The organism is Novosphingobium sp. HNCC26DJ243 (genome assembly GCF_057180545.1).
In genome coordinates, this window is the sequence record NZ_JBXUGN010000001.1 from 792,968 (window position 1) to 905,532 (window position 112,565).

The 112,565-nt window shown below is 64.3% G+C and carries 109 protein-coding genes, 1 tRNA gene and 1 riboswitch (2 of these 111 running past the window's edge); of the genes, 49 read left to right on the forward strand and 61 right to left on the reverse strand.

The features are described from left to right. A protein-coding gene (locus AC2A04_RS03800) for a potassium channel family protein (RefSeq protein ID WP_484210981.1) crosses the window boundary here: on the forward strand, window positions 1-215 show its 3' portion. It extends 895 nt beyond the left edge of the window; the window shows 215 of its 1,110 coding nt (coding positions 896-1,110); its start codon lies beyond the left edge, outside the window; it ends in the stop codon at window positions 213-215. Between the two features lie 3 nt (window positions 216-218). Here AC2A04_RS03800 and AC2A04_RS03805 read toward each other — a convergent pair whose 3' ends face one another. The 11 genes from AC2A04_RS03805 to ccoN form a co-directional block, all read right to left on the reverse strand. Continuing rightward, complete coding sequence (locus AC2A04_RS03805) at window positions 219-3,002, reverse strand: phosphoenolpyruvate carboxylase (RefSeq protein WP_484210982.1); 2,784 nt, start codon at window positions 3,000-3,002, stop codon at window positions 219-221. A gap of 24 nt (window positions 3,003-3,026) precedes the next feature. Then, window positions 3,027-3,641 carry a bifunctional 4-hydroxy-2-oxoglutarate aldolase/2-dehydro-3-deoxy-phosphogluconate aldolase gene (gene eda / locus AC2A04_RS03810; protein WP_484210983.1) on the reverse strand — a complete coding sequence of 205 codons (615 nt, stop codon included), beginning with the start codon at window positions 3,639-3,641 and terminating at the stop codon, window positions 3,027-3,029. A 122-nt stretch (window positions 3,642-3,763) separates the two neighbouring features. Continuing rightward, entirely contained in the window at window positions 3,764-5,113 is a 1,350-nt protein-coding gene (gene hemN / locus AC2A04_RS03815; RefSeq protein ID WP_484210984.1) for an oxygen-independent coproporphyrinogen III oxidase, read from the reverse strand. A gap of 231 nt (window positions 5,114-5,344) precedes the next feature. Then, complete coding sequence (ccoS, locus tag AC2A04_RS03820) at window positions 5,345-5,494, reverse strand: cbb3-type cytochrome oxidase assembly protein CcoS (protein WP_484210985.1); 150 nt, start codon at window positions 5,492-5,494, stop codon at window positions 5,345-5,347. Then, entirely contained in the window at window positions 5,491-7,614 is a 2,124-nt protein-coding gene (locus tag AC2A04_RS03825) for a heavy metal translocating P-type ATPase (RefSeq protein ID WP_484210986.1), read from the reverse strand. The genes ccoS and AC2A04_RS03825 overlap by 4 nt, the downstream gene beginning before the upstream one ends. Then, window positions 7,611-8,078 carry a FixH family protein gene (locus tag AC2A04_RS03830; protein ID WP_484210987.1) on the reverse strand — a complete coding sequence of 156 codons (468 nt, stop codon included), beginning with the start codon at window positions 8,076-8,078 and terminating at the stop codon, window positions 7,611-7,613. The genes AC2A04_RS03825 and AC2A04_RS03830 overlap by 4 nt, the downstream gene beginning before the upstream one ends. Beyond that, window positions 8,075-9,601, reverse strand: coding sequence for a cytochrome c oxidase accessory protein CcoG (gene ccoG, locus AC2A04_RS03835; protein ID WP_484210988.1), 1,527 nt, complete (start codon window positions 9,599-9,601; stop codon window positions 8,075-8,077). Before ccoG ends, AC2A04_RS03830 begins: the two co-directional genes overlap by 4 nt. A 15-nt stretch (window positions 9,602-9,616) precedes the next feature. Further along, on the reverse strand, window positions 9,617-10,531 hold the full coding sequence (gene ccoP / locus AC2A04_RS03840) for a cytochrome-c oxidase, cbb3-type subunit III (protein ID WP_484210989.1): 915 nt from the start codon (window positions 10,529-10,531) through the stop codon (window positions 9,617-9,619). Continuing rightward, on the reverse strand, window positions 10,524-10,694 hold the full coding sequence (locus AC2A04_RS03845; RefSeq protein WP_484210990.1) for a cbb3-type cytochrome c oxidase subunit 3: 171 nt from the start codon (window positions 10,692-10,694) through the stop codon (window positions 10,524-10,526). The genes ccoP and AC2A04_RS03845 overlap by 8 nt, the downstream gene beginning before the upstream one ends. Continuing rightward, entirely contained in the window at window positions 10,691-11,440 is a 750-nt protein-coding gene (gene ccoO, locus AC2A04_RS03850; RefSeq protein WP_484210991.1) for a cytochrome-c oxidase, cbb3-type subunit II, read from the reverse strand. Before ccoO ends, AC2A04_RS03845 begins: the two co-directional genes overlap by 4 nt. A gap of 26 nt (window positions 11,441-11,466) precedes the next feature. Further along, window positions 11,467-13,113, reverse strand: a complete 1,647-nt coding sequence (gene ccoN, locus AC2A04_RS03855) for a cytochrome-c oxidase, cbb3-type subunit I (protein WP_484210992.1) — start codon at window positions 13,111-13,113, stop codon at window positions 11,467-11,469. A 237-nt stretch (window positions 13,114-13,350) separates the two neighbouring features. Between ccoN and AC2A04_RS03860 the strand changes: the two genes are divergently transcribed. Further along, a complete protein-coding gene (locus AC2A04_RS03860; RefSeq protein ID WP_484210993.1) occupies window positions 13,351-14,037 on the forward strand; it encodes an OmpW/AlkL family protein in 687 nt (228 codons plus the stop codon). A 172-nt stretch (window positions 14,038-14,209) separates the two neighbouring features. Here AC2A04_RS03860 and AC2A04_RS03865 read toward each other — a convergent pair whose 3' ends face one another. The 3 genes from AC2A04_RS03865 to AC2A04_RS03875 all read right to left on the reverse strand — a co-directional run bounded on the left by AC2A04_RS03865 (window position 14,210) and on the right by AC2A04_RS03875 (window position 16,637). Continuing rightward, window positions 14,210-14,905, reverse strand: coding sequence for a Crp/Fnr family transcriptional regulator (locus AC2A04_RS03865; RefSeq protein WP_484210994.1), 696 nt, complete (start codon window positions 14,903-14,905; stop codon window positions 14,210-14,212). A gap of 269 nt (window positions 14,906-15,174) precedes the next feature. After that, the gene (locus AC2A04_RS03870; RefSeq protein WP_484210995.1) at window positions 15,175-15,663 is read right to left on the reverse strand and encodes a flavin reductase family protein; all 489 of its coding nucleotides are present in this window, start codon (window positions 15,661-15,663) and stop codon (window positions 15,175-15,177) included. Window positions 15,664-15,713: 50 nt separating this feature from the next. Beyond that, window positions 15,714-16,637 (reverse strand): CmcJ/NvfI family oxidoreductase, encoded by a 924-nt coding sequence (locus AC2A04_RS03875; RefSeq protein ID WP_484210996.1) that lies wholly within the window; start codon window positions 16,635-16,637, stop codon window positions 15,714-15,716. 291 nt (window positions 16,638-16,928) lie between these two features. On the opposite strand from AC2A04_RS03875, the gene AC2A04_RS03880 reads away from it, so the two are divergent. After that, window positions 16,929-18,698, forward strand: coding sequence for a DEAD/DEAH box helicase (locus tag AC2A04_RS03880; protein ID WP_484210997.1), 1,770 nt, complete (start codon window positions 16,929-16,931; stop codon window positions 18,696-18,698). A gap of 67 nt (window positions 18,699-18,765) precedes the next feature. Here the strand turns inward: AC2A04_RS03880 and AC2A04_RS03885 are convergent, their stop codons facing one another. From AC2A04_RS03885 to lepA, 3 genes are all read right to left on the reverse strand, one after another. Beyond that, complete coding sequence (locus AC2A04_RS03885) at window positions 18,766-18,906, reverse strand: hypothetical protein (RefSeq protein WP_484210998.1); 141 nt, start codon at window positions 18,904-18,906, stop codon at window positions 18,766-18,768. Window positions 18,907-18,929: 23 nt separating this feature from the next. Beyond that, complete coding sequence (infA, locus tag AC2A04_RS03890; RefSeq protein WP_311507725.1) at window positions 18,930-19,190, reverse strand: translation initiation factor IF-1; 261 nt, start codon at window positions 19,188-19,190, stop codon at window positions 18,930-18,932. 259 nt (window positions 19,191-19,449) lie between these two features. After that, window positions 19,450-21,267 carry a translation elongation factor 4 gene (gene lepA / locus AC2A04_RS03895; RefSeq protein WP_484210999.1) on the reverse strand — a complete coding sequence of 606 codons (1,818 nt, stop codon included), beginning with the start codon at window positions 21,265-21,267 and terminating at the stop codon, window positions 19,450-19,452. Window positions 21,268-21,537: 270 nt separating this feature from the next. On the opposite strand from lepA, the gene AC2A04_RS03900 reads away from it, so the two are divergent. Continuing rightward, window positions 21,538-23,007 carry a porin gene (locus AC2A04_RS03900; protein WP_484211000.1) on the forward strand — a complete coding sequence of 490 codons (1,470 nt, stop codon included), beginning with the start codon at window positions 21,538-21,540 and terminating at the stop codon, window positions 23,005-23,007. Window positions 23,008-23,010: 3 nt separating this feature from the next. On the opposite strand, the gene AC2A04_RS03905 is transcribed toward AC2A04_RS03900, so the two are convergent. Beyond that, window positions 23,011-24,027: a hypothetical protein gene (locus AC2A04_RS03905; protein ID WP_484211001.1), complete on the reverse strand. Its 1,017-nt coding sequence runs from the start codon at window positions 24,025-24,027 to the stop codon at window positions 23,011-23,013. Between the two features lie 240 nt (window positions 24,028-24,267). On the opposite strand from AC2A04_RS03905, the gene AC2A04_RS03910 reads away from it, so the two are divergent. Next, complete coding sequence (locus AC2A04_RS03910; RefSeq protein ID WP_484211002.1) at window positions 24,268-24,642, forward strand: glycine zipper 2TM domain-containing protein; 375 nt, start codon at window positions 24,268-24,270, stop codon at window positions 24,640-24,642. Between the two features lie 52 nt (window positions 24,643-24,694). On the opposite strand, the gene AC2A04_RS03915 is transcribed toward AC2A04_RS03910, so the two are convergent. Further along, window positions 24,695-26,740 carry a S46 family peptidase gene (locus tag AC2A04_RS03915; protein WP_484211003.1) on the reverse strand — a complete coding sequence of 682 codons (2,046 nt, stop codon included), beginning with the start codon at window positions 26,738-26,740 and terminating at the stop codon, window positions 24,695-24,697. A 138-nt stretch (window positions 26,741-26,878) separates the two neighbouring features. Here AC2A04_RS03915 and AC2A04_RS03920 point away from each other — a divergent pair, with 138 nt between their 5' ends. Together AC2A04_RS03920 and AC2A04_RS03925 are read left to right on the forward strand one after the other, a co-directional pair. Further along, window positions 26,879-28,144, forward strand: coding sequence for a class I SAM-dependent methyltransferase (locus AC2A04_RS03920; protein WP_484211004.1), 1,266 nt, complete (start codon window positions 26,879-26,881; stop codon window positions 28,142-28,144). Window positions 28,145-28,267: 123 nt separating this feature from the next. Then, complete coding sequence (locus AC2A04_RS03925; protein ID WP_484211005.1) at window positions 28,268-29,185, forward strand: hypothetical protein; 918 nt, start codon at window positions 28,268-28,270, stop codon at window positions 29,183-29,185. Between the two features lie 207 nt (window positions 29,186-29,392). Here AC2A04_RS03925 and AC2A04_RS03930 read toward each other — a convergent pair whose 3' ends face one another. Further along, a complete protein-coding gene (locus AC2A04_RS03930) occupies window positions 29,393-29,953 on the reverse strand; it encodes a hypothetical protein (protein ID WP_484211006.1) in 561 nt (186 codons plus the stop codon). Between the two features lie 78 nt (window positions 29,954-30,031). Further along, window positions 30,032-32,020, reverse strand: coding sequence for a GSCFA domain-containing protein (locus AC2A04_RS03935; protein WP_484211007.1), 1,989 nt, complete (start codon window positions 32,018-32,020; stop codon window positions 30,032-30,034). 187 nt (window positions 32,021-32,207) lie between these two features. Here AC2A04_RS03935 and AC2A04_RS03940 point away from each other — a divergent pair, with 187 nt between their 5' ends. Further along, entirely contained in the window at window positions 32,208-33,422 is a 1,215-nt protein-coding gene (locus AC2A04_RS03940; RefSeq protein WP_484211008.1) for an argininosuccinate synthase, read from the forward strand. Window positions 33,423-34,184: 762 nt separating this feature from the next. On the opposite strand, the gene AC2A04_RS03945 is transcribed toward AC2A04_RS03940, so the two are convergent. Next, window positions 34,185-35,795, reverse strand: a complete 1,611-nt coding sequence (locus AC2A04_RS03945) for a CHRD domain-containing protein (protein ID WP_484211009.1) — start codon at window positions 35,793-35,795, stop codon at window positions 34,185-34,187. Window positions 35,796-36,168: 373 nt separating this feature from the next. Between AC2A04_RS03945 and AC2A04_RS03950 the strand changes: the two genes are divergently transcribed. Continuing rightward, window positions 36,169-37,449, forward strand: a complete 1,281-nt coding sequence (locus AC2A04_RS03950) for a reverse transcriptase domain-containing protein (RefSeq protein WP_484211010.1) — start codon at window positions 36,169-36,171, stop codon at window positions 37,447-37,449. A gap of 386 nt (window positions 37,450-37,835) precedes the next feature. Continuing rightward, window positions 37,836-38,012 (forward strand): hypothetical protein, encoded by a 177-nt coding sequence (locus tag AC2A04_RS03955; RefSeq protein ID WP_484211011.1) that lies wholly within the window; start codon window positions 37,836-37,838, stop codon window positions 38,010-38,012. 456 nt (window positions 38,013-38,468) lie between these two features. Here the strand turns inward: AC2A04_RS03955 and uvrA are convergent, their stop codons facing one another. Next, window positions 38,469-41,447, reverse strand: a complete 2,979-nt coding sequence (gene uvrA, locus AC2A04_RS03960; protein WP_484211012.1) for an excinuclease ABC subunit UvrA — start codon at window positions 41,445-41,447, stop codon at window positions 38,469-38,471. A 172-nt stretch (window positions 41,448-41,619) separates the two neighbouring features. Between uvrA and AC2A04_RS03965 the strand changes: the two genes are divergently transcribed. From AC2A04_RS03965 to AC2A04_RS03975, 3 genes are all read left to right on the forward strand, one after another. Then, window positions 41,620-44,793: a type ISP restriction/modification enzyme gene (locus AC2A04_RS03965; protein ID WP_484211013.1), complete on the forward strand. Its 3,174-nt coding sequence runs from the start codon at window positions 41,620-41,622 to the stop codon at window positions 44,791-44,793. Between the two features lie 230 nt (window positions 44,794-45,023). Beyond that, window positions 45,024-45,236, forward strand: a complete 213-nt coding sequence (locus AC2A04_RS03970) for a hypothetical protein (RefSeq protein ID WP_484211014.1) — start codon at window positions 45,024-45,026, stop codon at window positions 45,234-45,236. Further along, the gene (locus AC2A04_RS03975) at window positions 45,233-45,388 is read left to right on the forward strand and encodes a hypothetical protein (RefSeq protein WP_484211015.1); all 156 of its coding nucleotides are present in this window, start codon (window positions 45,233-45,235) and stop codon (window positions 45,386-45,388) included. The genes AC2A04_RS03970 and AC2A04_RS03975 overlap by 4 nt, the downstream gene beginning before the upstream one ends. 20 nt (window positions 45,389-45,408) lie before the next feature. Here the strand turns inward: AC2A04_RS03975 and AC2A04_RS03980 are convergent, their stop codons facing one another. The 4 genes from AC2A04_RS03980 to AC2A04_RS03995 form a co-directional block, all read right to left on the reverse strand. Continuing rightward, window positions 45,409-46,140: an ABC transporter ATP-binding protein gene (locus AC2A04_RS03980; protein WP_484211016.1), complete on the reverse strand. Its 732-nt coding sequence runs from the start codon at window positions 46,138-46,140 to the stop codon at window positions 45,409-45,411. Window positions 46,141-46,180: 40 nt separating this feature from the next. After that, window positions 46,181-47,104, reverse strand: coding sequence for a FecCD family ABC transporter permease (locus AC2A04_RS03985; protein ID WP_484211679.1), 924 nt, complete (start codon window positions 47,102-47,104; stop codon window positions 46,181-46,183). A gap of 62 nt (window positions 47,105-47,166) precedes the next feature. Then, entirely contained in the window at window positions 47,167-48,072 is a 906-nt protein-coding gene (locus AC2A04_RS03990) for an ABC transporter substrate-binding protein (protein ID WP_484211017.1), read from the reverse strand. A 47-nt stretch (window positions 48,073-48,119) separates the two neighbouring features. Then, complete coding sequence (locus AC2A04_RS03995; RefSeq protein ID WP_484211018.1) at window positions 48,120-50,006, reverse strand: TonB-dependent receptor plug domain-containing protein; 1,887 nt, start codon at window positions 50,004-50,006, stop codon at window positions 48,120-48,122. A 104-nt stretch (window positions 50,007-50,110) separates the two neighbouring features. Further along, window positions 50,111-50,308: riboswitch (cobalamin riboswitch) on the reverse strand. Between the two features lie 311 nt (window positions 50,309-50,619). Here AC2A04_RS03995 and AC2A04_RS04000 point away from each other — a divergent pair. The 9 genes from AC2A04_RS04000 to AC2A04_RS04040 all read left to right on the forward strand — a co-directional run bounded on the left by AC2A04_RS04000 (window position 50,620) and on the right by AC2A04_RS04040 (window position 61,526). Then, window positions 50,620-51,825 (forward strand): cell wall hydrolase, encoded by a 1,206-nt coding sequence (locus AC2A04_RS04000; protein ID WP_484211019.1) that lies wholly within the window; start codon window positions 50,620-50,622, stop codon window positions 51,823-51,825. Between the two features lie 269 nt (window positions 51,826-52,094). Further along, window positions 52,095-52,406: a hypothetical protein gene (locus AC2A04_RS04005; protein ID WP_484211020.1), complete on the forward strand. Its 312-nt coding sequence runs from the start codon at window positions 52,095-52,097 to the stop codon at window positions 52,404-52,406. A 315-nt stretch (window positions 52,407-52,721) separates the two neighbouring features. Beyond that, window positions 52,722-53,684: a malate dehydrogenase gene (gene mdh, locus AC2A04_RS04010; RefSeq protein WP_484211021.1), complete on the forward strand. Its 963-nt coding sequence runs from the start codon at window positions 52,722-52,724 to the stop codon at window positions 53,682-53,684. A gap of 125 nt (window positions 53,685-53,809) precedes the next feature. After that, entirely contained in the window at window positions 53,810-54,700 is an 891-nt protein-coding gene (gene sucD, locus AC2A04_RS04015) for a succinate--CoA ligase subunit alpha (protein WP_484211022.1), read from the forward strand. A 217-nt stretch (window positions 54,701-54,917) separates the two neighbouring features. Beyond that, a complete protein-coding gene (locus tag AC2A04_RS04020; RefSeq protein WP_484211023.1) occupies window positions 54,918-57,770 on the forward strand; it encodes a 2-oxoglutarate dehydrogenase E1 component in 2,853 nt (950 codons plus the stop codon). A gap of 36 nt (window positions 57,771-57,806) precedes the next feature. After that, a complete protein-coding gene (gene odhB, locus AC2A04_RS04025) occupies window positions 57,807-59,051 on the forward strand; it encodes a 2-oxoglutarate dehydrogenase complex dihydrolipoyllysine-residue succinyltransferase (RefSeq protein ID WP_484211024.1) in 1,245 nt (414 codons plus the stop codon). 120 nt (window positions 59,052-59,171) lie between these two features. Then, window positions 59,172-60,572: a dihydrolipoyl dehydrogenase gene (gene lpdA, locus AC2A04_RS04030; RefSeq protein WP_484211025.1), complete on the forward strand. Its 1,401-nt coding sequence runs from the start codon at window positions 59,172-59,174 to the stop codon at window positions 60,570-60,572. A 113-nt stretch (window positions 60,573-60,685) separates the two neighbouring features. Next, the gene (locus AC2A04_RS04035) at window positions 60,686-60,883 is read left to right on the forward strand and encodes a hypothetical protein (RefSeq protein WP_484211026.1); all 198 of its coding nucleotides are present in this window, start codon (window positions 60,686-60,688) and stop codon (window positions 60,881-60,883) included. A 16-nt stretch (window positions 60,884-60,899) separates the two neighbouring features. Beyond that, the gene (locus tag AC2A04_RS04040; protein ID WP_484211027.1) at window positions 60,900-61,526 is read left to right on the forward strand and encodes a trimeric intracellular cation channel family protein; all 627 of its coding nucleotides are present in this window, start codon (window positions 60,900-60,902) and stop codon (window positions 61,524-61,526) included. 112 nt (window positions 61,527-61,638) lie between these two features. Here the strand turns inward: AC2A04_RS04040 and AC2A04_RS04045 are convergent, their stop codons facing one another. The 8 genes from AC2A04_RS04045 to AC2A04_RS04080 all read right to left on the reverse strand — a co-directional run bounded on the left by AC2A04_RS04045 (window position 61,639) and on the right by AC2A04_RS04080 (window position 67,801). Next, complete coding sequence (locus AC2A04_RS04045) at window positions 61,639-62,640, reverse strand: NADPH:quinone oxidoreductase family protein (protein ID WP_484211028.1); 1,002 nt, start codon at window positions 62,638-62,640, stop codon at window positions 61,639-61,641. Between the two features lie 93 nt (window positions 62,641-62,733). Next, window positions 62,734-63,342 carry a 3-isopropylmalate dehydratase small subunit gene (leuD, locus tag AC2A04_RS04050; protein WP_484211029.1) on the reverse strand — a complete coding sequence of 203 codons (609 nt, stop codon included), beginning with the start codon at window positions 63,340-63,342 and terminating at the stop codon, window positions 62,734-62,736. A gap of 40 nt (window positions 63,343-63,382) precedes the next feature. Continuing rightward, window positions 63,383-63,544 carry an LPXTG cell wall anchor domain-containing protein gene (locus tag AC2A04_RS04055; RefSeq protein ID WP_448996402.1) on the reverse strand — a complete coding sequence of 54 codons (162 nt, stop codon included), beginning with the start codon at window positions 63,542-63,544 and terminating at the stop codon, window positions 63,383-63,385. A 27-nt stretch (window positions 63,545-63,571) separates the two neighbouring features. Continuing rightward, a complete protein-coding gene (locus AC2A04_RS04060; protein WP_484211030.1) occupies window positions 63,572-64,102 on the reverse strand; it encodes a DNA-deoxyinosine glycosylase in 531 nt (176 codons plus the stop codon). Between the two features lie 109 nt (window positions 64,103-64,211). Next, complete coding sequence (locus AC2A04_RS04065; RefSeq protein ID WP_484211031.1) at window positions 64,212-65,297, reverse strand: zinc ribbon domain-containing protein; 1,086 nt, start codon at window positions 65,295-65,297, stop codon at window positions 64,212-64,214. Window positions 65,298-65,353: 56 nt separating this feature from the next. Then, on the reverse strand, window positions 65,354-65,884 hold the full coding sequence (locus tag AC2A04_RS04070) for a hypothetical protein (RefSeq protein WP_484211032.1): 531 nt from the start codon (window positions 65,882-65,884) through the stop codon (window positions 65,354-65,356). Window positions 65,885-65,887: 3 nt separating this feature from the next. Beyond that, window positions 65,888-67,321, reverse strand: coding sequence for a 3-isopropylmalate dehydratase large subunit (leuC, locus tag AC2A04_RS04075; protein ID WP_484211033.1), 1,434 nt, complete (start codon window positions 67,319-67,321; stop codon window positions 65,888-65,890). A 96-nt stretch (window positions 67,322-67,417) separates the two neighbouring features. Beyond that, the gene (locus AC2A04_RS04080) at window positions 67,418-67,801 is read right to left on the reverse strand and encodes a hypothetical protein (protein WP_484211034.1); all 384 of its coding nucleotides are present in this window, start codon (window positions 67,799-67,801) and stop codon (window positions 67,418-67,420) included. Window positions 67,802-67,935: 134 nt separating this feature from the next. Between AC2A04_RS04080 and AC2A04_RS04085 the strand changes: the two genes are divergently transcribed. Then, window positions 67,936-68,454 (forward strand): sterol desaturase family protein, encoded by a 519-nt coding sequence (locus AC2A04_RS04085; RefSeq protein WP_484211680.1) that lies wholly within the window; start codon window positions 67,936-67,938, stop codon window positions 68,452-68,454. 54 nt (window positions 68,455-68,508) lie between these two features. Here the strand turns inward: AC2A04_RS04085 and AC2A04_RS04090 are convergent, their stop codons facing one another. From AC2A04_RS04090 to AC2A04_RS04160, 15 genes are all read right to left on the reverse strand, one after another. Beyond that, window positions 68,509-68,904, reverse strand: a complete 396-nt coding sequence (locus AC2A04_RS04090) for a hypothetical protein (RefSeq protein ID WP_484211035.1) — start codon at window positions 68,902-68,904, stop codon at window positions 68,509-68,511. Between the two features lie 171 nt (window positions 68,905-69,075). Continuing rightward, window positions 69,076-69,528 carry a hypothetical protein gene (locus AC2A04_RS04095; protein WP_484211036.1) on the reverse strand — a complete coding sequence of 151 codons (453 nt, stop codon included), beginning with the start codon at window positions 69,526-69,528 and terminating at the stop codon, window positions 69,076-69,078. Window positions 69,529-69,835: 307 nt separating this feature from the next. Beyond that, window positions 69,836-70,402, reverse strand: coding sequence for a hypothetical protein (locus AC2A04_RS04100; protein ID WP_484211037.1), 567 nt, complete (start codon window positions 70,400-70,402; stop codon window positions 69,836-69,838). A gap of 84 nt (window positions 70,403-70,486) precedes the next feature. Next, window positions 70,487-70,834 carry a YbaN family protein gene (locus tag AC2A04_RS04105; RefSeq protein ID WP_484211038.1) on the reverse strand — a complete coding sequence of 116 codons (348 nt, stop codon included), beginning with the start codon at window positions 70,832-70,834 and terminating at the stop codon, window positions 70,487-70,489. 16 nt (window positions 70,835-70,850) lie between these two features. Beyond that, window positions 70,851-71,264, reverse strand: coding sequence for a SufE family protein (locus AC2A04_RS04110; protein WP_484211039.1), 414 nt, complete (start codon window positions 71,262-71,264; stop codon window positions 70,851-70,853). A 102-nt stretch (window positions 71,265-71,366) separates the two neighbouring features. Continuing rightward, window positions 71,367-71,489 (reverse strand): hypothetical protein, encoded by a 123-nt coding sequence (locus AC2A04_RS04115; protein WP_484211040.1) that lies wholly within the window; start codon window positions 71,487-71,489, stop codon window positions 71,367-71,369. Next, entirely contained in the window at window positions 71,486-71,710 is a 225-nt protein-coding gene (locus tag AC2A04_RS04120) for a hypothetical protein (RefSeq protein ID WP_484211041.1), read from the reverse strand. The genes AC2A04_RS04115 and AC2A04_RS04120 overlap by 4 nt, the downstream gene beginning before the upstream one ends. A 186-nt stretch (window positions 71,711-71,896) precedes the next feature. Then, entirely contained in the window at window positions 71,897-72,139 is a 243-nt protein-coding gene (locus AC2A04_RS04125; protein ID WP_484211042.1) for a hypothetical protein, read from the reverse strand. Between the two features lie 13 nt (window positions 72,140-72,152). Beyond that, the gene (locus AC2A04_RS04130; RefSeq protein ID WP_484211043.1) at window positions 72,153-72,425 is read right to left on the reverse strand and encodes a hypothetical protein; all 273 of its coding nucleotides are present in this window, start codon (window positions 72,423-72,425) and stop codon (window positions 72,153-72,155) included. Next, on the reverse strand, window positions 72,422-72,760 hold the full coding sequence (locus AC2A04_RS04135) for a hypothetical protein (protein ID WP_484211044.1): 339 nt from the start codon (window positions 72,758-72,760) through the stop codon (window positions 72,422-72,424). Before AC2A04_RS04135 ends, AC2A04_RS04130 begins: the two co-directional genes overlap by 4 nt. After that, the gene (locus tag AC2A04_RS04140; RefSeq protein ID WP_484211045.1) at window positions 72,760-73,041 is read right to left on the reverse strand and encodes a hypothetical protein; all 282 of its coding nucleotides are present in this window, start codon (window positions 73,039-73,041) and stop codon (window positions 72,760-72,762) included. Before AC2A04_RS04140 ends, AC2A04_RS04135 begins: the two co-directional genes overlap by 1 nt. A gap of 167 nt (window positions 73,042-73,208) precedes the next feature. Beyond that, window positions 73,209-73,583, reverse strand: a complete 375-nt coding sequence (gene pspC, locus AC2A04_RS04145) for an envelope stress response membrane protein PspC (RefSeq protein ID WP_484211046.1) — start codon at window positions 73,581-73,583, stop codon at window positions 73,209-73,211. Further along, window positions 73,580-73,876, reverse strand: a complete 297-nt coding sequence (gene pspB, locus AC2A04_RS04150) for an envelope stress response membrane protein PspB (protein ID WP_484211047.1) — start codon at window positions 73,874-73,876, stop codon at window positions 73,580-73,582. Before pspB ends, pspC begins: the two co-directional genes overlap by 4 nt. A gap of 3 nt (window positions 73,877-73,879) precedes the next feature. Further along, window positions 73,880-74,713: a phage shock protein PspA gene (gene pspA / locus AC2A04_RS04155; protein ID WP_484211048.1), complete on the reverse strand. Its 834-nt coding sequence runs from the start codon at window positions 74,711-74,713 to the stop codon at window positions 73,880-73,882. Then, the gene (locus AC2A04_RS04160; RefSeq protein ID WP_484211049.1) at window positions 74,710-74,919 is read right to left on the reverse strand and encodes a hypothetical protein; all 210 of its coding nucleotides are present in this window, start codon (window positions 74,917-74,919) and stop codon (window positions 74,710-74,712) included. The genes pspA and AC2A04_RS04160 overlap by 4 nt, the downstream gene beginning before the upstream one ends. A gap of 121 nt (window positions 74,920-75,040) precedes the next feature. On the opposite strand from AC2A04_RS04160, the gene pspF reads away from it, so the two are divergent. From pspF to recF, 3 genes are all read left to right on the forward strand, one after another. Next, a complete protein-coding gene (gene pspF / locus AC2A04_RS04165; protein ID WP_484211050.1) occupies window positions 75,041-76,066 on the forward strand; it encodes a phage shock protein operon transcriptional activator in 1,026 nt (341 codons plus the stop codon). After that, on the forward strand, window positions 76,066-76,293 hold the full coding sequence (locus AC2A04_RS04170; protein ID WP_484211051.1) for a hypothetical protein: 228 nt from the start codon (window positions 76,066-76,068) through the stop codon (window positions 76,291-76,293). Before pspF ends, AC2A04_RS04170 begins: the two co-directional genes overlap by 1 nt. A gap of 68 nt (window positions 76,294-76,361) precedes the next feature. Then, window positions 76,362-77,435 carry a DNA replication/repair protein RecF gene (recF, locus tag AC2A04_RS04175; protein WP_484211052.1) on the forward strand — a complete coding sequence of 358 codons (1,074 nt, stop codon included), beginning with the start codon at window positions 76,362-76,364 and terminating at the stop codon, window positions 77,433-77,435. 15 nt (window positions 77,436-77,450) lie between these two features. On the opposite strand, the gene AC2A04_RS04180 is transcribed toward recF, so the two are convergent. After that, window positions 77,451-78,155, reverse strand: coding sequence for an arylesterase (locus tag AC2A04_RS04180; RefSeq protein ID WP_484211053.1), 705 nt, complete (start codon window positions 78,153-78,155; stop codon window positions 77,451-77,453). A 92-nt stretch (window positions 78,156-78,247) separates the two neighbouring features. Here AC2A04_RS04180 and AC2A04_RS04185 point away from each other — a divergent pair, with 92 nt between their 5' ends. Continuing rightward, on the forward strand, window positions 78,248-78,940 hold the full coding sequence (locus AC2A04_RS04185; protein ID WP_484211054.1) for an ABC transporter ATP-binding protein: 693 nt from the start codon (window positions 78,248-78,250) through the stop codon (window positions 78,938-78,940). Further along, window positions 78,937-81,474, forward strand: coding sequence for an ABC transporter permease (locus AC2A04_RS04190; RefSeq protein WP_484211055.1), 2,538 nt, complete (start codon window positions 78,937-78,939; stop codon window positions 81,472-81,474). The genes AC2A04_RS04185 and AC2A04_RS04190 overlap by 4 nt, the downstream gene beginning before the upstream one ends. Window positions 81,475-81,575: 101 nt before the next feature. On the opposite strand, the gene AC2A04_RS04195 is transcribed toward AC2A04_RS04190, so the two are convergent. From AC2A04_RS04195 to AC2A04_RS04205, 3 genes are all read right to left on the reverse strand, one after another. After that, window positions 81,576-81,992, reverse strand: a complete 417-nt coding sequence (locus AC2A04_RS04195) for a DUF805 domain-containing protein (RefSeq protein ID WP_484211056.1) — start codon at window positions 81,990-81,992, stop codon at window positions 81,576-81,578. 50 nt (window positions 81,993-82,042) lie between these two features. Beyond that, complete coding sequence (locus tag AC2A04_RS04200; RefSeq protein WP_484211057.1) at window positions 82,043-82,459, reverse strand: DUF805 domain-containing protein; 417 nt, start codon at window positions 82,457-82,459, stop codon at window positions 82,043-82,045. Window positions 82,460-82,599: 140 nt separating this feature from the next. Continuing rightward, window positions 82,600-85,293 carry a TonB-dependent receptor gene (locus tag AC2A04_RS04205; protein WP_484211058.1) on the reverse strand — a complete coding sequence of 898 codons (2,694 nt, stop codon included), beginning with the start codon at window positions 85,291-85,293 and terminating at the stop codon, window positions 82,600-82,602. Window positions 85,294-85,736: 443 nt separating this feature from the next. Between AC2A04_RS04205 and typA the strand changes: the two genes are divergently transcribed. Continuing rightward, a complete protein-coding gene (typA, locus tag AC2A04_RS04210) occupies window positions 85,737-87,563 on the forward strand; it encodes a translational GTPase TypA (protein WP_484211059.1) in 1,827 nt (608 codons plus the stop codon). Window positions 87,564-87,622: 59 nt separating this feature from the next. On the opposite strand, the gene AC2A04_RS04215 is transcribed toward typA, so the two are convergent. Next, the gene (locus tag AC2A04_RS04215; protein WP_484211060.1) at window positions 87,623-88,075 is read right to left on the reverse strand and encodes a tRNA (cytidine(34)-2'-O)-methyltransferase; all 453 of its coding nucleotides are present in this window, start codon (window positions 88,073-88,075) and stop codon (window positions 87,623-87,625) included. A gap of 107 nt (window positions 88,076-88,182) precedes the next feature. Beyond that, entirely contained in the window at window positions 88,183-89,031 is an 849-nt protein-coding gene (locus AC2A04_RS04220; protein WP_484211061.1) for an outer membrane protein, read from the reverse strand. Between the two features lie 175 nt (window positions 89,032-89,206). Between AC2A04_RS04220 and AC2A04_RS04225 the strand changes: the two genes are divergently transcribed. Continuing rightward, window positions 89,207-90,397, forward strand: a complete 1,191-nt coding sequence (locus AC2A04_RS04225; protein WP_484211062.1) for a glycosyltransferase family 4 protein — start codon at window positions 89,207-89,209, stop codon at window positions 90,395-90,397. Between the two features lie 3 nt (window positions 90,398-90,400). Here AC2A04_RS04225 and AC2A04_RS04230 read toward each other — a convergent pair whose 3' ends face one another. After that, window positions 90,401-90,853 (reverse strand): hypothetical protein, encoded by a 453-nt coding sequence (locus AC2A04_RS04230; protein WP_484211063.1) that lies wholly within the window; start codon window positions 90,851-90,853, stop codon window positions 90,401-90,403. A 101-nt stretch (window positions 90,854-90,954) separates the two neighbouring features. Then, window positions 90,955-91,581, reverse strand: coding sequence for a PadR family transcriptional regulator (locus AC2A04_RS04235; RefSeq protein WP_484211064.1), 627 nt, complete (start codon window positions 91,579-91,581; stop codon window positions 90,955-90,957). 101 nt (window positions 91,582-91,682) lie between these two features. Between AC2A04_RS04235 and AC2A04_RS04240 the strand changes: the two genes are divergently transcribed. The 8 genes from AC2A04_RS04240 (at window position 91,683) to AC2A04_RS04275 (ending at window position 99,943) form a co-directional block, all read left to right on the forward strand. Beyond that, the gene (locus tag AC2A04_RS04240; protein ID WP_484211065.1) at window positions 91,683-93,005 is read left to right on the forward strand and encodes a replication-associated recombination protein A; all 1,323 of its coding nucleotides are present in this window, start codon (window positions 91,683-91,685) and stop codon (window positions 93,003-93,005) included. Next, window positions 93,002-93,874 carry a hypothetical protein gene (locus AC2A04_RS04245; RefSeq protein ID WP_484211066.1) on the forward strand — a complete coding sequence of 291 codons (873 nt, stop codon included), beginning with the start codon at window positions 93,002-93,004 and terminating at the stop codon, window positions 93,872-93,874. The genes AC2A04_RS04240 and AC2A04_RS04245 overlap by 4 nt, the downstream gene beginning before the upstream one ends. A 25-nt stretch (window positions 93,875-93,899) precedes the next feature. After that, window positions 93,900-93,975, forward strand: a tRNA-Thr gene (locus tag AC2A04_RS04250). 137 nt (window positions 93,976-94,112) lie between these two features. After that, window positions 94,113-95,222: a hypothetical protein gene (locus tag AC2A04_RS04255; RefSeq protein ID WP_484211067.1), complete on the forward strand. Its 1,110-nt coding sequence runs from the start codon at window positions 94,113-94,115 to the stop codon at window positions 95,220-95,222. An 86-nt stretch (window positions 95,223-95,308) separates the two neighbouring features. Then, window positions 95,309-96,424 carry a DUF1611 domain-containing protein gene (locus AC2A04_RS04260; RefSeq protein WP_484211068.1) on the forward strand — a complete coding sequence of 372 codons (1,116 nt, stop codon included), beginning with the start codon at window positions 95,309-95,311 and terminating at the stop codon, window positions 96,422-96,424. Beyond that, the gene (locus AC2A04_RS04265; protein ID WP_484211069.1) at window positions 96,412-97,962 is read left to right on the forward strand and encodes an ABC transporter transmembrane domain-containing protein; all 1,551 of its coding nucleotides are present in this window, start codon (window positions 96,412-96,414) and stop codon (window positions 97,960-97,962) included. Before AC2A04_RS04260 ends, AC2A04_RS04265 begins: the two co-directional genes overlap by 13 nt. Continuing rightward, a complete protein-coding gene (locus AC2A04_RS04270) occupies window positions 97,959-98,786 on the forward strand; it encodes an alpha/beta hydrolase (RefSeq protein WP_484211070.1) in 828 nt (275 codons plus the stop codon). The genes AC2A04_RS04265 and AC2A04_RS04270 overlap by 4 nt, the downstream gene beginning before the upstream one ends. After that, on the forward strand, window positions 98,783-99,943 hold the full coding sequence (locus AC2A04_RS04275) for an OprO/OprP family phosphate-selective porin (RefSeq protein ID WP_484211071.1): 1,161 nt from the start codon (window positions 98,783-98,785) through the stop codon (window positions 99,941-99,943). The genes AC2A04_RS04270 and AC2A04_RS04275 overlap by 4 nt, the downstream gene beginning before the upstream one ends. A 193-nt stretch (window positions 99,944-100,136) precedes the next feature. On the opposite strand, the gene AC2A04_RS04280 is transcribed toward AC2A04_RS04275, so the two are convergent. Both AC2A04_RS04280 and AC2A04_RS04285 read right to left on the reverse strand, forming a co-directional pair. Further along, window positions 100,137-100,838, reverse strand: coding sequence for an anti-sigma factor family protein (locus AC2A04_RS04280; RefSeq protein WP_484211072.1), 702 nt, complete (start codon window positions 100,836-100,838; stop codon window positions 100,137-100,139). Then, window positions 100,835-101,359, reverse strand: coding sequence for an RNA polymerase sigma factor (locus AC2A04_RS04285; protein WP_484211073.1), 525 nt, complete (start codon window positions 101,357-101,359; stop codon window positions 100,835-100,837). Before AC2A04_RS04285 ends, AC2A04_RS04280 begins: the two co-directional genes overlap by 4 nt. Before the next feature lie 138 nt (window positions 101,360-101,497). On the opposite strand from AC2A04_RS04285, the gene AC2A04_RS04290 reads away from it, so the two are divergent. Together AC2A04_RS04290 and AC2A04_RS04295 are read left to right on the forward strand one after the other, a co-directional pair. After that, window positions 101,498-102,979, forward strand: coding sequence for a S8 family serine peptidase (locus AC2A04_RS04290; RefSeq protein WP_484211074.1), 1,482 nt, complete (start codon window positions 101,498-101,500; stop codon window positions 102,977-102,979). A gap of 268 nt (window positions 102,980-103,247) precedes the next feature. After that, window positions 103,248-103,673: a winged helix DNA-binding protein gene (locus tag AC2A04_RS04295; RefSeq protein WP_484211075.1), complete on the forward strand. Its 426-nt coding sequence runs from the start codon at window positions 103,248-103,250 to the stop codon at window positions 103,671-103,673. A gap of 11 nt (window positions 103,674-103,684) precedes the next feature. On the opposite strand, the gene queF is transcribed toward AC2A04_RS04295, so the two are convergent. Next, on the reverse strand, window positions 103,685-104,140 hold the full coding sequence (gene queF / locus AC2A04_RS04300) for a preQ(1) synthase (RefSeq protein WP_484211076.1): 456 nt from the start codon (window positions 104,138-104,140) through the stop codon (window positions 103,685-103,687). A 138-nt stretch (window positions 104,141-104,278) separates the two neighbouring features. Here queF and AC2A04_RS04305 point away from each other — a divergent pair, with 138 nt between their 5' ends. The 9 genes from AC2A04_RS04305 to AC2A04_RS04345 form a co-directional block, all read left to right on the forward strand. Then, a complete protein-coding gene (locus AC2A04_RS04305; RefSeq protein ID WP_484211077.1) occupies window positions 104,279-105,415 on the forward strand; it encodes a hypothetical protein in 1,137 nt (378 codons plus the stop codon). 111 nt (window positions 105,416-105,526) lie between these two features. Continuing rightward, window positions 105,527-106,369, forward strand: coding sequence for a 3-mercaptopyruvate sulfurtransferase (gene sseA, locus AC2A04_RS04310; protein WP_484211078.1), 843 nt, complete (start codon window positions 105,527-105,529; stop codon window positions 106,367-106,369). Between the two features lie 58 nt (window positions 106,370-106,427). After that, window positions 106,428-107,669 carry a cystathionine beta-lyase gene (metC, locus tag AC2A04_RS04315; RefSeq protein ID WP_484211079.1) on the forward strand — a complete coding sequence of 414 codons (1,242 nt, stop codon included), beginning with the start codon at window positions 106,428-106,430 and terminating at the stop codon, window positions 107,667-107,669. Then, the gene (locus AC2A04_RS04320; RefSeq protein WP_484211080.1) at window positions 107,666-108,595 is read left to right on the forward strand and encodes a mechanosensitive ion channel family protein; all 930 of its coding nucleotides are present in this window, start codon (window positions 107,666-107,668) and stop codon (window positions 108,593-108,595) included. The genes metC and AC2A04_RS04320 overlap by 4 nt, the downstream gene beginning before the upstream one ends. Before the next feature lie 102 nt (window positions 108,596-108,697). Beyond that, window positions 108,698-109,483, forward strand: a complete 786-nt coding sequence (cobA, locus tag AC2A04_RS04325) for a uroporphyrinogen-III C-methyltransferase (RefSeq protein ID WP_484211081.1) — start codon at window positions 108,698-108,700, stop codon at window positions 109,481-109,483. Continuing rightward, a complete protein-coding gene (locus AC2A04_RS04330) occupies window positions 109,480-109,776 on the forward strand; it encodes a DUF2849 domain-containing protein (RefSeq protein WP_484211083.1) in 297 nt (98 codons plus the stop codon). The genes cobA and AC2A04_RS04330 overlap by 4 nt, the downstream gene beginning before the upstream one ends. Before the next feature lies 1 nt (window position 109,777). Continuing rightward, a complete protein-coding gene (locus AC2A04_RS04335) occupies window positions 109,778-111,430 on the forward strand; it encodes a nitrite/sulfite reductase (protein ID WP_484211084.1) in 1,653 nt (550 codons plus the stop codon). Then, the gene (locus AC2A04_RS04340) at window positions 111,423-111,854 is read left to right on the forward strand and encodes a DUF934 domain-containing protein (RefSeq protein WP_484211085.1); all 432 of its coding nucleotides are present in this window, start codon (window positions 111,423-111,425) and stop codon (window positions 111,852-111,854) included. Before AC2A04_RS04335 ends, AC2A04_RS04340 begins: the two co-directional genes overlap by 8 nt. A gap of 48 nt (window positions 111,855-111,902) precedes the next feature. After that, window positions 111,903-112,565, forward strand: the 5' portion of a protein-coding gene (locus AC2A04_RS04345; protein WP_484211086.1) for a phosphoadenylyl-sulfate reductase. The gene runs 147 nt beyond the window's last position; 663 of the gene's 810 nt are visible here — the first part of the coding sequence; its start codon is at window positions 111,903-111,905; the stop codon falls past the right edge of the window.

Here is a 112,565-nt window from a genome sequence, read left to right on the forward strand (position 1 = left end):
CCGTGGGCGAGGCCGAGCGGCGCGGCAACGGCGCGTTTTTCGTCGTTCAGATCGAGCGTGCAAACGGCCAGTCGATCCAGCACCCCGGCGAAGACGTCACCATCGAGGACGGCGACCGGATCATGCTCGTCGTGCGCGGCAGCCGTCTCTCGGCAGGGGCCGTGTTCAGCGCCACGAAGGCGCCCGTGAAGCACGGGCGCACCTTCGTGTCGTGACTATTATCCGTGCGCGCCGAAGTAGTTGGCGATGGCTACGGCAATACGGATGTTCAGCGAATGAGCCCGTTCGATCGGATCGATGAACCGGGCGCGGATCGCACCGTAGTCCTCGCCGCGATGATCAGGATAGTCAGTCGCCTCGTCGACCGCGAAATCGGTGATCTCGGGCTCGATAACCGGATAGGCACGGCGCAGTTGCGCCAGCGCATCGTCGACGCGCAATGACAGCACCATTTCGAGCACGTCCTCGCGGCTGACGTCGTTCGAGCGCGCAAACGGCGGAACCTGCACCGCACGGATGAACATGTGCATCAGCAGGGCAAGACGCACCGATTGCAACAGTCCGATGCTTCGGCGGTCCGCATCCTGCACCGGATCGCGGCCTTCCTTGTGGCCCGGCACGAGCGAAAGCAGCCGGTGCAACTTCATCCAGTCCACACGCAACCGCGAAGTCAGGCGGCGGAACACGCCGGATCGGTCATCCTTGGTCAGGTATTCGGCAAGAGCGAGGCAAGACCCTTCAAGCGCGGTCTCGGTGCCGCGATAAGGTCGGCTTGCCCAATAAGCCGAATTGAACAGCTCGCCATGCGCCGCCACGGTCTTGATCGAGGCAAGGCCATTGGCTGCCCGCAGCAGGCGTACAAGCTGGTTACCGCGATCGGACCGGCCAAGCAGTTCGGCGACCGATTCCATCTCCTCGCCTGCAGCCGTGCCCGCGCCCGCGATCACGTTCACTGGATAACCGATCTGCTGGAGAATGGCGTTGTGCGGGATCGCACGGATCTGGCGCAGGCTCATCGTGCGGTCGGCGCCAATGTCGGACTGACGGCGCGAAACGCGGCTGCCTGTGGCCTTGAGCAACCCAAGTCCGAAAGCGGTCAGCGCGCGCGAATAGGTCGCGCTTTCCAGATGCTCGCGCTGGACGCGACGGATCGAGCGATAAAAGTCCAGGCTGAGGTCGGTGCGGTCGTAGAACGGATCCTTCTCGCCATTGGCGGGAATTTCGGCCTCGGCTTCGGCGATGCGGGTGAGCGTTGCAAGCGCAAGCTCGTCGTTGCGGAAGAACAGGTAGCCGTCCCCGCCCTGGAAACTGGCCTCGGGCTCGATCACGATGCCGGCCTTGGCGAAGCGCCCGCGCGCCCAACGCGAAAGCGGCCAGGTCAGGCGGTCGGCAAAGCCCGATGGATGCGCGCCACGCCCCATCGATTCGCCGTGGGTATCGAAGATCAGCGCGGCGACATCGGTCAGTCCATTGGCCTTCATCGCCTCGGCCAGACGGCCCTGCAGACGTTCGATTGCCAGCGCTGCGGGCAACTGGCCCATGAAGCGCCCGGCATCTGAAAAGCCGGTCTGGATCGACACGCGGCCACGGCGGCGTGCATAAGCGCGATAGGATTCCTCGGCGAGCAGCGCCTCGAGGAAACGGCCCCCGTGTTCGAGCGCGGTTTCGGTCTCGAACAGGGGCGAGACGTCAACTTTGTCCTCGATCCCGAACAGGCGCGCAAAGTAGAGCGCTGCCAGCACGGTCTGCGGCTGCTCGCACTCCGCAATCAGCATGCGGATCGGTGCGTCGGCGTCGATGTGCTGGAGCATCTTTGCCATGACGAGGAATTGACGCATCGCCGTGCTCGTCTCGATTGCCAGCGCGCCGAAGTTGACGCGCAGCGGCCGCACTTCCTCGAGCAGTTCGCGCAGCTTTGAAAGCGCGCTCTTGCTGCCGAGATCAAGCGTGCCATCAGGGTCGATCCGGCGACGCAGCGCGTTGTGCAACTGCGAGGCGTTGACGCGGAAGTGAATCCAGCCAATGCCCAGCCCGTCGGCGCGCATCGCGGCGGCTAGCGTCGCCAGCGGGATTGCCTTGTCCTCGGCGGCGGTGTGCACTTCCCGTTCCAACGCCTCGATCAGCGGGGCAAGGCTGAGCAGCTTGGCCGGATCATCGGCAGACAGGCGGTTGGCAGCCGCCGCAAGGTCGTCGGTCTCCGCGAGGTTCGATGAGAAAAGCTCGGCCATGTCGGCCGAGTGGGCCTGTGCTGCGTCGAGCGTGGCAAGTAACCCGTGGCCTTCATCGATGGCGCGCAGGGCGGTGGCGTAGCTAGCCAGACGTCGCGCCTTCTCGCGCAGGCGGAATGCGATGGATGTGGTCCAGCCGATGTCCGTGCGCCCGTCCATGTCGTAGCCGACCCAGGTCGCGAAGCGGAACGGCAGCGGGCGGAAATCCAGCCACCGCCCCGGCCAGCGCTGACGGGCATGGGCAAGCAAGGCGGCGTTGATGCGGTCACGCGCTTCAGCCGCACGCTCAATCGCGGCGCAAACCTCCACATGCTCGAAATCGAGCGTGATCTTGGGGCCGACCGACGGCACCGTGCAGACGGTCGAGGCCTGCGGATCGTCCTGCAGGGCCGCCGTCGCGACCGCGTCGGACTGCGCGGGGCTCAACAGGAAAGTCGGGTGCGCGGTGAACACTGCATGGAGCAGCGGCTTCTCCCATCGCGCGCGAAACTCGGAAAAGCCCGCTTCCTCGGGATTGAGCGAGGCGATGCGCAACAGGTTGTCGGCGCCCACAGTCGGTGCGATCAGTCGGCGCAAGCGCACGGCGCGGCTCTGCAGCGCCTCGCACTCAAGCTCCGCGACCAGACCGTCGATGTCGTCGAGATCCATCGCGCCGCCCTCAAGCTGGCGCGAAAGATCATGGCTCAACTGGAAAACCGGGTTGAACAGCGGCGTTTCGGCCGTCCGCTCATGGAGTTTCTGCAACCTGGCCCTGAGCTTGGCGACCGTCTTCATGTCCGCTGATTTCCCCTGCTTGTCTTACTGCCCCAGCGCAAAAGCTTCGCGCGCCGCAGCTTCGATGGCGGCCTCGTCGGGCTCGCCCTTGCCGACGACCCAGCTTCCGCCAACGCAGAGCACCGGATCGAAGCCCAGCCATTCGGGTGCCGTCGCGGCCGAGATCCCCCCGGTCGGGCAGAAACGGCATTGGTAGAACGGCGCGGCGAGGGCCTTGAGCGCAGGCAGTCCGCCCGAGGTCGACGCCGGGAAGAACTTGAAGTGCTGGAGCCCGAGATCCATGCCGCGCATGATGTCTCCGGCCGAGGCGATACCCGGCAGGAAGGGAATGCCTGAAGCCACCGCGGCCTTTCCGAGATTGTCGGTCAGACCGGGCGAGACGATGAATTCCGCGCCGGCATCAATCGCGGCCTTGAGTTCATCGGGATTGGTGACCGTGCCTGCGCCGACGATGGCGCCATCAACGGCCTTCATCGCATGGATCACGTCGAGCGCGGCGGGCGTGCGCAGCGTCACCTCGAGCACGCGCAAGCCACCCTTGACCAAGGCGCGGGCGATGGGAAGCGCATGATCGACGTTCTCGACGACCAGCACCGGAATGACCGGCGCAGTGCGCATGATGGTTTCAATCGGCTTCATGGCGTCTCCCTTGCGCATACCGCTGGACGCGCAGGTCAGTGCGCATTCCCGTGGATGCTTGGCTTAACGCGAGTCAGCCTTATTGTGCACCTGCTAAGGCGGGGTGCATAGCTATTCTTCGGTCATACCGCCGAACTGAACTGCTTCGACCCGCCACGATAAGCGTCGAATACCGCCGCAACCGAGCGTGCATACGGCTCGCTGCCCGCCAGCAGCTCGAGCGAGGACCCGGTCAGGCGGGCCAGCCCCCGGGTGATGAAGGGTTCGAGACGATCGCGGTTGATGGCCAGCAGATCGGCATCGACAAGGGCGCCCCCACGGCAAAGCAGGTCGTTGATGATCTGGCCACGCCGCCGGTCTTCGACCGTCCGCACCACGCCCTTGCGTCCCGTCAGCTTGTCGGACCCGAGCAGCATGCGATAACGCCCCGCGTTCTTTTCGTTCTGCACGTAGACGTCGGTAAACTCGCTGATCGACGACACGCCAAGGCCGATCAGGTCAGGCACCTGATCGTCGGTAAAGCCCTGGAAATTGCGACGAAGGGTGCCCCCCGCAGCCGCAAGGGCAAGATCGTCTTCCGGCATGGCGAAGTGATCGAAGCCGACAGCATTGTAGCCCGCGCCAACCAGCCGTGCGTGGCCTTCTGCGGCCATGCGAAACCGCGCTCGCTGATCGGGCAATTCACTGGCGTCGATGCGCTTCTGGCGCGGGATCATGTGCGGAACGTGAGCATAACCGAACAGCGCGATGCGGTCCGCGCCCATCGCCACCGACTGATCGAGCGTATTGGCCAGAACCGCATCGTCCTGGAACGGCAGGCCATACATTAGATCGAAGTTGATCGAATCGATGCCTGCTCGGCGCAGGCCTGCAACCGCCCGCTCGATGTCCTCGCGAGGCTGGACGCGCCCGATGGCCGCCTGCACCTTCGGATCGAGCGTCTGGACGCCGAGGCTGGCCTTGATCACCCCGGTCCCGCGAATGGCAATCAACCAGTCCTGTTCGAGCGTGCGCGGATCGAGTTCGATGGAAATGACAGGCCGCGCGAGGCGGAAATTGACCGTCAGCCGATCGATCAGCCGCACGAAGTCGGTCGGCTTGATCGCGTTCGGGCTGCCACCGCCGAACGCGATGCGCGAGATGCGCACCGAGGAATGCAGATTGCGCGCAACCAGCTCGATCTCGTGATGAAGCGCTTCAAGATAGGCGGCGAGGCGCTGGGTCTTGTTGGAAGCGCCGGTGTTGCATCCGCAGTACCAGCAGATTTCCTGGCAATAGGGAATGTGCAGGTAGAGCGACACCGGGCCGCGCAGGGCCTGCAAGGCGGCCTGCTGGCGCTCCTCGAAGCTTTCCTCAACGAACTCGGCCGCCGTCGGATAGCTGGTGTAGCGCGGCACAGGGCGTTCGAGCAGTTCGGGGTAATAGGTCCAGTCCGCGAAAGTTTCGGTCCGGCTCAGCACTTCAGGCGACATCGGCGTCGTCCTCCTCGCCGCAACAGCTATCGGAGGAAAGGCGCTTGCGCATTGAGATATGGCAAACTTTGCAACAGGGTAGATTATTCCCGTCGCTCTTTCCCGGCAGGCGCAAGGGCACCATGCCGCCTGCCCCGCCGCATGAGGGAACCATAACGAAATGCGCCTGGACCGGCGCGGGGCTTGCCATCTGCACAAGCGCGAGCGGTGCCATGAACTTGATTAACCGGCTCACGGCGCGTCATCCTCTTCAATCAGGATCCGTGCTGCCGCGCCGTCGAGATCGCTGAATTGCCCGCGCCTGAGCGCCCAGAAGAACGATGCCAGTCCGAACAGGCCCATGCCCAGCGCGATAGGCAGCATGAAAGCGATTCCGTTCATCTGGTTTCTCGCGCAAGACGTAGCGAATTGGCCACGACAATCAGAGAACTGGTCGACATCGCGACAGCGGCGATCAACGGGGTGACCAGCCCTGCGATGGCCAGGGGCACGGCCAGCACGTTGTAGCCAATGGCGAGGACGAAGTTCTGTCGCACCACGCGCATCGTCGCGCGCGAGACGCGCACCGCCCGCGGAATCGCCAGCAACGATTCCCCGGTGAACACCATGTCCGCGGCCTGCCGCCCGACATCGCTCGCCGTGCCCGGTGCAATCGAGGCATCGGCCGCTGCCAGGGCCGGGCCATCGTTCAATCCATCGCCCGCCATCAGCACCTTGCGGCCGGCGCGCTGCAGCCGCTGGATAGCGTCCTGCTTTTCGGCGGGCGAAGCAGCGGCCTGCGCGGTCAGCCCGGTGGCGCGCGACACCGCGCCGACGGCGGGGACCGAATCTCCCGACAGGATCGACGCTTCGACCTGCAACGCGGCCAATTGCGCCAAGGCCACCTCGGCATCGGGCCGCAGACGATCGGCAAAGGCGATGACCCGTACCGGTCCGCCCTCGATCCGCAGCGCCGTCGCCATGCCCTGCGCCGAGGCGGGACGGCCGAGCGCGACGGCGATGCCGTTCCAGCGCGCAGTAACGCCCTGCCCCGCTTCCTCGCGAACGTCCTCAAGCGGCGCTGCGTGAACACCGCGGCTCCCGAGCGCCTGGACCAGCCCGAGCGAAAGCGGATGGCGGCTGTGGCTGGCAAGTGCGAGCGCGATCGAGGCTTCGGCGTCCGTAAGCGCGCCAATCGCCACCTCGTCGGGCACCGGGCGGCCAAGCGTCAACGTGCCGGTCTTGTCGAGCAGCAGGCGGTCAACTTCGGCCATGCGTTCGAGCGCTGAGCCGTCCTTTACCAGCACGCCGCGCTTCATCAGCGCGCCCGCCGCGACGACCTGGGCCACGGGGACCGCAAGCCCCAATGCGCAAGGGCAGGTAATGATCAGCACCGCAATCGCGATGACCAGCGACTGGTACACCCCTGCCCCGGCGATCATCCATCCGGCGAAGGTCAGCGCCGCCAGCGTATGCACGGCGGGCGCATAGAGCCGCGAAGCGCGGTCGGCAATGCGCACGTATTTCGAGCGCGATTGGCCGGCGACCTCCATCAACCGGGCAATCTCGGACAGGGCAGTATCGGGGCCAATTGCGGTGACGCGGACGTCAACGGGCAGATCGACGTTGAGCGTGCCGGCATGAACAGCGCTGCCCGGCGCGGCGTTCACCGGCGCGCTCTCGCCGGTCAGCAGCGATTGGTCGAAGCGGCTTTGTCCGCGCAGGACCTCGCCATCAGCGGCAAGGCGTTCACCCGCCGCCACACGCATGAGCATTCCCGGGCGCAGGGCCTTGGCATCGATCCAGCGGGTCGCGCCATCGGCTTCGATCACCATCGCGCCGCTGGCCGCCTGGCGCAGCAGCGCGTCGACGCCCGAGCGCGCACGGTCGCGCATCATGGCATCCAGCACGCGTCCCGCCAGCAGGAACATCAACAGCATCAGCACGCCGTCGAACCACGCCTCGGTCCCGCCGGTCAGCGTCTCGTAGAACGAAAGACCCGTGGCGATGGTCACGCCGATCGAAATCGGCACATCCATGTTGGTGCGGCCCTTGCGCAGCACCTTCCATGCCGATGCGAAGAACGGCCGGCCCGCGTAGACAATCGCCGGAACCCCGATGAGCGCCGAAATCCAGTGGAACAGCGAACGCGTGGTACCGTCCGCGCCCGACCAGACGCTGACCGACATCAGCATGACATTCATGCAGGCAAAGGCAGCCACGCCAAGCGGCGCCAGCAAGGGCTTTACCGCTGAAGCCTGCTCCGCCTCCGCTTCGCGCACCTGCGCGTCGAACCCGGTCGTGGCCAGCGCCCCGACCAGTGCCGGAAGCTCCACGGCGACACCATGAACAATCTCGACCGTGCGCGCGGTCAGGTTGGTGCGCGCCGATGCCACACCTTCCACGGCGGACAGCGCACGCTCGACCTTGCCCATGCACCCGGCGCAATGCATTCCCGGCACAGCCAAAATGGTATGCACTTGCGCCAAGGGCGCGTCATGCTTGCGGGCAGTTGCGCTCACAACACTTCTCCGACGGTGCGCCAGATCCTGCCGTCTGCCTCCACGGTCACGCGCAGGCGCCAGCGCCCAGCCTCAAGCGGTGCAGCGTAGATGCCAGGGGCCAGTTCGTGCATCGCCAAGAGGGTCTGCGGCCGCAGACCCAACGGATGCTCGGCAGTTGCCGTGATCGTGGCTGACGTGATCGGCTTGCCCGTATTGTCTGTCAGGCTGATCGCGGCGCGGCCGGCATTGTCACGCGCGAAATCGCCCCTCCAGCCCAGTGCTTTTTCGGCACTTGCTGCCTTGAGCCAGCCATTGAACTGCTGGCTCGCGACATAGGAATTGTCGACCACGACGCCGCCGAACGTCGAAGTGGCAAGGCGTGCCATCAGAACGTTTACCGAAATCACGACACCAAAGAAGGCAACGAATATCATCGCCATGTGCTTGCCCGTAAACGGGCGGATGCGACGCTGCTGGGTCACTCGCCTTCTCCTTCCTCGGAGTCTGGATGGGGGGTGCTGAATGTGGTTTCGCTGCGGTCAAGGCCGCCCTCGCGGTCCAGCGCGTTAAGCACGAACGCAAATTCGGCGGGCCCACGCTCACGGTCCCTTTCGACACGACGTCCGTCTTGTTCGCCCCTTGCCCGCTCGCGCACCGCGTAAACGCGAAGCCGCTGGGTGGTGTCGGCCGACACGCGAACCGTCAGGTCGCGCCTTGCCGCCCCCGCGTCCATTTCGTCGGTGAAGATCGCCCCGCCGTTCAGCCCGTCGAGCGATATCCGGAAAGTGCGCGGCCGCTCTTCCATATTGCGCAGCTTGAGCGTGTAGGCATTGCGCACCGTACCGTCCGAAAGCGTCACGTACTCGGGATTTCGGTCCTTCGCGACCGAGATATCGAGCCGCGCACGTTGACCCAGCGCGAACAGCAACGCCGCGCCGATGGCGGACCAGACGCCAAGGTAGATCAGCGTGCGCGGACGAAGGATCGTCTTCAGGATCGGGGCCGATGGTTCGCCCCGCTTTTCGCGCTCGGCATCGTCCAGCGTGCAGTAGTCGATCAATCCGCGCGGGCGGCCGACATCGGCCATGGCCTTGTCGCAGGCATCGATGCACAGCGCGCAGGTGATGCATCCGATCTGCGGCCCTTCGCGGATGTCGATGCCCGTCGGGCATACCGCGACGCACTGCAGGCAGTCGATGCAGTCACCCAGCGGGGTTGCGGCCTTCAGTGCCGCCTTGACGGAGCCACGCGGCTCGCCGCGCCAGTCCTTGTACGTGACGATCAGGCTCCTTTCGTCGAGCATCGCGGTCTGGATGCGCGGCCAGGGGCACATGTAGATGCAGACCTGCTCGCGCATGAAGCCGCCGAAAACGAACGTCGTCATCGTCAGGACGAACGTGGTGGCATAGGCGACAGGCGCTGCCGTGCCGCTCCAGAATTCGTGCTGCAGCGTCGGCGCGTCTGCGAAATAGAAAATCCATGCTCCGCCCGTGGCGAAGCTGATGACGAGGTAGATTCCCCACTTCAGCAGGCGCCTTGCGATCTTGCCGGTAGTCCAGGGAGCCTTCTGCAGCCGCAGTTGGGCGTTGCGGTCACCATCGATGAAGCGGTCGACATGCTGGAAAAGGTCGGTCCACACCGTCTGCGGGCAGGCATAGCCGCACCATGCGCGCCCCACCGCCGAAGTGACGAGAAACAGTCCGATCCCCGCCATGATCAGCAGACCTGCCACGAAATAGAATTCGTGCGGCCAGATTTCGATGTCGAACATGAAGAACCGCCGGTTCCCCATGTCGATCAGCACTGCCTGATCGGGCGCATAGGGTCCGCGGTCCCAGCGGATCCACGGGGTACCCCAGTAGACCGCCAGGCACACGGCCATGACCAACCACTTGAACCGCCGGAACGGCCCGTCGATGGCCTTGGGAAAGACCGACTTTCGCTTGGCGTAGAGGCCGATCTCGTTCGAATGGTCCGCGCTCAGCTTGGGATCGTGCGCAGTCATGACCGTGTTGTCCTGTCAGTTCGCTGCAGGTGCAGGGTCGGGAACAGGCAAAGCGGGAGCTTCCTCGCCGCCGCCCAGCGAGTGGACGTAAGTCGCCAGCATCTTGACCGTGACCGGATCGAGCCGGGTGCCCCATGACGGCATCACGCCGTAGCGGGCATTTGTGACCGTCTGGGTCAGCGCCTTGCGGTCACCACCGTAGAGCCAGATCGCATCGTCGAGCTTCGGCGCGCCCACCGCACGGTTGCCCTCCCCGTTCACGCCGTGGCAGACTACGCAGTTGGCGGCAAAGATCGCCGCGCCGCGCTGTGCCGAGGCACCGGGCTTTTCATCGCCGGCAATGGCCCGGACGTGGCTCACCACGTCCTGCACCTGCGCAGGAGTCAGGATGCCGTCGCGCCCGAAGGCGGGCATCTGGCTCATGCGCGTGGCATCGTCACCGGGCTGGCGCACGCCATTGACCAGCGTCTGGTGGATCGTGGAGATGTCGCCGCCCCACAGCCAGTCGTCGTCGTTGAGGTTGGGATAGCCTGCGCTGCCCGCCGCCCCGTTGCCGTGGCACTGGATGCAGTTGACCTTGAACGCGGCGCGGCCACCGTCGATCGCGGCACGGCGCAGGCGCGGATCGGCGGCGATCTGCTCGATCGAGGCCTTGTCGAGTTCGGCGAGCATGCCCGCCTTGCGCGAGGCCTCTTCCTTCATCTCGTGGTCGAGCTGGCCGCGGCTCGTCCAGCCGAACGTGCCGGCAGTCGCGCGGTCGAGCAGTGGCCAGGCGGGATAGACCACGCAATAGCCAATGGCGAACACGATGCAGGCGTAAAAGGACCATAGCCACCAGCGCGGCAGGGGATTGTTCAGTTCCTCGATGCCATCCCATTCGTGGCCGACGGTTTCGACGCCGGTTGCGTCATCGATGCGCTGTTTAGACATCGGCTTCGTCCTTGAAGATCGAGTTTTTGACTTCGCGGTTCAGCGGGTTTGCGCCGGGACGGAACGGCCAGAGCGAGAGGCCCAGGAAAATCCCCGTCATCACCACGAGACCCCAGCTGTCGGCGAGATGCCGCAGCATGTCGTAAGTGGAGTGTGCGCTCATCGCCCCTTCTCCTTGGCGAGCGCTTCCTGAGCCGCCGGAGCGTTGACGTCGACCAGCGTGCCGAGCATCTGCAGGTAGGCGACCAGCGCATCCATTTCGGTCAGGCGGTTGGGGTCCCCATCGAAATCGCGCGCCTGCGCCTTGGGATAGCGTCTCTTGAGATCGGTCGCGTCAGCGGCAGGATCGGCCTGCGTGCGCAGGTCCTCGTTCGCCTTTTCGATGGCATCCTTCGAATAGGGCACACCGACCTGGTAGAGCGTGCGCAGTTCGGCAGTCATGTCGCCCTGTTGCAAATCATGCTCGGCCAGATGTGCGTAAGTTGGCATGATCGATTCCGGCACGACCGCGCGCGGGTCTTTCAGGTGCTGGACGTGCCATTCATCGGAGTAGCGGTTGCCGACGCGCGCCAGATCGGGGCCGGTACGCTTCGAGCCCCACTGGAACGGATGGTCGTACATCGATTCCGCCGCGAGGCTGTAATGGCCATAGCGTTCGACCTCGTCCCGGAATGGACGGATCATCTGGCTGTGGCAGACATAGCAGCCTTCGCGGATGTAAATGTCGCGACCGGCCTGTTCGAGCGGGGTGTAGGGGCGCATGCCGTCCACTTTCTCGATCGTGTTGTCGATCCAGAACAGCGGGGCGATCTCGACGATGCCGCCCACGGTCACCGCGGCAAAGGCCGCGATGCCCAGCAGGGTCACGTTGCGCTCCAGTTTCTTGTGGCGTTCCACGATGGTGGTCATGGGATTTTCTCCGGATGCGTCTAGGATCAGGCAGCGACAGGCGCTGCGACGATCGGACGGTCCTTTTCAGGATCGAAGGCGGCGTCGCGCATCGGCGCTTCTTCGCGCTGGTGGCCAAGGATGGTGCGCCAGACGTTGACGACCATGACCACGGCACCGGCGAGATAGAGCAACCCGCCGAAAGCCCGCAGGAAGAACATCGGTTTCAGCGCGGCGACGGTTTCGACGAAGCTGTTCACCAGGTACCCGTCAGCGCCGTATTCGCGCCACATCAGGCCTTGGGTGATGCCGGCAACCCACATCGACGAGGCGTAGAACACGATGCCCACGGTCGAGAGCCAGAAGTGCCAGTTTACCATGCGCAGACTGTAAAGGCGCGGCTTTGCCCAGAGGCGCGGAACGAGGTAGTAGATCGCCGAGAAGGTGATCATCCCGTTCCAGCCGAGCGCTCCGGAGTGGACGTGGCCGATGGTCCAGTCGGTATAGTGCGAAAGGCTGTTGACCGACTTGATCGACATCATCGGACCTTCGAAGGTGCTCATGCCATAGAAGGCGAGCGCCATGACCATCATGCGGATGATCGGGTCGGTGCGGACCTTGTCCCAGGCACCGTTGAGCGTCATCAGACCGTTGATCATGCCCCCCCAGCTCGGCATCCACAGCATGACCGAGAAGACCATGCCCAGCGTCTGCGCCCAGTCGGGCAGCGCGGTGTAGTGGAGGTGGTGGGGGCCCGCCCAGATATAGAGGAAGATCAGCGCCCAGAAGTGGATGATCGACAGCCGATAGGAAAAGATCGGACGTTCGGCCTGCTTGGGCACGAAGTAGTACATCATCGCCAGGAAGCCGGCGGTCAGGAAGAAGCCGACCGCGTTATGGCCATACCACCACTGCACCAGCGCGCCCTGCACGCCTGCAAAGATCGGATAGCTGCGGCTGCCCACGAAGCTTACCGGCCAGTTGAGGTTGTTCACGATGTGCAGCATCGCCACGGTCACGATGAACGACAGGTAGAACCAGTTGGCCACATAGATGTGCGGCTCGGTCCGCTTGACGATCGTGCCGACGAAGACCGCGAGATAGGCGACCCAGACGACCGTCAGCCAAAGATCGACGTACCATTCGGGCTCGGCATATTCCTTGCCCTGCGTGATCCCGAGCAGGTAGCCGGTGGCCGCCAGCACGATGAACAGCTGGTAACCCCAGAAGACGAAACGGGCGAGGCCGGGGAAGGCCAGCCTCGCCCGGCAAGTACGCTGCACGACGTAGAACGACGTGGCGATCAGCGCGTTGCCTCCGAATGCGAAGATGACCGCCGAAGTATGCAACGGGCGCAAGCGCCCGAATGCGGTCCATTCGAGGCCGAGGTTCAGCACCGGCAGGGCCAGCTGCAGTGCGATGACCAACCCTGCGAGAAACCCGGCCATGCCCCAGAACACGGTCGCGATAACGCCCCAGCGGATCGGGTCGTCGTCATAGCGGCCCTGATCGGGCGCGAGCACGGCCTTGGACAAATCCACGCCGCGCAGCGTCACGACCAGCCCGATGATGCAGGCCAGCGCTACCAGCCCCATGTGGATAGCGAAGCCGGTATCGACGGCTGCGGCGCAGGCGAGGATTGCGAGGAGAAGCGCCACGAGCCAGAGACCCGTGCGCGAGAGAGCGGATTCCATGGACCCTTCCCTTCCATAGAGTGATGTTGCTTTCGCGCTGCACCCGCATGGGCAGCAGAACATTGACCGACATCAAATCGCGAAAAATCAGCATCCTACTTTGGTCGTAGATCGGCCTTTCGGATTTTTGCGCTCCGTCAATGCCGGGTGATTCGCCGCAGTGCATCAGGCTGCCCAGGCCACGGACGAGATTCCGGTCTGCGAGGGGCAGGCCATCCGTGGCGCAGGACTGTTGCAATGAAAAAGCTGATGACCGCCGCCATCCCTGCCATTCTCGCCGCCGCAGCGATCGCCCCGGCGCCCGCTCTTGCCGGTTCGACCGAAGGCAAGCTGCAGGTCAAGGTGCTGGGCACCGGTGTGCTGCCCGACGGCAAGATCGTCGAGGTAAAGAACGACCCGCTGGGCCTGACCGCCGGTGCGCAGACCACCGCCAACGACAACGTCGTGCCCACGCTCGCGGTCGAATACTTCTTCACGCCGAACGTGTCGGCCGAGACGATCTGCTGCTTCACCCAGCACCACGTGAGCGGCGCCGGCTCGCTAGCCGGAGCCGACCACATCGTCGATCACGTGCTGGTCCTGCCCGCCACGCTGACGCTCAAATATCATCTGCCGATGGGCGGCGGGATCAAGCCCTACATCGGCGCAGGTCCGTCACTGTTTTTCTATTTCGGTGAAAAGCCGGGATCGAGCATCACCCCGCTCGGCGTCGACAAGGTGAAGATGTCGAACGACGTCGGCTTCGCGCTCCAGGCAGGCCTCGACATCCCGGTCAACGACAAGGGCCTCGGCATCAGTCTCGATGCCAAGAAGTACTTCATGGACACGACTGCCCGCTTCTACGTTGGCGGTACCGAAGTCCTCGCCACCAAGCACTCGCTCGACCCGTGGGTCGTCAGCGCAGGCCTGGCCTACCGCTTCTGACCGGATCCCCCACCCCACCGGCGCCCCCCACGCGCGCCGGACGAGGGGGATGGCGGGCAGGAAGGCGCCGGGGTTCTGGGATCACCTCGCTACCGACCTGCCCGCCAATTCCAAAAGAAAGCCCCGGTGGTCAACGACCGCCGGGGCTCTCTTTGATTCAAGCCGGAGTGTCCTAGCCCGCCATGGCCAGCAACGCGCCCCGGTCGACGATCTCGACCTCGCGTCGCGAAGGAAGTTCGATCACGCCCTCGTTCTTGAGCTTCGTGAACTGGCGGCTGACCGTTTCGATCGTCAGCCCGAGCACGTCGGCCACCTGCTGGCGCGAGAACGGCAGCGAGAAGCGCCTGGCCGGTCCGAACGCCGGCGTACAGCCGCTCTCCGCCAGACGGTCCGACATCTCGAGAAGGAAAGTTGCAATCTTTTCCGACGCGTTCTTGCGCCCCAGAAGCATCATCCATGATCGCGTACGGTCGAGTTCGGCCAGCGTGCGCTCCAGCAGCTTGTGTTCAAGCTCCGGATGTTCGCGGGCGAAGCGATCAAAATCGTTGCGCGAGAAAACGCAGACACGCGCATCGGTCAATGCCACGACGCTGGCGCTGCTGGTCTGGCCGAACGGTCGCCCGATGAAATCCGACGGATAGGCGACGCCGACGATCTGTTCGCGACCGTCCTCGGTGCTGGTGGTCAGCTTGAGCACGCCTTCGATCACATTGGCGACGAGCAGCGAGTCGTCGTCCTCCCAGATCAGCGGTTCTCCCGCGGTCACGTTACGGCGGCGTCCGATCGCGTTGAGCGCCGAAATCTCGCGGTCCTCAAGGCCGGAGCAGATCGCCCGGTTCCGGACGACGCATGTGTCACAGGAGCTCATCTTGACGCGATAACACCCGGAAACACTGCGAGCAATTGGCGAAACGTCGCAGGGAGCATCGCGCAGGGGACTATGCCCCCCCAAAAAATCGGGCGTCCGGGGTCTCCGGTCCGCCCGAGTTGGGGAGAAATCGCCGAAGCGGGGCACTGCCTGTGGGGAGAAAAGCACCCCGCTCCGTCGAAATCAGGTCTAGGATACCGATGCTGCATCTGCGTTGACCAAGGTCAAAAACCGCAAAAATGTTTGCAGTCGGGCAGGACGCCGGTCGCTCAGGACTCCGGCAGGCCCGCAAGATCGTGATATCCGCCCCGGAAGAACAGCAACGGCGTGCCGTCCTCACGCCGGTCCAGCGCTTCGACTGCCCCGACGACAAGCAGGTGATCGCCGATATCCTCGACCCGCTCGATCCGGCAATCAATCCATGCAATTGCATCCTCGAGCAGGGGTTGGCCCGAAGGGCTGTGCCCGTGCGCCAGTTCGGCAAACTTGTCCTGCGCGCGGGCGGCAAATCGCCGGCAAAGGTCAAGCTGGCTCGAACCCAGCACGTTGACGCAGAAGCGTCCTGCCTCGGCAATCAGCGGCCACGTGCCAGAGCGCTTGTCCGGGAAGAAGCCGACCAGTGGCGGATCTAGAGAAATCGAAGTGAACGAGCCGACGACAAGCCCGTGACGCTGGCCATCGGCACCGACCGAAGTAATCACGCAGACGCCCGTGGGCCACGTACCAAGAACATTGCGGAAATGACGGGGATCGATCATCGCGCCTGCCTGTCGTCAAACGCGCTGGCCGTCAACCGCCTTCCTTTTGCCTATTCGAAGAAGGCGATGCAGCGCACTTCGATGCTCGTGCGCGTCTGCGCATCGGGCAAGCTGGTGTCATGAAACGCCGTGTGCGGGCACCGCCAGGTCACCGAATGATCGCTATCCTGGAACTTGAACAGCAGCACATCCTGCGCCGTCATGTTCGAGAAATACCACCAGCGATGACGGTCGCGATGGCGGAAGATCGTCGCGGCAATCATCTGATCCTCGCCCTCGACCGGCGCGGTCAGCGCATCGCCAACAGGAAACTCGTCGACCACGAACAGCGTGTTGGAAGCCGTCTCTTCGTTGGTCACCGTCCGCCCGTCGCACACGGCCAGCGGCCAGTCCTGCGGACCTGGCGAGAACGTGCGCCAGAGCGAGAAGCAGATATAGCGGCTGTAGCCCGGCCCGTCGGGAAACCGGTCGGCATAAACCCTCGCGGCAGCGCGCCGTCCGGTGATTTCGTTGTAATCGACATGCGCTTCGCCGGCGGGAGGCTGAATCCCGCCATTGTGCTGGTAGCCAGCGACCTTTTCCTTCGCCCGCGCGGAAAGATCGGCCGAGGTACGGATCATCCAACCCTGTGCCGCCGTGCGCGTTGCGCCGCACAGCTGCGTAACAAGGCCTTCCACCTCCTTCATATAGAGCGCATCGACCGCCGCCCGGTCATGGAAATCGGTCACGGCGGTCTGGTGCCGCCCCAGCGTGAAGCCGTGGCTATCGAGCGTAAAATGATCGCGGATCGGCATTCCGTCGCGCACGACGCAGTCGTGGTCGACATACTCGCCCGTGTTCATTTCAGCGCCCTGGCTGACATAGCGCCGAGTCACATAGTCGCCCTCGTCGAGATAGCGAATGCGCGCAGGCGCCTCACGCACGCCATTTTCGATTTCGTCCGCGTTCAGAACTGCGGCAGCACTTTGCGCCATGATTGTCTCTCCCGCGCAGCGCCAAGGCTGCCAAACAGCAAATTTACACATCTGTGTAATCGGTGGCAAGGCGCTGCGCTAGCGGCATCCTGCCACCCGGTCGAATGTGCCGGAAAGAAAACACAAGCCAAACGCGCGCCAAGGATGTAAGGGGCGCGCGAACTGCATCGCCAGAGTCTTGTGGGATACATCGGGGCCAGAGCGATGCGCGCGGGGAACTCGCGCGCAAACAGCCGGCAGACTGACCCTACCAGAAAGCGCCGCTCAAGCGGCCGGATTAGCGATACGACGATGATTTTTGAAAACCTCCCCCAGCCTCTCGCCAAGGCTCTCGAAGACCATGGCTATACCGCCCTCACCCCGGTGCAGACCGCGGTGACCCAGGCCGAAGCCGCCGGGCGCGACATGGTCGTCTCGGCCCAGACCGGTTCGGGCAAGACCGTGGCCTTTGGCCTTGCCATGGCAGGCGAACTGCTCGGCGATGAAACCACGATGCCCTACAGCGTCGCACCGCTCGCGCTGGTGATCGCACCGACTCGCGAACTCGCTCTGCAGGTCAGCCGCGAACTGACCTGGCTTTACGCCCCGACGCAGGCCCGCATCGCAACTTGCGTCGGCGGCATGGACCCCTCGCGTGAGCGCCGCGCGCTCAGCCATGGCGCGCACATCGTCGTCGGCACGCCCGGCCGCCTGCGAGACCATCTTGAACGCGGCGCGCTCGACCTCTCGTCGCTGCGCTCTGTCGTCCTCGACGAAGCCGATGAAATGCTCGACATGGGCTTCCGCGAAGATCTGGAAGAACTGCTCGACGCCACGCCCGAAGGCCGCCGCACGCTGCTGTTCTCGGCAACGATGCCCAAGCCGATCGAAGCGCTGGCCAAGCGCTACCAGCGCAATTCGCTGCGCATCTCGACCGTGGGTGAAGAGCGTGGCCATGGCGACATCGCCTACCGTGCCGTCGCCGTCGCCCCGGCCGAAATCGAGGCTGCCGTGGTCAATCTCCTGCGCTTCCACGAAGCCGAGACTGCGATGCTGTTCTGCGCCACTCGCGACAATGTCCGCCGCCTGCACGCCACGCTGGTCGAACGCGGATTCACCGCCGTCGCGCTTTCGGGCGAGCACAGCCAGTCCGAACGCAACAACGCGCTTCAGGCCCTGCGCGATCGCCGCGCCCGTGTCTGCGTCGCGACCGACGTCGCCGCGCGCGGTATCGATCTGCCCTCGCTCAGCCTTGTGGTCCACGTGGAAATCCCGCGCGATGCCGAGACGCTGCAGCACCGCTCGGGCCGTACGGGGCGTGCCGGCAAGAAAGGCACCGCAGTCCTGATCGTGCCCTTCCCGCGTCGCCGCCGGGTCGAGATGATGCTGCGCGGCGCGCGAATCAACGCCGAGTGGGCCGAAGTGCCGACCGTCGAAGCCATCCGCGCGCAGGACCGTGAACGCCTGCTTGAAACAATCCTTGCGCCGGTCGAGCCCGACGAAGCCGATCTCGAGATCGCGCGTTCGCTGCTCGAACAGCGCAGCGCCGAGGAACTGGCGGCCGCGCTCGTCCGCGCGCACCGCGCCGCGCTGCCTCAGCCCGAAGAACTGCTCTCCGGCGGTGGCGCCGACAACCGCGCCCAGCCTGCACACCGTGCGGGATTCGAGGACGTCGTGTGGTTCCGCATGGACGTCGGCCGTCGCCAGAACGCCGACCCACGCTGGATCCTGCCGACGCTGTGCCGCCGAGGTCATGTCTCACGCCAGGAAATCGGCGCGATCCGCATTTCGGCCAACGACACCTGGTTCCAGGTGCCGCGCGCCATCGCCGACCGCTTTGCCGACGCCGTGCGCCGCACCGCCGACCCCAAGGGCGAGGACGAGAACGGCATCCACATCGAGCCTGCGCCCGACGGCCCGCGCGAAGTGGCGCGCGACAATCGTCGCGGCCCGTCCAGCGATGGCCCGCGCAATGATGGCCCGCGCGGTCCCCGGCCCCAGCATCCCGGCGGCCCTCGTCCGCACCCGCGCGGCCGCCTCGATGGCAAGCCGCACCGCAAGGGCCCGCCCAAGGCGCGCTGATCGCAGACAAGAAAAAGGCGGCAGGTCCGGATGGACTTGCCGCCGCTGTCTTGCTCCGATGAGGCCTTCAGCCGACCATCTGGAGCACTATTTCCCGTAGTTCGCGTTGCGAAAGGACGGGAGAGGTGCGCTGCGGTTCCTTGCGGACCGGGACCGCGAAGAGCGGTGCCTTGAGCGCGATGTTCGAATTCACGTAACTGTTATGCATTCAATTCCTGTGTTCTGATAAAATCAGCGGCGCCGCCTGACGCCACCGGGACCACCACCGCCCGCGATCTTTTCGCGGAATACAATACGGCCCTTTGTAAGATCGTATGGGGTCATCTCGACCTTCACACGGTCGCCCACGATCGAGCGGATGCGGAACTTGCGCATCTTGCCCGCCGTGTATGCGATGATGCGATAGCCGTTCTCCAGCATGACGCCGAAGCGGCCATCGGGAAGAATTTCGTCGATCTCCCCATCGAGGGTGAGCAGTTCTTCCTTCGCCATCGGTCAGGCCACCCGGAACTTGGTTTTGCCGCAAGGCATGGATGTTTTCCTTTCGCGAAAACAGAAGAAACCCGCCGCACTGCTGCGAGTCGGGGCTGGTAGCGCGTGAAAGGAAGGAACGGCCGTGCAGCCACAAATTCCGTCGCATGCGACGATAGCCTCTCGCACGTGGGGATTGGCGGCGCAAAAGTCAAGGCAAAGCGCGTGCCGACCGCGATGAACCGCGCACGCCAGTCCCATCTCCCTGTGCGACGGCGCCTTATTCCTCGCCCATGCGCAGCGCGGCGATAAAGGCTTCCTGCGGGATCGAGACGTTGCCGTACTCGCGCATCCGGGCCTTGCCCTTCTTCTGCTTTTCCAGAAGCTTCTTCTTGCGGGTGATGTCGCCGCCATAGCACTTGGCAGTCACGTCCTTGCGCATCGCGCTGATCGTCTCGCGCGCCACGACCTTGCCGCCGATCGCCGCCTGGATCGGAATCTTGAACAGGTGGCGCGGGATCAGGTCCTTGAGGCGCTCGCACATGTGGCGTCCGCGCGCTTCGGCAGCGCTGCGGTGCACGATCATCGAAAGCGCATCGACCGGCTCGTTGTTGACGAGAATGCTCATCTTGACCAGATCGCCCTCGCGCAGCCCGATCTGCTCGTAATCAAAGCTGGCATAGCCACGGCTGATCGACTTGAGGCGATCGTAGAAATCGAACACCACTTCATTGAGTGGCAGTTCATAGGTCACCTGCGCGCGACCACCGACATAGGTCAGCCCCGTCTGGATGCCGCGGCGGTCCTGGCACAACTTGAGGATCGAGCCGAGATATTCGTCAGGGGTATAGATCGTGCCCTTGATCCACGGCTCGTCGATCTGCTCGATCCGGCTCGGATCGGGATAATCGGCCGGGTTGTGCAGCAGGATCTCTCGCGCGTCGTCGGTGCGGCTCGCGCGCATCTGGATGCGATAGACCACCGAGGGCGCGGTGGTGATGAGGTCCAGATCATATTCGCGGCTCAGCCGCTCCTGGATGATCTCGAGGTGCAGCAGGCCAAGGAATCCGCAACGGAAGCCGAAGCCCAATGCCGCGCTCGATTCCATCTCAAAGCTGAAGCTGGCATCGTTGAGACGCAGGCGGCTGATGCTTTCGCGAAGCTTCTCGAACTCGGCGGCATCGACCGGGAAGATGCCGCAGAACACCACCGGCTGCACTTCCTTGAAGCCCGGCAAAGCCTTCACGGCACCGCCCTTGACGGTCGTGATCGTGTCACCGACGCGCGCCTGCGCCACTTCCTTGATCTGCGCTGTGATAAAGCCGATCTCGCCCGGCCCGAGTTCGTCGAGCGTCTCGATCTTGGGGCGCATGCAGCCCACGCGGTCGATCAGGTGTTCGGTCCCGCCGGCCATGAACTTGACCTGCAGCCCCTTGCGGATCACGCCGTCGATCACGCGCACGAGGATGACGACGCCGAGATAGGGATCGTACCACGAGTCCACGAGCATGGCCGTCAGCGGCGCATTGCGATCGCCTCCCGGCGGAGGAATTCGCTCGACCACGGCGTCGAGCACTTCCTCGATGCCGATGCCCGATTTGGCGCTGGTCAGCACCGCATTGCTCGCATCGAGACCGATGATATCCTCGATCTCGGCCTTGACCTTGTCGGGCTCCGCCGCCGGAAGGTCGATCTTGTTGATCACCGGCACGATTTCGTGGTCGTGCTCAATCGACTGATAGACGTTGGCCAGCGTCTGCGCTTCCACGCCCTGCGCCGCATCGACCACCAACAGCGCACCTTCGCATGCGGCAAGGCTGCGGCTGACTTCGTAGGCGAAGTCGACGTGGCCCGGCGTGTCCATCAGGTTCAACTGATAGGTCTTGCCGTCCTTGCCGGTGTAATCCAGCCGCACGGTCTGCGCCTTGATCGTGATCCCGCGCTCTTTTTCGATGTCCATGTTGTCGAGCACCTGCTCGGACATTTCGCGCGCGGACAGGCCGCCCGTGAACTGGATCAGGCGGTCGGCAAGCGTGGACTTGCCATGGTCGATGTGGGCAATGATGGAAAAATTGCGGATCAGCGCGAGGTCGGTCATGGCCGCGCCGTTAGCAGGTGTGCGCCAACAAGTCACGATAGGCGGAGGAACGCGGCAGAAATCTGCCCCAGCAATGATTCATTACAATCGCGCGACGGTTTCGTGACAACCCTCAGCAGATCCCCGATCTGCAATATTTCCGTTATATATCATTTACATGACCCAGCCCATGTCGCGAGATCACTACGTCCGATACCGTCAATCCGCTGTCACATATTCGTCATTTTACCGACCTAGCCCAGCCCTCGTAACCCAGCGACGGAGCAGGCAGTGACAGGATCGAAGGCTTTCAAGGCGGCATTGGCGGCAACCGTGTTCATTTCGGTGCCGCAGATTGCCATGGCCGCCGAGGACCAGTCGGCAAAGATCGCCGATCTCCAGCGGCAGGTCGATGAGCTCAAGGCGATGGTCATGGCGCTCAAGCAGCCGCAAGCCTCGCTGCCCTCGGCTGCACCCGCGTTCTCCCAGCAGCCCCCCTCCCAGCAAGCCCTCGCCCAATCGGCCCCCATGCCGGTTCAACCCGCAGCTGCCGCGTCAGTCCAGCTTGCCGCGGCAACTCCCGCACCCGCCGCTTCGCCCGAAAAGAAGAAGGCCTGGTATGAAAAGCTGCAATTGCGCGGCTACACCCAACTGCGCATGAACGAGGTCATCTCGGGCGATAAGAATGCGCCCGCCGGCATCTCGCGCCTGCGCTCGGTGCAGGATTCGGGCATCAACGAGAACGGCAATTATTCGATCCGTCGCGCGCGGCTTGTAGTCCAGGGCGACATCTCGAACCGCGTCTCGCTCTACATGCAAGGTGATCTCTCGGCCGCTGTCAGCAACCAGACCGGCGGCGAATCGCGCCAGAACTTCTTCCAGATGCGCGATGCCTATGCCGACGTCTGGCTCGACAAGGCCAAGACGCTGAAAGTTCGCCTCGGCCAATCCAAGGTGCCGTTCGGTTGGGAGAACCTGCAAAGCTCGTCCAACCGTGTGCCGCTCGACCGCACCGATGCGATCAACGCCCCGGTTCCGGGCGAGCGCGATCTTGGCATAGTGGCCTATTACACCCCGCCGAAGATTCAGGCGATCTGGGACGAACTGTCGCACGATGGCCAGAAGCTGTTTGGCAACTACGGCGCGCTGGGCCTTGGCGTCTACAACGGCCAGACGATCAACCGCACTGAAAAGAACGGCGGAATGATGACCGTCGCGATGGCGACGATGCCGTTCCGTCTCGACGGCCTCGGCGGGCTGTTCGAAGGCCAGGTCGCCGAAGTCGGGGCTTCGGCCATGCTCAACAAGTTCCGCCCGGAAATCCGCGCAGGCGGTGTCTCGGCTGTGGACTTCGATGACAACCACGTCGGCATCCACGCCATGCTCTATCCCAGGCCCTTCGGCCTGCAGGCGGAATGGACCTGGGGCAAGACGCCGGAATGGGACCGCGCCACAGGCTCGATCCAGGCGAAGAACTCCACCGGCGGCTATGTCATGGCCATGTACCGCGTGCCCAGGTCACCGATCGGGCAGATCATCCCCTTCGCACGCTGGCAGCATTATCGCGGCGGATGGAAGGCTGCGACCAACTCTCCGCGCCTCGAAGTCGACGAATACGAAATGGGTGTCGAATGGCTGCCGCTCAAGGAACTGGAACTGACCTTCAGCTACGCCAACGTCAATCGCAGCGAAGCCGACGAGCGGCGGACCGGCCGCGCCAAAGGCGATCTGGTCCGCGCGCAAGTACAGTGGAATTATTGATGCTCAGCGCGCCGAGAACGCCGAGGAAAGTCGGAAGGTGGTCTGTGCGGTTGCGCCGTTGACGAACCGCACCCGGAAAAGCGTCGCGGCCGTGTAGGCGCCGGTAATACGCGCGGAGAGTTGCTGCGAGGTGTTGGCCGCGACGGAAACCGACATGAGCTGCTGGTACGTCGCACCCGTATCGAGAGACTGGTCGATGAACATTGTCCCGGCTGCATCGGCAAAGCCGGTTGCGATAAAATAGGAATACTGACTCTGCGTGTTGGCGCGCCCGGTCCCGGTAAACGAGGCCGAGCCTGCCAGCGCAGTCGTGCTTTCGGTAAAGCCCGATCCGGTGTTCGCCGTCCCGGTCATGGTGACGCTGCCCAGCGCCGCGTTGCTGCCGGCAAGCGATGTGCCCATCACGTTGAGCGAGTTGCGCTTGAGCACCAGCACCGCGCTTACTGTGCCGCTGCCATACGTCGAAACGCGCGCCCTGATGAAGGCAGCGCTCGTGGCAAAGGCGAAAAGTCCGGCAGCATTGGTCGTAACCGCCGGGGTGCTCGTACTGATATTGACCGCAAGCACCGGCAGGGCGACCCAGGTAGTGCCATCGTTCGATTGTTCGTATGTGATCGTGCATCCCGTCCCGGCGCCGGTCACCTGGATCGTGCCGCCCGCAAAACCGATCGTCGAAGCTGAAATCACCGTCGCGGCCGACGTCGCGCTGCCTGAAACCGTAAGGTTATCAGATACGTCATCGACGAATACATTGCCGATGTGATTGGTACCGCTCGGCAAGGCAGTGGTACAGGCCCGGTAGATGGCGGAAAGCCACCCGGTCAGCCCGGTCCCGCCCGATGGCATGGCCGTGCCGGTGATCGGCGCGCCGCCGGGCTCAAGGCTTGTCGCACTGCCGCCAAGCACAACGGGCATCGGCGTGGATGAACTGACCAGTTCGGTCGATCCGTCTGCCTTCGCATAGGCGACCGCACTCACAGGGGTATAGCGTCCGGGAAAAGTTATGTCGGGATTGGGCATCGCTGACTCCATCATTGGAACATTCAGCCCAACTAGATAACCATAAAGGTTCATGTAGGAAAATGAAATGACGGTCCGTGTGATCATTCACCTCGTCGCACCTTATGCCCGCCTTGCCGCAGTCTTGTACCGAAATCCCAGCGTTCATCTGGCGTTGTGGATCATAAGCCGATGCTTCTTGTTGTCATTTGGAAGACCGCGTCTTGCGGTAAAGTTCTGGATTTCCAAGGGAGCAAACCGATGAAGAAAACCATTCTTGCGGCAACACTCGCCGCAATTGCCCTGCCTTCGGCACCCGCATTTGCCGATCCGCCGCGTTGGGCACCCGCACATGGCCATCGGGCAAAGGAGCGGTCGATCTACGATAGCCGAGGCCGATATATCGAACCGCGCCGCCTCAGCAGCAACGATCGCATCTGGCGCGGGAATGATGGCCGCTACTACTGCAAGCGCAGCAATGGCACGACCGGCCTGATCATCGGCGCGGCAGGCGGTGCCCTTCTCGGTCGTGCGATCGACACCAGCGGCGAACGCGCCACTGGTACGGTCCTCGGTGCAGTTGGCGGTGCCTTGCTCGGTCGCGAGATCGAGCGCAGCGGCGCACGCTGCCGCTGAACGCTCGAACCATTCAACCGGAAGGGGCGGGACCGAAAGGCCCCGCCCTTTTTCATTTGGCCTTGAGTTCCTTGACCAGCGCCGGAGCGGGATAGATGATTTCGAGCGCCTGCTGGATCGCCGCCGCGCTCACCACAACAGTGCGGTTCACCTCGCTCTGGTAGCCATAATTGCCGCCGATGGAGTGAATGTTCCCGTCGAACGCCGCACCGATCACTGTGCCCGCGCGGTCCACGACCGGCGATCCCGAATTCCCGCCGATGATATCGTTGGTCGTCACGAAGTCGAACGGCGTTGCCCTGTCGATCTTTGCCGCCGACGCCGTGAACCCGCTGGCCAAGTCATAAGGCTGCGCGCCGGTCGCGCGGTCGAATGCCGCGCCCATTGTCGTCACCGGCGCAACCTCTTGCCCGCGCTCGGTCCAGCCCTGCACCTTGCCATAGCTGATGCGAAGGCTGAACGTGGCGTCCGGATAGACCTTGTCGCCATAGGCCGCGAACCGCGCGTCGGCGAGCTTTGCACCCGCTCCGGCCAGCGGCCCGGCATAGCGCTCGTCCACCATCTTCTTGAGCTCGCGCTGCCGCGTATCGAGGCTGCGCGCATAGACGATGAGTGGATCGGTCGATGCTTCCACCGCCTTTTGTCCGCCCTCCCACAAAGCCTTGCGCGCTGCCGGATCGGCAAGCGTCGTGCCGCCCACCAGCCGCTCGGCCAATGCCTCGGGCGATTCCTTGCCCAGCAACAGGCGCGTGTCGGCATCGTCGGCCCCCAGATACTCGCGCGCCTTCGACAGGCTCCAGGCGAGATCGATCTGCTCCAGCCATGGATAGACGGGCGCCGCATCGAGCAGCGTCTTCTCGGTCAACGCGATGTTGCTCTGGCTGAAGCTTGGCAGACGCTCGCCGTTGGGCTTGGCCCGTTCTGCCGCCCCTTGCACGATGGTCTGAGCATAGCCCATCAGCGTGCCGTTGGGCGTGATGTAGCGCCAGGGCAGGTAGATGTTGCGATAGGCGGCAACCGCCTTCGACACGTCGCTCCACGGATCGCCGATCCCCGGCTTGCCTTGCGTCTTGGCCTTGAGGTCCGCCTCGGCATCGGCCAGCATCTTCACAAACACCGGATCGTTGAGCGCCTTCTGCCGTCCGATATAGACCTTGAGGCTGTTCTCGATTCCGAACAGATCATCGCCACCCTCGCGCTTCTGCTGCGGATTGGCGTCCATCGCCGAGATCAACCGTCCGCGCAGTTCGGAAAGCGTGGTGATCGTCAATGGCAGCGACACTTCGCGCTGGAACGCGATCTGCTCGCTCGTGAACAGGCGCTGGGTAGAGCCCGGATTGCCAACCACGAACGTCGCCTCGCCCACCTGCGGCGCGCGCGGGTTCCACTTGAGGAAGGACTTTACCTGTACCGGCTTGCCATTCTCGTAGGCGCGCAGGAACGCGGCATCGAGCGCATAGCGTGGGTAGTTGAAGTTGTCGGGATCGCCCCCGAAGAACGCCGCCTGGAACTGCGGCGCCCAAGCCAGCCGAACGTCCGAATACTTGCGGAACGTATAGAGCTTGTACTGCCCACCGCCGAACAGCGTGACGACTTCGCACTGCGTGGTCTTGTCGTCCAGGCAGCCTTCCTTCTCGATCTGCGCGATCGCCGCGTTGCGCGCCTTGACCAGTTCCGAACCCGCGAGCGCGCCCATCGCCGCCTTGACCCGCGCTGTCACGTCGGTGATCGCGGTGACGACTTCGGCCTGCTGGCCCGGGCACTTCAGCTCTTCCTCGCGCCGCGCGGGCACAAAGCCATCCTTCAGGTAATCTTTCTGGTCGGTCGAATTGTCCTGCGCGCATTCGACCACGCAGTGATGGTTCGTCAGGATCAGACCTTGCGGCGAGACGAAACTGGCCGAGCAGCCGCCGGTAAGACGCACCGCCGCCGCACGCGTCCGATCGAGCCACTTGCCGTCAGGTGCCCAGCCGTAATCCTTCTGCATTTGCGCGGTCGGAAAGGCGTCGAAGGTCCACATGCCCTCGTCTGCGCGGGCGGTCGAGGCAATCCCCAGCCCGAGGGCTGCTGCGGCGAGAGAATAGTGACGAACGCGCATGGCAATGGGCCTTTGACTGGTTACAGCTGCAATCTCTTCCCCCTCTGCCACTTCAAAGCCGTTCTGCAAAGTGGATCGAGCGGCGTGCATACGCCATTTTGCGCTTGCGGGTACTCGCCGTGCGAATATCCTGATCAAATGTGGCTGCTAGACCAGATGCTGAAGCGGCTTGTCCGCACGGGCCCCCTCGTCGTGACCGATCATGACGGAAAGGAATACACGTACGGCAGCGGCACCACGCCTGTCCGCATTCGTCTGACCGACAAGGGCGCTGCCATGCACATCGCGCGCGATCCCCGCGTCGGCGCGGGCGAGGCCTACATGGACGGCCGCATGGTCATCGAACCGCCGCACGACATTCGCGATTTCATCCTGCTGGTCATGTCCAACGCCAAGGCAGCCGGCGGCATCGATCGCAAGGGACCGGTGCGCAAGCTGCTCGGCAAACTCGCCTCGCGGGCAGACCAGATCAACGAGCGCGCCAGGGCCTCGAAGAACGTCGTCCACCACTACGACCTCACCCGCCAGTTCTACGAACTGTTCCTCGACGAGGACCGGCAATACACGATGGCCTATTTCCGCGATCCGGCTAACACGCTGGAACGCGCGCAGGTCGACAAGAAGGCCCTCATCGCCGCCAAGCTGCTGCTTGAGCCGGGCAAGGCCGAAGGTATGCGCGTGCTGGATATCGGCTGTGGCTGGGGCGGGCTTGGCCTCTACCTCAACCGTCACTTCGGCTGCGAGGTGCTAGGCGTCAGTCTCGCGCCCGATCAGGTAAAATTCGCCAACGAACGCGCCGAGGCGGCGGGCGTGTCCGACAAGGTCAAGTTCCAGCTGATCGACTATCGTGACGTCCCCGGCCAGTTCGACCGGATCACCAGCGTCGGCATGATCGAGCACGTCGGTGCCCCGCATTTCCTTGAATACTTCGCCAAGACCAATGAACTGCTGGCCGACGAAGGCGTGATGCTCACCCACACCATCGGCCGCACCAGCCCGCCCGGCACGACCGACAAGTTCACGCGCAAATACATCTTCCCCGGCGGCTACATTCCGGCCCTGAGCGAGCTGGTCGGCGCGATGGAAAAGACTCGCTGGGAAATCGGCGACATCGAATTCATGCGCTACCACTACGCCTATACCCTGGCCGAATGGTACCGCCGCACCTGCCTCCACGAAGAACAGATCACCGCGCTCTATGACAAGCGCCTCTTCCGCATGTGGCAGTTCTATCTCGCCGGAGCAGAGCAGAGCTTCCGCCACGGCAACATGGTCAATTTCCATATCCAGAGCGTGAAACGCCGCAACACCCTGCCCATGACGCGCGACTACATCCAGCACGAATGGGCAAGGCTGTCAGCGCTGGACGAGGCACCCACTTGGCACTTGATGCCGGGAAATTAAGGCCACTCGCACTGGCTACTGTGGTGAGCCAAGATGGGCGGAATGTGATCCTGCGCACATTCTTCATCCCGCGAACAATCTAACCCACCAGCGGAAACTCGATATTTTACTGGGCGGGGCATAATGCAGAAGTTGAAGTGGGCGGTGATGACGTCTGCCATTGCCCTTCTTGCTGGCTGTGGTGGCGGCGGCGATTCCGGCGGCGGAAATCCGGTTGTCGTGCCCGCGCCGACGCCTAGCCCGGCGCCTGGCCCCACGCCTACACCGACTCCCACGCCAACACCTACGCCCAGCCCGGCGTCGTTGGGATACAGGGAGTTCGACGCGCAAATAAACGACTATCCCTATTCGGGCATTTGCGTCACCGGCTCTAACCTGACGACACAACCCAGCCACAAGGAAATCGGGCGCTTCAGTTTTGCGCGTGACACGCGTGCCTATGTTGCAACCCCGTCGGACGAAATCGGGCCGGTATCCTTCCTCCCGACCGACAAGTCGGCTGAGAATACTGCCCTGATCCTTTTCAAGAAGGATAAAGAGCAATCCCTGCGCCTCATCAGTGATGCTTTCGCCAAGTATTCCCGCATCGTCAAATATCTTAAGGGAAGTTCGGATTCGATGTGGTGCGCGGCGGGCGTACCGACATTGTCGACCAACATGCCCACCGAGGCGCAGGTCACATACAAGAAATTTGAAATTGAAGGCCTCGCCTACAAGCCGGTTGGCGGAAAAGTCGTCACCTATATTCTGAGTGGCTTAATCTCTCTGGAGGTCGATACCGTGGCTTCCAAGGTGCGCATCAAGTACACGCTCATGGGCGGAAACACCACCGACACAATCGATCTGGGCACGCACGAAGTGGTGGCTGACCTTCAGCGTGATGGCCAGTTTTTCGCGACAGTGAGTGACAAGGACGTCGGCTTGTCCGAACTGGAGGGACGGCTGTTTGGCCCGCAAGCCCAGGAAGTCGGCTTTACCTCCTATCCTTTGGCCGACGGCACAAAGCTTACCTACGTCTTCAGTGTCATCGGCACACGTTGAGCGACACTGCCCAAACCTGATCGGCGCCAGCGTCAGTCTTCAACCGTGAGGCGGGCGCGCCAGTGAGTTCAGGCGTTCAACGACGACATCCAGCGCGATTGGCATGGCCCGGCGCGCTGGATGTGTCGTCCAGATCGCACCGGGAACCGAACGCTCCCGGGCAAAGCAACAGATGTTCGCGTATGGCAAAGCCGGTCACAGCGCCGCTTACGTCCCCTGCAGCTTCATCGCGACATAAGCTGCCTCGCGCGCGTCAGGCGAGAGCGACAGGAGATACCGGTTGGCATCCTTGAAGGTCAGGAATTCCCTGCCATCGGCCACGATCGCAACCGTCCGTCCGTTGTAGATCCGCCGCAGCAAGCGCCGTTGCGGCCTGCTCAGCGCCATATCGTCATTCGTCATTTCCATTTTTCGCGCGATAAGCCAAAGCGCGGACTTCTGCCATTCCATTTGCAGCCGCAACGCGCAAAGCCTGCCTATCCGAAAGCGAGACCCATGACCAATTCGTCCAAAATGCTGGATCCGTGCGAGCATTTTGCCCACTGCGTCCAGGTCTTCGGCGGCACCACCGCAGCCTCGCGCCGCCTCGGGATCGACGAACGCGCCATCCGCCGCTTTATCAATGGCGAGCGTCCAGTCAGCACCGGTCTGCTGCAGGATACCGCGAACGCCCTGCGCCAGTTGGTTGCCGAAGCGGCTGAGGCAGAGCGCCTGATCGCGGAATTTGTCCAGCCATAGGCCTGCCCAAGACTGCAAGGGCATGCGCAATTTTGCTTGATCGTTCGCGGCTTCGTCATGCCAGAGGGGTCGAGCGGCAAGCCAAATCGCCAGATCTTGCGCCGTCGCTCAGTTCCCCTGATGCTCCATCGATCGCTCGACCTCTTCCTCGTCGCACACCACTTTCAGGCCTGAACTGACCTCTTTGCGCAAGAGGATGGCCGCGCGTTCACGTTCGCCGACGTCGGCCTGCGGCTCTGTTTCATCCTCGTCAGCCGTCGAAGGCGTGGCCGAGAAATGCTTCATGAACACGCGCATCACGTGGGCCACACCGTCTGCGGTGACGCTCCGCAAATCGTCCTCGAAGTAGGCTCCCCGATTGTAGCTTCCGGTGATGATCTCATAAGAAGGGAAGTACTCCACGCGGGAATCGGTTCGCGACACATCTTCGGCGGCTACTCTCAGCACCGACTTGCTGTAGGTCGTGGCGACCAGCGCATGACGGTTCTCGGCCGTGGCAATCAACGGTACAGGAGAGACCGTCAGGATCACCCGCACGGACGGATTGATAACGCGCAATTTCGCCAGGAATTCGCGCAAGTCGCCAATCGTTTCGTCTGCCCCGAAATTGTGGAAGGCATGTCTTTCCGGGTCGAAGCTGCCCCCGTGAACGCCCGGAGCGACTGGAAAGACCGCCCCGTCCGCGCGGCTCGCCCATGCCTCGGTCAGGCCAAGCGTGAAGACGAAGACCGCGCATTTGCGCCACATCTTGCGCACAAACGCGAAGTGCGCTTCCCGAGCCTGCTCGACATCCTCAGGACTTGCAAAGCCCGCAGGCTCAATCAGCGGGCGAAACGGATCAACAAACCGGCCGTCTTCGCGCTGCCAGGCGGTTTCTTGCGGACAGAACCGGCCTTCCGACCTATCGAGCAACTGCACCAACTGGCGCACCGTGTAGATGTTGCCGAACCTTGCCGAAAACACACCGAAATTCCGGGCAATCGCTTCGTCCTTGGGCAATCCCTTGCCATTTTCGACGTTGTAGAAGTGATATCCATGCTCTGTCAGTGCGCGTGAAATATGCTGCGCAAAGCAGCTGCCTGCGGTTGCAACACGGTCGTCCTTGCCGATCGTGATCTCGCAAGACACCATGGGATCGAGATCGCGCGCATCAGGCTTGGCAACAGCCAGTTTCCAGCGCTGATGCGCAGGCAATCCGGCATAAGGATTGGTCGGTTTGCCAGCCACAAGCGGGCGTCGCCTGAGACTTTCGAGCTTTTCCAGTCTGGGATCGTCGAACCTTCCACAGACTAACCCCTCTTTGGGTTCTTCGTGCCACATGGCGAAGCACGACGATACGAACTGCTCGAGATCATAGCATCCCTCGCCCGAATTCCCCTTCTGCTCCTTCCCTCTGAAGATATACTCGCCCCGCAAGCCATAGGATGCCGCAATCTCAGGATATACTGGCCAGATCAGATTGTTGGCCAGCTGATCGCTGACAAGGCCCTCGGGATACTTCACCTTCGGCTGAATCTTGAGCAAGCCAAGAATACTTCGCGCCAAGCCCGCCAGCGGCGTGGTCTTGGGATGGTTCGGGCAATGCAGGAAGCAGCCGGTCCGGCGCCAGTCAGCCAGTTCGCCGCGCAAGTCCATGCCCAGGGCATCAGCCCTGTGAAGCAGGCTGGACTCGGAAATGTCCCAATGATCGAAGTATCCCAGTTCGCGGAAGGTATCCTCGCGAAAGAGCCCCGCTGTCTCGGCCACACTGTAACCCCGCATCCAGGCTGCGGTTATGATGGCGGAGTTGGCACTGGCGATGGGGCTTTTGAGCCAACCCACCGACGATCGCACATAAACGAAATCAGGATGATAGGCGGAGAAGTATATCGCTGGAAACACCACTTGCCGCAAACGCGCAGCCGCGCCTGACGCCAGCAACCTGCTGGCCATCGCTGCAACCTCGTCCTGAACCAGCACGAGTTCGGTATCAGGTTCGATCCGGGCCTTGGCGATCTCTCCGGGCCGGATAATCTGGAAATCAAACCCGACCCCCATTGCGGCAAGACAGCGGGCAACACCCTCACCCTGACAATTCGCGATTACCGCGACCCTCATGCACTCATACCTTCACGTTCTGGCTTCCCCAAAACGCTCAACGATTACATATGGTTCACGTTCCCGGCACCATCTCGGAAGAGCGACGTACCGATCCACTTTTCTTATCGCGGCCCACCAGAACTTGCGATGTTGGACCTCGCCTGTTAGGCGCGCGGCGCGCTGTTTCCACGGGAGTCCTTGCCCCATGTCCGATATCAAGAAGGTCGTCCTCGCCTATTCCGGCGGCCTCGACACCTCCGTCATCCTCAAGTGGCTTCAAGTCACCTACGGCTGCGAGGTGGTGACGTTCACCGCCGATCTCGGTCAGGGCGAGGAACTCGAACCGGCCCGCGCCAAGGCCAAACTGATGGGCGTGCCCGATCATCACATCTATATCGATGATCTGCGCGAGGAATTCGTCCGCGATTTCGTCTTCCCGATGATGCGCGCCAATGCCCGCTATGAAGGCGATTACCTGCTGGGCACCTCGATCGCCCGCCCGCTCATCTCCAAACGCCTGATCGAGATTGCGCGCGAGACCGGCGCCGATGCCGTCGCTCACGGCGCGACCGGCAAGGGCAACGACCAGGTACGCTTCGAACTCTCGGCCTATGCGCTCGAACCCGGCATCAAGGTCATCGCCCCATGGCGCGAATGGGATCTGACCAGCCGCACCGCGTTGATCGCCTGGGCCGAAGCGCACCAGATCCCGGTGCCCAAGGACAAGCGCGGCGAGAGCCCGTTTTCGACCGACGCAAACCTCCTCCATACCTCGTCCGAGGGCAAGGTGCTCGAGGACCCGTGGGAAGAGACCCCGGACTACGTCTATTCGCGCACCGTCAACCCCGAGGACGCGCCGGACACGCCGGAATACATCACCGTCGACTTCGAAAAGGGCGATGGCGTTGCGCTCAATGGCAAGGCGATGAGCCCGGCAACACTGCTTTCTGCGCTCAATGACCTCGGCCGCAAGCATGGCATCGGCCGTCTCGACCTCGTCGAGAACCGGTTCGTCGGCATGAAGAGCCGCGGAATGTACGAAACGCCGGGCGGCGAAATCTACGCCCGCGCGCATCGCGGCATCGAAAGCATCACGCTCGACCGGGGTGCCGCGCACCTCAAGGACGAACTCATGCCCAAGTATGCCGAGCTGATCTACAACGGTTTCTGGTTCGCACCCGAACGCGAGATGCTTCAGGCCGCGATCGATCACAGTCAGGCCCGCGTCAACGGCACCGTCCGCCTCAAGCTCTACAAGGGCAGCGCCACGGTCGTCGGCCGCAAGTCGCCGGACAGCCTCTACTCCGAGCGTCACGTGACCTTCGAAGATGATGCCGGCGCCTACGACCAGAAGGATGCGGCGGGCTTCATCAAGCTCAACGCACTGCGCTTGCGCTTGCTGGCTCAGCAGGGTCGTTGAATTTTCGGGCGTTTCGGCGCTCGTCCAAAACTATCCACCGAAAGGTGCGGGGGTTGTGGATAACTCCCGCACTTTTTGCTTGCGCGACTCGCGGATGAGGCGCAGCTTTTGCTTGTCGAGAGCGAGACATCGGCCGAAAGAAGTGGCGCAAGTCACTGAAATCGGGCGAAATTTCGCAGATCGATCCAAGCATGGTTGGTTTGCAGCGTAACCATTCTGCAGGTGCCTTTGGGTGGCTTGCGAGTGCGCGAACCTGTGGACTGATATGCGCGGAAACGGGGTGCCCACCGGCACTTTCCACCAGGCCGTGCGGCGAGGGCTCATGCCTCCATCCGGCGCGGATGAAATGGAGAGTTACGACTGGCATTCCAACCCTCCCCTTTGCAGGAGGCCGTCCGACTTGTCGGGAGCGGCGCTGCAATGAGGAGGCAACGCCCACGGACGGCCAACCGCACCGGTCTTGCAGAAGAGCGGCGCGGCGGCAGGAGCGAACGGTGATCGCGCGAGCCATCACCGCAGTGCGACCGGACGGCGGCAGGAAGGAGCGCGGCAGACCCGGGCGAGAGCACGGATCGGCAGCAGCCCAGGGGCTTCGCGCCCCGAAAGGCATCCGGAAAGCCGCAGGCAAGGTCCACGACATACGCACCGCCCGGCAAGCAAGTGGACGTAGTGTGGGGGCCGGCAGCGATGCTGGCCCCCATTTGCGTTTGCGCCTCGCCTGCCCTTTCCTGCGCGCGCCGCCCGCCCTTCGTGGCGCGGAGGTCAGTTTTTGGCGAGCTGGCCGCGGATGGCGCCCTTGGGGAAATCGGCGGTGTGGATGTTGACGTAGTAGGCGTCGGGTGTCGCCACGATCTTCTTGATCAGTTCAGGTTCGAGCGCGATGCAGGCGTCGCTGTCCTTGCCGGTCACCTCGAGCGTGCCGACCGGCTTGCCGTCAGCCCCGGCCGCGCCTTCGTGGACGTGGGCCATCGTGGGCCTGGCGGTCTTTTCGGCCCAGAGCGTGAAGCAGAAATCGCCGGTCTCGTCGTCAGCCTCGGCCTTGAAGCCGCCCGCGCCATCGGCATCCCCGCCGCCGGTCTCGGCCGCACCGGTGAGCGTGGCGGTGAAAGTGACGGGCCTGGCGAAAGCCGGAGTGCTGAGCGCGGTGGCGGCCAGTGCGGCGATCAGGGTGGCTTTTCTCATCGTGCGAACTCCCTCTGCTTGCCGGGTGCACTCGCGACTCTCCGGCGCGAGCGCCAGCCTACACCCGTGAGGCGGCGGGGGGAATTGATCCCGGCGCAAGCCGGCTGGCGCCCGGTGCGCGGGGGTCGGGGGGTTTACGGGGTTTACACTGTCCTGAGGGGGTTCGGGCCGGGGCGCTTGTGTCTCGACTTCGCTCGACACGAACGGGGCCTGGGGGCCGGACCAATCCTGGTGTGTCTCGACTTCGCTCGACACGAACGGGGCTTGGGAGCCGGACCAGTCCTTGTGTGCCTCGACTTCGCTCGACACGAACGGAGGTTGGGGGCCTGGCGCGAACGGGTTCGGGGGGCTGGAGGCGTTAACGGGGGCGAGGCGATCTAGCGCGGCGTCGAGCGTGGCGTCGCGGTGGGCGCAGGTGGCGGCCCATTCGGCTTCGGCGAGGACGCGGGCCTCGGCTTCGGCGCGGTCGTGAGCGGCTTCCCATGCGTCCCAGGCGGCATCGTCGTCGCTGTCGTCGGGATGAGGATGGGCGCGGGCGAAATCGCGGCGGGCCTGTTCGGCGCGGGCGGCGAGGAAGGCCTCGCGCGCGGGATCGGGCCAGCGGGCCGCGCCGTGGAGATCCTCGCCCGCAAGCAGCGCGGCGAGCGTATCGTCGAAAGTGGCGACGCTGGCGTGGACCTGTGCGGAGGCGCGGGCGGCGCGGGCGTCCAGCCGGGCGAGATGGGCGAGCAGGAGGCGGGCATCGAAGCGCCGCCGCTCACCCACCGCCTCGCCCCGGAACCAGATCGTCTCGGTCGTGCCGTGGATCGCGCGCGCGGCCAGCACCTGCTCGGCCGCCTCGCGCGCGACGATCAGCGCGGCGTCCCACAGCCCGGCAAAGGCCGGATCGCGGCGGCGGCGGACATAGGCCGTCTGCGCCGACACCCCCGCGACTTGCGCCGCCGCGCGCACGTTGCCCTCGCGGCTGAGGTGTTCGAGGAAGCGGGCGATGCGGCATGAAGAGAAAGTGGCACCGCAACCGACCGCCGCCAAAGGCGAATGGTCGTCCGCAGACTCCCCTCCCGCAGGCGGGAGGGGAACACTATCGCCATCCCCCGGCAACCCGATATCGCGACTGGCGGGAATCCACCCGCGCCCGAACGAGGCGGCGGCGCGGGGCTCGGCGGCGTCGGGATCGGTGTCATGCGGCATAGGGCGCCCTCCTGCTGGAACAAAACAGGAACTTCTAGGCCGGGAGGGGGTATGTAGGAAAATGGTTTTGTCTGGGTCGGTCTTCACTGCTGAGGTGGAAACTCAATGCGCAGCCACAAATAGATCTGTGAACAAAGTCAACTTATTCGGCATCATCTCTTGAAGTAGAGCCACGAGCACCTATCGTATTAGGCACGCCTCTGGCGATGCATACTGCGTCAGCCGACAACATCGGTGTGGCAAGTGAGCAGAGCGGCGAAGTTCTGGGACGCGCAAGCACTCAGGGCCAAGCGGGGAACGGGACCAAGTCACGTTGCCCAGAGGATAGCGCAAGGTCGGATGGGTCGATGAGAGCGGGGCCCGGAGATACACGTTGGATGAAACTGTCGATTTTCTTCGTTACGTGCGCAAACATGGCCATCTAAAGAAGGCGTGGCAGTCTATCAAGTCAAACGGTCGTCGATCAACATCGCCTTATGTCAAAGATGACATAGATAAATTTACAGCATCAGAAGATGCGAATATCCGCTCTATTTCGGCTAAGATTCAGCATGGATCGTATAGCTTCTCTCCCGCTCGCGGTATCGCCTTGGAGAAGCCTAATAAGCCAGGCAGCATACGGCCGATAGTAATTCCACGTGCACAGGACCGCATTGTGCATCGGTGCATACTGAATGCACTTGTGTCTGACGCAAGAGTGCGATCGGCAGCATTTCGCCCCACCAGTTTCGGCGGCATTCCCAAGAGAGAAAATGAAAAACTGGCTGGCGTTCCCGCCGCCATAAATGCGGTTATTGCAGCGATAAAAAATGGTGGAAGTCACATCATTGTTGCTGACATTGCCAGTTTTTTTTCGAACATTCGTAAGTCACAAGTTATTCAAATAATTTCTCAATTTTCATCTGATGAGAAATTCATCGATCTATTAAATTCCGCAATAAAAATTGATCTCGACAATCACGAGTCTCTTTGGAGGTTTAAGTCATCATTCCCATATGATGACGTTGGCGTTGGCCAAGGGGTCTGCTTATCTCCTTTTTTCGGCAACATTTTGCTTGGCTCGTTCGATGATGAAATGAACGACGGAGACTGCACATGCATTCGATATGTCGATGACATCATCATCGTCGCCCCTTCAGGAAAAGCAGCATCGTCAAGACTAAGAAAAGCTGAGCGACTTTTGTCGACACTGGGCATGAGTCTTGCAGAAGATAAAACGGATAGAAACCCCATCCCCGTTTGCAATAAATTTGAGTATCTCGGTATAGAATTCAATAACGGCCTCTTAAGGCCTAGCTTGAAATCACGAAATAGCATTGTCCAAAGAACAAAAGACGTTGCTGCCAAATCGCTCCAAGCAGTACGCTCTTCAAGAAGACTTGAGGATTTTAATATTGATTACTCAACTCCAAAAACTCTTAATAAAATATCAGGGATGGCGAAGGGATGGGCAAATCACTACAGATTCTGCAATGATATTCAAACCATTAAGAATATTGACAATAAAATAATGAAGATATTTTTGCTTTATTCTACTAAAGCGCATCAGTTTGCAGAGCAAGCCCTCACTAACAATTATCCAGAGTTGGCTGCCGCCTTTTTAGGATATTCTGGTATAAGAGGCATCACGTTTGATCCGCTTCTGGTCGACTGACCGAAAATCACCACACACCCTGTGGCAACGCTGTTTCTGTGCAAGCGTTACAAGGCTAAGAATCACGGGGACAGGGACTTACGGTGACGGGAATTACGGTGACAGGAATTACGGTGACAGGAATTACGGTGACAGGAATTACGATGACAGGTGCCTAACTCCCCAAATACCCAAATGCGCTGGGCATGATCGGGGTGACGAGGGCAGCGCGCTTTCCATCCCCGCAAGGGGTATGGTTTCAGCGTGTAGGCATTATTCCTTCCCCTTCCCCTTCCCCCTCCATGGGGAACATTCGGGACGCCCCCCGGAATAAACCCCTCCCCCCATCGTTATCCCTCTGTGCGGCCGGTTGGACGGGGCACTTTTGAAAGGGAATGATGATGATGATGAGCATGATCTCTGTGCGCCGTGTGGCGCTTGGCCTGGCGGCGGCGGGTGTGGCTTTTGCCGGAATGGGGGCGGCGACGCCGGCGCTGGCGGGTGAAGGGCACTGGTCGATCGGTGGCGGCGTGCAGTGCCGGATCGTGCTGGGGGTTGTGGTCTGCTCCAAGAACCGGCCCTGATCTGACTGGGGACGCGTGCTTGCGCGCGTCATTAGCTTCGCTGGCCTTCGGCTCGACGGGCTCAGGACGAACGGGGGGGTGGATTTGGGGTGATACCCCTCCACCATCCTGCGGATGGTCCCCCTCCCCGAGCCAGCTCGGGGAGGAACTTTGATGGGGTTTGCCCCTCCACCATCCTGCGGATGGCCCCCCCCCCCGAGCCAGCTCGGGGAGGAACTTTGATGCGGTTTGCCCCTCCACCATCCTGCGGGTGGTCCCCCTCCCCGAGCCAGCTCGGGGAGGAACTCTGGTGGGGTTTGCTTCGATGGGGTCGGGGCGGTTTGGAGCGACTCTGGATTGCTTTGTCGGCTTGGGCCTTCTCGCAATGACGAGGGTTGGGGTGGTGGTGCCGATCCGTCAGCGGCTTGCGCGGGCCCCTCTCCCAACCCTCTCCCCTGAAGGGGAGAGGGCTTTTCTTCAGCGTTTCAGGAGGGGGGCGAGGTAGTGGCCGGTGAAGCTTCTCGGGTTCTTGGCGACCTGTTCGGGGGTGCCTTCGGCGACGATTTCGCCGCCGCGCACGCCGCCTTCGGGGCCGAGGTCGATGATCCAGTCGGCGGTCTTGATCACATCGAGGTTGTGTTCGATCACGACGACGGAATTGCCCTGCTCCACCAGGCGGTGGAGGACTTCCAATAGCTTGCGCACGTCTTCGAAGTGGAGGCCGGTGGTGGGCTCGTCCAGGATGTAGAGCGTTTGTCCGGTGCTGCGGCGGGCGAGTTCCTTGGCGAGCTTGACGCGCTGCGCTTCGCCGCCCGAGAGCGTGGTGGCCTGCTGGCCGACCTTGACGTAGCCCAGGCCGACTTCATTGAGCATATGCATCCGGTCACGGATCGGGGGCACGGCCTTGAAGAATTCCTCGGCGTCCTCGATCGTCATGTCGAGCACGTCGGCGATGGAGTGGCCCTTGAACTTCACCTCGAGCGTTTCGCGGTTGTAGCGCTTGCCCTCGCACTCCTCGCAAGTGACGTAAACGTCGGGGAGGAAGTGCATCTCGATCTTGATCAGGCCATCGCCCTGGCACTTTTCGCAGCGGCCGCCCTTGACGTTGAAGCTGAAGCGGCCGGGCTTGTAGCCGCGTGCGGCGCTTTCGGGCAGGCCGGCGAACCAGTCCCGGATCAGGGTGAAGGCGCCGGTGTAAGTCGCGGGGTTGGAGCGCGGGGTGCGGCCGATGGGCGACTGGTCGATCTCGATCACCTTGTCGCAGTTCTCGAGCCCGGTGATGCGATCGTGCGCGCCGGCGATGACGCGGGCGCCGTTGAGCGCGCGGGCGGCCCCTGCGTGGAGCGTATCGATGGTGAAGCTCGACTTGCCCGAGCCGGAGACGCCGGTGACGCAGGTGAAGGTGCCGAGCGGGATCCTGGCGCTGACGTTCTGCAGGTTGTTGGCGCGCGCGCCCTCCACGCCGATGAACAGGCCGTTCCCCTTGCGGCGTTTCTTCGGCACCTCGATCCGGCGGGCGCCGGTGAGGTACTGGCCGGTGAGGCTGTTGGGGTTGGAGAGGATATCGTCGAGCGTGCCCTGGGCGACGATCTGCCCGCCGTGGACGCCCGCGCCGGGACCGAGATCGACCACATGGTCAGCCGTGCGGATGGCGTCCTCGTCATGTTCGACCACGATGACGGTGTTGCCGAGATCGCGCAGGCGCTTGAGCGTGACGAGCAGGCGATCGTTGTCACGCTGGTGGAGGCCGATCGAGGGTTCGTCGAGCACGTAGAGCACGCCCGAGAGGCCGGAGCCGATCTGGCTGGCGAGGCGGATGCGCTGGCTCTCGCCGCCCGAAAGCGTGCCCGAGGTGCGATCGAGATTGAGGTAATCGAGGCCGACGTTGTTGAGGAAGCCGAGGCGCTCGTTGATTTCCTTGAGGATGGCGCGGGCGATCTGCGACTGCTGGCTGGTGAGCTGGGCATCGAGCGCGCCGTACCATTCGACCGCGGCGGCGACCGAGAGGCGGGTGATGGAGGAGATGTCGGTCCCGGCGACCTTGACGCTGAGCGCCTCGGGCTTGAGGCGGGCGCCGTGGCAGGTTTCGCAAGGCTGGGCGGTCTGGAACTTGGAAAGCTCCTCGCGCATCCAGGCGCTTTCGGTCTGCAACATGCGGCGGTTGAGATTGCCGATGACGCCCTCGAAGGCCTTGTTGACGGTGTAGCTCTTCTTGCCGTCGATGAAGGTGAGCGGGACGGCCTTGCCGCCGGTGCCATAGAGGATGACGAGCTTCACCTCGCCCGGCAGCTCGTCCCACGCGGTTTCGAGCTTGAAGCCGAAGTGCGCGGCGAGGCTGGCGAGGACCTGCATGTAATAGGGCGACGGCGGGTTGCTCTTGGCCCAGGGGACGATGGCGCCCTGCTTGAGCGAGAGGTGTTCGTTGGGGACGACGAGCTGGGGATCGAACAGCAGCTTTTCGCCAAGCCCATCGCAGGCGGGGCACGCGCCCTGGGGGGCGTTGAACGAGAACAGGCGCGGCTCGAGCGCGTCGATGGTGAAGCCGCTGACGGGGCAGGCGAACTTTTCGGAGAAGACGATGCGGTTGGCCGGGAGGCCGGTTTTCTTCATGCCACTCCCCTCCCGCTTGCGGGAGGGGCTGGGGGAGGGCGTGTTTTTGGCGGGGTCGGGTAACATGCCCTCCCCTAACCCCTCCCGCAGGCGGGAGGGGGATTCACCCAGCGCCTCGACCGTCGTGTCGGCCAGATCGATGTAGGCGAGGCCGTCGGCGAGCTTGAGGGCCTGTTCGAAGCTGTCGGCGAGGCGGGTCTGGATGCCGTCGCGCACGGCGATGCGGTCGACCACGACCTCGATATCGTGCTTGAGCTTCTTGTCGAGCGCGGGCGCGTCCTCGATGGCCATCATCTCGCCGTTGATGCGGACGCGGGTGTAGCCGGCCTTCTGCCATTCGGCGAGCTCGCGGCGGTATTCGCCCTTGCGCCCGCGCACGACGGGGGCGAGCAGGTAGGCGCGGGTGCCTTCGGGCAGGGCCATGACGCGATCGACCATCTGCGACACGGTCTGCGCGGCGATGGGCAGTCCGGTGGCGGGGCTGTAGGGGATGCCGATGCGCGCCCAGAGCAGGCGCATGTAATCGTAGATCTCGGTCACGGTCGCCACGGTGGAGCGCGGGTTGCGGCTGGTGGTTTTCTGTTCGATCGAAATGGCGGGCGAGAGGCCGTCGATATGTTCGACATCGGGCTTCTGCATCATCTCGAGGAACTGGCGCGCGTAAGCCGAGAGCGATTCCACGTAGCGCCGCTGGCCTTCGGCGTAGATCGTGTCGAACGCGAGGCTCGACTTGCCCGAGCCCGAAAGCCCGGTGATGACGATCAGGCTGTCGCGCGGGAGATCGATATCGATCCCCTTGAGATTGTGTTCACGAGCGCCGCGGACGGAAATGGTATTGAGAGACATGCGCGGCGGTGTTCCATATTTGTTCGATTCAGGCAAGGCCTTGCCCAAGGCTCACGCGCATGTGGGGAGTGTGGGGGAACGGTGCAATACGGGCTTTGGGGGATGATGTGCAGCAGCGCACTTGGCAAGCGCCTGATCTTGGCGGAATAAGAACCCAAACCGGGGAATTATCTTGAGCAGACAGAGCATCAACGATTACCGCGCCGAACTTGACCGACTGCGCGTCGTATCTGGTAGTCGCCGCGAAAGCGTGCTGCGCGAAGCATTCAAGGACTTGCTGAAGCGGTGGGGCCGTTCGCAAGACCTGAGCTTTGTGCCCGAGCACGATATCGTAACGCCGCAGAAGAACCGCATCTATGTGGACGGCGCGCTGCTGCATGCCCTGCGGGTGCCGTTCGGATATTGGGAGGCGAAGGACGCCGACGACGATCTGGACGCGGAAATCGCGGCCAAATTCCGCAAAGGATACCCGCGCGACAATATCATCTTCTCCGACGATCACACGGCAGTGCTCGTGCAGGATGGCAGCGAACTGGCCCGCGTGGCCATGGATGACACCGAAGCGCTCTATGGCCTTCTGACGCGGTTCTTTGGGCATGAACGGCGCGAGATTGCCGAGTTCAACAAGGCGGTAAGGCAGTTCGCGGCGGACCTGCCAGCCGTGCTGGACGCCCTGCGCGCCCTTATTGCCGACAAGCGCAAGGCTTCTAAAGAGTTCGACAAGGCCGAGAAGGCCTTCCTGAAGCACGCGCAGGACGCGATCAACCCGGCGGTGAGCCGCGACGATGTGCAGGAAATGCTGATCCAGCACGTGTTGACCGAAGACATTTTCGCCAAGGTTTTCGACAACCCCGACTTCCACCGCCAGAACAACGTCGCGAGCGAGCTTTACAAGCTTGAAGACAAGCTCTTCGCGCGCGGCGAGAAATCGACACTGCTGCGCGCGCTGGCCCCCTACTATTCGGGCATTGCCGCCACGGCTGCTGTGATTTCCACCCATTCGGAAAAGCAGGGCTTTCTCAAGGGCCTCTACGAGAACTTCTACAAGGTTTACAATCCGAAGGCGGCGGACAAGCTGGGCGTGGTCTATACGCCGGGCGAAATCGTGCGCTTCATGATTCGCAGCACCGACTGGCTGTGCGAAAAGCACTTCGGCAAGAACCTGATAGACCGGGGCGTCGAAATCCTCGATCCGGCCACCGGCACCGGCACGTTCATCGTGGAACTGCTCGAAAGCTTTCGCGGCCACGGCGACAAGCTGCGTCACAAATACAAGGAGGAGCTGCACGCCAACGAAATCGCGATCCTGCCCTATTACGTCGCCAACCTGAACATCGAAGCGACCTATCAGGCGATCACCGGGCAGTTTGCCGAGTTTGAAAACCTATGCCTTGTGGACACGCTGGACAATGTAGATGCGCTTGGCATCCATTCAGGACACCAGTTCGATCTGCTTGGCGCGCTGAGCGACGAGAACATCGAACGCATCAAGCGCCAGAACCGCCGCAAGATCAGCGTCATCATCGGCAACCCGCCCTATAACGCCAACCAGCAGAACGAGAACGACAACAACAAGAACCGGACATATGCCCACATCGATAAGCGCATCAAGAATACATACATCAAGGCCAGCACGGCACAGAAGACTAAGCAATATGATATGTACAAACGATTTATTCGTTGGGCAAGTGACCGGATCGGTGACGAAGGTATAGTTGCATACATAACAAATCGTAGTTTTATAGACGCCCACCAAGATGACGGATTTCGTCGTACGGTGGCAAAGGATTTTGACGAGGGATGGGTTATTGATCTCGGTGGGGACTACAAGCGTAAAGGGGCAGGTGGTTCCGGCAACGTGTTTGAAATTGGGACTGGCGTTGCAATTTCATTTTGGGTGAAGCGGCGCGGAAAATTTCCTTTTCAGCTTTTTTATATGTCGGCACCAGAAGGTCGAAGCGAGGACAAGCTTGCATGGCTCAGCACATTGGACGGGTCACGATCTAACTGGCTGAAAATTGCCAATCGACTGGATGCTGCCTGGATTGACCTCCCACCCGAAATCTCAAGCGATTTGATCCCCTTGGCGAACACTGCGACCAAGCATGCAAAAGATTCTCGACAGCACCGTGCCGTGTTTGGCGAATACTCCCTTGGCATATCGACAAATAGAGACGATTGGCTGTACGATAGATCTATTCATCACCTAGAGGGAAAAGTTCGGACACTTATTAAAGGATACGAAGAAACTCGCCCTCCAGTGTGGCCATCAGAAATTAAATGGTCTGAGACACTAAAACGCCGTCGCAAGGCTGGGCAAAAAGAGAATTTCGACTTTGCTAAGATGGAAATTATTGAATATCGTCCATTCTCTAGCCTATGGCTTTATCGGTCAAATTTGTTTATTGATCGATTAGGGCTTTTAGATCGCAGTTTTCCAAAAGACTGCAGCAATACGTCAATCACATGCTCTTGGGGAAAACGTGGAACGTTCGCTTGCCTCGCAACGGCAAGGCCATCATCTCTCGACTGGTATATTCCAGACGCAAACCAATACTATTCCCGCTACCGCTACACCAAATCCGGCGAACGCGTCGACAACATCACCGACTGGGGCCTCAACAAGTTCAAGGCGCATTACAAGGACGAGGTTGCCGCAGCGCGCTTCCGGGACCGGACGCAGAACGGCGGGATCGCGCAGAGACTGACCGACGCTGATGGGACCGTGCATGATCTAGTGATTGCGCCCAATCCTGCGTCATGGCCGTACGACGAGCGCGGCGTGCCTGCGGTGACCAAGGACGCGATCTTTGCCTATTGCTATGCCGTGCTGCACGATCCGGTCTATCGCGAGAAATACGCGCTGAACCTGAAGCGCGAGTTTCCGCGCATTCCGTTCTATCCCGACTTTGCCCGGTGGGTGGCATGGGGTGAAGCGCTGATGGCCATGCACATCGGCTATGAACAAGTTGCGCCTTGGCCGGTGGAGCGGATCGAAACGCCGCAACCCAAGCGCGCGCCGGGCACGCACCCCAAGCCGGTGCTGAAAAGCAATGCGGCGGCAGGCAATGTGATGGTCGATGCCGATACGCAGATTAGCGGCATTCCCAAGGAAGCGTGGGATTACCGGCTGGGCAACCGCAGTGCTATCGATTGGGTGCTGGACCAGCACAAGGAGAAGAAGCCCCGCGACCCCACCATCGCCGCCAAGTTCAACACCTATCGCTTTGCCGACTACAAGGAGAGCATGATCGACCTGCTCGCCCGCGTGGTCCGCGTGAGCGTGGACACGGTGGCCATCACTGCAGCGATGAAAGCGCTGGACCGCAACCTTTGGGAAACTTGATATCACCCAAGGAATAGATGTTTGCTGCGCAAGGTTGCTTGAGGCGGCCCTCTTTTCGGCGGGCGCGGGTGGGCATCTGTCCTTCGACAGGCTCAGGACGAACGGGTTGGTTGGGGTGCGGGCGGATGATGGGGTTCGTCCCTTGTCGGGACAGATCGTAACTTTGTCGAAACCATACAATAATCCATTTCGGAACTTTGCTAGACCCCCTTATCGAAGGTTAGTGAGGATTGCTCCGTTCCATGGTTGTCGACCGGCCCGAAGACCAGCATTCGCCCTCGATAAGCCTGTTCTGCTGGGCTGACGGGCGGTGCGAGGTTGTGCCGGTGGAGCGGCCGGCGGTCTCGATGAAGGTGCGCGAGACGTTTGCTGCCTACTTCGCCGCCGACTTTGCCGCGGCGATGACCGAACACTATCCTGAAACGGACATGAAAGCGGCTTGAGCCGCGACTGTCGGCCGCGGCGTCAGGCCCGGTTCGGGCTTTCGGCCAGAGCTGCGCGCGATGTGTCAGGATCACGTGGTGTCGCGAGCGGCAGCGAGCCGATCCTGCGCCGTGCGGTGTCGCTCTGGATCGCTTCGCTGCGCTCGGAATGACGAAGTTTGGTGCAGATAATCTAAAGCGCAAGTGCGCGGTGGCCGGGCGTGCCCAGCCAGCGGCCTTCGAGTTTCCAGACATCGGCGATGACCAGTTCGGACAGGGCGATGTCGGGCGAGCCTTGCCGGATCAGGCGCCCCTGATCGAGCACGATCACATCGTCGGCATGGTTCATGGCAAGCGCGAGATCGTGGACGACGAGGACGACGCCCCTGCCCTGCTTCGCAAGGGCGCGCAGGCGCCCGGCGAGTGCCTGCTGATGGGCCAGATCGAGTGCGGCCAGCGGTTCGTCGGCCAATATCCAGTGCGGCTGCGTGGCGAGCACGCGGGCGAGCAGGGCGCGCGCGCGCTCTCCCCCTGAAAGGGCGGAAAGCGGGCGGTCAGCCAGGAGTTCGAGCTGGAGCGCGGCGATGGCCTCATCGATGGCGCGGGCATTTTCCTGCGCATCCGAGCGATGCGGCAGGCGGCCAAGACCGACGAGCGTGCGCACCGAGATGTTCCAGGCGACTTGCGCGGTTTGCGGCAGGTAGCCGATGCGCCGGGCGCGCTCTTCGGGCAGGATCTGCGCGAGGGGCCGGTCTGCGAGCGTGACGGTGCCGCCGCTCGGCGCGATGAGTCCCGCGAGCGCGCTGAGCAACGTGGACTTGCCCGCGCCGTTGGGGCCGCAGATGGCGGTGACGCGGCCGGGGCGGATGCGCGCGGTGACTTCGGCCAGACGCGCGGCGATGGTGAGGTTGCGCGCTTCGAGCATCAGCGCGCGTCCTGCGACGGGTTCAGGTGTCGGGACTGCATCATGCGAGTTCCCTCCGCATCCTGAGCAGCAGGCGCAGGAAGAACGGGGCTCCGGCGAGGCTGAGGGCAATGCCGAGGCGCAGTTCGCCGCCAGCGAGGGGCAGGATGCGGCACAGGCAATCTGCGACCAGCAGCAGCAAGGCTCCGGCAAGCGCCGAGGGGACGAGCGTGGCAGAGGGGCGCTGGTCGGTGAATGGGCGGACGAAATGCGGGACCATCAGGCCGACGAACCCGATCATCCCTGCGACCGCCACGCCGCTGCCGACGATCAGGCCGACACCCGCGATCATAAGCCAGAGCAGGCGGGCGGGCTCGAACCCGAGCGAGCGGGCGGCGTCCTCGCCCAGGGACAGCGCATCGAGGCCGGGGGCGGCGCGCCAGAGCGCGACGAGGCCCATGGCGGTGAGCGGGGCGACGAGGCGGACCTCGTGCCAGCCGCGATCGGCGAGCGCGCCCATCAGCCACGTCACGATCTCGGACAGGGCGAACGGATTGGGCGAGAGGCTGATCGCGAGGCTGGTGAGCGCGCCCGCCAGACTGGCGATCATCATGCCCGCCAGCGTGAACAGCGCAATGCCGCCCGCGCGCCCGGCGATGAGCGCGAGAAGCGCCATGGCCCCGCCCGCGCCGATCAGCGCGAACAGCGGGAGCAGGACCGCTTGCGCGCTGTAGCCGGTGTAGAACGAGAGGACTGCGCCCAGTGCGGCGGCGGGCGCTATGCCGAACAGGCCGGGGTCGGCCAGCGGATTGCGCAAGTAGCCCTGCATGGCCGCGCCCGCCGCGCCGAGGCCTCCGCCGAGGATGAGCGCGAGCAGCGCGCGGGGCAGGCGCAGTTCCATGAGGATCGCGGTGGCGTTGGGCACCGGGGGGCCGAGGGGGCTTATCCAGACCTGTCCGGCGAGGAGCGAGAGCGGGAGGGCCATGGCGAGCGCGAGCGCGAGGCCCTGCGGCAGGCTAAGGGCGAACCGACGTTTCGGACGGGCGATCATCGCGAAGTCCCCTCCCCTGCGGGCATGGCGGGGAGGTTCTGGCGGACCTCTGCCAGCCTTTGCGCGGCGGCGATGATGGTGGGGCCGCCGCAGTAGAGGAGCTTGGGGTTGAGCTGTGCGCGACGGGTGGTGGTGAGTGCCCTGAGCGCGGGATGGGACAGGACGCGGTCGTCGCCCCTTCCTGTCTCGGCGGTCTGTCCGGCGACGAGGATGAGCGCGGGTGGATCGGCGAGCATCTTTTCGAGGGGCAGGAAATCGGCCTGGCCGAGGCCGCGCGCGGCGGCGAAGTTGGTGAAGCCGGTGTGGCGCAGGAGATCGACGATCAGCGTGCCGTCGCCCGGGACCATGCCGCCCGATTGCCAGACGACGGTGGGGATGGGCCTTGCTCCCTGGGGAGCTGCGGCGGCCGTGAGGGCGGCGTCGATGCGGGCGACGAGCGCTTCGCCGCGTTCCGGATGGCCGGTGAGCGTGGCGATCTGGCGGATCTGGGCGCGGCTGTCGTCGATGGCGGCGGTCATGCCCAGCGCTTCGAAGCGCAGGCCGAGACGGTGGTAGGCGCTGGTCGTGGCGGGATCGGTGAAGGTGCTGCCGAGCACGATATCGGGGCGCAGGGCGAGGACTTCCTCGACCGTGCCGCGCGTGGAGGGCAGCTTGTCAGCGATGACGGTGTCCATCGACGAGGAGCGCGGGTCGTGGCTGTAGTGCGAGATCGCGAGGATCTGGGCGGGGTCGGCGACTTCGGCGAGGATCGCGTCGGTACAGGGGTTGAGGCTGACCACGGTGGGGTGTGCCCGGGCGGACGCTCCTTGTGCCGCCTGCGATGCCGGGATGCAGCTTGTCAGGAGCGTTGTGGCAAGGAGCGCCAGTGTTGGGAACAGGCCCTCCCCCAGCCCCTCCCGCAAGCGGGAGGGGGGTTTTTGGCGTTTCGCGCTACAGGCGAGCGGCTGGATCAATATCGGGCCCGGATGCCGATGAAGGCCGAGCGGCCCCAGGTGCCGTAGTCGGCGACGGTGTGGTAGCCTTCATCGAACAGGTTTTCGACGCGGCCGTAGAGCTCGACCTTGTCGGTCAGAGGGAAGCTGGCGCGCACGGTGGTCAGGGCGTAGCCGTCGAGCGGCACGGTGTTTGCGGCATTGTCATAGCTGTCTGCCACCATGCGCAGGTCGGCGCCGAGGGTGAGGCCGGCGAGTGGTGTTGTCCAGTCGCTCGACAGGGTGAGCGCGTGGCGCGGGCGGCGGGCGAGGTCCTTGCCGTTGTTGAGGTTGCCCGGCGTCAGGTTGCGGGCTTCGAGATAGGTGTAGGCCGCTCGCAACTGGAGGGTGTCGCTGGGCCGTGCCCCGAGTTCGACTTCGACGCCTTCGGCGCGGGCCTTGCCGATGTTGTCATAGAGGCCGAAGGGGCGCGTGGCGCAGGCGTTCAGGCTGGCGCAGGAGACGAAGGCGATCAGGTTGCGGCTGTCGCGGCGGAACACGGTGGCCGAAGCGTGGAGCGCGCCATTGCGACTGCCCCATTCGAGGCCAGCGTCGTAGCTCTTCGAGCGTTCGGGAACGAGCGCGGCGTTGCCGTAGTCCGAGAGCAGCTGATAGAGCGTGGGAGCCTTGAAGCCTTCGCCGTAGGAGGCGCGCAGGCGCAGGTTTTCGATCACTTCGAAAGAGCCGTTGGCACCGAAGGTCCACGCATGGCCGAAGCGGCTGTGATCGTCATAGCGCAGGCCTGCAGCGAGGCTGGCGCGGTCCGACGTCCAGCCAAGCAGGGCGTGGCCACTGGTGAGATTGGCCTTGGCTTCGGCGTCGAACGTGCTGGAGAAGCGGGTCCATTCGCTGTCCGCGCCGAAATCGAGGGTGACATCGGCGGGGAGGTTGATGCGGCCGGTGAGGTCAGCGCGTTCCGAGCGGCCCTTGTAGCCATAGGACGGGTCGGAGCCGAAGGTCGGGTCGTAGTAATCGCGCTTGGTGTCTGACAGGGCGAAGCCGGTGTTGAGCGTGAGCGTGTCGGTGGCATAGCGCAGGCCGACGCGGCCCGAGGCCTGGCGGGTCTTCTGGAATTCGGGCGTGTCGCCGAACGTATAGAATGGCGGCGCGAAACCGTCGATGTCGGTGCGGGTATCGGCGTAGCGCGCGGTGGCGACCACGCTGAGTTCCTCCGTGACGTTGAGGCGTCCGCGCCCGCCGATGCGGTACTGGCGGAAGCCGTCGGGCTCGGTGCCGGCTGCGGCGGCGGAGACGCCTTCGCTTTCCGCATAGCCGCCGTTGAGCGTGATTGCGCCGACGTCGGACGAGATGCCTGCGGCGGCGTCTGCGGTGTATGTTTCATGCGCGCCATACTCGGCGCTGGCTTCGACGCCGTTGAGATCGCGCGACTGGACAGCGATCACGCCGCCGAGTGCGGCGCTGCCCCAGACGACCGAGTTGGAGCCGCGCAGGACGTCGATGCGCTCGATCCCGCCGGGGGTCAGCGTGCCGAAATCAAAACCGCCCGAGGGGGCCGAGACGTCTTCGACGCGGACGCCATCGACGAGGACGAGGACCTGTTCGGCATCTGCACCGCGCAGGCGCACGCCGGTAAAGCTGCCGGGGCCGCCGTTGCGGGTGACCGTGAGGCCGGGAACGCGTTCGAGCACGCGGGTAATGTCGGGGCCTTGGATCGACTGAATTTCTTGCGCCGTGATGACGGTGATCGGCTGGCCAAGGCGATCGAGCCGCGTTTCACTGCCGGTGGCGACGACGGTGATGAGGTCAGCGCGGATCGACGGGGTAAGAACGATATCATTGCTCTCTTGCGCCAAGGCGGATGACGCGAAAGCAAAGGCAGAAACGGAAACGAGGTACTTCTTCACGACAACACTCCACGGCCACGAACGGAATTGCCGTTCATGGCGGGAGGAGCGCTGGGCCATTGAAGACGCGCCTGCCGCATGCGCCCGGTACACCCCGCCCGGCCGCGGAACGACGACCATCGGCAGGTTTCCTGGCTCCCGGGTCATCGCGTGCCGCCCACCTTCCCAGCGCCGGGATCGAATCCGGTGCCAGTGGCATATCGGGCGACGCGCTATCCGGTTACAGTTGCGGGGGCAGCGCCGGATTTGGACCGGCTTCCCTCTTAGCCCGGGTCAGCGGGCACCAGTGGCGTCAGGGGCGTGACTAACGGGAACTTTGCTGCACTGCAAGAGTGACCGTGCACATTTGGGCAGGTCGTGCCCCCTGTCTTGGTCGTTGCGAGCCCGCGCAGCGGGCGAAGCAATCCAGTGCAATGCGGCATGACTCTGTATTGCTTCGTCGGCTTTGCCTCCTCGCAATGACGAACAAGCGCGGAGCCTGGTAGCCGCCTGATTTCGAGTTAACCGGATCGAAGGGGGCTGTGCCGCATCGGGACAGGCGCAAAAGCGCGCGTGCGGGACACGGGGCGAAGGGTTAGCGCAAAACAGGATTATCAGGATCTACACGTCGCCCATGCCCTTGGAAATCGCCTTTCGGCCGATTGAACTGCCCTCCGCCGCAGACGTGCAGGCGGCGCGGGCGGAGCACGCGTGGCCCGAAGACGCCAGGCCGCGCGATTTTGCGGCACGCATCAGGCGGCGCGACATGCGTTCGATCCGGCGAGCCTTGCGCGCACCGTCGCTGGTGCGGCAGCGCGTGGCAGGCGTGGCGATGTTCGGGATACTGGGCATGGTGCTGGGCCCCGTGGGCTGGGGCGAGCCGGGCGGCATCTCGGCGGCCTCGGCGCATGAGCGCAGGGCAGGCCTGCAACCGTTCGAGCAAGCGGGCGAGAGCTTTCCGGGATCGGCGTTCTACTGGCTTGCGCCCGAGGACACCGGGCTGATCGCGCCGACCGAGGCGCAATCGGCGTGGGATTCGCGGCGCGACGACGATGAAGGAAGTGCGGGTGCGATAGCACGCCCGGTGATCGCGACCGGCACGGGCGAGGATCGCTTCCGCGCGCTGCAGTGCCTGACGGCGGCGATCTATTACGAGGCGGCGAGCGAGCCCGACGGTGGGCAACGCGCGGTGGCGCAAGTCGTGCTCAACCGCGTGGCGCACCCGGCCTATCCAAACACCGTGTGCGGCGTGGTCTATCAGGGATCGGAGCGGCCTTCGTGCCAGTTCAGCTTTGCTTGCGACGGATCGCTGGCGCGCAAGCCGATGAAGGCGTTCTGGGACCGCGCCCGGCGCGTGGCTGCCGATGCGCTGGCAGGGTACGTCTATGCCCCGGTGGGGCTGGCGACGCATTATCACACGACTGCCGTGCATCCCTATTGGGCGCCGAGTCTGAGTTTCATCGGCACGATCGGCGCGCACCGGTTCTATCGCTGGGGCGGCGCTGCGGGCAAGCCGGCGGCGTTTACCGCGCGCTATGCCGGCGGCGAACCGATTGCCGCACCGCATCCCCGCAGCTGGACACCCTCGCCCGCCGACGTCGCCGATCCGCTTGCGCTGGAAAAGGCGTTCGAGGAGGGACGGGTCGTGGCGGCTTCGGCGACGAACGCGGATCCGGTATATGTCGAGCCCTTGCAGCAGCGCGGCGGCGATGCAGTGTTCCGCGCACAGGCCCTGCCGGGGGGCAAGCCGGTGGCGGGCGAAGCACCGGCATCAGGCAGCGGATCGGTGCTGCCCGGCTACGAGAACGCCAACAAGTGGATCGCGCAGCCCGGGGCCTGATCGGCGGCGCCGGGGACGGAATTTCGCCTTGGTCGAGGCGGAAGATACAGATTGGCTGGATTTGACCGGTCAGCGCCCGGCGCCGCCGCCCTTCCGCCCTCACGAAACGCCGCCACCCCCCACCCGTCGCAAAATCGTTTCGCATCGCGTGGTTATTGCTTCCTTTACCGTGTCGTCCAACGGAACCTTAGCCTGATCCACTCTAGAGGTCCTTGCGTGGAGGATGGCACCGGGTCGTGATCGGCGCCATCAAGGAGACAAGAACAACCATGGTGCGATTTGCCCCCCGCTACGGCATCATTTCCCCCTGCATGGCGCGGCCGATCCTGCGCCGACACGTGCGGGCGGTGAACGACAATGCCGAGGAATGGTCAGGTTCGTGGCCGCAGGAAAACGAGGCGCTCGATACCGCGCTGCGACTGTTTGCGGCGCATGGCTTTTCGGCGGCGGCGCGTGCGCGCGATGCGGCGGTGATTGCCGAGTGTGGGGGCGACGACGATCGCGTCGGCTTCTGGATGGACGTGTGCCGGACGCTCGACCGGCGCATGGCGCGCGAGTTTGCGCAGGCGCGCGTGCGCTGAGCGGTTGTCCTTCGCTCTTTGCGCCGCAAGAGGCTCCGGCAGGAATGCCGGGGCCTTTTTGCTGGTTCGATGCTGGCGCGGGCAAGACTATTGCTATTGCGAACTGTTATCGCAAAAACCCCGGAACCAGCGGTTTTTCGCGGTTGCATTCGTACGCGCGCGGGCCTACGGGCCGAGTCATTCGCCAGCACTTCCCTGTCTCGCGGGGCATGGGGGAGGACTGGGCCGGGTTTCATGTGGCGCGCCGTGCCTGGCCGTCCGGGAATGCGGTTGTCTTGTATGCTTGTCCCCGCGAACGGGAAAGGACCGTAAAGCATGGCACGCAAGAAGATCGCGCTTATCGGCGCAGGCAATATCGGTGGTACGCTTGCCCACCTCGCCGCCCAGAAGGAACTGGGTGATATCGTCCTGTTCGACGTGGTCGAAGGCGTGCCCCAGGGCAAGGCGCTCGACCTTTCGCAGTGTGGCCCGGTCGAAGGCTTCGACGCCCGGATCACCGGCACCAACGATTATGCCGACATCGCCGGCGCAGACGTCATCATCGTCACCGCCGGTGTCGCACGCAAGCCCGGCATGAGCCGCGACGACCTGCTCGGCATCAACCTCAAGGTGATGAAGGCCGTGGGCGAGGGCATCAAGGCCAACGCGCCCGACGCATTCGTCATCTGCATCACCAACCCATTGGACGCGATGGTCTGGGCGCTGCGCGAATTCTCCGGCCTGCCCCACAACAAGGTTGTCGGCATGGCAGGCGTGCTCGACTCGGCACGCTTCTCCACCTTCCTCGCCTGGGAGTTCGGCGTTTCGATCCGCGACGTGAACACCTTCGTTCTGGGCGGCCACGGCGACACGATGGTTCCGGTCACCCAGTATTCGACCGTCAACGGCATTCCGGTGCCCGATCTGGTCAAGATGGGCCTGTCCAGCCAGGAAAACATCGACGCGATCGTGCAGCGCACCCGTTCGGGCGGCGGCGAGATCGTCGGCCTGCTCAAGACCGGCTCGGCGTTCTATGCGCCTGCCGCATCGGGCATTGCGATGGCCGAAGCCTACCTCAACGACCAGAAGCGCATCCTGCCTTGCGCAGCCTACGTCGATGGCCAGTACGGCGTTGACGGGCTCTATGTCGGCGTGCCGGTGCTGATCGGCGCAAACGGCGTGGAGAAGGTGATCGAGATCGAACTCGATGCCGACGCCAAGGCGGGCCTTCAGGTCTCGGTCGATGCGGTCAAGGAACTGCTGGAAGCCTGCAAGGGCATCGACGGCAGCCTCGCTTAAGTTTGAAATGCGCCCCCGTAAAAACGGGGGCCTCGGGCCGGTTCTCAAGGCTTCGCCCGGCCTCAAGAGGTCCCCGCCTCCCAACTGTTTCAGGCGCGGGGACGCAAATATTCAGGAGTGAATGCATGTCCATTCTCGTCGACAAGAATACCAAGGTCATCACGCAGGGCATGACCGGCAAGACCGGCAGCTTCCACACGCAGGCCGCGCTTGATTACGGCACGCTGATGGTTGGCGGCGTCACGCCCGGCAAGGGCGGCACCGATCACATCGGCCTGCCCCAGTTCAACACCGTGGCCGAAGCCAAGGCCGTGACCGGCGCGACCGCATCGTGCATCTACGTGCCGCCCGCCGGTTGCGCCGACGCGATCCTCGAGGCGATCGACGCCGAGATGGAGCTGATCGTGGCGATCACCGAAGGCGTTCCGGTGATGGACATGGTCAAGGTCAAGCGCGCCCTTTCGGGTTCGAAGAGCCGCCTGATCGGTCCGAACTGCCCCGGCGTGCTGACCCCGAACCAGTGCAAGATCGGCATCATGCCCGGTTCGATCTTCAAGGAAGGCTCGGTCGGCGTGGTCTCGCGCTCGGGCACGCTGACCTATGAAGCGGTGTTCCAGACCTCGGCCATCGGCCTTGGCCAGACCACGGCTGTCGGCATCGGCGGCGACCCGGTCAACGGCACCAACTTCATCGACGTGCTGGAGCTGTTCCTGGCCGACGACGCAACCAAGTCGATCATCATGATCGGTGAAATCGGCGGCGACGCCGAAGAGCAGGCCGCACAGTTCCTGATCGACGAGGCCAAGCGTGGCCGCAAGAAGCCGATGGCCGGCTTCATCGCAGGCCGCACGGCGCCTCCGGGCCGCCGCATGGGCCACGCCGGCGCCATCGTCTCGGGCGGCAAGGGCGATGCCGAAAGCAAGATCGCGGCGATGGAAGCTGCCGGGATCAAGGTCTCGTCCTCGCCGAGCCTGCTGGGCGAGACGCTGGCCGAAGTGCTGAAGGAACGCGTCTGATCGCGTGAATGCTACCGCCCGGATAGGCTGCCTTACGTAGGCACCTCCGGGCGGATGCTTTGCTTCTGGCTGCTATCGCGCTTCGCGACGAATGACGCAGGCGGCCACAGGATTTTGCGGGAACGCCTTGCGATCTCGCGGGTAAGGTTTCTTCCGTCATCAGGCGGGAGCGCGGTTGTCCGAAGCCCCCTCCTCCCCGGGGGATCAGGAGATGATGATGGGTTCTGAACTGCACGAATTCGACGTGGATCCCGCCCAGGAAGGCCCGCAGCCCGGACCTTCATGGGCGAGCAAGCGGTGGCCGGTGACGGACGCGGCGGCGGGCGACGACCTGACGCAGGCGATGGACCCGATGGCGATGAAGCTCATCGTCGAAAAGGCCGCGAAGAAGGCAGGCGCGCAGCTCGACGAAGCGGCGCTGCAGCAGGCCGCGATGGATTCGATCCGCGCGATGACGATCATCCGCACTTATCGCGTACGCGGCCACCTGGCTGCCGACCTCGATCCGCTGGGCCTCGCCCGCCAGAAGCTGCCCGCCGACATTTCGCCCGAATACCATGGCTTTACCGCTGCGGACATGACCCGCAAGATTTACATGGGCGGTGCGCTTGGCCTCGAATGGGCGACCGTCAATGAACTGGTCGCGATCCTGCGTGCCAACTACTGCGGGCATGTCGGCTTCGAGTACATGCATATCGCCGACGTGGAGGAGCGCCGCTTCATCCAGGATCGCATCGAAGGTGGCGACAAGTCGATCGACTTTACGCCCAACGGGAAGAAGGCGATCCTCGCGGCAGTCGTGCGCGGCGAGCAGTACGAGAAGTTCCTCGGCAAGAAGTACGTCGGCACCAAGCGCTTCGGCCTCGACGGCGGTGAATCGATGATCCCGGCGCTCGAAGCAATGATCAAGTACGGCGGCCAGCTTGGCGTGCGCGAGATCGTTTACGGGATGGCCCACCGTGGCCGCCTCAACGTGCTCGCCAACGTGATGGCCAAGCCATATCGCGTGATCTTCCACGAGTTCTCGGGTGGCACCGCCAACCCGCAGGACGTGGGCGGATCGGGCGACGTCAAGTATCACCTCGGCACCAGCACCGACCGCGAGTTCGACGGCATCAAGGTGCACATGAGCCTTGTGCCCAATCCTTCGCACCTCGAGACGGTCGATCCGGTGGTTCTCGGCAAGGTTCGCGCGCAGCAGGTGTTCCGCGACGACATCGGCAGCGACGTGGGGCCGGATGCGCGCCACAAGCAGGTGCTGCCGGTGCTGATCCACGGTGACGCGGCTTTTGCCGGGCAAGGCATCGTGTGGGAGTGCTTCGGCCTTTCGGGCGTGCGCGGCTACAATACGGGCGGCTGCATCCACTTCATCATCAACAACCAGATCGGCTTCACCACCAGCCCGCAGTTCTCGCGCGGATCGCCCTATCCGTCGGACGTGGCCAAGGGCGTGCAGGCCCCGATCCTGCACGTGAACGGCGACGATCCCGAGGCGGTAACCTTTGCGTGCAAGCTGGCGATCGATTATCGCCAGAAGTTCGGCCGCGATATCGTGATCGACATGTGGTGCTATCGCCGGTTCGGCCACAACGAAGGCGACGAGCCTTCGTTCACGCAGCCTTTGATGTACGCCAAGATCCGCCAGCACCCCCCGGTGAGCGACATCTACGCCAAGCGCCTTGTCGGCCAGGGCGTGATCGACGCCAATCACAAGGGCGAGGTCGAGAGCCACTTCACCGCCGCGCTCGAGACCGAGTTCGAGGCAGCGAAGGGCTACAAGGCCAACGAGGCCGACTGGTTCGGCGGCCGCTGGTCGGGACTGAACAAGCCCGCCGATCCGGTGACCGCGCGCCGCAACGTGCCCACCGGCATCGACCAGAAGATGTTCGACAGCCTTGGTCGGACGCTCACGACCGTTCCTGCTGACCTGACCGTACACAAGACGCTGGGCCGCGTGATCGATGCCAAGCGCGAGATGTTCACCAGCGGACAGGGCTTCGACTGGGCGACCGGCGAGGCGCTGGCCTTCGGCAGCCTTGTCATGGAAGGTTACGGCGTGCGTCTATCGGGCCAGGACTGCGGTCGCGGCACGTTCAGCCAGCGTCACGCCGTGTGGGTCGACCAGACCGACGAACGCAAGTACGTGCCTTTGACGACGTTGCCACATGGCAGCTTCGAGGTGCTGGACTCCACGCTCTCGGAATATGGCGTGCTCGGCTTCGAGTATGGCTATGCCAGCGCGGACCCCAAGAGCCTTGTGCTGTGGGAAGCGCAGTTCGGCGATTTCGCCAACGGCGCGCAGATCGTGATCGACCAGTACATTGCCGCATCCGAAGCCAAGTGGCTGCGCGCCAACGGCCTCGTCATGCTGCTGCCGCACGGCTATGAAGGCCAGGGGCCGGAGCATTCGTCGGCAAGGCCCGAGCGCTTCCTGCAGCTTTGCGCCGAAGACAACCTCCAGGTGTGCAACATCACCACGCCGGCCAACTACTTCCATGTGCTGCGCCGGCAGATGCATCGTTCGTTCCGCAAGCCGCTGATCATCATGACGCCCAAGAGCCTGCTGCGTCATCCGATGGCGAAGTCTGTCGCTTCGGACTTCATCGGTGACGGCCATTTCATGCGCATCCTTTCCGACACCAACGGTTCGGCGGACAAGGACACGCGGCGCGTGGTGCTGTGTTCGGGCAAGGTCGCCTATGACCTGATCGAGGCGCGCAATGCCGCCGAGATGACCGACACTCAGGTGATCCGCCTCGAACAGCTTTACCCCTTCCCCGGCGAGCCACTGGCGCTGCGTCTTTCGCGCATGCCCAACCTTGAAGAGGTGGTGTGGTGCCAGGAAGAGCCGCGCAACAACGGTGCGTGGTTCTTCGTCGAGCCGCTGATCGAGGAATCGCTCAAGGCGGCCAAGAGCAAGGTGGCGCGTCCGCGCTATGCCGGGCGTCACGCCTCAGCATCGCCGGCGACGGGCCTCGCCAGCCGCCACGCCAGCGAGCAGGGCGCGCTGGTGGCCGATGCGCTGGGCCTTTCGGTCCGCAGCGAAATCCGCCGCCAGAAGAAGAACTGATTTTCAGGATTTTTCCTTCCCCCGAGGAATTGCATTATGTCGATTGAAGTGAAGGTTCCGACGCTGGGTGAAAGCGTCAGCGAAGCTACCGTCGGGCAGTGGCTGAAGAAACCGGGTGAGGCCGTGGCGCTGGACGAGCCCATCGTCAGCCTCGAGACCGACAAGGTTGCGGTCGAAGTGCCCGCGCCTGCCGCGGGCGTGCTCGGCGCGCTGGTGGCGAACGAGGGCGACACGGTTGCGGTCGGCGCTTTGCTGGCGCTGATCGAGGACAGCATCGCTGCTGCGGGCAATCAGGCCCCTGCCCCGCGCACCGAGGCACCGGTTGCACCGGCATCGGACACGCTGCCCAAGGATAGCGCTCCGGCTGCAGCCAGTGGCGACGTTTCGGTGCTTTCGCCCGCGGTGCGCCGTGCGGTTCTCGAATACGGCATCGATCCTGCCAGCGTGAAGGGCACCGGCAAGGACGGCCGCCTGACCAAGGAAGACGTGATGGCCGCCGCGCAGGCCAAGCAGGCTTCGCCGGCTCCGGCGGCAAGCGCGCCTGCCGCCGCTGCTGCGCCGGCTGCCGCCGTTGCCGGTGGCCGCAACGAAGAGCGCGTGAAGATGACGCGCCTGCGCCAGACCATCGCCAAGCGCCTCAAGAGCGCGCAGGAGACCGCAGCCCTGCTCACCACGTTCAACGACGTGGACATGAGCGCGGTGATGGAAGCGCGCGCCAAGTATAAGGACGTGTTCGAGAAGAAGCACGGCGTGAAGCTGGGCCTGATGTCGTTCTTCGCCAAGGCTTCGGTGCTGGCGCTGAAGGACATTCCGGCGGTCAACGCGCAGATGCAGGGCGATGAAATCGTCTATTTCGACTATGTCGACATCTCGGTCGCGGTCTCGGCTCCGAACGGGCTGGTCGTGCCGGTGGTGCGCAATGTCGACAAGATGAGCTTTGCCGATATCGAGAAGGCGATTGCCGACTACGGCAAGAAGGCGCGCGACGGCACGCTGACGATGGCCGACATGGCGGGCGGCACCTTCACGATCTCCAACGGCGGCGTGTTCGGCGGCCTGATGTCGACCCCGATCATCAACCCGCCGCAGTCGGCCGTGCTCGGCCTGCACCGCATCGAGGACCGCCCGGTAGTGCGCAATGGCGAAATCGTGATCCGCCCGATGATGTATATCGCGCTGTCTTACGACCATCGCATCATTGACGGACGGGAGGCGGTTACGGCACTCAAGACGATCAAGGAAGCGATCGAGGATCCAACGCGGCTGCTGATCGATCTGTGAGCTGATGTTGCGCAGCATCCATCGACAAGCTCAGGATGAGCGGATGTTGCGCTTGTGATTTGAATTCCAGGCCGGGCATGCTGAGGTTGTCGAAGCATGTTCGCGCAAGGGAGCCGGAAAATGGCTGAATACGACTACGACGTTCTTGTCATCGGTGCCGGTCCCGGCGGTTATGTCGCGGCGATCCGCGCGGCGCAGCTGGGGCTTAAGACCGCTTGCGCCGAGGGCCGCGAGACGCTGGGAGGCACCTGCCTCAACGTCGGGTGCATTCCGTCGAAGGCGCTGCTGCACGGGTCGGAGAAGTTCGACGAGGCGGTGAACGGGACGTTCGATACCTATGGCATCAAGACCGGCAAGGTCGAACTCGACCTGACCGCGATGCAGGCGCAAAAGCTGGATTCGGTCAAGCAGCTGACCGGCGGCATCGAGTTCCTGTTCAAGAAGAACAAGGTGACCTGGCTCAAGGGTTACGCGCAGTTCGAGGACGCGCACAGCGCTACTGTCGCGGGCCAGAAGGTCACCGCGAAGAACATCGTGATCGCAACCGGTTCGAGCGTGACGCCGCTGCCGGGCGTGAGCGTGGACAACGACGCGGGCGTGATCGTGGACAGCACCGGCGCGCTGGCGCTGGATCGCGTGCCCGGCCACATGGTGGTGATCGGCGGCGGCGTGATCGGGCTTGAGCTGGGTTCGGTCTGGCGTCGCCTGGGGGCCAAGGTGACGGTCGTGGAATTCCTCGACCAGCTGCTGCCCGGCATGGACGGAGACGTGCGCAAGGAAGCCGCCAAGATTTTCAAGAAGCAGGGCATGGACCTGAAGCTCGGCACCAAGGTGACCGGCGTTTCGGTGAGCGGCAAGACCGCGACGCTGACCGTCGAGCCTTCGAAGGGCGGCGAGGCTTCGACGATCGAGGCCGATTGCGTGCTGGTGGCGATCGGCCGTCGTCCCAATGTCGATGGCCTCGGCCTCGACAAGATCGGGCTGGAGCTGAACGCACGCGGACAGATCGAGACCGATCATGACTTTGCCACCAAGGTCCCTGGCGTCTGGGCGATCGGCGACGTGATTCCGGGTCCGATGCTGGCGCACAAGGCCGAGGACGAAGGCATTGCCGTCGCCGAGAACATCGCAGGGCTGACCGGCATCGTGAACCATGACCTGATTCCGGGCGTAGTCTATACTTTCCCCGAATTCGCAGGCGTTGGCCTGACCGAGGAAGCAGCGAAGGAAAAGGGCGAGATCAAGGTCGGCAAGTTCCCGATGCTCGCCAACAGCCGCGCCAAGACCAACCATGAGCCGGACGGCTTCGTGAAGGTCATTTCCGATGCCAAGACCGACCGCGTGCTGGGCGTGTGGTGCATCGCTTCGGTTGCCGGAACGATGATCGCGCAGGCGACGCAGGCGATGGAATTCGGCGCGACCAGCGAGGACATCGCCTATACCTGCCACGCGCACCCGACGCATTCGGAAGCGCTGAAGGAAGCCGCGATGGCGGTGACGGGCAAGCCGATCCACATGTGATCGCGCCTCCAGAGAAGATTGCAAGGGGCCGTCCTTCGGGGCGGCCCTTTTCGTTTGAACGCGCGCCGCGACGCGCCTAGGTGCAGGCCATACGAGTTGAAGGAATTGCCGACATGTCGATCAAGCTTACCCTGACCGAAGACGAGACCGAGATCCTGATCGATGCGCTGGAAGCCGACATGGAAGGCTATCTGGAATCGGCCAAGGAAGCGCGCGGAAACAACAACCGCGAGGACGTGAAGACCTTTACCGAGGCGGCCGAGCGCATTCAGGCGCTGAAGAGCCGGCTCGAAACGCTGCTGGGCGAGTAAGCCAGACTTGCCGACGATGCCGACGCCAGACCTGTCCGCGCTGATCGGCGGGCTGGATCTTGTCGGCATCGCGGTGTTCGCGCTGACGGGCGCGCTGCTGGCGGCCAAGCTGCGGCAGACTTTCGTGACGATGGCGTTCTTCGCGCTGGTGACCGGCGTCGGTGGCGGATCGGTCCGCGACCTGCTGATCGGTGCGCCGGTGTTCTGGGTGCGCGATCCGTGGGTGGCCCCGGTGTGCCTCGGCGTTGCGCTGGTCGCATGGTTCACGCCCAACCGCTGGTGGGAAAAGCCGGTGCTGGAATGGGCCGATGCGGCAGGGCTTGGCGCCTATGCCGTGCTCGGCACCGCCAAGGCGCTGGCCTTCGGCGTGGCGCCGGTTCCGGCGGTGCTGATGGGGGTTATTACCGGCTGCGTTGGCGGGATCATTCGCGATGTGCTGGCCGGACGACCCTCGATCCTGATGCGGCCCGAATTGTACGTGACGGCGGCGGCACTGTCTTCGGTGGTCTGCGCAGGCGGCGCGGCGCTGGGGCTCGAGAAGGCCGTGGTGTGGCCGGTGGCGGCACTGGCGGGCTTTGGCTTGCGCGGGGCGGCGATCTGGTGGCGGCTTGGACTGCCGACTTATCAGGCGGATGGCGCCTAGAGCAGAGCGCAGAATCCTCGCACCACACTTCGTGATTCTGAATTACCGCACGCCGGGCTGGAACCAGCAGCCCTGCCCCGCCCCCTCCCGCAAGCAGGAGGGGAGATGAGTGCTAACCAATCATTTCGACGACGACCTTGCCCATGGCCTGACGGTTTTCGAGCGTGGCGATAGCTTCGCGGCCTTCGTCGAGCGCGAAGCGTTGCGACACGCGGGGATTGATCTTGCCGGCTGCGAGCAGGTCAAAGAGTTCAGCGACCTGGGCCTTGAACTTTTCAGGTTCGCGCGCGGTGAAGCCGCCCCAGAACACGCCGCAGACATCGCAGGACTTGAGCAGAGTGAGATTGAGCGGCATCTTCGCGATGCCCGCAGGGAAGCCGACGACAAGGAAGCGGCCTTCCCAGGCGATGGCGCGGAGCGCAGGCTCGGAATAATCGCCGCCGACGATATCGTAGACTAGGTTCGCGCCGGTGGGACCGCACGCGGCCTTGAACGCATCGGCCAGCGCCTTGGACTGCGCCTTGTCGAATGGCGGGCGGCCATAGATCACCACATCATCGGCCCCTGCCTCGCGTGCGACCTGTGCCTTTTCCTCGGTCGAGACGGCGGCGATGACGCGAGCGCCGAAGGCCTTGCCGAGTTCGATAGCGGAGAGGCCGACGCCTCCGGCCGCGCCAAGCACCAGCAGGGTATCGCCCGGCTTGATGTGGCCGCGATCCTTGAGGCCGTGGATCGTGGTGCCGTACGTCATCAGCAGCGAAGCGCCGGTGGCGAAATCGACGCCATCGGGCAGCGCGAAAAGACGGCTGGCAGGGGCGACAACCTTTTCGGCAAGACCGCCGTTGCCGATCATGGCGATGACGCGGTCCCCGACCGACCAGCCGGAAACGCCCTCGCCCAGTGCCTCGATCGTGCCGGCCAGTTCGCTGCCGGGCGCATAGGGGCGCTCGGGCTTGAACTGGTAGAGATCGCGGATCATCAGCGTATCGGGAAAGTTGATCGAACAGGCGTGGACGCGGACCACGACTTCGCCCTTGCCCGCTACCGGATCGGGCAGATCGTCCAGCACCAGCGTTTCAGGGCCGCCCGCGGCGTGAGTGCGCAGAGCCTTCATCTTGCATTCTCCCGATACTCATGCGGAATCGATCCGCTCAAGGCAGAGGGAAGCAAGTTTTCGGGCGCTTGGGAAGCCCTGTTAAGCGTTCGCTTAAGCTGCCGCTACGGCATCGGTGCCGCGCGCAAGGAAGGGAAGCTGATCGCGCATTTTCGCTTCATGCGTGGAGATCGCGGCATCGCGGGCCATGGTCAGGCCGACCTCGTCGAGCCCGTTCAGCAGGCAATTCTTGCGGAAAGCATCGATTTCGAAGCTGAAACGGTCCTGAAACGGGGTGGTGACGGTCTGCGCCTCAAGGTCGATCATCACCGGATCAGTGACTGCAACTTCCATCAGACGGTCGATGGCTTCCTGAGGCAGGACGACGGTGAGGATGCCGTTCTTGAAGGCGTTGCCCGAGAAGATATCCGAAAACGACGGCGCGATGACCGCCTTGATACCGAGGTCCATCATGGCCCATGCGGCATGTTCGCGACTGGAGCCGCAGCCGAAATTGTCGCCCGCGATCAGGATCGGCGATCCTGCAAATTCGGCGCTGTCGAAGATGTTGTCGGGATCGGTGCGAAGGGTTTCAAAGGCCCCGCGGCCAAGGCCCTGACGGGTGATCGTCTTGAGCCACTTGGCGGGGATGATCACGTCGGTATCGACGTTCTTGCGGCCGAACGGGATCGCCCGTCCTTCGATGTGGTTCACCGGTTCCATGCGCGTCGCTATAGCCTGAGGCTGGCCCGATGCAAGAACCTCAATCCGTCTCGGGCGCGTCGACCGGGGGAGCCTTGGGTTCGGTCTTTTCGGCGCGTTCCTTGCGGCGCGAGGCATAGAGCAGCGCCGCAGCGAGCGCCGCCGAGCCGATTGCCGCGCCTGCCATGGCTGCCTTGCCGGTCCAGTCGGTCTTCTTGGTCACGCGCGAAACTCCTTGAAATCGTTGCGCCTAGATTGGCGGGTTGATTGGGGATTGCAAGGATGGGTCGAGGAATTTCCGCAAGCCTGTCCATTGCGCGAGCTTGCCCTCGAACGAGAGCGCGGCGTGGGCGGGGCTGCTGGACGGGAGTTGCAGCAAGGCCAGGCCCCCTGCCCGCCCAAGTTGCGGCGCGCCGATCCGCGCGGACGTGGCGCCGTTGAAGGCGACCGCGCGCAAGGTGGGAAGTGCGGATATCAGTGCGGCCAGCGCGTTGGGTTCCACATCGCGGATGGCGGCATCGAGGCTGCCAGTGCGGGTGGCGGTGCCGACCGAGTCCCACAGGCCGATGCCGTGATCGAGCAACGCGGCGAGGCGGGCATCGTATTCCAGCGCCACAAGGTCCTGCCCGATCACCGCGCTGACTAGCCGCCAGAACTGGTTGCGTGGATTGGCGTAGTAACGCGCAGCAGCAAGGCTCGCCTCCCCCGGCAGACTGCCGAGGATCAGGACGCGGGTGCGGCTATCGGCGACGGGGGCGAAGGAGGCCTTGCGTTCAATCATGGTCGCGAGGATTCGTCATTGCGAGCGGAGCGAAGCAATCCAGATCGTATCGGCGCGGCTCCGGATTGCTTCGTCGGCCTCGCCTCCTCGCAATGACGATGGGTTGGCGTCATGCGGGAGCCGCAGATGTTCCATGATGGGCGACATCATCATCGCGGGCCGGTTCACCGCAGGTCATGCAAAAGCGGAAGAACGCCATCTTGCGCGTGTTGCAGCTATGGCAGTGATCGAACAGGGTCATGCCGCAGTGGACGCAGAAATTGGCTTCGGCTTCGCCCGTGGTCGAGATGGGCCGGTCGCAACCGGGGCAGACCTTGGCGGCCATCTTCTTGAAGGCCTCGTCATGGGAAACGCGCTTGCGTCGCTCCTGCTCGGCCTGGGCCTCGACCTCGGTGCGGTGCGCGATATAGGCGCGCATGTTCTTGATCAGGAAGTGCCCGGCGGCGAAAGTGAGCGCAATGCCAACGACATAGCGCACGTAACCTCCATAGCTTGGCAAGTAGGGCACGAGTTCGACGAAGAACACGAAGACCGCGGCAAGGACAAAGCCGCGCATCAGCGGCCAGTGATCGCTCTTGCGCTTCCTGACGACCATCCACGTGGCCGCGGCAAGCATCGGCAGGGTGATCAGGAGGCGCAGGCCGAAGACGCGCAGTTCCTGCCAGAACATCGCCCGTTCCTGCGCGGGCATGGCGTCGGTAACGAACAGGTTCTCGCGCGTGCGCAGCGCGGATTCACGCTGGTCGAGCGCAGCACGCTGGTTTTCAAGATCGGCAATGGCCTGCTGGACCGTGCGTTCGTTGTTCTTGAGCAGCTCCAGCGCGCGGGTGCGCGAGAGCACTTCGGGGTCCTGCTGCGGGTTGGTGGTGGCGGTGCGCGCGGCGATCCATGCGCGAAAGGTCTCGTTGGCGGTGGCCGAGGCGCGCTGGGCCTGATCGAGTTGGAGGCGCTGGATTTCCAGCTTGTCGTCGATGGCAGTCTTCTGCCGTTCAAGGACGGTGATGTCGGCGCGGACCTGACGCAGCGCGGGGGTTTCGGCCGGCCGCGCCGAGACGACCTGGCTCTCGACGATCGGCAGATCGCCGATGACCAGATTGCCAAGGCCGATGATGAAACCGGCAAAGACGATCGAGACCGCCCAGAGCACGCCGCGATAAAGCCGTTCGGGTACGCGTACGCCCTTGGTCATTGCCATGTGCCTCACCCCTCCAGTTATTGCCGGAGGCTATGCGGCAAGCGCCGACTTGTAAATCAGCGCTGGATCAGCGGGCTGACGGGATCGCGCGCGGCTTCCCACTGGCTCCATCTGTCGCCAAGGCCGGGGTGGTCCATCGCGCCTTCGCGCATGGCGGCGGCGGCCTGCGCGGCGGGGAGCGGCGGTAGCGGGCCGCCATCGCCCATCAGCAGTTCATCGCCCAATAGGCGGAACTCGGACGGGCCGGGGTGGAAGGCCTGGACCACGGTCATGACGCTGCCGCCATACTGGACGACGTCGATCACGAGGGCATCGACATCGCCCTTGGGGGTGCCGACGCGGACCTGACGGGCGATTGCACAGTCGGGCCACTGCGAAGCCCCGCCGGTGATGAAGGCCTTGGCCTGTTCATCCTGTTCGAGCGTGGTTGCGCCTTCGAACGTGCTCAACGAGCGGTTGCCATCGCCGCGCATGCACAGCGATTGCGGCTGGTAGTGGCTGCCGGCGGGCAAGTCCGACACGGTCCAGAAAGCATGGGCCATGAGGAACCCGGCAAGCTGGAGCGCGGCTGTCGGCAGGCCCGCCATGGATCAGGCCATCAGCTTGCGCACGTCGGTCAACCTGCCCGTGACCGCAGCGGCGGCGGCCATGGCAGGACTGACGAGATGCGTGCGTGCGCCGGGGCCCTGGCGGCCGACGAAGTTGCGGTTGGAGGTGGACGCGCAGCGCTCGCCCGCGGGCACCTTGTCCGGGTTCATGCCGAGACAGGCCGAGCAGCCGGGTTCGCGCCATTCGAAGCCCGCCTCGATGAAGACGCGGTCGAGGCCTTCTTCCTCGGCCTGCTTCTTTACAAGGCCCGAACCGGGGACGACGATCGCCCACTTGACGTTTTCGGCCTTGTGGCGGCCTTTGAGGATCGCGGCGGCGGCACGCATGTCTTCGATGCGGCTGTTGGTGCAACTGCCGATGAAGATGTTTTGGACCTCGACGTCCTCCATGCGCTGGCCGGGCGTGAGGCCCATGTAGGCGAGGCTGGCGCGGGCGGCGTCCTGCTTGGACGGATCGGCGAAGCTTTCGGGCGCGGGGACGAGGCCGGTGATCGGCAGGACGTCCTCGGGGCTGGTGCCCCAGGTGACCGAGGGGGCGATGTCCTTTGCATCGATCACCACGACCTTGTCGTACGTAGCGCCGGGATCGGTGGCGAGGCTCGTCCACCAGGCCACGGCCTTGTCCCAATCGGCACCCTTGGGCGCATAGGGACGGCCCTTGAGATAGGCGAAGGTCTTTTCATCGGGCGCGCACAGCCCGGCGCGCGCGCCGTGTTCGATTGCCATGTTGGAAATGGTCAACCGGCCTTCGATCGACAAATCGCGGATGACCTGTCCGGTATATTCGATGACCGAGCCGGTGCCCCCGGCCGCGCCGAGAACGCCGGTGATGTGCAGCACCACGTCCTTGGCGGTGACGCCAGGCAGGAGCGTGCCATCGACGCGGACTTCCATGGTCTTCGACTGCTTGAGCAGCAGGGTCTGCGTGGCGAGAACATGCTCTACCTCGCTCGTGCCGATGCCGAATGCCAGCGCGCCGAGCCCGCCATGGCAGGCGGTGTGGCTGTCACCGCAGACGATGGTGGCGCCGGGGAGCGAGAAGCCTTGCTCCGGCCCGACGACGTGGACGATGCCCTGCTCGTCGTCGGCATCGCCGATATAGCGGATGCCGAATTCAGGCGCGTTGCGTTCGAGCGCTTCGAGCTGCTGCGCGGATTCGACGTCGGCAATGGGAATGCGGCTACCGTCGGCGGTGCGGCGCGCGGTCGTCGGCAGGTTGTGATCGGGCACGGCGAGCGTGAGATCGGGGCGACGCACCTTGCGGCCCGAAGTGCGAAGCGCTTCGAAGGCCTGCGGGCTGGTCACTTCGTGAACGAGGTGACGATCGACGTAGATGAGGGCCGTGCCGTCATCGCGCTGTTCGACAACGTGGGCGTCCCAGATCTTCTGGTAGAGGGTGCGTGCGGTGTTCGACATGGGATGAGCGGTTAGGCCCGCCCTCCCCGCAATTCAAGCAGGAAAGGGCGGGCCAGCCGGCGGGCGGGCGTAATTTTGTTGCGCGCGCGATTGCATTTATCCGCGACGCCCGTCGCGATCCCAGCGTTCCTGACGGAGACGCGAGGTAATCGCCGAGACACGCTGCTCAAGCGTGCGATGCTCACGGGCGCTCAGGCCATGGTTTGCATACCTTGCGTAAAGGCGGCGCACGTCCGACGCGTCGCGATGGAGGCCGTTGGCTTCGCGCTGGGAAATAGCGCGGTGCGACAGGGCTCGGTCGATCTTGCGGTCGAGGTCACGAATGTCGTCACGGATGTCAGCATTACGGCCGGGCGTAAGACGCGCGGCTTCGGCCTGGTTGCTGCCGGGGCGATATTGCTGCTGCTGGGCCATCGCGGGCGTGGCGACACCAGCGGCGATGAGAGTCGAGAGAACGGCGCTCAAAATAGTCTTGCGCATGGATTTCCTCCTTGAGTGCGTTGAGGACAAACTGGCCCCCCGCGGCTGAACCCCAGTGAAACGAGGGGTCACGACTTTCGGGCAAAGTGTAAGAAAGTGTCGCGGGCGACGTGGCCCGAGTGTATGGGCGAGCCATGCAAGTGCTGGCTGCCATCGCGATCGTCTTCGCTACCATCCTCGCCATGGAGTTCGTGGCCTGGTCGAGCCACAAGTACGTGATGCACGGCTTCGGCTGGGGCTGGCACCGCGACCATCACGAACCGCACGAGGGATTCTTCGAGAAGAACGACCTTTACGCGGTGTTCGGGGCAGCGATCTCGATCACCTTTTTCGCCATCGGGAGCCCGCTGGTGCGCGGAGAGGCGGCGTGGTGGCCGGGGACATGGATCGGCCTTGGCGTGCTGGCCTATGGCGTGATCTACACGCTGGTGCACGATGGCCTCGTCCACCAGCGCTGGTTCCGCTGGGTGCCCAAGCGCGGCTACGCCAAGCGGCTGGTCCAGGCGCACAAGCTGCACCACGCGACCATCGGCAAGGAAGGCGGGGTGAGCTTCGGGTTCGTGATTGCGCGCGATCCGGTGGCGTTGAAGCGGGAATTGCGAGAGCAGCGCGAGCGGGGGATTGCGGTGTTAAGGGAGGCGGTTGAGGGGTGAGCGGGTTGCGGGCTGCTTCGACTTCGGATGCGACGCCAAAAGGCTTATCAGTGGTTATCGTCGATCCCACGTCCGCATCGGCGGCTTGTTTGCGAGGGCGCGTGTCGCGTCATCGGCAAGTTCGATGTCGATGACGTGTCGCGCCGAAAAGGGCAGTTCGATGCCACTCCAGAACTTATCATTTTCCCCGATCGCGTGAGGGTCGTTATCGAGAGTGCCGAGGTAGTGTTCTCCAACTCTGCCTCGAACAAGAACCCACATTCGCTCAATCGCGACAGGCTTTTCATCATTGTCCACCGCGATGTGGAAGATCAGTTTCGCCATATCTCCGGGCATAAGGGCCGCCCGCTGCTCTAATGTCGGAATCCAGAACGTTTGTGAGGCTTCTCGGTGTCTGGCTTCACCATCCTCTAAGCACCAACCGTCGCCATCAATGTCAGGCTCTCTCATTCCAACAACTTAAGCAATGCCATGGCAGCTGGCCACCCATTTCCTGCCAAAGCGGAGACGATGCGCGAGGACTGAATGCAGCCATTGGTTCAATTGGGACGCGAATGGCCGGTATCGGGCATTCTGCAGAAAAAGCTGCCGTTCCGGATACGGCGCTAATTGCGGACATTCTTAGAGTAGCGGCTTCATTGCCAGAGTGACTTCGCGAGCAAACAAAGCTCCGTCGAACCCCCAGCTGCTTTCCCAAGCCACTTCAAAATCGCCGACGTTTGGGCCAGCCCCGTCTTGCCAACCGTTCGGCTTGCCTGTCAGGCGGCGTATACCTAATTCTGAAATGATGGTGCCAGATTCACCTTCCAGTTGAATTCCGGTTACTCCCGATAGCTGAAAGGTGACGGAAGCGTGCTTATCCAGCACGAAATACCCTTTGGCATCCACCTCGTCGGTCATTCGGAATGCCTTTAGGACAATTGACGCCGTTCCAGTTGCTAGTTCTAATTTTTCTAGGGTGGCATCGTGAAATGAAGGCGTGAAACCGAACCAATCAACAATTTCTGGCCCGCCGGGCACACCGAGAAATGCCTCGTGTTCTGTGGTCCAGTAGATGTCATCCGTCGTAGGCATGGCAACGGGTTATCACTCTCCGCCTTGGCTGTGAATGGCAGGTACCCGTCGTTCATTTCAAAATTGCCTACGGTGGAAAGCTGACGACACCATTCACTTCCCACACAAAACCCGTTCGTCCTGAGCCTGTCGAAGGACGCTACGCCGGGGTTTGGGCTTGGTCTGCGGCCTTCGCTCCAAAGCAACGTATCATGCGGGCGCGAGGTTGCAGGTGTCTGGGGCTGGTGTTGTGAGCGTCCTTCGACAGGCTCAGGACGAACGGATGGGGGATGTTGCGGGTTTGCTTGCGTTCGAGAAGCGCTCTCCCTCACGCCAACCTGATCTCATTCAATACTCCCTTCGCCAGGTTCCGAAACCTCAGCGCATCCGAGACCGAGATGTCCTGATTGTGCGCCGCCGCATTCCGCAAGGCGCGCATTTCTCCGATCATGCCGGCGGTGCGGGCGGGGAGGATGCCATTTTGGTGGAGGTGGCGGGCGGCTTGCAGGGGGTCGGCCATGGCGAGTTGGTGGGTGTGGGCGAGGCCTTGCAGCGCGTCTTCTATGCCCGACCATGAATCGAGCACGGCGGCGTTGGGGGACAGGTCGAGCAGTTTGAGGAAGCGGCTGTGATCGCCCGAGAGTGCGAGTTCGGGGCCTGAGTCCTCGGTCGCCAGCAATGGCGGGGCCTGCGATTCAAGGCTGTCGAGTTTTCGGGCGAAGCGCGCGGACTTGTCGCCCCAGCTCAGTTCGTCGAGCCGCGCCAGCAGGGCGAGCAAGTGCTTGCGGAAGATCAGCGCGATGACGAGCGCAGCCAGCGGCCAGGCGAGCGCGGCGATCAGGCTGGCCGACCATGCAAGCCAGTCGGTGGCAGGACCGATGGTCAGCGAGATCATGGGGCGAATCCGTTCCTTTCGAGTCCCGCGCAACTCTATCCGAAACGGAACAAATAAGGAACATTGATTGAGGGATGGAGTGCGCTATTCGGCGCGGGTCCAGATCCATGTGCCGCTGAGCGCCATGACGCCTGCCGGGATGAGCACCCAGGGCCAGCCGGCGGTGACCGCCGTTACGGCTACCGAAACGGCCATGGCGAAAAGCGCGGCCTTCTTGGCGCGGCGAGGAATGGCGCGGCGGGTGCGCCATTCGAGCAAGGGTGGTCCCCACTTCGGATGGGCGAGCAGGCGCGCTTCCCACTGCGGGCTGCCCTTGGCGAAGCAGAACAGCGCGAGCAGCAGGAAGGGAACGGTCGGCAGCAGTGGCAGGAACGCGCCAACCGCGCCGATGCCGACGAACATCAATCCAAGCGCGGACCAGAACAGACGCACCGGCCCTGCCCGCCGGTCAGGCCGCAGCCGCGAGACGAGCGGCGTGTTCGCGCACGAGGGCGATCATGTTGGGCACGCCCTGCGTGCGGTTGGACGAAAGCTGCTTCTTGAGATCGAAGGGGCCGAGCGCTTCGGCGACGTCCATGGCGGCAACTTGCGCGGCGGGCTTATCCTGCACGGCGGCGAGGACCAGCGCGACGATGCCCTTGGTGATCGCGGCATTGCTGTCGGCCAGGAAATGCAGCGTGCCGCCCTGCCCCTGCGTGGGATAGACCCAGACGCTGGCAGAGCAGCCGCGCACCAGCGTTGCGTCGGTTTTCAGGGCGTCAGGCATCTCTTCGAGTTCGCGGCCGAGTTCAATCAGCAGGCGATAGCGTTCGTCGCCATCAAGGAATTCGTACTCTTCGAGAATGTCGTCAAGGCTGCGCATGGGCGGGCTTTAGCGAGCGTCTGCGCCTGCGTCCACGGCGGAACGCGATCAGCCCGAAAGTCCGCCCGGACGTGTCAGCGCGAACCAGATCACGTAAATCCACTAGAGCACGCCGTGGATCGCGGCCCACACGACAGACTTGTGCAGGCTCCACGAGATGGCAACGGCAATGGCGCTGCCAAGCCCGATCCCGGCGCGGGTCGCGCCCTCCACATGGCGGCTCACAGGTCCACGCCCGCAGCGATGGCTTCGAGCTTGCGCAGGCGTTCGCGCATGTCGGCAAGGTCGATCAGGCTGGCGGCATTGCCGAATTCGGTGCCGGTTTCCGCGCGTTCGAGTTCGAGGCGCTTGAGCGAGAGCCAGCCGTCCCAGCCGCGAAGGGCGGCGAGCGCGATCATGGCGAGGCCGGTCAGGGCGGAAAGCGACAAGACGATATCGGAAGTCATGTGGGCAACTCCCTGTTGCTGAAGGGTTTACTTTTGGGGCTTGTGTCTTTGCCAAATACTGAGGCCGTAAACCCACCCCCAGCCCCTCCCTTGAGGGAGGGGAGCGAGACTTGCGCATCCGCAGGATGCGTTAGTCGCAGCAGGGTGGGTGTGCTGCGGGATGTGTCTGCACGCCACACAATCGTTCTACTTCTCGCGCAGCGATTCAATTTCGCGCGAGAGGCGGTGGGTTTCGCCTTCGTCGGTGGCGATGCGTTCGAGCACTTCGAGGCGCTTGCGCATTTCGGCGACTTCGCGCTCGAGACTGGCGGTGTACGCCGGGTCGACCTCGGCAGGACCGGACGACGCGCCGGTCCTGTCGCGGTTCATGCGGATGTTGGCCCAAGCAATGATTGCGACAATGGCGACCAGAGCGCTCCAACCTGTCATGGCTTCATCTTCCTCAGTTGACCTTGATGTCGCGCAGCGATTCGATCTGCAGCGCAAGGTCGGTCTTGTTTTCGGTGGCGATGCGTTCGAGCACGCGCACCCGCTGTTCGAGCCGTTCGGACTGCGCGGCGTATTGCGCGGCCTTTTCGGCAGTCTGCTTCGAGAAGAGTTCCAGTTCCCGTTCGCGAAAGGCAAGGCGGCGCTTGTAGATGTCGGATGCGATGCCGAGCACGACCGGAACGACGATCACCATGAACACGAGCGCGATGATGAGGTCTTCGTTCACGGCTGGCCTCCCTGATTTGTGGTGGCCTGGACGCCAGTGGCCTGAATTCCAGTGACGCGCAGCGCCTCGATCTGCCCTGCCACGTCGAAACCGCGATCGGTGACGATGGCTTCGACGTTGGCGAGGCGCTGGTGGGTCGCGTCAAGCTGCTGGCGCAGCATGGCGTTCTCGTCGCGCAGTTTCACCACGGCTTCGTGGTCCGAACGGTCGGTCTTGCCGCCCCATTCGTCTTCCAGCGCGTAGCCATGGCGAGCGCGGATCCAGTTGTTGATCACCCAGCCGCCCGTCGAGATGGCGATGATCCACAAAACGAATTCCGGCCCAGCCCAGTTCATCACGCCCTCCGGTCTTCGAGCGCTGCACTGTCGCGGCGGAGCGCCTCGATCTGGGCCGCAGTGTCGAAGCCCTTGTCGGTGACGATCCGTTCGAGGACGCGGACGCGTTCTTCGAGTTCGCGGGTGTGGCTGGCGTATTGCGCGGCCTTTTCAGCGCTGAGTTCGGCGGTCGCGTTGATCTGCATCTCGGCGATCTTGGTGCGGTGCTTGGTCCAGATTGCCACGATCGGGATGCACAAGGCAACGATCGGGATCAGGGCGCCAAATTCTGCAGGTCCCATCAGTCAGTCCCTCATGAAGTGTTGTTGTGGCTATTGGTCCACAATTTATGCAGTGTCGTTGCGAAGGCCGGAGGCTGATGCAATCCAGAGCCGTTTCGTACTGCAATCTGGATTGCCGCGTCGGCTTTGCCTCCTCGCAATGACGAAGGCTGCTGGTTTTGCGCGCTTCAGCGCAGCTTTTCGATCTCGGCCGAAAGGCGCGGATTGCTGTTGACGTAGAAGCTCTCGACGTCGGCCAGGCGGCGGTCGATGTCGCGGAACTGGGCGCGCACCTCGCGGGCAGTGCGGGCGGGCGACTGGCGGACGCGCTGCCAGAACTGCTGCTCCTGCCGATCGCCGTAGAGATGACCGGGCTTCTTGCCGGCCAGCATGCCGAGCACGAAGTAGGCGATGAACGGCCAGCCCATCGAGAAGGCGAGGATCAGGAAGCCGAGACGGACCCAGAGCACATCGACCCCGGTGTAGTCGGCAACCCCGGCGCAGACGCCCATGAACTTGCCATTGACCTTGTCGCGGTAAAAGCGGGTGCGGGGGCTGTTCACTTCGAGGTCCTTCCCTGTTCGGCGAACATCCGGTCGAGTTCGCGCAGTTTCTGGTTGTCGGTTTCGCGGTCGTGCATGATGCGGGCGGGCTTGAACTCCGGGTTGTCCGAGGCGACGAGGCGCTCGACGGTGTCCATGCGTTCATCGAGGCGGCGGGCCAGCTGGTAGAGTTCTTCCAGCAGGTTTTCATCGCCGCTGGTCAGCGTGGCGGCGGTTTTCCACTTGGTGATGTAGTGGAAGATGATCCACGGCAGGCCCAGGACCACCGCGATTACGGGAATGGCGTCTTCCATGGCTCAGTCTTCCTTTCCGAGCGCGCGCTTCATGGCTTCGAGCTCCTCGTCGATCTTGTCCTTGCCGGCGAGCGCGGAAATTTCGTCCGCGAGGCTCGGCTTGCCGGTGTTGTCGGCCAGGCTCAGCGCATCGGCGCGGCCCTCGGCGTAGTCGACACGGCGTTCGAGCTGGTCGAAGCGGGCCATCGCCTCGTCCACGCGCTCACTGGCAAGCAGCGTGCGCAGGCGGACGCGGTTTTCGGCGCTTTCGAGGCGCGCGGCAATCGCGGTCTGGCGGCTGCGAGCTTCGCGCAGGCGGGTCTGCAGCTTCTCGATATCCTGCTCGTAGGCGCGCATGGCATCGTCGAGCACGGTGATCTCGGTGCGAAGCTGCTCGCCCATGTCGGCGGCCTTCTTCTTTTCGACCAGTGCGGCGCGGGCGAGGTCCTCGCGGTCCTTCGACAGGGCAAGCTGGGCCTTCTCCGACCAATCGGCCTGGAGGCGATCGAGCTTGGCGACGTGGCGGCCCATTTCCTTCTGGTCCGCGATGGTGCGGGCGGCAGAGGCGCGGACTTCGACCAGCGTTTCCTCCATCTCCATGATGATCATCCGGATCATCTTGGCAGGATCATCCGCCTTATCAAGCAAGTCGTTGAAATTGGCGGCAATGATATCGCGAGTCCGCGAGAAGATGCCCATCAGGTTTACTCCGGAGTTGAAGGACGAGAATGATTGCGAAGCGCGCGGACGATCACCAGAAGCCGGGTTGGTGCGCAGGCGCTCCAGTTCGGCATCGAGCCGCGTGGTGCGCGAAGCCTCCACGCGCTCGGGACGGATCGGGGTGAGGTCTTCGGTCATGCCAGTTCGCCGGTGATCGCAGCCGAGGATGCCATGACCGTGGGCACGGCGTCCACCTGCTGGGTCAGCGCGAAGCAGCACAGGACCACCATCGCACCGATGCTGGCGAGACTGGCGCGTCCAAGCTGGGTGGAGAAGAAGCGGGCGGTGTACATCATGCGGACCTTTCGGCGGTGTGTTCCGACCTGCGGGCCGGGGTTGTTCATGGTAGAGCAAGGGGTGTGCCAATTGCTCAGGACCGCAGATTTCCGGCCTTTTCGCCGCTTTATTCACCTTTAATGTTGGGGAATATTGCCGACTCTTGGGGAAATGCGCTATTCGTTGGGGATGGATCGGGAAGTTCAGTTCATCGGCCAATCGAGCGCCTTTCTCGACGCGGTCGAGCGGGCCAGCCGCGCCGCGCCGATGCGCCGCCCGGTGCTGGTGATCGGCGAGCGCGGGACCGGCAAGGAGCTGATCGCCGAACGCCTCCACCGCCTGTCCTCGCGCTGGACCGAACCGCTGGTGACGATGAACTGCGCAGCCCTGCCCGAGACGCTGATCGAGGCCGAACTGTTCGGGCACGAGGCTGGCGCGTTTACGGGTGCAACGCGCGCGCGGACCGGCCGGTTCGAGGAAGCGGACAAGGGCACGCTGTTTCTCGATGAACTGGGCACGCTGTCGATGGGCGCGCAGGAGCGGTTGCTCCGCGCGGTCGAATATGGCGAGGTGACGCGGATCGGATCGAGCAAGCCGGTGCGCGTCGACGTGCGCATCGTGGCGGCGACCAACGAGGATCTCCCGAAGATGGCCGAGCAGGGGCGCTTCCGCCCCGACCTGCTCGACCGCCTGAGCTTCGAAGTGATCACCCTGCCCCCGCTGAGAGTGCGCGAGGGCGACATCGCGGTGCTGGCCGACTACTTCGGACGGCGCATGGCCGCCGAACTGCACTGGGATGCGTGGCCGGGCTTTACCGCGCAGACCCAGCGCGCGCTGGAAGACTATGCGTGGCCTGGCAACGTGCGCGAGTTGCGCAACGTTGTGGAGCGCGCGGTCTATCGCTGGGACGACGCCGGGACGCCGATCGCGCATGTCCAGTTCGATCCGTTCGAGAGCGCATGGAAGCCGATTTCGCCCCCGCGCGCGGCAGAAATGGAAGGCCCCGCCCCGGCGCGCGCAGCAACAGCGCCCGATCTCGATGCGGTGACCGACCTGCGCAGCGCGGTCGAAGCGCATGAACGCTCGATCATCGAACATCACCTGGGGCGCAACCGCTTCAACCAGCGGCAGACCGCAAAGGCGCTGGGCCTCAGCTACGACCAGTTGCGCCATTGCATGAAGAAGCACGGGCTGATCGAACGGGGCACCGGCTGATGGAGCGCGAGATCTGGTTCCGCAAATGGCTGTGGGCCTACGTGCCGGTGCACTGGAAAGGGCTGGCGCTGATCTTCGGCGCGGTGCTGGCGGTCTTTGCGTGCTTCGCGCTGCTGGTGCTGGCCGCGCAGTACTGGCAGCGGCCCGCGATTGCCTTCACCATCGTGGTGCCGTTTATCTACATCCTGATCACCGCGTTGCGGATCGCGGCGCGGCACAGCGCTTGATCGGGAAGGCTCACTCCGGGTGAGGCTTCTTTCCACGAAGCACCAAACCCACTAACGCCACCACAGCCATGTCCCTCACTCGCCTGACCTTGCGCGATTTTCGCAATCATGCCGCGACGCGGCTCGAGGGGATGCGTGCGTTCAACGTGCTGGTGGGCGAGAATGGCGCGGGCAAGACCAATGTGCTGGAGGCGATCAGCCTGCTGGCGCCGGGTCGCGGCTTGCGTCGGGCGCAGCCGGTGGAGATGGCGGGGCGCGATGGCGCTGGCGGCTTTGCGGTGGCGGCCGAGATCGAGGACGGCGCGGTGCAGATCGGCACGGCGACCGATCCGCAGGCTCCCAACCGCCGCTCGGTGCGGATCAATGGCGCGGAAGGCCCGGCGGCGCGGTTGGCGGAGTGGCTTTCGATCACGTGGCTCACACCTGCGATGGACCGGCTCTTTGCCGAAAGCGCGGGGTCGCGGCGGCGGTTTCTCGACCGGCTGGTGCTGGCCCGCGAACCGGGGCACGCGCGCACGGCCACGCGCTATGAGAACGCGCTGAGGGAGCGCAACCGGTTGCTGGGTGAACCAGCGGAGCCGGACCCGGTGTGGCTCGACGGGATCGAGGCGCAGATGGCCGAGACGGGGGCCGCGATGGCGGCTTCGCGCGCGGCGCTTGTGGCCGATCTGGGACGCGAGCTGCAAGGCCTGCCCGATCAGCCGTTCGCCCGGCCGCTGCTCGCCTATGCCAGCGAGGTGCCAGTGGACGCTGAGGCCTTGCGCGCGCTCTTGCGCGAGGGGCGCAGGCGGGACCGGGCAGCGGGGCGATCGCTTGCGGGGCCGCACCGCGATGATCTGGCGGTGACGTTGGCTGCGAAGAACGCGCCTGCCGCAGACTGCTCGACCGGCGAGCAGAAGGCGATGCTGATCGCGATAGTGCTGGCCCATGCCGGGTTGACCGCGGGCGAGAGACCTAGGCTGCTGCTGCTCGACGAGATCGCGGCGCATCTTGATCCGGTGCGGCGTTCGGCGCTTTTCGAGCGGCTCTCGGAATCCGGCGCGCAAGTGTGGATGACGGGGACCGAGATTGCGCCTTTTGCCGAGATTGCCGGCACCAGTGCGGTCTGGTCGGTGCGGGACGGAGTTGTGGAGCGGGGATGAATACCTCCGTTCGCACTATTTCTTCATCGCCGCCTCGAGCGCTTCGGCCACCTGTGCCTGTGTGGCCGCGACGATCCGGTCGATCCCTTGAGCATTGGGGTGGACGTTGTCTTCGAGCATCAGTGTCTTCTGGCCGATCACCGGCTGGAGGAAGAACGGCACCAGCCCTGCCTTGTGCTGTCTGGCAAGTTCGGGCCAGATGCGGTTGAATTTTCCCGCATAATCCTCCCCCAGATTGGGCGCGGCGAGCATTCCGGTGAGGACGACCGGGATCTGCCGCTTGTCGAATTCGGTCAGGATCGCATCGAGGTTCTCGCGGGTCTGTTCGGGCGGGAGGCCGCGCAGCATGTCGTTGCCGCCAAGGCCGACGAGCGCGAGCGTGGGCTTCACGGGCTGGTTATCGAGCGTGAAGGCAAGGCGTTGCAGCGCGGCGGCGGTTGTATCGCCCGAAACGCCGGCATTGATCACGCGCGCCGGTATGCCGCCAGCGGTGAGTGCGGCCTCGAGGCGGGGCGGATAGCCCTCGCCCGGATTGAGCTGATAGCCGGCATAGAGGCTGTCACCGAAAGCGAGGATCACCGGCGCGTCGGCCGGGACCGGTGACGCTGCGGCCAGTGTGTCGGTTGCGGCAGGGGAAGGCTCGGGCGCCTTGTCAGGCGCGCAGGCGGCCAGCGGCAGCAAGAGGGGCAGCGTAAAGAGAGCAAGTTTTGGCGTGCGCATGGAACATCCATTGTCCACCCGTCCAGACGAGCGGCACTTTGTTACAATTAGGCAGGTTGCGCCCCGCAACCAATCTATGCCACCTGAGCCCGGTGACAAGCACCCCAAATCCGGTAATCGCCGCATCCGCCCTTACTCTCTCGCTCGGTTCGGGCGAGGCGAAAGTCGATATCCTGCGCGGGATCGACCTGTCCGTTAACGCTGGAGAAACGCTGGCGCTGCTCGGACCATCGGGATCGGGCAAGTCGTCGCTGCTGGCGCTGCTTTCGGGGCTCGACCGGGCAAGCAGTGGAACGCTGAACGTCGCGGGTGCGGATTTCACCACGCTGGACGAAGACGGGCTGGCGGCGGCGCGGCGCGGGCGGATCGGGATCGTGCTTCAGGCCTTTCACCTGCTGCCGACGATGACCGCGCTGGAAAACGTGGCGACGCCGCTGGAGCTGGCGGGAATGCCCGATGCCATGGCGCGGGCCGAGGCGGAACTCGTCGCCGTCGGGCTCGGGCATCGCCTGCACCATTACCCGGCGCAACTCTCGGGCGGCGAGCAGCAGCGCGTGGCGATTGCCCGCGCGCTTGCCCCAAGCCCGGCGATCCTGTTTGCCGACGAGCCGACCGGAAACCTCGATCACACCAATGGCGAGGCGGTGGCCGACCTCCTGTTTGCGCGCGCAGGACAGGTGGGCGCGACGTTCATCATGGTGACGCACGACGAGGCGCTGGCGGCGCGCTGCGGACGGATCGTGCGTCTGGCTGACGGGCTGATCGTATCGGACGCGGCAGCGTGAACCTGTCATGGCGTGCCGCATGGGCGCTGGCGCGACGCGGGCTGGACTGGCGGTTCAAGGGCCAGCGGCTGTTGCTGGTGTGCCTTGTGCTGGGCACCGCGGCGCTTTCGGCCATCGGCACGCTGACCGGCGCGATCGAGCGCGAACTGGCAACGCGCGGGCGCGAAATGCTGGGCGCGGATCTGGAGTTCACGCTGGCGGCGCGCCAGCCTTCGGCAGATGAGCGCGCGCGGATTTCCGCGATGGGTGACCTATCCGAAGGTGCGCGACTGCAAGCCATGGCGACCGTGCCGGGGGAAGAGGACCGTGCGACGCCGGTTGAGCTAAAGGCCGTTGACCGCAAGTGGCCGCTCTATGGACGCTTTACACTCGAAGGCGGCAAGGCAGCGGGCGCGCCGCAGGGTCTGACGGCGTGGATCGCGCCGGGGGTCGGCGACCGGCTGAGCGTGAAGGTCGGCGACCGCTTGCAGGTGGGCGAGGCCGTGCTGACCATTGGCGGGGTGATCGGCAGCGAGCCGGACCGGATGGCGGAGGGCTTCTCGCTCGGGCCCACGGTGATCGTCAGTCGCGAGGCGCTGGCGGCTTCCGCGCTTGTGCAGCCCGGATCGATGGTGCGAACGAAGCTGCGCGTGAAGCTGCCTGCAGGCGCCGAACCTGTGGCGCTGGGCGATGCGGTGAAGGCGCAGTTTCCTTTGGCAGGCTACGAAGTGCGCACGCGCGACAGTGCCTCGCCGGGGCTCGACCGGTTCGTATCGCGGATGGGGCAGTTTCTTGTGCTGGTGGCGCTGGCGGCGCTGGCAATTGCGGGGATCGGCATCGGCAACGGGGTGAATTCCTATCTCGAGGCGCGGCGCGGAAGCATTGCCACGCTCAAGATTCTCGGCGCATCGAGCGGCGACATCGCGCGGATCTACCTGATGCAATTGGCGGCGGCGTCTTGCCTCGCCATCATCGCCGGCCTGATCGTGGGCGTGAGCGTAACGCCGCTGCTCGGCAAGGCCTTGCAGGGGCTTTTGCCGATCGAGGCAGGGCTGGTGATCGACGCCGGGGCGCTGGCAATCGCGGCGGGCTATGGCGCGCTGATTGCACTGACCTTTGCCGCGCCGCCGCTGGTTCGCGCGCGGGATTTTCCGGCGATGGCGCTGATGCGGGCGCGGGTGAGCCCGCTAGGGTCATCGTGGCGCGCGGCGCTGCTGCCGGTGGCGGCGGGGCTTGCCGGCATTGCGGCGTTGGCAATCCTGACCGCGCCACAGCCGCTTCTGGCGGCAGGATTTCTGGGCGGCGCAGCGGTGCTGTTCCTGCTGCTGACCGGACTTGGGCGCGGACTGACCGCAGTTGCGGCGCGCCTGCCCCGGCCCAGGGGCGCGATTGCGCGGATGGCGCTGGCGAACCTGCATCGGCCCGGCGCGCAGACGTCGGCGCTGGTGGTGGCGCTGGGGTTCGGCCTTGCCGCATTCGTCCTGCTGGCGGGCGTGCAGACCAGCCTTGATGGCAACATCGTGCGCCGCGTGCCGACCAAGGCACCGGACTACTTCGTGCTCGATCTGCCGCGCGACCGCGTGGCGGCGTTTGAACAGGTGGTGAAGTCGGCTGCCCCGGCGGCGGAGTTGCGCACGGTGCCATCGTTGCGCGGGAGCATCGTCGCCTACGGACCGCAAAACGCGATGACGCGGGTGGCCGATCTCAAGGAAATTCCCGACAACGCCTGGCCTTTGCGCGGCGATCGCGGGCTGACTTATGCCGACGCTCTGCCCGAGGGCAATGTGCTGACGGCGGGCGAATGGTGGGCGGCTGGTTACTCGGGCGAGCCTCTGGTTTCGGTGGACGAGGACTTGCGCGAGGCGTTGGGGCTGAAGCTGGGCGACATGATCGGGGTGTCGATCCTCGGCGTCGAGCGGACAGCGCGGATTTCCAATTTCCGGCGGATAGACTGGGATTCGATGGGGTTCAACTATGTGCTGGTGTTCAGCCCCAACGCGATTGCCGACGCGCCGCACAACCTTGCCGCGACCATCGGCCTGCCTGCGGATGCCAAGACGCCTGCGGTGCGCCGCGCAATCCTGTCGGGACTGGTCAAGGCCCTGCCCTCAAGCTCGGTGATCGAGATCGGGCCAGTGCTGGGGCAGGCGCGCGATATCCTTTCGCAGATGGGCACGGCGATCCTTGCAGCGGCGAGCGTCGCGATCCTTGCGGGCATGGCGGTGCTTGCGGGCGCGATTGCAGCGGCGCGCGAGCGCAAGACCTATGACAATGTGATCCTGCGCGTGCTGGGCGCGAGCCGCCGCCAGTTGCTGGTGCTGCTGCTGGCCGAATATGGGCTGCTGAGCGCGCTGTTGGCGGGCGTGGCGCTGCTACTGGGCACGGGTGTTGCCTATGGCGTGATCGTGTGGCTGTTCGAATTCGACTGGCTTCCCGACTGGCCGCGCATCCTCGGCGTGCTGGGCGGAGGCGTCGCGCTGGTCATGGTGCTGGCGGTGGCAGGGTCGGTGGGGTTGCTGCGGACGCGGCCGGCGCAGGTGCTGCGGGAATTGTAAGTCCCCTCACCCAAGCGCCCGCTCGTGTCGAGCGAAGCCGAGACATCACGCGTCAGTGTCTCGACTTCGCTCGACACGAACGGAAGGGAGTGCACCGCCCCTCAGCTGAACACGTCTGCCGGTGACGGGTTCTTCGGATCGGGGCCGAAGCGGTTGGTGCCGCGCGTGCCGTCGAGGCACATCAGGACGAGCAGCGCGAACCAGCCGAACAGCGGGATCAGCCAGAGCAGCAGAAGCCAGCCGGTGCGGTCCTGATCGTGGAGGCGGCGGATCGAGACGGCGAGGCCGGGAACAAGGCTGACCAGCCAGAACAGGCCGCCGATCCAGCTTCCCGCGCCGACGAGGCGACTGCCATAGACGAAGGCGCCGTTGCCGGTAGTCACGTCGTTGGTGCCGAACGCCGCGTTGAGCACCATCATGACCAGAAAATAGAACAGCGCGAACGACCAGTATTCGCGGCGGCGCGAACGGCCGGTGAACTCGGCATAACGGCGGTAGGGCAGGATCATCCAGTTCATCATGGGTGCTCACGTCTGGGAGCGCGGCGCGAGGGCCGCGCTCCGATGGATCAGGCAAAGACGTCGGTGTTGTTCGGGTTCTTCGGATCGTTGCCGAAGCGATTGGGACCGCGCGTGCCTTCGATGCACATGAAAACGAGGACGATTATGCTGCCGACATATGGAATGAATGCCAGAAGGACCATCCATCCGGACTTGTCCTGATCGTGAAAGCGGCGGACCTGGACGGCGATGGACGGGATGAAGCTGCCGATGCCCCAGACCGCGAGGATCACGACGCCGAGCCAGAACAACGGCCCAGGCGTTGCATCTGCGCTGGCGTCCGCCGCCATGCCGCCAGCAAACATCAGCGCCATGCATCCCATCAACACGATGAACGTGAACAGCACGAACATCCAGTATTCCTTGCGCCGCGAGCGGCCCGTAAAATCGGCATAGCGCCGGTAGGGCATCAGCATCCATTCCATGATCGTTCCCCCTATGCTTTCCGCATCGTGGCGCGGACGGGCGAAAGGATCACGAAACGGTTTCTCCTGCAAGTATCGCCGGTACGAAAAAGGGGGCCGCGAAGCCCCCTTCTCCGTCCGGTATGGCGCTATTGGCGCAATCAGAAGTTGAACCGGGCCGACACGCCATAGGTGCGTGGCTGGTTGGGGTAGCCCGACAGCGAGCCCTGCTGGGCGGGGCTGTCGAAAATCTGCAGGAGGTTGCGGTTGTCGAGCAGGTTGCGACCCCAGACCGAGAGCGACAGGCCGTTCTGCATCTCGTAGGTCAGCGAGGCGTTGACGTCGTTGATTTCCTGACGGAATTCGCGCGCGGCGGCGAGCGCTGCGCTGACGTTGCGCGAGCCGTCCGGATTGCGGAAGATCAGGTTGGGCAGGCCTTCGATCAGATTGAAGGCCGCTTCATAGTGGTAGTCGGCGCGCAGGATCAGGTGATCGCCGCTGCCGATGGGCTGATCGTAGCTGAACGACATCGTGGTCGAGAGCGGCGAAACCCCGGCCGGCGTGGTGCCGCTGAGATCGCCAAACGCCGAAAGCTGGAAGGAATCGTACTTCGGATCGAGGTAGGTCATCGCCAGCGAAAGCGTCAATTCCTCGGTCGGGTGGACCGCGCCGTCGAACTCGATGCCGAAGACCGACTGCTTGCCTGCGTTGGCAAGGAAGAAGCCGGTGCCGGTGAAGATGTTGGACTGGAAGCCCTTGATCGACTGCTTGAACACCGCGAAGTTGGCCGAGGCGACGCCCCAGTTCCCCTTGAGGCCGAACTCATAAAGCGTAGAATCCTCGGCCAAGGCAAAGCGGCTGCCCGAGGAAAGGTTGGACACCGCCAGATTGCGGGCGCGAAGCTGGGCGAGGTCTGCACCGGTGGGGCGGCTGTCGCGCGAGAGGTTGACCGAAGCCGCCTTGTAGCCGGTCGAGTATGCGGCGTAGACGTTGACGGTGTCGGTCGCTTCCCAGGCGAGGCGCGCGGTGTAGCTGAAATCGCCATCGCTGATCTTGCCCGATTCCACCGCGTTGGGCACGTTCTGGAACGGCGGGAAGAACTGGAACGGCGTCAGGCCGAGCAGCGGGTTGAGCGCCGGGTTGGTCGAAGCGGCGGTCGCGCCGGTAACGATGGCCTGGAAGATCGGCGCGGTGGCCGCTCCGGTGGCGAAGGCCTGGACCGCGGCGGGATTGCCGGGGTTCACGCCGAAGTTGATCAGGCCCTGCGCGATTCCGCCGGCCCGGCCGAGCGCCACGAAGTCGAGGCCTGCAAAGACATCGTTCGAGGTCGTGTTGGTCGAGTAGTTCTTGGAATCGTGGGTGTAGTTGAGGCCGCCCGTGAGCGTCAGGCGATCGGCGATCTTGAAATCGAGCTGGCCGAAGAACGAGTAGGCCTCGTTCTTGAGCGCGTACTGTTCGTCAAGGCCCTGTCCCGGACCGAAGAAGGTGCCGCTGAGGTTGCGGCCGGTGAGCTGCGAGAGTTGTGCTTCGAGCGCCGGCACGCTGGTGCAGCGCGGGCTGCCGACGGCGCAGCCGCTGGCACCCTGAATGAGCAGGTTGGCATAAGGACGCGCGCGCGTGCCCCACGAGATTTCGTTCGACTGGTCCACCTTCTCGTTGAAGTAGAAGGCGCCGAGCAGGGCATTGACCGGACCGTCCCAGTTGGTGGCGGCGCGGAATTCCTGCGTGAAGGTCTTGAGGCGCAGATCCTGGAAATTGCGGCCGAGCAGGTCGACGGCGGTAAAGTCGGAATCCTGGTTCGTCACCGCGTTGGTGCGGCGATAGGCGGTGATCGAGGTCAGCGTGATCGGGCCGAGTTCGTAATCGATCTGGCCGGACAGGCCCCAGTTCTCGATTTCGTTGGTCGAGGCGAAGTTGTTGTAGATGACGTCGTCGAACTTGGCCGAGGGATCGTTGATCACCGTGTTCGGCGCGCCGATCGCCTTGATGGCAAAGCTGGGCGCGGCCTGGCGGATGTTGACGACGGCGCAGCAGTTCTCGTCGATCTTGCTGTAATCGCCGATCAGGCGGACCGAGAGCGCGGAGGTCGGCTCAAGCAGGATCTGGCCGCGCACGAACCAGCGGTTGCGCTCGTTCTCCTGCTCGCCGCTGCCGCGATCCTCGACGAATCCATCGCGACGGTTGTACCCGCCGGCAAGGCTGGCGGCGATCGTTTCGCTTATCGGGCCGGTGATCACGCCCTTGAGGACGAGCGCGTCGAAGTTGCCGTAGCTTGCCTCGACATTGCCGCCGAATTCGAACTGCGGCTTGCGCGTGACGAGCGAGATGACGCCGGCGCTGGCGTTCTTGCCGAACAGCGTCGACTGCGGACCTTTCAGCACTTCGACGCGCTGAACGTCGGGCAGGTCGGCGATCATCGAGGCCGAGCGCGAGCGGTATACACCGTCGACAAACAGTCCGACGGAGGGTTCGATGCCGGCATTGTTGGCGCCGTTGCCGAAGCCGCGGATGTAGAAGTTGGTGTTGGCCGAGCTTTGCAGCTGATTGACGCGAAGCGACGGGACGAGTGAGGACAGGTCCTTGATGTCGCGGATCTGGGCGCGTTCGATGGTTTCGGCGCTGGTCACGCTGACGGCGACGGGAATGTCCTGAAGGGTCTGTTCACGCTTGGTGGCGGTAACGATGATCTCGTTGCCGTCGGTCGCTTCGGGCACGTCTGCCGCGGGCTGGGCCTGCTCTTCGGCCTGGGGCGCCGTGTCCTGCGCACGGGCAGTGGCAGAGAAGGCCAGGGCGAGACCGCAGACGCTGGTGAGAAACACGGCCTGACCGGTGCGACCCGCAAAGTTCGGCTTCATATGTACATTTTCCCTTATGCATGACCGGCGAGGCCGGATCGCCCGCCAAGACGGAGCGATCACCTGATACCGGCAGGACATCCTTTTTCCCTGACGCCACCTTAAGTGCCAGCCCGGACAGCGACAATCCGAATGCGCGAAAACCGGACGTATTCGCATGCATTCTGATGCGATGTTGCAAAGTGGTCACACTCGTAACCGGATGACGCTACGTCGGCTTGGACACCCCGGGTTCAGGCAATCCGGGGCATGATGAAAACGCGTGTCCGCACTGGCCCTTGGCGTGATCGAGGAGGGGTTTGGACCGGATTGGTGGCCGGGGCGCGCGTTTCACGCGTCAGCGTGCTTGCCGCAACGCACAATAAAGAGTAAGCGCGCGCCGATATCGGAGCGGGCCACTGCTTGTGCCGAGCTTCTGAAGATTCCAACCGAAAGCCTGTTTCATGTCCGCCCAACAGCGCAATATCGCGATCATCGCCCACGTCGACCATGGCAAGACCACGCTCGTCGACCAGCTCTTCCGCCAATCCGGCACCTTCCGCGACAACCAGCGCGTGGAAGAGCGAGCGATGGATTCGAACGACCTCGAAAAGGAACGCGGGATCACCATTCTCGCCAAGCCGACGTCGATCGAATGGAACGGCATCCGCATCAACATCGTCGACACACCCGGCCACGCCGACTTCGGCGGCGAGGTGGAGCGCATCCTTTCGATGGTCGACGGCGTGATCCTGCTCGTCGACAGCTCGGAAGGCGCAATGCCGCAGACCAAGTTCGTTACGGGCAAGGCCCTTGCGCTGGGCCTCAAGCCCATCGTCGTGGTCAACAAGGTCGACCGTCCGGACGAACGCATCCAGGAAGTGCTCGACGAGGTCTTCGACCTGTTTGTCACGCTTGACGCCAATGACGAGCAGCTCGAGTTCCCGGTACTCTACGCATCGGGCCGCAACGGCTATGCCAGCACCGATCCGGACCGCCGCGAAGGCACGCTGGAGCCGATGTTCCAGATGATCGTCGACCACGTACCGCCGCCGAGCCTTGACGAAGATGCGCCGTTCACGTTCCTTGCAACCCTGCTGGATCGCGACAATTTCCTCGGCCGCGTCCTGACCGGCCGCGTTCAATCGGGTACGATCCGCGTCAACGATCCGATCCGTGCGCTCGACATGGATGGCAAGATCATCGAAACCGGTCGCGCCAGCAAGATCCTGACCTTCCGTGGCCTTGATCGCGTGCCGGTCGATGAAGCCAAGGCTGGCGACATCATCTCGCTTGCCGGCCTTGCCGTCGCCACCGTATCGAACACCATCGCCGCGCCGGAAGTGACCGTGCCGATCAAGGCCCAGCCGATCGATCCGCCGACGCTGTCGATGCGTTTTGCGGTGAACGATTCGCCCATGGCGGGCCGCGAAGGCTCGAAGGTTACCAGCCGCATGATCCGCGACCGCCTGGAGCGCGAGGCGGAATCGAACGTGGCCATCCGCATCACCGAATCGGCCGACAAGGACAGCTTCGAGGTTGCCGGTCGCGGCGAACTCCAGCTCGGCGTGCTGATCGAGACGATGCGCCGCGAAGGCTTCGAACTGGGCATCAGCCGCCCCCGCGTTCTGTTCCAGAAGGACGAGGACGGCAACCTGCTCGAGCCGTATGAAACCGTGATGATCGACGTGGACGACGAGCATTCGGGAACGGTCGTCGACAAGATGGCCATCCGCAAGGCCGAGCTGACCGACATGCGCCCCTCGGGCGGTGGCAAGACCCGCATCACCTTCTCGGCGCCTTCGCGCGGTCTGATCGGTTACCACGGCGAGTTCCTTTCGGACACGCGCGGCACCGGCATCATGAACCGCCTGTTCGAGAAGTACGGCCCCCACAAGGGCAAGATCGAGGGCCGCAAGAACGGCGTGCTGATCTCGAACGGCAACGGTGAAGCCGTGGCCTATGCTTTGGGACCGCTTGAAGAACGCGGCATCCTGTTCGTCGGCGTCGGTACCCCGCTGTACGAAGGCATGATCATTGGCGAGAACGCCAAGCCGGAAGACCTCGAGGTCAACCCGATGAAGTCGAAGCAGCTTACGAACTTCCGTTCGACCGGCAAGGACGACGCCATCCGCCTGACGCCGCCCAAGATCATGACGCTCGAGCAGGCAATTGCCTACATCGACGACGACGAAATGGTCGAAGTCACGCCGAAGTCGATCCGCCTGCGCAAGGCGATCCTCGACCCGAACGAGCGCAAGAAGGCTTCGCGCAAGAAGGAAGCGGCCTGATAATACAAAAAGGGCGGTCCCGATGGGGCCGCCCTTTTTCGTTGCGGCATGGCGATGGCTCAGCCGGGCAGGCCGCCGGTCTGGCGCAGGCCCTCGCCCAGCGCGAGCGCGGCCGATGTGGCCAGGTTCATCGAGCGCACTTGCGGCCGCATGGGGATGCGGATGCGCGCGGGGCAAGACCCTGCGACCTCGGCGGGCACGCCTGCGCTTTCCTTGCCGAACAGCAGGATGTCGTCCGGTTCGAACCGGAATTCATAGGCCGAGGCCGAAGCCTTGGTGGTGAACAGGACGAGACGGCTTGCGCCCACGGTTTCGCGGAACGCCTCGAAGCTGGCGTGGCGGACGACCATCACATGATCGATGTAGTCCATCGCGGTGCGGCGCACGCGCCGATCGTCCCAGGCAAAGCCCATTGGCTCGATCAGGTCCACCGCTGTGCCGAAGCAGGCGCCGAGGCGCAGGACGGCGCCGACGTTTCCGGCGATTTCGGGTTCATAGAGGGCGATACGCATCGCGGCTCATTGGCGCTGGTCGCGATGCGGCGCAAGAGCCTGCCAGCACGAGAAAGGGCGGCCCTTGCGAGCCGCCCTAACCCGTCAACGCAGATGCGTTCGTGCGATCAGAACTGGAAGCCGAGCGTTGCGCGCAGGGCGTGCGTATCGAAGTACCGGTCTGCGATGCGCATGTTGGTGCCGCCGCCGTTCAGCAGGAACGGATTGGTGGCAGGGGCCGTGCCAGCGCCGACCGAGACCGAGTACTTGTTGTCGCGATAGCGGCTGTAGAGATATTCGAGGCCGAGCGAGACATTGTTGGTCACCATGATTTCGGTGCCGCCGCCAGCCTGCCAGCCCCAGACCATGTCGCCATCGTTGTTCTCATTGAAGCTGTTGGCGGTGTTGGTGGTGGTGAAATCGTGCTTGATCTTGCCGTAGGAGACGCCGCCCGTGCCATAGAACAAGGCACCGCCACCGGGCGTGTAGCCGACGCGGGCGCGGGCCGAGACGGCATAGTCGAGCCGGCGATCGATGCGGTAGGCGGCGGGCGTCGTGCTGAAGGCCGTGGCGCGTTCCTTCGCATCGTCGCGCGAGACTTCGATCAGGCCACCGGCAACGATGTTGCCCATGCGGCTGTCGTATCCGATGCGCGCGGCGTATTCCGCGCCGGCCTTGTCCTTGCGACAACCGGCAGCGCGATCGCGTCCGTTGGCTCCGCCGTTGCAGAAGCCGGTCGAGAACGCGTTGGCACCGGCAACGGTGGTGACGTTCTCGTTGTAGTTGCCATCACGGTTCGTGTCGAATTCGAAGGTGCTGCCGTTTTCGCCAAGCAGACCGATGCCGCCTGCGCCCTGGATATAGGCACCGCTAAAGTGCTGGTCACGATTCCACTCGGCATCCTGCGCGAGCGCGGGAACGGCGACGAGTGCGGCAGACGCGACCAGAGGCCACGCGAAACGGTGCTTGCTTGTCATTGAATTTCCTCACTTATGGCTGATGGAAGCCGATGCGGGCCTAACGAGCGCCGATGCATCCGGTTTCCGGCCCCGGAGCAAAAAATCCTTGTGTGCCAGTGAGGCAACAGTTCCGGGACGGTGCAGGTCGCGGGCTCTCTCGCCAAGGCGGTCCAAGGCGGCTATGGGCTTCGCGATGAGCGACAAGATCACTCCGGCGTTCCCCACGACCTTGGCGGGGCTGCGCGTGGCGCTGTTCAGCGGCAACTACAATTATGTGCGCGACGGCGCCAATCAGGCGCTGAACCGGCTGGTAGGCTATCTGCTGCGGCAGGGTGCGGACGTGCGCATCTACGCGCCCAAGGTCGAGAATCCGGCGTTCGAGGCGACGGGCACGCTGGTCGGCATTCCCTCGTTCGCCATTCCGGGCCGTGCGGAATATCGCTTTCCGCTGTCGCTTTCGCCTGCGGTCCGGCGCGATCTGGATGCGTTCGATCCGCATGTGGTCCACGTCTCCTCGCCCGACGTCGTGGCCCATCGCGCCGTTTCCTGGGCGCGCCATCGCAAGCTCCCGATCCTGGCCTCGGTCCACACCCGGTTCGAGACGTACTTCCGCTACTACAACATGGCCTGGATGGAGCCGGTGATCGAAGCGCTGCTGCGGCGCTTCTACCGGCGCTGCGATGCGCTGGTGGCGCCGTCGGAATCGATGGCACAGGTGCTGCGCGACCAGCGCATGAACTACGACATCGATATCTGGTCACGCGGGGTCGATCGCGAAATATTCAATCCCGGCGCACGCGATATGGCATGGCGGCGCTCTTTCGGCATTGCCGACGACGAAGTGGCAGTCGGCTTTCTGGGCCGTCTGGTCATGGAAAAGGGGCTCGACGTGTTTTCGGACTCGATCGACCAGCTGGTGCGCAAGGGCGTGCCGCACAAGGTGATCGTCGTGGGCGAAGGCCCGGCGCACGACTGGTTCAGCGCGCGGCTTCCCGATGCGGTGTTCGTGGGCTTTCAAGGCGGCGCGGATCTTGGCCGCGCGGTGGCGAGCATGGACGTGCTGTTCAACCCTTCGGTCACCGAGACCTTCGGCAACGTCACGCTCGAGGCCATGGCCTGCGGCGTGCCGGTGGTGGCGGCAGCGGCAACCGGCAGCCAGAGCCTTGTCGACGACAATGTTTCAGGGCGGCTGATCGCACCGGGCGCGGTGCGGCAATTCGCCGAGGCGCTGCGCTGCTATGTCGAGGACCCTGCCCTGCGCGCGCGGCACGGAAGCGCAGGCGAGGAACGCAGCCTCGAATTCTCGTGGGACCGGATCAACCAGGCGGTGGGGGATACCTACCTGCGGCTGGTGCGACAGAAGGCCGCACGCAACCGCCGGTAAAGCCTAGCGCAGAACGCCTGCCGCTCGCATCCGCCGCGCGTACCACAGGAAGAACAGCAGCGCGATCCAGATGATGGCAGTCACGCCCATCATCGCCGGGCTGTACATCGATGCGGGCATGGTCTTGTCGGCGAACTGATAGCCCTGGCTGACCGCGAGGCCGACCAGCGATGCGGCAAAGGCCGAAACGGCATGGCGCGAGCGCATCAGCAGCAGAAGCGAGCCAAGCAGCGAGCCCCACACGCCAATGGCCCAGAAGGCGCTGAGCCACGCGGGAAACGCATCCATGTAGGCGATTTCAGCATCACCCATGCCGAGTGATTTCATGTATCCCGCCGGATCGATCTTGGTCATCGTGTAATCCACGCAGCCAAAGCTGTTCCACAGCAGGCTGATCACGCCGACCACCCAGAGGTGGGGCGGCGTGCGTACGGATGTTGCTTGCAGGTTCTCCATGACGGTTCTCCCCCCGGAGCGCCTTTGCGGCTGCTCCGGGGAAAAGATACCATGGACCACGCCCGCTTCAAAGCGACGCGAGAGCGCGGATTCGTGCAGCATCAGAGCCTTTCGATCCGGCGCGCGGCTTCGTCGAGAATATCGGCGATGGCGTGGGCGGTCTCGGTGTCGAAGCCACCAACCATGGCGCGGTTGCGCAGAACCGCGTGGAGATTGCCCATGGCGCGGCGGACCGGCGGGCTTTCCGAGCGTTCGCGCTGGTCGCCCAGCGACTTCAGTCGCGCGACGATCGTGGCGATCTCGTCGGCCTTGCCGGCGAGTTCGGCGCGCCCTGCCTCGGTTGCGGCAAAGGCCTTGCGCGGACCCTCTCCCACTTCCTCGACGATCAGGCCTTCATCGACCAGCAGCGCGAGAGTGGGATAGACGACGCCGGGACTGGGGGCGTATTCACCGCCTGCCAGATCACCGACAGCGCGTATCAGGTCATAGCCGTGACGCGGGGCCTGGGCGACGAGATCGAGCAGCAGGAGGCGCAGTTCGCCGCCGGCAAACATGCGTGCACCGCGACGGCCTCGACCGCCTCCGCCGCCGCCTCTCCCGCCGCCAAAGGGTCCGTCCTCACCGAAAGGGCCGCCTTTGCCGAACGGGCCGCCGAAACGCCCGCCCATCATTGCCATCATGTTGATGGCGTGCCGACCGCGCGGTGCGCGGCCTTGTTCGAATCGCATTTCAAATCCCTTTCATTTCGATGGGTCTAAGATATATCTTAAAACGATCTGTGCAAGAGGCTGGTGCAATTTTTCTGCGCCGCTCCTATCTCAGGGCCCAGATGGCCGATCTCTTTGCCCCTCTTCCCCAGGACCGACCGCCGCAGGGCGCGACCGCCGAAGCGCCGCTGGCCGACCGGCTGCGCCCGCACGACCTCACGCAAGTGATCGGGCAGGACCACCTGACCGGGCCGGACGGCGCGATCGGACGCATGGTGGCGGCGGGCAAGCTGACCTCGATGATCCTGTGGGGACCGCCGGGCACCGGCAAGACGAGCATCGCGCGCCTGCTCGCCGAGGCAGTCGGCATGCGTTACGTCGCGATCAGCGCAGTGTTCTCGGGCGTCGCCGATCTCAAGAAGGCCTTTGCCGAGGCCGAGGCCATGGCGCTTGCCGGACGGCGCACGCTGCTGTTCGTGGACGAGATCCATCGCTTCAACCGCGCGCAGCAGGATGGCTTCCTGCCCTTTGTCGAGAACGGCACGGTCACGCTTGTCGGCGCGACGACCGAGAACCCGAGCTTTGCCTTGAACGCCGCGCTGCTCAGCCGCGCGCAAGTGCTGATCCTGCACCGGCTGGACGCCGCTGCGCTGGGCACGCTGCTCGATCGCGCGGAGGACATCACCGGCCTGCGGCTGCCCCTCACCCCACCTGCCCGCGAGGCGCTGGTCGCCTCGGCCGATGGCGACGGGCGGTTCCTGCTCAACCAGGCCGAGATGCTTTTCGACGTGTCGCTGCCCGCGCCGCTCGATCCCGAGGGCCTTGGCAAGTTCCTCATGCGGCGTGTGGCGGTCTATGACAAGGATCGCGACGGGCACTACAACCTGATTTCGGCGCTGCACAAGGCGGTGCGCGGCTCTGATCCACAGGCGGCGCTCTATTACATGGCGCGGATGCTGGTGGCGGGCGAAGAGCCGCTCTACGTGCTGCGGCGGCTGGTGCGCATGGCGGTCGAAGACATCGGCATGGCCGATCCGCAGGCGCTGGTGCAGTGCCTTGCCGCCAAGGACGCTTATGAATTTCTCGGCAGCCCGGAAGGCGAACTGGCGATCGTCCAGGCGCTGCTCTACATCGCCACGGCACCCAAATCGAACGCGGCCTACATCGCGCACAAGGCGGCATGGAAATCGGCGCGCGAGACAGGGTCGCTCAGCCCGCCGACCAATATCCTCAACGCGCCGACCAAGCTGATGAAGGACATCGGCTATGGCGCGGGCTACGCCTACGATCACGATTCCGAGGACTGCTTTTCGGGCGCGAACTACTGGCCCGAGGGCATGGCCGCTCAGGCCTATTACCAGCCGGTCGAACGCGGCTTCGAGCGCGAGGTCGCCAAACGGCTGGAGTGGTGGAACAAGAAGCGCCGCGAGCGCGCGGGCGAATGAGGCCGGACCGTTTCGGGCACTTCGTCGCCATCGACTGGTCCGGCGCTGCGGGGGAGCGGCACAAGGGCATCGCACTGGCCATGGCCGGGCGCGGCAACGAGGCTCCCCGGCTCGTGCGGCCCGGCCATCGCTGGTCGCGAAGCGAAGTGCTGGAATGGCTGACCGAAAACTTGCCGGGCGATGCACTGGTGGGGATGGACCTTGGTATTTCGCTGCCTTTTGCTGATCACGGCGCGTTTTTCCCCGGATGGCCGCAGACGCCGCGCGATGCCCGAGCGCTATGGGCACTGGTGGATGAGGTCTGCGCGGACGAGCCCCATCTGGGGGCCGGTACGCTGGTCGATCATCCCGAGATCGCGGCATATTTCCGGCGGCACGGGGGGCGTGAGGGCAAGCGCTTTGGCGGGGGCATGGGGCGTTTCCGCGTGACCGAGGCGGCGCAACGGCGGCTGGGGTGCAAGCCCTATTCGAACTTCAACCTCGTGGGTGCGGCGCAAGTGGGCAAATCGAGCCTCACGGGGATGAGGCTGCTGCACCGGCTGGAGGGCCGCCTTCCGGTGTGGCCGGTCGATCCGATCCCCGCGCATGGTTCGGTGGTCTGCGAAATCTACACGACGATCGCGGCGATGGCGGCCGGACGGACCGCAGGCCGATCCAAGATGCGCGGCGCTGCAGAGCTTGATGCCGCGCTTGGCGCGCTGGAGACGGAGCCATCGGGCCTGCAGGGCGCGCTCGACGATCACAGTTGCGATGCGATCCTGACCGCCGCCTGGCTGCGCCGCGCGGCGCACGACCCGCGCCTGTGGGCGCCGCGCGAACTTTCCGCCGAAATTGCCGCAACCGAGGGCTGGACCTTCGGGGCATTCTGACGCTAGAGGCTCATCCACGACAAGGGCCGGCTTAGCTCAGTTGGTAGAGCACCTGATTTGTAATCAGGGGGCCACGGGTTCGAATCCTGTAGCCGGCACCATTGTCAGAATTTCCAACATGTCTATTACGGGAACCCGGGAATATTCGGGGGCGATCGTCGTTGTCTGCGGGGCTGCGCGCACTTGATGCGGTTGCGGCCGGTGGTGATCGGTCCAGAGGGTATTGGGGGACGTAGCTATGTCGAAGACGTTGAAAGCGCTGGCCGTGGTCGGCTCGGCGATCGTGCTGCCTGCTGCGGTGGCGGCGCAGGAAGCTGGTGCGCCCACTGCCAAGGCGGATGATCCGGGCGTCTGGCGCGCAAGTGTCGGGGCGAACTATTCCGAAGGCGACTATGGCGAGAAGCGCCAGACGCGCGTCGTCTCGGCGCCGGTCGCGCTGAAGTATCGCAAGGGCGGCTTCAGCATCCGCGTGTCGGTGCCCTATGTCCACATCGAAGGCCCAGGCAGCCTGCTCGATACGCCGCAGGGACGCGACGCCGGTTTCGGCGACGGCGGCGCGACCAGTGACGACGGCGGCAGCGACGATTCGTCAGGTTCCGGCGGCGGCGGATCGGATGATTCCGGGTCGGGTGGTTCGTCGGGCTCCGGCTCATCTGGCTCGGGATCGTCGGGCTCGGGATCATCCGGTTCGGGCTCGTCTGGCTCGGGCTCGGGCTCGGGCTCGGGCGGTTCGTCCGGCAGCGGCGGCGGTGGCGGGGATGACGACAACGGTGGTGGAACCGTCGTGACACCCCCGACATCAGGGACGGGCGGAACGCCGGGCACCGGAGGTACGCCCGGAACACCGGGGGCGGCGGCGTCCAACAGTCGCGGCGGCCTTGGCGACGTTTCGGTGGCGCTTGGCTATTCGCTCGAACTGGGCCGCAATACTTGGTTCGATCTGGGTTCGCGCGTGAAGCTGCCGACCGCCTCGCGCGCCAAGCGTCTGGGCACCGGCAAGGTCGATGTGACGATGAGCGGCGATCTCGTGCAGGACTTCGGCCCGTTCACCGCTTATGCCGGCGCGCGTTACCGGTTCCTCGGCAAGCCTGCGGGCTCTACCCTGCGCGATACCTGGGGTGCCGGAGGCGGGCTGAGTTATCGTCTCGAAGACGGCACCATCGTCGGCGCGGACTACGACTGGCAGGAATCGGCTACGCCGGGACGGATCGCCAGCAGCGAGGTGACCGGCTGGGCGAACTTCGGACTGACGCGCAAGCTGCGGTTGCAGATCTTCGCCTCGACCGGGCTCAATGTGCGCAGCACCGATTTCTCGGGCGGTATTTCATTGAGCTGGCGCCTGAACTGAGATTGCCGGAGAAAAATTTGCCGCCGATGGAATAGGCGCGAACAGCTGTCGTTGTCTCCCCGAACCGAACGAAGGGGAGACATACGATGCTGCAGGACCTGCGGGCATTCGAGGCAGTACTGGGACAGAGCGCGACGGCCGGTGCAGGCCGCGGCAAGGGCATCCGGCTGGAACGGCTGGAAGCTGCCAAGCGCGCCTTCACCACACGCCGCGTCGATCTGTCGCTGGCATGTCGCTTGCGCACCGGTTGCGTGCCCCGTGCTGGCGATCTCGTGCTGGCGCGCGTCGTGCAACTGGGCCAGCACCAGAAGCTGGAATCGCCCCATGGCCGCCGCGCCCAGCTTTATGAAGGCGACGAGATCATCGTGGCATATGGCGAGCGCTATGCCCCCGACCAGTTCGAGGCGGTGATTCCGTCTGACCTTGGCGAATGTGATCTCGTGGCCGGTGGCGGCGTTGCCGGGAAGGTCCTGAGCCGCCATGCCCGGATGAAGGCAGCCACCCGGATTGCGCCGATCGGCCTGCTTGCCGACGAAAAGGGCGCGGTTCTGAATCTCGCGCGCTTCGCCCTGCCCGACGCGACGCCTGCGCGTCAGTTGCCGCCGGTGATCGCGGTTGTCGGCACGTCGATGAACGCGGGCAAGACGACGACGGCAGCAGGGCTGGTCCACGGCCTTTCGCGCGCTGGCTTGAGCGTTGTCGCGACCAAGGTGACCGGCACCGGTTCGGGCGGCGATCTGTGGACGATGCACGATGCAGGCGCCCGTGCCGTGCTCGACTTCACCGACATGGGCCACGCCTCGACTGCGGGGCTGGGACTGGAAGATGCAGAGCGGACGCTCGCCTCGCTGGTCGCTCATGCCGCGCGGCAATCGCCAGACATCATCGTGATGGAAATCGCCGACGGCCTGCTCCAGCGCGAGACCGGGGCGCTGCTGCGCTCGGCGCGGGTGCGCGAACTTATCCACGGCGTGATGTTTGCCGCAGGCGACGCGATGGGCGCGGTGGCGGGCCATGACTGGCTGCTGCGCAACGGGCACCGCGTGCTCGGCGTTTCGGGCCTGCTCAGCGCCTCGCCCCTGGCAACGCGCGAGGCAGAAGCAGCGCTCGGCATTCCGGTGATCGGGCTTGCCGCGCTGCGCGACGCAGTTTCCGCCCCGCAGATCTGCTTCGGTGCGGGAGAGGCCCGTTGCGTAGCCTGATGCCGCCACTGGCGCGGCTGGTGCCTCCCATCGCCATCGCGGTGGCACAGGGCGGCTTCACCGTGCTGGCGGCCGGGCTCGTCCATGATGCCGCACGCCTTCCGGTCCGGACCCTGCCGCTGACGGTAGCGGTGCTGGCCGTGGCGGGCAGCTTCGGCCTCGAGGTGTGCAAGCGCCGCCTGTGCGACGGGATCGGCTGGTCCCATGTCAGCACCATTCGTGCCCAGCTCTTCGCGCATCTCCTGCGCAGCGATCCGCAAGTGGTTGCGACCAAGCGCCATGGCGCGCTGCTGCAGGTTTTTGTGGGCGACCTTTCGGCACAACGCCAGTGGTGGAGCGACGGCGTGCCGCGCGGGGCCACGGCAATCGTCATGCTCGCAGTCCTCGTGTGCTGGAGCGCCATGCAGTCGCCCGCGCTTGCCGCGTGGGTCGCGGCAATCGTTTCGTGCGGGATCACGGCCGGACTGGCGCTCGTGCCCTGGCTCAACAGGGCCGTCGCAGCGGTGCGGCGCGAACGCGGCCGGCTTTCGGCATTCGCGTCGGAACGCCTCGCCGGAATGGCAACGGTGCAGGCATTCGGGCAGCACAAGACCGAACTGCGGCGGCTGGACCGGCGCGCCGACCGTCTTACCGGCGCCGCGCTGCGCCGGGCTTGGCTGACCGGGATCTTGCGCGGGTTGCCGCATCTGGTGACGAGCCTGATCCTGATCGCCGTACTGGTCGGCAGCGGCGGAATATCGGGGACGATCATCGTGCTGGGCACGGCAGGACTTGCCATGCGCGACCTGGCGCGGGTGATCGAGCTCTGGATTCCCGCCAGAATTTCGAACCGCAGGATCGCCAGACTGATGGCCATGCCCGAACCCGCCATCGCGGCGAAAGGTCGGCAGACCGAGCGCCACGGGCACGGACTTGCCCTGCGTGGTGTCGTTATCGAGGGATCGAGCGCCCGCTTCGACGCATGGGCGGCAGCGGGCGAGGTCGTGACGATCGAGGGCGAGACCGCACTTGTATCGCGCATCATGCGCGTGGCGGCCGGGCTGGCAAGCCCTGAGCAGGGCCGCGTCAGCTACAACATGATCGAAACCGCGCGATTGCCCGCGTCGCGTCGGCGCAAGCTGGTCGGCATTGTCTCGCAGGGCCTGTCGCTCCTTGCAGGATCGAACCGCTTCAACATCCGATATGGCGCGCTGGACCTCGACGAGAATGCACTTGAGGAGGCCTGCACCCGCTGGGGCGTCATCCCTTCGGCGCAAAGCTCGGCGACCAATGCCACGCCAGTCATGCTGCTGCGTGCGCTTGTCGGTGCTCGTCCTCTGCTGGTGCTGGACCTTGCCGGAATCGCGATCGACGCGCCGCACGCCAGCCTTCTGGCAGAGACAATCGCCCGCCACGATGGCGTGGTGCTGATCGCTCACGCACCGGCCTTGCTGGACGTCGAAGCCACCCAGAACTGGCGGATCACGAGCGACGCATTCTCTGCGACCGTACTGCGCCAGAATTTGCGCCTCATCGAAGGTGCGGGAGACCCACGATGAACGAGATTTCCGGCAGCGATCGTCCATTGATCGTGCCGCAATTCACCAAACTGCCGGGCGCGCCCGATCGCGCCTATTACGCGGTCATTCCGCCGGGCATGGTTCCGGGAACTGCCCCGCTCGTGGCCGTTCACGGTATCTCGCGAAATGCGGCAGAACTTGCGCTGCGCTTTGGCCAGATCGCTGCGGAATGCGGCGTTCCCGTCATCGCGCCGCTATTCGAGCGCCGCGCATACGGGATGTACCAGCAGGTCGTCGATCCGCGTCGCGCGATCCGGGCAGACGAAGCGCTGTTCGACATACTGGCGGAAGCGCAGCGGCGCTTCGGGACGGGTTCGGGACGGTTTTCGCTGTTCGGCTTTTCGGGCGGCGCGCAGTTCGCCCATCGCCTTGCCTTGCTCCATCCCGAACGCATCGCATGCTGCATCGCGACCGCAGCCGGGTGGTACACCATGCCTGAAGCCGGGACGGCCTGGCCGCTCGGGCTGGAAAATGCGCCGCTGCCCGTTCGCACCGACGTCGTCGCCAAGGTGCCGTTCCACGTGATCGTCGGCGACCGCGACCGCGAGCAGGACGAGGCCTTGCGCCGGTCCGACGAAATCGATGCCGCCCAAGGCACCAACCGTTTGCAGCGCGCCCGGCGCTGGCACCGCGCGATGGCGCGTGCCGGGTTCGGACATGGCGGCAGCATCACCGTCGTTCCCCGGCTGGGGCACTCGTTCAGCGAGGGAGAGCGGCGCGGACTTGTTTCAATTGCTTGGAAATTGCTGGGGCTCGGCACCGAGGCCGAACCCTGCGCACACAGGGAGGAAATGACAGCATGAAGACGATGACCATGGGAATGGCCGCAGGCGCCCTCGCCTGCACGGCAACGCCGGCTCTGGCCGATGGCGTGAAGATCGACGAAAAGGGCGCGACCCTCGAGGCAGGTCCGCTCGAATTGAACCTGGGCGGCAGGCTGCACCTCGACGCCAGCGTGTTCGACGATACCGACACCGGGCTGACCGGCCAGAGCAGCGCCGATGTGCGCCGCGCACGCCTAGAGCTCTCAGGTCGCGTGGCCAAGGTCCTGCGCTTCCGCGTGGACCGCGAATTCGCCGGATCTAAGGGATGGCGCAATGTCTGGGCGTCGATCGAGCCGATCAAGAATGTCGAGATCAAGGGCGGCAACTTCATCGTGCCCTTCTCCATGGAAGACCTGCAGAGCTCGAACACCGCTCCCTTTGCCGAACGATCGCTGGCATCGGCGCTGACTGGCGGCTTCGCGGTTGGCGGTGCGGCATCGGTCAGCGGCAAGCGCTGGAGCGCAAGCGCGGGTTATTTCACCGACGCCATTGCCAATGACGAGGGCCGCACGACCGAACGCGGCAAGGGCGTGGTCGGGCGCTTCACGCTGGCTCCTGTCATGTCGGACAGCACCGTCGTCCATCTCGGGCTCGGTGCCGAACGACGGACGTTCTCCCCGCTCGAGCGCGTGCGGTTCAGTGCCGATCCGGGCTCGGTCTTCGCGCCGAACGTCATGTCGACCGGGAGCCTGGGTTCGATCGACTCGCTGAGCGCGCTGAATGGCGAGGCTGCGGTCTCGTTCGGGCCGGTGCTCGTCCAGGGCCAGGTGATGCGCGTCAGGCTCAATCGCAGCACGCTGCCGACCCGCACCTTCAATGGCCAGACCCTGAGCGTCGGCTGGATCGTTACCGGACAGCGTCACGACTATGCCAGCGGCAATGGCGTGTTTGGCGGTCCCGACCGCAAGAAGGGCGACGGCGCTCTTGAAGTCGCGGCGCGCTACAGCCGGCTGGACCTGGTGGATGGAACCTTCGACCACGGCATCGGGCGGGCACTGAGCGGGAGCGTGATCTGGACGCTGAACGCCAACCTGCGCCTTCTGGCAACCTATACCGATACCAAGGTGCGTTTCCCCAGCGGTGGCCTGCCCGTGAAGAACCGGGTCGGCGTGCTGCGGGCGCAGATCAGCTTCTAGACCGGCGTGCAGTAAATCTGAATCACGCGCCATTGCGAGCGTTGCGAAGCAATCCAGAGCGCCTCTCAATGGCCCTGGATTGTCTCGCTGCGCTCGCAACGACGAAGGTTGGCACAGATATTCTGCAACCGGGCTCTAGCAGGAACTTTCAGCGGAGCCTCTCGGGTCGTGCTTCGCCGGGGCGGTTATCCTTTCAGGGATGGCCGCCCCACTTCTTTGCGATGAGGTTGGCTTCGGCTGCGGCGTCGAGCGCGTCGGCGGCGCCGATACGATCGTAGGCAGCCTGCAGCGCGCCACTGTCCGCGCCACTCGCCACGGCATAGCCTTCGCCCGTTACCGGCGTTGTGCCGCGCGCGCGGGCCTCGACCGACCAGCGACCTTCAGCGCCACGGCAGGCAAGCGCTACCTCGCCACCTTGTGCGAACTCGCGGCACCAGCGGCCATCGGCGGCACGCACGGTAAGCGTTGGCACGAGGCGACTGCCGTCGGGCAGGCTTGCCTGCGCGAGCGACGGAGTCCGGTCGAGCGCAAGCGACAGGGGATCCTGTGGCGCGGTCCCGCCGCGTGGCACGAGCAGCAGCGCAGCGGCAAAGCTTGCCGCGAGCGCGCCGCCAAGTGGAAGGCGATGGCGCTTCCACCAAGGCGGGTTGTCGTTCGCGGCCTGCGGCATGGTCCGTTCTGCAAGGCCAAGGCGCTCGAGCAGTCCATCGTCGATCGGCTGGTCTGCGACCGGGGCAAAGGCTCCGGCGATCAGGGCATCGTTGCCGCGCCATTCTTCGACCATCGCGGCGAGTTCGGGATCGGCGGCGATCTCGGCCTCGAAGGCGGTCGCCTGTTCGGCGTCCATCTCGCCATCGAGCCAGAGCGCGAGCCGTTCGTCGCGGGACAGTGTCATCGGCCTTGCTCCTTGGTTTCGCCCAGGGTTTCGGCGATCTTCGTACGTGCGCGTGCCAGCCGGCTCATCACCGTGCCGACAGGAATGTCCAGACTTTCGGCGGTATCGCGGTAGCTGCGGCCCTCGACGACGACGAGCACGAAGACGCTGCGCTGATCGTCGGGCAAGGCCTGCAGGGCCCGCTGGGCCGCGGCAAGCTGCGAGCGGTTCTCGGTGAGTTCGCGACCGTCCTCGCCGGCAAGCGAGACCAGTTCATCGACATCGACCGACGTCCCGCGACGACGCGAGGCGCGGGTACCGTCGATATGGATGTTCTGCGCAATGCGGTACATCCAGCTGTCGATGCGGGTCCCCGCCTCGAACTGCTGGGCTCGCGAAAGCGCGCGTTCGACTGTTGCCTGCATCAGGTCGTCTCCGTCGGCGGGCGTACCCGCCATCGCCTGGCAGAAGCGGCGCAGGCGTGGCAGCGCGGCGATGATCGCCTCGCGAATGCCCTGCCCTGCCGATACTGCCGGATCCATTCCATCCCCCTACAACGTCCCGCGCCGTCTGCTATTCCAAGTCAAGGTTAACAGGGCTACAAAAAAAACTGCGGCCGGTGGAATAGGACCGGCATGCGACCGTTGTCGGCGGGCAAGCACAGGACAGGAAGCCCGATGATGAAACGTGCGATCATTTCCGGCCTCGCGGGCGCGGCACTTTTATCGGTGGCGGCGGCGGCGCATGACCGCGATCCCGAGCCGTCGAAGGCGCAGGAGCGTTTCGAGCGCGATACCGACCGGGCGGCGCAGAAGGCCGAGGAACGCGCAGCCCGATTCGAGGCTGATCGGCAGCGAATCGAGGAACGCGCGATTCGCGAGCCGACCAAGGCCGCCGAGGACCTGGCAAAGCTCGAGGCCGACCGCACGAAGGACGAGGTCAAGGCCGCCGAGGATATCGCCAAGGATCAGGAAGACTTCAAGGAAGAGGCGCAGAAGGAAGCCGAGGACGCGCTCGAGGAGCAGTCCAAGCTGGCAGAGGACGCCGCCGAAGATGCTGCCGAAGATGCGGCAGAGGATTACGCAAGCCACGGCAGCAGCGAGGAGATCCACGACATCGCGCTGATCGAGGATGCCGAACATGACGAGCGCGGTTTTCCGGTGCGGCGTGGCGAGGTGGTCGTGATCGACCTGCCCGCCGAATCGCTGGCCCGCGCGCAGCAGGGAGGCTTCCGCGTCATCGAGAAGACGAGCCTCGACACGCTGGGCCGCGAAGTCCTGCGCCTTGCCGCGCCGGACGGAATCTCGGCGGCCGATGCCCGGACAAGGCTGCAGGAACTTGAACCCAAGGCCACCGTGGATCTGGTACACTACTATGGTCTTGATCTTACTGCAGGCGAGAAGCCGCGAAAGGCGCGCGAGAAGACGATGCCTGCGCGACAAGGGCCTTCATATCGCGGCGACGCCTTTTCCGTTGGCGTGATCGACACCGCCATTGCGCGGCATCCCTCGCTGACTTCGGCGCGGATCGTGACCTGGGCACCGGGTGCCGGTGCAGCGGCCCCTACCGGTCATGGCACGGCTGTGGCATCGCTGCTCGCGAACGAGGGGCGCGCGACGATCTACAGCGCGAACATCTTTCGCGGCCCCGCAAACCGGCCGTTCACCTCGGCCGACGTGATTGCCGCAGCGCTCGAATGGGCGCTTCAGCAAGGAGCCCCGGTGATCAACATGAGCCTCGCCGGACCGCGCAACGCCATTCTCGACCGGCTGATCCGCGATGCAGTCGAAAGCGGGCGCGTGGTCGTGGCAGCGGCGGGCAATGGCGGGCCAACCGCGCCGCCTTCCTATCCCGCAGCCATTTCAGGCGTGGTCGCCGTCACGGCGGTCGACAGGAACCTGCGGGTCTACCGGCAGGCGCAGCGGGGGAGGCATATCGCCGCATCGGCCTATGGCGTCGATGTGCTGGCAGCAAATGCAGGTGGCGACCTTGCCAGGTTCACCGGGACGTCGTTTGCAACGCCGCACGTTGCCGGATGGATGGCCAGGTGCCGCGCCAAGGGTCTGGCGGCGAAGGAATGCCGAAACCTGCTGAAGAGCGAAGCCCGCGATCTTGGTGCCAAGGGCTTCGACGAAATCTACGGTTACGGCCTGATCGACTGAGCGCCTTGCGCGCGAAGTGTCCTCAGACCGTGAGCGGCCGCCGGCATTCGCGAAAGCTGGCAATGGGTGCAGAGCTCGATAGCTTGACTAACTTAAGTTATTACACAACAATCATCTATCACATTAACAAATATACATTTTATGGGGAAATCACCCCTTCATTCTTGCCAACTTTCCTATCGTTCGCCATGATCGTTGCATGACCAGTTAGGGTGCAAAGACGACAATGAACCGGGACGATCGAGTCAGACTTGCCGCAATTACGTCGATGTTGACCGATTTGCTCGAACACGCCGACGAACGCGAGGTTTCCGTTCGACTACCGTCGAAGGAGCAATTGGTGAGCGGTGCCAAGGCGGCAATTCGCGCGCGCCGCCAGCGCCAGGAGCTTTTTCCCGGCATCCAGGTGGCAGACCCTGCATGGGACCTTCTGCTCGAACTTCTGATCAATAGCCTCGAAGGACGCCGCATTTCCGTGACCGGACTGGGCCTGACCGCAAATGTACCTGGCGCAACGGTCCTGCGCTGGCTGGCAATGTTTCAGGAATCCGGCCTGATCGTGCGCGAACCCGATCCGCAGGACCGGCGCAGGGTATGGGTCTGCCTCACGCCCGAAGGCAGGGACAGGGTCGCCCAGGGACTTTCCGCCTCTCTGGACGTCAGCGGCCTGCCAAGAGCGCCACAGGCAGCCTGACGCGTAACCGCTCAGCCGCGTCCGCGATAGGACTGCACGCCCTGATCGGGCAGCCAGAGGCCGACAGGGGGCTGGCCCGATTGCCAGAAAACGTCGATCGGAATGCCGCCCCGCGGATACCAGTAGCCGCCGATGCGCAACCATTGCGGCTTCATTTCCGCAAACAGGCGCTGACCGATGCCGACCGTGACATCTTCGTGGAAGCCGGCGTGATTGCGGAAAGAGCCGAGGAAAAGCTTCAACGCCTTCGATTCGACAATCGTTTCGCCGGGGGCGTAATCGATCACGAGATGCGCGAAATCGGGCTGGCCGGTAACCGGACAAAGCGAGGTGAACTCGGGCGCGGCAAAGCGGATCATGTAGAGCGCGCCGGGACGCGGATTGGGAACATAATCCAGTGCGGCTTCTTCCGGGCTTGCCGGAAGCGCGCTGGTCTTGCCAAGATGAAGCGGTCCGTCGCTTGCCATCGTGAAAACGTCCTTGCAGTGGGCCATAGTGGCCAAATCCGGGAGTGCCCATGCACTTGCCGCAGCCAGAGGGCAAGTCGGCGGTGCGTGCCCCTTGGTTCAGCCAGCATTAAACCGCGGGAGCATGATCGCAGTTCCATGAGGACCAAGGGGCCAGTTTCGCCAAAGCTGTTCGTTGTCATTGCCGCGCTGGCCCTTGCCGGCGCGGGCGCAGGAGCGCATGCGCAGAACGCAGGCTCCTATCAATTGCCCCCTGCCCCAACGCCTTCGGCCAGCGCGCAGGGACCGGTGGTTCCGGACGCACCGCCGCCGCGCGTCGCGCCGACGCCGAGTGCGACGCCTTCTGCCGAACCGACAGCGGCACCTTCGCCAGCGGCTTTGCCGATCATCGTGCCGACGCCGCGTGCTAGCCCAAGCACATCTCCTCGGCAGAGTGCACCTGCCCGGACACCGACCACAGCGCCGACGCTCGCACCTGTCGCGCCCGCTCCGGTCGCTGAGCCCGGTGTCGCGCCGACAGGGCCGGTGCCGCCTCCTGCGCTTCGCGTCGATCAGAGCGCGCCACCGCTTGCGCCGGAACCAGCCAAGGACGACACCGGCGGGGTGCATCCGGTGGTATGGCTCGCGCTGGCGCTCGCCATTCTGACGGCGATGGTGGCAGCCATTGCCCTCCATCGCCGAAGATCGGTGGTAGCCGAACCAGTTTTCCAGCAACCCGTGGCGCAGCCGCCTGTCCCGCGACCGTCGGCTGTGCCGAACGTCGCACCTCCTTTGCCGCCGAAGTCCATTGTTCCCGCGCTCGCGATCGATCTCGACGCCGCGCGGATGAGTGCAAGCCTTATCAACGCGACGCTGGCCTATACCATCCTGGTTGATGCACGCGACGCGATCGATGATCTGATTGTGCGCGGCGACATGACCTCGGCCCACGCCTCGCGGCCCGATCAGGAGCATTTCACACTCGAGGGCGCTCCAATCCTGCACAGGCTGGCGCGCATCGAGGCTGGCGGTCGGACCGAACTGCGTGGCGAGATCAGGCTGCCGCTAGCGGCGATCACGCCGATCCGCCACGGGACCGCAGCCATGTTCGTGCCGCTGGTCCGCCTCGAGTTCACCGGCCTGGCGAACGGCAACCCGCTGCGCCTGCGAACGGCATTCGTCGTCGGGCTCGACGAGCAGGGCGGTGAGAGGCTGCAGCCGTTCCGCCTCGACCTCGGGCCCCGCGTCTATCAGCAGATCGGACGACGCGCCCTGACGGTCCCCGCTTTCGCCTGATTGCAACCTCCGCTCTTTTCCGGCTCGACGCTGCCGAAGTGCGCGTCTAGTCTCGACCTGACGAACCCGCGACAGACGGGTCGCACGAAGCAGGCAGGAGTACGAAAAACCATGGATTCACTGGTTTCCACCCAGTGGCTCGCGGACGAAATGGGCGCGAGTGACCTTCGTATTGTCGACGCAACGGCGTTCCTGCCCGAGCATGGGCGCAATCCGCTGATGGAATACGAGGCGTGCCATATTCCCGGCGCGGTGTTCATGGATCTGTCCGAGCTTGTCGACAGCAAGTCGCCGGTGCCCAATACCCTGCCCTCGCCCGAAAAGTTCGCCAGCCGCATGCAGGCCCTGGGTCTGGGCGATGGCAGCCGCATCGTGCTCTACGACGACAGCCCGGTGAAGACGGCGACGCGGGCCTGGTTCATGCTGACGATGTTCGGCGCGCAGAACGTGGCGCTGCTCGATGGCGGAATCGCCAAGTGGAAGGCCGAAGGGCGAAAGTGTGCGCAAGGGCGTGAAACCTTGCGCGAGCGGCACTTCACGGTCTGGTCCGACGACAGTCAGGTCCGGTCGAAGCAGGACGTTCTGGCCAATCTCGACAGCAACGCCGAGCAGGTGATCGATGCGCGCGGTGCCGGCCGCTTCACCGGCGACGTGCCCGAAACCAACCCGGCATTGGCGAGCGGGCACATTCCCGGAGCACGCAACCTGCCCTATTCGAGCCTGTTCAAGCCCGATGGCACCTGGAAATCGCCCGAAGCGATCCGCACCGCTTTCGAAGCGGCGGGGATCGAGCTTGACCGTCCGCTGATTTCCTCGTGCGGTTCGGGCATGACCGCCAACGTCCTGATCTTCGCCGCACATCTGATCGGCAAGGATGACGTTGCGCTCTATGACGGGTCGTGGAGCGAGTGGGGACTCGATCCGGCGACGCCCAAGGCGACCGGGGCTGCCTGATCCGCCTTCGCGTAAAGCAGTCGAACTGCCGCGCGCGGCCTGCTAACAGCGGGGCGAAATGAGCAATTCTTCGAACAGCAGCAAATTCGGCGCTGGCACGCGTGGCGTGCTGGCGGGCCGACCCGACGAGTGGACCGGCACGCCCGGTCATCCCGGCGCCGTGGTCAATCCGGCGGTGTGGCGGGCCTCGACCCATCTTTACCCGGATATGGCGGCATTGCGCGCCTATCCTGCGAACCAGGACGGCAAGTTCTATTACGGGCGGCGTGGCGGGCCGACGCAGTGGGCATTGGCCGAGGCGCTGACCGACCTTGAACCCGGCGCTGCGGGAACGGTCCTCTACCCTTCCGGCGTCGCGGCGATAGCGGGCGTGATGCTGACGGTACTGCGGCCGGGCGACGTCCTGCTGATGACCGACAATGCCTATGAGCCGAGCCGGGTCATGGGGCGCGGGCTGCTGAGGGACTTCGGCATCGAGACGCGCTGGTTCGATCCGACCGATCCCGCAGCGTTCGAGGCCGCGTGCTGCGAGCGGACCAGGGCCGTGCTGCTGGAAAGCCCCGGTAGCCTGACGCTGGAGGTGCAGGACGTGGCAGCTCTGGCGGCAGCGGCGAAAACGCGCGGGATCGTGACCGTGCTGGACAATACCTGGGCATCGCCGCTTGGCTTTGCGGGGTTGGAGCATGGCGCCGACATCGTAGTGATGAGCCTGACCAAGCACGTTTCCGGGCATTCGGACTGCATGATGGGCTGCGCCAGCGCGGGCGAGGACTGGTATCGCAAGCTGCGACTGCGTGCGCAGGGCCTTGGCAACGTGGTATCGCCCGACGATGCCTCGCTGATGCTGCGGGGCTTGCGCACGATGAAACTGCGGCTCGAGGCGGAGACAGCATCAGCACTCGCCATCGCGCAGTGGCTGGAAACGCGGCCCGAAGTGGCGCGCGTGCTTTGCCCGATGCTGCCGGGATCGCCGGGGCACGATCTTTGGAAGCGCGACTTCACCGGCGGGTGCGGGCTGTTCAGCTTCGTTTTCAAGGGCGGAACCTCGGACGCGCGCGACGCATTCATCGATGCGCTCGACCTGTTCGGCATCGGCTATTCCTGGGGCGGGTTCGAGAGTCTGGCGACCCCGGTGGATCCTGCGAACATCCGCACGGCCAGCCCCTGGCCCCTGCCCGGCATGGACGAGGCCGACCGCTTCGGTGTGCGTCTTTCAATCGGGCTTGAGGACACCGCCGATCTCATCGCCGATATCGAGCGCGCGCTGGCCTTGTGGGCAGTGCATGGAGACCTTGCGTGAACGCGGTCAAGCAGCAGATCACGGAGGGCATCCGCGTCCTCAACGAGATCGGTTTCGACATCGGCGACTACCACATCTCGGTGTGGGGAGCCTTGCGCATAGTGATCGTGATGGCGCTGGTTTTCGCCGGCGCTGCGGTCGTGAGCAAGCTGGCGCGACGCCTGTTCCGGCGGATCGACAGTCTGGACCGCACGCAGCAGCTGCTGGGCGAGAAGATCGCCTCGATCGTGGTCTGGGCGATCGCCATCCTTGCCGGGATCGACGTGCTGGGCATCAGCCTGACGGCGCTGACGGTATTTTCGGGCGCTTTCGGCCTTGCCATCGGCTTCGGCCTGCAGAAGACCTTCGGCAACCTGATCGCCGGGATCATCCTGCTGATGGACCGCTCGATCAAGCCGGGCGACGTGATCGCGGTGAACGACGGCAAGGGCAATTCCTTCGGCGAGGTCAAGAAAATAGGCATCCGCGCCGTTTCCGTCACCACGCGCGACAACCGCGAGTACCTGATTCCGAACGAGAACCTGATGACCAGCCAGGTCGAGAACTGGTCCTACTCCTCACGCGAGGTGGCAATTAACATTCCGATCGGCGTGGCTTACGGCAGCGATCTGGACGTGGTGCAGAAGCTGCTGCTCGAGGCCATCCGTTCTTGCCCGCGCGTGCTCAGCTTCCCCTCGCCCGGCGTCTTGCTGAGCGCCTTTGGCCCCAGCAGCGTCGACATGACCATGGTGGTGTGGATCGACGATCCCGAGGCCGGCGTGGGCAATGTGAAATCCGAGGTGCTGTGGACCGTGTGGCGGCTGTTCCGCGAGAACGGCATCGAAATCCCGTTCCCGCAGTCGGACGTGACGATCAAGGACAGTGCCGGGCTGCGGTTGCTGGCCGATGCGCTGGCCACGCGGGACTCCGGCCCAAGACCCGAATAACGGGGATCGGAGCGCAGGCATCGCGTGCCGCTAAAGCTGATCTAGGCCAGTGACAATCCATTCTCGCTGGCCTGTTGCAGCGCCTGCCCCCATCTGCACCGTATGAGCAATCCCGCTTCCAGAATCAGTGACGGCAGAATCGGAACCGTGTTCCTTGTCGGCGCAGGACCGGGCGATCCGGACCTGCTGACGCTGCGTGCGGCGCGGCTGGTGATGGGGGCCAAGGTGCTGGTCCACGACGGTCTTGTCGATCCCGCGATTCTTGCCATGGCGCCCAGGGGCTGCCGGATGATCTCGGTGGCCAAGCAGCGTTCGCGCCACACGATGCAGCAGGAAGAGATCAACGCGCTGCTGGTGCGCGAGGCGCTGGCCGGGAACGACGTGGTGCGGCTCAAGGGCGGCGATCCGTTCGTGTTCGGGCGTGGCGGCGAAGAGGCGGAAGACTGCGTCGCCGCCGGCGTGCCGGTGCAGGTCGTGCCGGGAATCAGCGCGGCCATGGGCGCTGCGGCCTCGGCGATGATCCCGCTTACCCACCGCGATGCGGCAAGCATCGTCTCGTTCGTGGCGGGTCAGTGCAAGGGCCTGACCGACCAGAACTGGGCTGGCCTGGCCGGGGTTGGCAGGACGCTGGTGATCTATATGGGCGTGGCGACTTCGGAAGCGATTGCCGAAAAGCTGATGGCGGACGGGCTGGCGCCCGACATGCCGGTGGCGGTCATCGAAAACGCGGCGCGACCGCAGATGCGCGTGCTGCGCGGGCAATTGGCGGCGCTGGGCGCTGTGGTTGCCGACAACAAGGTCAAGAGTCCTGCCCTTATCGTGATCGGTGAAGTGGCAGGCCGGGGGGACATGATGGAATTGAGACAGGTTTTGGAGGCGACAAAGTGAAGGTCATCACCGGAAGTGATCTGCGCACCGGCGACGTGATCTGGTGGACCGGCGAAGGCTGGTCGCGCCACGTCAACGATGCGGTGGAAGCAGGCGAACATGCCGAAGCGATCATCGCGCGCGAGAATGCCAAGCAGATCGTCACCGACACGCAGGTGATCGAAGCCACGCTGACCGACGAAGGCGTGCGTCCTGCGCACATCAAGGACCGTATCCGCGCTCTCGGCCCCACGGTCCGCCTCGACCTTTCCCTCAAGCCTGCCGACCCTGCCGCCGGCAACTGGGTGATCTGAGATGTATCAGTACGACAGCTATGACCAGGCCATGGTCGATGCCCGCGTCGCGGAATTCCGCGACCAGGTGGAGCGCCGCCTTGCCGGTGACATCACCGAGGACCAGTTCAAGCCACTGCGCCTGAAGAACGGCCTCTACCTGCAGCTTCACGCCTACATGCTGCGTGTGGCCGTGCCTTATGGCACGCTGAGCAGCCGCCAGATGCGCATGCTGGGCGATATCGCGGACAAGTATGACCGCGGCTACGGCCATTTCACCACGCGCCAGAACATCCAGTACAACTGGATCAAGCTGGAAGACGCGCCCGACATTCTGGCCGATCTCGCCTCGGTCGAGATGCATGCGATCCAGACGAGCGGTAATTGCATCCGCAACACCACGTCCGACCAGTTCGCTGGCGCTGCGGCTGATGAGCTGGTCGATCCGCGCCCCTATGCCGAACTGCTGCGCCAGTGGTCGACCTTCCATCCGGAGTTCGATTACCTGCCGCGCAAGTTCAAGATCGCCATTATTGGCAGCGAAACCGACCGCGCGGCGATGAAGCTGCACGACATCGGCATCCAGCTGGTGAAGAACGACGCGGGCGAGATCGGTTGCCGGTTTTTCGTCGGTGGCGGCATGGGCCGCACGCCGATGATCGCCCCGGTGATCGGTGATTTCGTGTCGCCGCTGCAGATGGTGTCCTATGCCGAGGCCTGCCTGCGCGTGTACAACCGCTATGGTCGTCGCGACAACAAGTACAAGGCGCGCATCAAGATCCTCGTCCACGAGATCGGCGCGGACGAGTACCGCCGCCAGGTGGAAGAAGAGTTCGCGCACATCCTGACGCTCGGCCTCGAACCGCCTGCGGCAGAGCTGGAGCGGATCAAGGGCTTCTTCGAGCAGCCGGGCTTTGACGCCAACGCGTCTGACGAGCTGGACCTGTCCGATCCCGACTTCGCGCTGTGGGTCGACCAGAACGTCCACGCCCACAAGCAGCCGGGCTATGCCATCGTCAACATCAGCCTGAAGCCGGTTGGCGGCATCCCGGGTGATGCGAGCGCCGACCAGATCCGCCTGATGGCAGACCTTGCGCTGGCGCACTCGTTTGACGAACTGCGCGTGACCCATGCCCAGAACATCGTTCTGCCGCACGTGAAGAAGGCCGACCTCTACGGCATCTGGCAGAAGCTGGACGAAGCCGGGCTGGCTGCTGCAAACCTCGACCTGATCGGCGACATCATCGCCTGCCCCGGCCTCGACTATTGCAGCCTTGCCAATGCCCGCTCGATCCCGGTGGCGCAGAAGATCTCGACCCGCTTTGCCGACCTTGGCCGCCAGCGCGAACTGGGTGAGCTGAAGCTGAAGATTTCGGGCTGCATCAACGCCTGCGGGCATCACCACGCAGGGCACATCGGCATCCTTGGCGTCGACCGCAAAGGCGTGGAAAACTACCAGCTCCTGCTCGGCGGTTGCGAAGGCGCGGACACCTCGCTTGGCACGATCACCGGCCCCGGCTTCAACGAAGACGGCATCGTCGACGCGGTGGAGAAGGCGACCGACGTCTATCTTGCCCAGCGTTCCGATGGCGAGCGTTTCGTCGACACCTTCCGCCGTATCGGCATGGCCCCGTTCAAGGAGGCGATCTATGCCAAGGAGCCTGCCAATGGTTGAACAGAACCTTCGCTATCGCAGCGATGAACCCGTGGGCGATCCTGCGGTGACTGTCGACGCCTTTGCCGACCAGTCGAACGCCACTGCAGTGCGGATCGAGCCGGGCGACGATGCCCGCGCCCTGTTGCCGCATCTCGATCGCATCGCGCTCGTCGAAGTGAACTTCCCGGCTTATACCGACGGTCGCGGCTATTCGGCGGCGCGTATCCTGCGCGAGCATGGCTATGCGGGCGAACTGCGCGCGGTGGGCGATGTGCTGCTCGACCAGCTCAGCCACATGCGCCGCTGCGGGTTCGACAGCTTTGCGCCGAACCAGCCGATCAGTGGCGAAGCTGCCGACAAGGCCTTCGCGACCTGGCCGGACGTCTACCAGAAGACGGTCGATGGCCGTCCCGCGATCTGGGCCAAGCGCCACCCTGCATAAGGCAGGGGCGCAAAAGCCCTCGATCCGCTCCGAATGGATACCCGTGCAATGGACAAGACCGTGGCTCGCAATCTCGACCGCAAGATCGACCTGATCGACACCGGCCCTCGCTTCAGCGACACCGATGCGATCCGGCTCAATAACCTGTTCCGGGGCACCGACACGCAGGAGATGCTGCGCTCGGTGATCCGCGACGGGCTGGCGGGCGACCTTGCCGTGGTGTCCAGCTTCGGGGCGGAAAGCGCGGTGCTGCTGCATCTGGTGGCGCAAGTGGACAAGGGCCTGCCGGTCCTGTTCCTCGAAACGCACAAGCACTTTGCCGAAACCATCGCCTATCGCGACCAGCTGGTCGACGTACTCGGCCTGAAGAATCTGGTGATCGTCGAGCCCGACGCCGAGCTGATCGCCAAGAAGGACGAGAACGGGTTGCGCTGGTCATGGGACCCGGACGGCTGCTGCGAGATCCGCAAGGTCGAGCCGCTGGCCAAGGCCCTGCTGCACTACGATGCCTCGATCACGGGCCGCAAGGGGTTCCAGTCCTCGACCCGCGCCGGCCTGCCACGCTTCGAGATCGACCGGTCGGACGCGCAAGGACGCTTCAAGATCAATCCGCTGGCTTCGTGGTCCAAGGACATGCTCGAGGCCTATTTCACCGAGCACGGCCTGCCCCCGCATCCATTGGTGGCGCAGGGCTACCCCTCGATCGGTTGC

What these genes read in the sequence shown, in the direction of transcription:
- AC2A04_RS03805 (WP_484210982.1), bottom strand. Translation starts at nt 3,002, where the DNA reads ATGAAGACGGTCGCCAAGCTCAGGGCCAGGTTGCAGAAACTCCATGAG.
- eda (WP_484210983.1), bottom strand. Translation starts at nt 3,641, where the DNA reads ATGAAGCCGATTGAAACCATCATGCGCACTGCGCCGGTCATTCCGGTG.
- hemN (WP_484210984.1), bottom strand. Translation starts at nt 5,113, where the DNA reads ATGTCGCCTGAAGTGCTGAGCCGGACCGAAACTTTCGCGGACTGGACC.
- ccoS (WP_484210985.1), bottom strand. Translation starts at nt 5,494, where the DNA reads ATGAACGGAATCGCTTTCATGCTGCCTATCGCGCTGGGCATGGGCCTG.
- ccoG (WP_484210988.1), bottom strand. Translation starts at nt 9,601, where the DNA reads ATGACTGCGCACGATCCCAAGCTGAGCGCGGACCATTCGAACGAGATC.
- ccoP (WP_484210989.1), bottom strand. Translation starts at nt 10,531, where the DNA reads ATGTCTAAACAGCGCATCGATGACGCAACCGGCGTCGAAACCGTCGGC.
- AC2A04_RS03845 (WP_484210990.1), bottom strand. Translation starts at nt 10,694, where the DNA reads ATGAGCGCACACTCCACTTACGACATGCTGCGGCATCTCGCCGACAGC.
- ccoO (WP_484210991.1), bottom strand. Translation starts at nt 11,440, where the DNA reads ATGACCACCATCGTGGAACGCCACAAGAAACTGGAGCGCAACGTGACC.
- ccoN (WP_484210992.1), bottom strand. Translation starts at nt 13,113, where the DNA reads ATGGAATCCGCTCTCTCGCGCACGGGTCTCTGGCTCGTGGCGCTTCTC.
- AC2A04_RS03860 (WP_484210993.1), top strand. Translation starts at nt 13,351, where the DNA reads ATGAAAAAGCTGATGACCGCCGCCATCCCTGCCATTCTCGCCGCCGCA.
- AC2A04_RS03865 (WP_484210994.1), bottom strand. Translation starts at nt 14,905, where the DNA reads ATGAGCTCCTGTGACACATGCGTCGTCCGGAACCGGGCGATCTGCTCC.
- AC2A04_RS03870 (WP_484210995.1), bottom strand. Translation starts at nt 15,663, where the DNA reads ATGATCGATCCCCGTCATTTCCGCAATGTTCTTGGTACGTGGCCCACG.
- AC2A04_RS03875 (WP_484210996.1), bottom strand. Translation starts at nt 16,637, where the DNA reads ATGGCGCAAAGTGCTGCCGCAGTTCTGAACGCGGACGAAATCGAAAAT.
- AC2A04_RS03880 (WP_484210997.1), top strand. Translation starts at nt 16,929, where the DNA reads ATGATTTTTGAAAACCTCCCCCAGCCTCTCGCCAAGGCTCTCGAAGAC.
- AC2A04_RS03885 (WP_484210998.1), bottom strand. Translation starts at nt 18,906, where the DNA reads ATGCATAACAGTTACGTGAATTCGAACATCGCGCTCAAGGCACCGCTC.
- infA (WP_311507725.1), bottom strand. Translation starts at nt 19,190, where the DNA reads ATGGCGAAGGAAGAACTGCTCACCCTCGATGGGGAGATCGACGAAATT.
- lepA (WP_484210999.1), bottom strand. Translation starts at nt 21,267, where the DNA reads ATGACCGACCTCGCGCTGATCCGCAATTTTTCCATCATTGCCCACATC.
- AC2A04_RS03905 (WP_484211001.1), bottom strand. Translation starts at nt 24,027, where the DNA reads ATGCCCAATCCCGACATAACTTTTCCCGGACGCTATACCCCTGTGAGT.
- AC2A04_RS03910 (WP_484211002.1), top strand. Translation starts at nt 24,268, where the DNA reads ATGAAGAAAACCATTCTTGCGGCAACACTCGCCGCAATTGCCCTGCCT.
- AC2A04_RS03915 (WP_484211003.1), bottom strand. Translation starts at nt 26,740, where the DNA reads ATGCGCGTTCGTCACTATTCTCTCGCCGCAGCAGCCCTCGGGCTGGGG.
- AC2A04_RS03920 (WP_484211004.1), top strand. Translation starts at nt 26,879, where the DNA reads ATGTGGCTGCTAGACCAGATGCTGAAGCGGCTTGTCCGCACGGGCCCC.
- AC2A04_RS03925 (WP_484211005.1), top strand. Translation starts at nt 28,268, where the DNA reads ATGCAGAAGTTGAAGTGGGCGGTGATGACGTCTGCCATTGCCCTTCTT.
- AC2A04_RS03935 (WP_484211007.1), bottom strand. Translation starts at nt 32,020, where the DNA reads ATGAGGGTCGCGGTAATCGCGAATTGTCAGGGTGAGGGTGTTGCCCGC.
- AC2A04_RS03940 (WP_484211008.1), top strand. Translation starts at nt 32,208, where the DNA reads ATGTCCGATATCAAGAAGGTCGTCCTCGCCTATTCCGGCGGCCTCGAC.
- AC2A04_RS03945 (WP_484211009.1), bottom strand. Translation starts at nt 35,795, where the DNA reads ATGCCGCATGACACCGATCCCGACGCCGCCGAGCCCCGCGCCGCCGCC.
- AC2A04_RS03955 (WP_484211011.1), top strand. Translation starts at nt 37,836, where the DNA reads ATGAGCATGATCTCTGTGCGCCGTGTGGCGCTTGGCCTGGCGGCGGCG.
- uvrA (WP_484211012.1), bottom strand. Translation starts at nt 41,447, where the DNA reads ATGTCTCTCAATACCATTTCCGTCCGCGGCGCTCGTGAACACAATCTC.
- AC2A04_RS03980 (WP_484211016.1), bottom strand. Translation starts at nt 46,140, where the DNA reads ATGCTCGAAGCGCGCAACCTCACCATCGCCGCGCGTCTGGCCGAAGTC.
- AC2A04_RS03985 (WP_484211679.1), bottom strand. Translation starts at nt 47,104, where the DNA reads ATGGCCCTCCCGCTCTCGCTCCTCGCCGGACAGGTCTGGATAAGCCCC.
- AC2A04_RS04000 (WP_484211019.1), top strand. Translation starts at nt 50,620, where the DNA reads ATGCCCTTGGAAATCGCCTTTCGGCCGATTGAACTGCCCTCCGCCGCA.
- AC2A04_RS04005 (WP_484211020.1), top strand. Translation starts at nt 52,095, where the DNA reads ATGGTGCGATTTGCCCCCCGCTACGGCATCATTTCCCCCTGCATGGCG.
- mdh (WP_484211021.1), top strand. Translation starts at nt 52,722, where the DNA reads ATGGCACGCAAGAAGATCGCGCTTATCGGCGCAGGCAATATCGGTGGT.
- sucD (WP_484211022.1), top strand. Translation starts at nt 53,810, where the DNA reads ATGTCCATTCTCGTCGACAAGAATACCAAGGTCATCACGCAGGGCATG.
- AC2A04_RS04020 (WP_484211023.1), top strand. Translation starts at nt 54,918, where the DNA reads ATGGGTTCTGAACTGCACGAATTCGACGTGGATCCCGCCCAGGAAGGC.
- odhB (WP_484211024.1), top strand. Translation starts at nt 57,807, where the DNA reads ATGTCGATTGAAGTGAAGGTTCCGACGCTGGGTGAAAGCGTCAGCGAA.
- lpdA (WP_484211025.1), top strand. Translation starts at nt 59,172, where the DNA reads ATGGCTGAATACGACTACGACGTTCTTGTCATCGGTGCCGGTCCCGGC.
- AC2A04_RS04035 (WP_484211026.1), top strand. Translation starts at nt 60,686, where the DNA reads ATGTCGATCAAGCTTACCCTGACCGAAGACGAGACCGAGATCCTGATC.
- AC2A04_RS04040 (WP_484211027.1), top strand. Translation starts at nt 60,900, where the DNA reads ATGCCGACGCCAGACCTGTCCGCGCTGATCGGCGGGCTGGATCTTGTC.
- AC2A04_RS04045 (WP_484211028.1), bottom strand. Translation starts at nt 62,640, where the DNA reads ATGAAGGCTCTGCGCACTCACGCCGCGGGCGGCCCTGAAACGCTGGTG.
- leuD (WP_484211029.1), bottom strand. Translation starts at nt 63,342, where the DNA reads ATGGAACCGGTGAACCACATCGAAGGACGGGCGATCCCGTTCGGCCGC.
- AC2A04_RS04060 (WP_484211030.1), bottom strand. Translation starts at nt 64,102, where the DNA reads ATGATTGAACGCAAGGCCTCCTTCGCCCCCGTCGCCGATAGCCGCACC.
- AC2A04_RS04065 (WP_484211031.1), bottom strand. Translation starts at nt 65,297, where the DNA reads ATGGCAATGACCAAGGGCGTACGCGTACCCGAACGGCTTTATCGCGGC.
- AC2A04_RS04070 (WP_484211032.1), bottom strand. Translation starts at nt 65,884, where the DNA reads ATGGCGGGCCTGCCGACAGCCGCGCTCCAGCTTGCCGGGTTCCTCATG.
- leuC (WP_484211033.1), bottom strand. Translation starts at nt 67,321, where the DNA reads ATGTCGAACACCGCACGCACCCTCTACCAGAAGATCTGGGACGCCCAC.
- AC2A04_RS04080 (WP_484211034.1), bottom strand. Translation starts at nt 67,801, where the DNA reads ATGCGCAAGACTATTTTGAGCGCCGTTCTCTCGACTCTCATCGCCGCT.
- AC2A04_RS04085 (WP_484211680.1), top strand. Translation starts at nt 67,936, where the DNA reads ATGCAAGTGCTGGCTGCCATCGCGATCGTCTTCGCTACCATCCTCGCC.
- AC2A04_RS04090 (WP_484211035.1), bottom strand. Translation starts at nt 68,904, where the DNA reads ATGAGAGAGCCTGACATTGATGGCGACGGTTGGTGCTTAGAGGATGGT.
- AC2A04_RS04095 (WP_484211036.1), bottom strand. Translation starts at nt 69,528, where the DNA reads ATGCCTACGACGGATGACATCTACTGGACCACAGAACACGAGGCATTT.
- AC2A04_RS04100 (WP_484211037.1), bottom strand. Translation starts at nt 70,402, where the DNA reads ATGATCTCGCTGACCATCGGTCCTGCCACCGACTGGCTTGCATGGTCG.
- AC2A04_RS04110 (WP_484211039.1), bottom strand. Translation starts at nt 71,264, where the DNA reads ATGCGCAGCCTTGACGACATTCTCGAAGAGTACGAATTCCTTGATGGC.
- AC2A04_RS04120 (WP_484211041.1), bottom strand. Translation starts at nt 71,710, where the DNA reads ATGACTTCCGATATCGTCTTGTCGCTTTCCGCCCTGACCGGCCTCGCC.
- AC2A04_RS04125 (WP_484211042.1), bottom strand. Translation starts at nt 72,139, where the DNA reads ATGACAGGTTGGAGCGCTCTGGTCGCCATTGTCGCAATCATTGCTTGG.
- AC2A04_RS04135 (WP_484211044.1), bottom strand. Translation starts at nt 72,760, where the DNA reads ATGAACTGGGCTGGGCCGGAATTCGTTTTGTGGATCATCGCCATCTCG.
- AC2A04_RS04140 (WP_484211045.1), bottom strand. Translation starts at nt 73,041, where the DNA reads ATGGGACCTGCAGAATTTGGCGCCCTGATCCCGATCGTTGCCTTGTGC.
- pspB (WP_484211047.1), bottom strand. Translation starts at nt 73,876, where the DNA reads ATGGAAGACGCCATTCCCGTAATCGCGGTGGTCCTGGGCCTGCCGTGG.
- pspA (WP_484211048.1), bottom strand. Translation starts at nt 74,713, where the DNA reads ATGACCGAAGACCTCACCCCGATCCGTCCCGAGCGCGTGGAGGCTTCG.
- AC2A04_RS04160 (WP_484211049.1), bottom strand. Translation starts at nt 74,919, where the DNA reads ATGAACAACCCCGGCCCGCAGGTCGGAACACACCGCCGAAAGGTCCGC.
- pspF (WP_484211050.1), top strand. Translation starts at nt 75,041, where the DNA reads ATGGATCGGGAAGTTCAGTTCATCGGCCAATCGAGCGCCTTTCTCGAC.
- AC2A04_RS04170 (WP_484211051.1), top strand. Translation starts at nt 76,066, where the DNA reads ATGGAGCGCGAGATCTGGTTCCGCAAATGGCTGTGGGCCTACGTGCCG.
- recF (WP_484211052.1), top strand. Translation starts at nt 76,362, where the DNA reads ATGTCCCTCACTCGCCTGACCTTGCGCGATTTTCGCAATCATGCCGCG.
- AC2A04_RS04180 (WP_484211053.1), bottom strand. Translation starts at nt 78,155, where the DNA reads ATGCGCACGCCAAAACTTGCTCTCTTTACGCTGCCCCTCTTGCTGCCG.
- AC2A04_RS04195 (WP_484211056.1), bottom strand. Translation starts at nt 81,992, where the DNA reads ATGAACTGGATGATCCTGCCCTACCGCCGTTATGCCGAGTTCACCGGC.
- AC2A04_RS04200 (WP_484211057.1), bottom strand. Translation starts at nt 82,459, where the DNA reads ATGGAATGGATGCTGATGCCCTACCGGCGCTATGCCGATTTTACGGGC.
- AC2A04_RS04205 (WP_484211058.1), bottom strand. Translation starts at nt 85,293, where the DNA reads ATGAAGCCGAACTTTGCGGGTCGCACCGGTCAGGCCGTGTTTCTCACC.
- typA (WP_484211059.1), top strand. Translation starts at nt 85,737, where the DNA reads ATGTCCGCCCAACAGCGCAATATCGCGATCATCGCCCACGTCGACCAT.
- AC2A04_RS04215 (WP_484211060.1), bottom strand. Translation starts at nt 88,075, where the DNA reads ATGCGTATCGCCCTCTATGAACCCGAAATCGCCGGAAACGTCGGCGCC.
- AC2A04_RS04220 (WP_484211061.1), bottom strand. Translation starts at nt 89,031, where the DNA reads ATGACAAGCAAGCACCGTTTCGCGTGGCCTCTGGTCGCGTCTGCCGCA.
- AC2A04_RS04225 (WP_484211062.1), top strand. Translation starts at nt 89,207, where the DNA reads ATGAGCGACAAGATCACTCCGGCGTTCCCCACGACCTTGGCGGGGCTG.
- AC2A04_RS04230 (WP_484211063.1), bottom strand. Translation starts at nt 90,853, where the DNA reads ATGGAGAACCTGCAAGCAACATCCGTACGCACGCCGCCCCACCTCTGG.
- AC2A04_RS04235 (WP_484211064.1), bottom strand. Translation starts at nt 91,581, where the DNA reads ATGCGATTCGAACAAGGCCGCGCACCGCGCGGTCGGCACGCCATCAAC.
- AC2A04_RS04240 (WP_484211065.1), top strand. Translation starts at nt 91,683, where the DNA reads ATGGCCGATCTCTTTGCCCCTCTTCCCCAGGACCGACCGCCGCAGGGC.
- AC2A04_RS04245 (WP_484211066.1), top strand. Translation starts at nt 93,002, where the DNA reads ATGAGGCCGGACCGTTTCGGGCACTTCGTCGCCATCGACTGGTCCGGC.
- AC2A04_RS04255 (WP_484211067.1), top strand. Translation starts at nt 94,113, where the DNA reads ATGTCGAAGACGTTGAAAGCGCTGGCCGTGGTCGGCTCGGCGATCGTG.
- AC2A04_RS04260 (WP_484211068.1), top strand. Translation starts at nt 95,309, where the DNA reads ATGCTGCAGGACCTGCGGGCATTCGAGGCAGTACTGGGACAGAGCGCG.
- AC2A04_RS04270 (WP_484211070.1), top strand. Translation starts at nt 97,959, where the DNA reads ATGAACGAGATTTCCGGCAGCGATCGTCCATTGATCGTGCCGCAATTC.
- AC2A04_RS04275 (WP_484211071.1), top strand. Translation starts at nt 98,783, where the DNA reads ATGAAGACGATGACCATGGGAATGGCCGCAGGCGCCCTCGCCTGCACG.
- AC2A04_RS04280 (WP_484211072.1), bottom strand. Translation starts at nt 100,838, where the DNA reads ATGACACTGTCCCGCGACGAACGGCTCGCGCTCTGGCTCGATGGCGAG.
- AC2A04_RS04285 (WP_484211073.1), bottom strand. Translation starts at nt 101,359, where the DNA reads ATGGATCCGGCAGTATCGGCAGGGCAGGGCATTCGCGAGGCGATCATC.
- AC2A04_RS04290 (WP_484211074.1), top strand. Translation starts at nt 101,498, where the DNA reads ATGAAACGTGCGATCATTTCCGGCCTCGCGGGCGCGGCACTTTTATCG.
- AC2A04_RS04295 (WP_484211075.1), top strand. Translation starts at nt 103,248, where the DNA reads ATGTTGACCGATTTGCTCGAACACGCCGACGAACGCGAGGTTTCCGTT.
- queF (WP_484211076.1), bottom strand. Translation starts at nt 104,140, where the DNA reads ATGGCAAGCGACGGACCGCTTCATCTTGGCAAGACCAGCGCGCTTCCG.
- AC2A04_RS04305 (WP_484211077.1), top strand. Translation starts at nt 104,279, where the DNA reads ATGAGGACCAAGGGGCCAGTTTCGCCAAAGCTGTTCGTTGTCATTGCC.
- sseA (WP_484211078.1), top strand. Translation starts at nt 105,527, where the DNA reads ATGGATTCACTGGTTTCCACCCAGTGGCTCGCGGACGAAATGGGCGCG.
- metC (WP_484211079.1), top strand. Translation starts at nt 106,428, where the DNA reads ATGAGCAATTCTTCGAACAGCAGCAAATTCGGCGCTGGCACGCGTGGC.
- cobA (WP_484211081.1), top strand. Translation starts at nt 108,698, where the DNA reads ATGAGCAATCCCGCTTCCAGAATCAGTGACGGCAGAATCGGAACCGTG.
- AC2A04_RS04335 (WP_484211084.1), top strand. Translation starts at nt 109,778, where the DNA reads ATGTATCAGTACGACAGCTATGACCAGGCCATGGTCGATGCCCGCGTC.
- AC2A04_RS04340 (WP_484211085.1), top strand. Translation starts at nt 111,423, where the DNA reads ATGGTTGAACAGAACCTTCGCTATCGCAGCGATGAACCCGTGGGCGAT.